This window comes from Arthrobacter sp. 01N442, from assembly GCF_056399345.1.
Map to the genome: position 1 here is coordinate 168,394 of NZ_JBFTRD010000006.1, position 114,515 is coordinate 282,908.

Annotated in this window: 99 protein-coding genes, 1 other RNA gene and 1 riboswitch (2 of these 101 only partly in view); of the genes, 61 read left to right on the forward strand and 39 right to left on the reverse strand. The window is 67.7% G+C overall.

The genetic code is table 11. The features are described 5' to 3' along the window. A protein-coding gene (locus AC1DNC_RS13765) for a TPM domain-containing protein (protein ID WP_476863090.1) crosses the window boundary here: on the reverse strand, positions 1-934 show its start. 1,112 nt of this gene lie to the left of the window's left edge; only the first 934 of its 2,046 coding nucleotides appear in the window; the start codon lies at positions 932-934; its stop codon lies off the left edge, out of view. 306 nt (positions 935-1,240) lie between these two features. On the opposite strand from AC1DNC_RS13765, the gene AC1DNC_RS13770 reads away from it, so the two are divergent. The 6 genes from AC1DNC_RS13770 (at position 1,241) to AC1DNC_RS13795 (ending at position 7,695) form a co-directional block, all read left to right on the forward strand. Continuing rightward, the gene (locus AC1DNC_RS13770; RefSeq protein WP_476863091.1) at positions 1,241-2,815 is read left to right on the forward strand and encodes a S1C family serine protease; all 1,575 of its coding nucleotides are present in this window, start codon (positions 1,241-1,243) and stop codon (positions 2,813-2,815) included. A 264-nt stretch (positions 2,816-3,079) separates the two neighbouring features. Beyond that, positions 3,080-3,880: an electron transfer flavoprotein subunit beta/FixA family protein gene (locus AC1DNC_RS13775; RefSeq protein ID WP_476863212.1), complete on the forward strand. Its 801-nt coding sequence runs from the start codon at positions 3,080-3,082 to the stop codon at positions 3,878-3,880. A gap of 13 nt (positions 3,881-3,893) precedes the next feature. Next, a complete protein-coding gene (locus AC1DNC_RS13780) occupies positions 3,894-4,847 on the forward strand; it encodes an electron transfer flavoprotein subunit alpha/FixB family protein (protein ID WP_476863092.1) in 954 nt (317 codons plus the stop codon). A 3-nt stretch (positions 4,848-4,850) separates the two neighbouring features. Continuing rightward, positions 4,851-5,630, forward strand: coding sequence for a PIG-L deacetylase family protein (locus AC1DNC_RS13785; RefSeq protein ID WP_476863093.1), 780 nt, complete (start codon positions 4,851-4,853; stop codon positions 5,628-5,630). Between the two features lie 74 nt (positions 5,631-5,704). Further along, positions 5,705-6,238: a gluconokinase gene (locus AC1DNC_RS13790; RefSeq protein ID WP_476863094.1), complete on the forward strand. Its 534-nt coding sequence runs from the start codon at positions 5,705-5,707 to the stop codon at positions 6,236-6,238. A 62-nt stretch (positions 6,239-6,300) separates the two neighbouring features. Further along, positions 6,301-7,695 carry a GntT/GntP/DsdX family permease gene (locus AC1DNC_RS13795; RefSeq protein WP_476863213.1) on the forward strand — a complete coding sequence of 465 codons (1,395 nt, stop codon included), beginning with the start codon at positions 6,301-6,303 and terminating at the stop codon, positions 7,693-7,695. Between the two features lie 86 nt (positions 7,696-7,781). Here AC1DNC_RS13795 and AC1DNC_RS13800 read toward each other — a convergent pair whose 3' ends face one another. The 4 genes from AC1DNC_RS13800 to AC1DNC_RS13815 all read right to left on the reverse strand — a co-directional run bounded on the left by AC1DNC_RS13800 (position 7,782) and on the right by AC1DNC_RS13815 (position 11,051). Continuing rightward, positions 7,782-8,672 (reverse strand): anti-sigma factor, encoded by an 891-nt coding sequence (locus tag AC1DNC_RS13800; RefSeq protein WP_476863095.1) that lies wholly within the window; start codon positions 8,670-8,672, stop codon positions 7,782-7,784. Between the two features lies 1 nt (position 8,673). Next, positions 8,674-9,279 (reverse strand): ECF RNA polymerase sigma factor SigK, encoded by a 606-nt coding sequence (gene sigK, locus AC1DNC_RS13805; RefSeq protein WP_476863096.1) that lies wholly within the window; start codon positions 9,277-9,279, stop codon positions 8,674-8,676. A 280-nt stretch (positions 9,280-9,559) separates the two neighbouring features. Continuing rightward, entirely contained in the window at positions 9,560-10,027 is a 468-nt protein-coding gene (locus AC1DNC_RS13810; protein WP_476863097.1) for a tRNA (cytidine(34)-2'-O)-methyltransferase, read from the reverse strand. Between the two features lie 52 nt (positions 10,028-10,079). Next, positions 10,080-11,051 (reverse strand): J domain-containing protein, encoded by a 972-nt coding sequence (locus AC1DNC_RS13815; protein ID WP_476863098.1) that lies wholly within the window; start codon positions 11,049-11,051, stop codon positions 10,080-10,082. Positions 11,052-11,176: 125 nt separating this feature from the next. Between AC1DNC_RS13815 and AC1DNC_RS13820 the strand changes: the two genes are divergently transcribed. Next, entirely contained in the window at positions 11,177-12,079 is a 903-nt protein-coding gene (locus AC1DNC_RS13820) for a diacylglycerol/lipid kinase family protein (protein WP_476863099.1), read from the forward strand. Positions 12,080-12,093: 14 nt separating this feature from the next. Next, positions 12,094-12,765 carry a hypothetical protein gene (locus tag AC1DNC_RS13825; protein WP_476863100.1) on the forward strand — a complete coding sequence of 224 codons (672 nt, stop codon included), beginning with the start codon at positions 12,094-12,096 and terminating at the stop codon, positions 12,763-12,765. Between the two features lie 36 nt (positions 12,766-12,801). Here the strand turns inward: AC1DNC_RS13825 and AC1DNC_RS13830 are convergent, their stop codons facing one another. After that, positions 12,802-13,215, reverse strand: a complete 414-nt coding sequence (locus tag AC1DNC_RS13830) for a hypothetical protein (RefSeq protein WP_476863101.1) — start codon at positions 13,213-13,215, stop codon at positions 12,802-12,804. Positions 13,216-13,305: 90 nt separating this feature from the next. Between AC1DNC_RS13830 and AC1DNC_RS13835 the strand changes: the two genes are divergently transcribed. Then, positions 13,306-14,022 (forward strand): helix-turn-helix transcriptional regulator, encoded by a 717-nt coding sequence (locus AC1DNC_RS13835; RefSeq protein ID WP_476863102.1) that lies wholly within the window; start codon positions 13,306-13,308, stop codon positions 14,020-14,022. Here AC1DNC_RS13835 and AC1DNC_RS13840 read toward each other — a convergent pair. Next, positions 14,009-14,884, reverse strand: a complete 876-nt coding sequence (locus AC1DNC_RS13840; RefSeq protein ID WP_476863103.1) for a DMT family transporter — start codon at positions 14,882-14,884, stop codon at positions 14,009-14,011. The genes AC1DNC_RS13835 and AC1DNC_RS13840 overlap by 14 nt on opposite strands. A 116-nt stretch (positions 14,885-15,000) precedes the next feature. Between AC1DNC_RS13840 and AC1DNC_RS13845 the strand changes: the two genes are divergently transcribed. Next, positions 15,001-16,227: a cysteine desulfurase family protein gene (locus tag AC1DNC_RS13845; RefSeq protein WP_476863104.1), complete on the forward strand. Its 1,227-nt coding sequence runs from the start codon at positions 15,001-15,003 to the stop codon at positions 16,225-16,227. Here the strand turns inward: AC1DNC_RS13845 and AC1DNC_RS13850 are convergent. Further along, positions 16,224-17,468 (reverse strand): NAD(P)/FAD-dependent oxidoreductase, encoded by a 1,245-nt coding sequence (locus tag AC1DNC_RS13850; RefSeq protein WP_476863105.1) that lies wholly within the window; start codon positions 17,466-17,468, stop codon positions 16,224-16,226. The two genes, AC1DNC_RS13845 and AC1DNC_RS13850, sit on opposite strands and share 4 nt — an antisense overlap. 185 nt (positions 17,469-17,653) lie before the next feature. Between AC1DNC_RS13850 and mnmA the strand changes: the two genes are divergently transcribed. From mnmA to AC1DNC_RS13885, 7 genes are all read left to right on the forward strand, one after another. After that, positions 17,654-18,778 carry a tRNA 2-thiouridine(34) synthase MnmA gene (gene mnmA, locus AC1DNC_RS13855; RefSeq protein WP_476863106.1) on the forward strand — a complete coding sequence of 375 codons (1,125 nt, stop codon included), beginning with the start codon at positions 17,654-17,656 and terminating at the stop codon, positions 18,776-18,778. A 316-nt stretch (positions 18,779-19,094) separates the two neighbouring features. Beyond that, complete coding sequence (locus tag AC1DNC_RS13860; protein ID WP_476863107.1) at positions 19,095-20,729, forward strand: ABC transporter substrate-binding protein; 1,635 nt, start codon at positions 19,095-19,097, stop codon at positions 20,727-20,729. Positions 20,730-20,861: 132 nt separating this feature from the next. Beyond that, the gene (locus tag AC1DNC_RS13865) at positions 20,862-21,953 is read left to right on the forward strand and encodes an ABC transporter permease (protein WP_476863108.1); all 1,092 of its coding nucleotides are present in this window, start codon (positions 20,862-20,864) and stop codon (positions 21,951-21,953) included. Between the two features lies 1 nt (position 21,954). After that, positions 21,955-22,989, forward strand: coding sequence for an ABC transporter permease (locus AC1DNC_RS13870; protein WP_476863109.1), 1,035 nt, complete (start codon positions 21,955-21,957; stop codon positions 22,987-22,989). Next, a complete protein-coding gene (locus AC1DNC_RS13875; protein WP_476863110.1) occupies positions 22,986-24,701 on the forward strand; it encodes an ABC transporter ATP-binding protein in 1,716 nt (571 codons plus the stop codon). The genes AC1DNC_RS13870 and AC1DNC_RS13875 overlap by 4 nt, the downstream gene beginning before the upstream one ends. 132 nt (positions 24,702-24,833) lie before the next feature. Beyond that, positions 24,834-25,268, forward strand: a complete 435-nt coding sequence (locus AC1DNC_RS13880; RefSeq protein WP_476863111.1) for a chorismate mutase — start codon at positions 24,834-24,836, stop codon at positions 25,266-25,268. A gap of 23 nt (positions 25,269-25,291) precedes the next feature. Then, positions 25,292-26,323, forward strand: coding sequence for a uroporphyrinogen decarboxylase/cobalamine-independent methonine synthase family protein (locus AC1DNC_RS13885; protein ID WP_476863112.1), 1,032 nt, complete (start codon positions 25,292-25,294; stop codon positions 26,321-26,323). Positions 26,324-26,326: 3 nt separating this feature from the next. Here AC1DNC_RS13885 and AC1DNC_RS13890 read toward each other — a convergent pair whose 3' ends face one another. The 6 genes from AC1DNC_RS13890 to AC1DNC_RS13915 form a co-directional block, all read right to left on the reverse strand. Continuing rightward, the gene (locus AC1DNC_RS13890) at positions 26,327-27,037 is read right to left on the reverse strand and encodes a DUF4166 domain-containing protein (protein WP_476863113.1); all 711 of its coding nucleotides are present in this window, start codon (positions 27,035-27,037) and stop codon (positions 26,327-26,329) included. 16 nt (positions 27,038-27,053) lie between these two features. Continuing rightward, entirely contained in the window at positions 27,054-28,346 is a 1,293-nt protein-coding gene (locus AC1DNC_RS13895; RefSeq protein ID WP_476863114.1) for a DUF58 domain-containing protein, read from the reverse strand. A gap of 3 nt (positions 28,347-28,349) precedes the next feature. After that, complete coding sequence (locus AC1DNC_RS13900) at positions 28,350-29,465, reverse strand: AAA family ATPase (protein ID WP_476863115.1); 1,116 nt, start codon at positions 29,463-29,465, stop codon at positions 28,350-28,352. Further along, complete coding sequence (locus AC1DNC_RS13905) at positions 29,462-30,619, reverse strand: DUF4350 domain-containing protein (RefSeq protein WP_476863116.1); 1,158 nt, start codon at positions 30,617-30,619, stop codon at positions 29,462-29,464. The genes AC1DNC_RS13900 and AC1DNC_RS13905 overlap by 4 nt, the downstream gene beginning before the upstream one ends. Next, on the reverse strand, positions 30,616-31,251 hold the full coding sequence (locus AC1DNC_RS13910) for a DUF4129 domain-containing protein (RefSeq protein ID WP_476863117.1): 636 nt from the start codon (positions 31,249-31,251) through the stop codon (positions 30,616-30,618). Before AC1DNC_RS13910 ends, AC1DNC_RS13905 begins: the two co-directional genes overlap by 4 nt. A 74-nt stretch (positions 31,252-31,325) precedes the next feature. Continuing rightward, positions 31,326-32,654: a DUF7847 domain-containing protein gene (locus tag AC1DNC_RS13915; RefSeq protein ID WP_476863118.1), complete on the reverse strand. Its 1,329-nt coding sequence runs from the start codon at positions 32,652-32,654 to the stop codon at positions 31,326-31,328. Positions 32,655-32,916: 262 nt separating this feature from the next. Here AC1DNC_RS13915 and mtrA point away from each other — a divergent pair, with 262 nt between their 5' ends. From mtrA to secA, 7 genes are all read left to right on the forward strand, one after another. Next, positions 32,917-33,591 carry an MtrAB system response regulator MtrA gene (gene mtrA, locus AC1DNC_RS13920; protein WP_476863119.1) on the forward strand — a complete coding sequence of 225 codons (675 nt, stop codon included), beginning with the start codon at positions 32,917-32,919 and terminating at the stop codon, positions 33,589-33,591. Positions 33,592-33,781: 190 nt separating this feature from the next. Beyond that, a complete protein-coding gene (mtrB, locus tag AC1DNC_RS13925; RefSeq protein WP_476863214.1) occupies positions 33,782-35,542 on the forward strand; it encodes an MtrAB system histidine kinase MtrB in 1,761 nt (586 codons plus the stop codon). Next, positions 35,539-37,257, forward strand: a complete 1,719-nt coding sequence (locus AC1DNC_RS13930; protein WP_476863120.1) for an LpqB family beta-propeller domain-containing protein — start codon at positions 35,539-35,541, stop codon at positions 37,255-37,257. Before mtrB ends, AC1DNC_RS13930 begins: the two co-directional genes overlap by 4 nt. A 167-nt stretch (positions 37,258-37,424) precedes the next feature. Further along, the gene (locus tag AC1DNC_RS13935; protein WP_476863121.1) at positions 37,425-38,315 is read left to right on the forward strand and encodes a ComF family protein; all 891 of its coding nucleotides are present in this window, start codon (positions 37,425-37,427) and stop codon (positions 38,313-38,315) included. 143 nt (positions 38,316-38,458) lie between these two features. Next, positions 38,459-39,178, forward strand: a complete 720-nt coding sequence (gene hpf / locus AC1DNC_RS13940; protein WP_476863122.1) for a ribosome hibernation-promoting factor, HPF/YfiA family — start codon at positions 38,459-38,461, stop codon at positions 39,176-39,178. 29 nt (positions 39,179-39,207) lie between these two features. Next, on the forward strand, positions 39,208-40,449 hold the full coding sequence (locus AC1DNC_RS13945) for a winged helix-turn-helix domain-containing protein (RefSeq protein ID WP_476863123.1): 1,242 nt from the start codon (positions 39,208-39,210) through the stop codon (positions 40,447-40,449). 84 nt (positions 40,450-40,533) lie between these two features. After that, a complete protein-coding gene (secA, locus tag AC1DNC_RS13950) occupies positions 40,534-43,269 on the forward strand; it encodes a preprotein translocase subunit SecA (RefSeq protein ID WP_476863124.1) in 2,736 nt (911 codons plus the stop codon). A 90-nt stretch (positions 43,270-43,359) separates the two neighbouring features. On the opposite strand, the gene AC1DNC_RS13955 is transcribed toward secA, so the two are convergent. Then, complete coding sequence (locus tag AC1DNC_RS13955; RefSeq protein WP_476863125.1) at positions 43,360-43,845, reverse strand: Rv3235 family protein; 486 nt, start codon at positions 43,843-43,845, stop codon at positions 43,360-43,362. A gap of 44 nt (positions 43,846-43,889) precedes the next feature. Next, complete coding sequence (locus AC1DNC_RS13960) at positions 43,890-44,726, reverse strand: LysM peptidoglycan-binding domain-containing protein (RefSeq protein WP_476863126.1); 837 nt, start codon at positions 44,724-44,726, stop codon at positions 43,890-43,892. Positions 44,727-44,923: 197 nt separating this feature from the next. Here AC1DNC_RS13960 and AC1DNC_RS13965 point away from each other — a divergent pair, with 197 nt between their 5' ends. Further along, complete coding sequence (locus AC1DNC_RS13965) at positions 44,924-45,496, forward strand: hypothetical protein (protein ID WP_476863127.1); 573 nt, start codon at positions 44,924-44,926, stop codon at positions 45,494-45,496. Between the two features lie 10 nt (positions 45,497-45,506). On the opposite strand, the gene AC1DNC_RS13970 is transcribed toward AC1DNC_RS13965, so the two are convergent. Further along, entirely contained in the window at positions 45,507-45,722 is a 216-nt protein-coding gene (locus AC1DNC_RS13970) for a helix-turn-helix domain-containing protein (RefSeq protein WP_441402321.1), read from the reverse strand. Between the two features lie 152 nt (positions 45,723-45,874). Here AC1DNC_RS13970 and AC1DNC_RS13975 point away from each other — a divergent pair, with 152 nt between their 5' ends. From AC1DNC_RS13975 to AC1DNC_RS13990, 4 genes are read left to right on the forward strand one after another with little or no spacing between them, the layout of a single operon-like run. Next, positions 45,875-46,516 carry a CpaB family protein gene (locus AC1DNC_RS13975; protein WP_476863128.1) on the forward strand — a complete coding sequence of 214 codons (642 nt, stop codon included), beginning with the start codon at positions 45,875-45,877 and terminating at the stop codon, positions 46,514-46,516. Beyond that, positions 46,516-47,892, forward strand: coding sequence for a CpaE/TadZ family protein (locus AC1DNC_RS13980; protein ID WP_476863129.1), 1,377 nt, complete (start codon positions 46,516-46,518; stop codon positions 47,890-47,892). Before AC1DNC_RS13975 ends, AC1DNC_RS13980 begins: the two co-directional genes overlap by 1 nt. A gap of 59 nt (positions 47,893-47,951) precedes the next feature. Beyond that, positions 47,952-52,814 carry an NAD-glutamate dehydrogenase gene (locus tag AC1DNC_RS13985; protein WP_476863130.1) on the forward strand — a complete coding sequence of 1,621 codons (4,863 nt, stop codon included), beginning with the start codon at positions 47,952-47,954 and terminating at the stop codon, positions 52,812-52,814. 34 nt (positions 52,815-52,848) lie between these two features. After that, positions 52,849-54,318, forward strand: coding sequence for a sensor histidine kinase (locus AC1DNC_RS13990; protein WP_476863131.1), 1,470 nt, complete (start codon positions 52,849-52,851; stop codon positions 54,316-54,318). A gap of 102 nt (positions 54,319-54,420) precedes the next feature. Here AC1DNC_RS13990 and AC1DNC_RS13995 read toward each other — a convergent pair whose 3' ends face one another. Then, the gene (locus AC1DNC_RS13995; RefSeq protein ID WP_003804966.1) at positions 54,421-54,669 is read right to left on the reverse strand and encodes a WhiB family transcriptional regulator; all 249 of its coding nucleotides are present in this window, start codon (positions 54,667-54,669) and stop codon (positions 54,421-54,423) included. A gap of 239 nt (positions 54,670-54,908) precedes the next feature. On the opposite strand from AC1DNC_RS13995, the gene AC1DNC_RS14000 reads away from it, so the two are divergent. Beyond that, positions 54,909-55,391: a hypothetical protein gene (locus AC1DNC_RS14000; RefSeq protein WP_476863132.1), complete on the forward strand. Its 483-nt coding sequence runs from the start codon at positions 54,909-54,911 to the stop codon at positions 55,389-55,391. 99 nt (positions 55,392-55,490) lie between these two features. Here the strand turns inward: AC1DNC_RS14000 and AC1DNC_RS14005 are convergent, their stop codons facing one another. Beyond that, the gene (locus AC1DNC_RS14005) at positions 55,491-59,504 is read right to left on the reverse strand and encodes an FtsK/SpoIIIE domain-containing protein (RefSeq protein WP_476863133.1); all 4,014 of its coding nucleotides are present in this window, start codon (positions 59,502-59,504) and stop codon (positions 55,491-55,493) included. Between the two features lie 318 nt (positions 59,505-59,822). On the opposite strand from AC1DNC_RS14005, the gene glf reads away from it, so the two are divergent. From glf to AC1DNC_RS14035, 6 genes are all read left to right on the forward strand, one after another. Then, positions 59,823-61,010, forward strand: a complete 1,188-nt coding sequence (gene glf, locus AC1DNC_RS14010) for a UDP-galactopyranose mutase (RefSeq protein ID WP_476863215.1) — start codon at positions 59,823-59,825, stop codon at positions 61,008-61,010. Continuing rightward, a complete protein-coding gene (locus tag AC1DNC_RS14015; protein WP_476863134.1) occupies positions 61,007-63,022 on the forward strand; it encodes a glycosyltransferase in 2,016 nt (671 codons plus the stop codon). Before glf ends, AC1DNC_RS14015 begins: the two co-directional genes overlap by 4 nt. Continuing rightward, on the forward strand, positions 63,019-63,909 hold the full coding sequence (locus AC1DNC_RS14020) for an ABC transporter permease (RefSeq protein ID WP_476863135.1): 891 nt from the start codon (positions 63,019-63,021) through the stop codon (positions 63,907-63,909). Before AC1DNC_RS14015 ends, AC1DNC_RS14020 begins: the two co-directional genes overlap by 4 nt. Then, the gene (locus AC1DNC_RS14025) at positions 63,909-64,667 is read left to right on the forward strand and encodes an ABC transporter ATP-binding protein (protein WP_476863136.1); all 759 of its coding nucleotides are present in this window, start codon (positions 63,909-63,911) and stop codon (positions 64,665-64,667) included. The genes AC1DNC_RS14020 and AC1DNC_RS14025 overlap by 1 nt, the downstream gene beginning before the upstream one ends. Positions 64,668-64,710: 43 nt before the next feature. After that, positions 64,711-66,708, forward strand: a complete 1,998-nt coding sequence (locus AC1DNC_RS14030; RefSeq protein WP_476863137.1) for a DUF6541 family protein — start codon at positions 64,711-64,713, stop codon at positions 66,706-66,708. A 94-nt stretch (positions 66,709-66,802) separates the two neighbouring features. Beyond that, complete coding sequence (locus AC1DNC_RS14035) at positions 66,803-67,864, forward strand: ABC transporter substrate-binding protein (RefSeq protein ID WP_476863138.1); 1,062 nt, start codon at positions 66,803-66,805, stop codon at positions 67,862-67,864. An 81-nt stretch (positions 67,865-67,945) separates the two neighbouring features. Here AC1DNC_RS14035 and AC1DNC_RS14040 read toward each other — a convergent pair whose 3' ends face one another. Continuing rightward, on the reverse strand, positions 67,946-70,030 hold the full coding sequence (locus AC1DNC_RS14040) for a DUF6541 family protein (protein WP_476863139.1): 2,085 nt from the start codon (positions 70,028-70,030) through the stop codon (positions 67,946-67,948). A gap of 144 nt (positions 70,031-70,174) precedes the next feature. Here AC1DNC_RS14040 and AC1DNC_RS14045 point away from each other — a divergent pair, with 144 nt between their 5' ends. The 7 genes from AC1DNC_RS14045 (at position 70,175) to AC1DNC_RS14075 (ending at position 76,774) form a co-directional block, all read left to right on the forward strand. Beyond that, positions 70,175-70,948: a glycosyltransferase family 2 protein gene (locus AC1DNC_RS14045; RefSeq protein ID WP_476863140.1), complete on the forward strand. Its 774-nt coding sequence runs from the start codon at positions 70,175-70,177 to the stop codon at positions 70,946-70,948. A 3-nt stretch (positions 70,949-70,951) separates the two neighbouring features. Next, positions 70,952-71,365 (forward strand): DUF2304 domain-containing protein, encoded by a 414-nt coding sequence (locus tag AC1DNC_RS14050; RefSeq protein WP_476863141.1) that lies wholly within the window; start codon positions 70,952-70,954, stop codon positions 71,363-71,365. Then, entirely contained in the window at positions 71,365-72,261 is an 897-nt protein-coding gene (locus tag AC1DNC_RS14055) for a glycosyltransferase family 2 protein (protein WP_476863142.1), read from the forward strand. Before AC1DNC_RS14050 ends, AC1DNC_RS14055 begins: the two co-directional genes overlap by 1 nt. Positions 72,262-72,432: 171 nt before the next feature. Next, entirely contained in the window at positions 72,433-73,419 is a 987-nt protein-coding gene (pseB, locus tag AC1DNC_RS14060) for a UDP-N-acetylglucosamine 4,6-dehydratase (inverting) (RefSeq protein WP_476863143.1), read from the forward strand. 4 nt (positions 73,420-73,423) lie between these two features. Next, on the forward strand, positions 73,424-74,551 hold the full coding sequence (pseC, locus tag AC1DNC_RS14065) for a UDP-4-amino-4,6-dideoxy-N-acetyl-beta-L-altrosamine transaminase (protein WP_476863144.1): 1,128 nt from the start codon (positions 73,424-73,426) through the stop codon (positions 74,549-74,551). Further along, positions 74,548-75,294: a cytidylyltransferase domain-containing protein gene (locus AC1DNC_RS14070; protein ID WP_476863145.1), complete on the forward strand. Its 747-nt coding sequence runs from the start codon at positions 74,548-74,550 to the stop codon at positions 75,292-75,294. The genes pseC and AC1DNC_RS14070 overlap by 4 nt, the downstream gene beginning before the upstream one ends. Before the next feature lie 64 nt (positions 75,295-75,358). After that, positions 75,359-76,774, forward strand: coding sequence for a GNAT family N-acetyltransferase (locus AC1DNC_RS14075; protein WP_476863146.1), 1,416 nt, complete (start codon positions 75,359-75,361; stop codon positions 76,772-76,774). A gap of 139 nt (positions 76,775-76,913) precedes the next feature. Here the strand turns inward: AC1DNC_RS14075 and pseI are convergent, their stop codons facing one another. The 4 genes from pseI to AC1DNC_RS14095 all read right to left on the reverse strand — a co-directional run bounded on the left by pseI (position 76,914) and on the right by AC1DNC_RS14095 (position 82,851). Further along, positions 76,914-77,966: a pseudaminic acid synthase gene (gene pseI, locus AC1DNC_RS14080; protein WP_476863147.1), complete on the reverse strand. Its 1,053-nt coding sequence runs from the start codon at positions 77,964-77,966 to the stop codon at positions 76,914-76,916. Between the two features lie 52 nt (positions 77,967-78,018). Then, a complete protein-coding gene (locus tag AC1DNC_RS14085; RefSeq protein WP_476863148.1) occupies positions 78,019-79,416 on the reverse strand; it encodes a lipopolysaccharide biosynthesis protein in 1,398 nt (465 codons plus the stop codon). Then, positions 79,406-80,437, reverse strand: a complete 1,032-nt coding sequence (locus AC1DNC_RS14090) for a hypothetical protein (RefSeq protein WP_476863149.1) — start codon at positions 80,435-80,437, stop codon at positions 79,406-79,408. The genes AC1DNC_RS14085 and AC1DNC_RS14090 overlap by 11 nt, the downstream gene beginning before the upstream one ends. A 119-nt stretch (positions 80,438-80,556) precedes the next feature. Next, positions 80,557-82,851 carry an FG-GAP-like repeat-containing protein gene (locus AC1DNC_RS14095; protein WP_476863150.1) on the reverse strand — a complete coding sequence of 765 codons (2,295 nt, stop codon included), beginning with the start codon at positions 82,849-82,851 and terminating at the stop codon, positions 80,557-80,559. Between the two features lie 626 nt (positions 82,852-83,477). On the opposite strand from AC1DNC_RS14095, the gene AC1DNC_RS14100 reads away from it, so the two are divergent. The 13 genes from AC1DNC_RS14100 to ssrA all read left to right on the forward strand — a co-directional run bounded on the left by AC1DNC_RS14100 (position 83,478) and on the right by ssrA (position 93,767). After that, complete coding sequence (locus AC1DNC_RS14100; protein ID WP_476863151.1) at positions 83,478-84,701, forward strand: CpaF family protein; 1,224 nt, start codon at positions 83,478-83,480, stop codon at positions 84,699-84,701. Beyond that, positions 84,701-85,555: a type II secretion system F family protein gene (locus AC1DNC_RS14105; RefSeq protein WP_476863152.1), complete on the forward strand. Its 855-nt coding sequence runs from the start codon at positions 84,701-84,703 to the stop codon at positions 85,553-85,555. Before AC1DNC_RS14100 ends, AC1DNC_RS14105 begins: the two co-directional genes overlap by 1 nt. Next, positions 85,552-86,493, forward strand: coding sequence for a type II secretion system F family protein (locus AC1DNC_RS14110; protein ID WP_476863153.1), 942 nt, complete (start codon positions 85,552-85,554; stop codon positions 86,491-86,493). The genes AC1DNC_RS14105 and AC1DNC_RS14110 overlap by 4 nt, the downstream gene beginning before the upstream one ends. A 161-nt stretch (positions 86,494-86,654) precedes the next feature. Further along, entirely contained in the window at positions 86,655-86,849 is a 195-nt protein-coding gene (locus AC1DNC_RS14115) for a hypothetical protein (RefSeq protein ID WP_476863216.1), read from the forward strand. A 3-nt stretch (positions 86,850-86,852) separates the two neighbouring features. Beyond that, the gene (locus AC1DNC_RS14120) at positions 86,853-87,272 is read left to right on the forward strand and encodes a TadE/TadG family type IV pilus assembly protein (RefSeq protein ID WP_476863154.1); all 420 of its coding nucleotides are present in this window, start codon (positions 86,853-86,855) and stop codon (positions 87,270-87,272) included. Continuing rightward, a complete protein-coding gene (locus AC1DNC_RS14125) occupies positions 87,253-87,693 on the forward strand; it encodes a hypothetical protein (RefSeq protein WP_476863155.1) in 441 nt (146 codons plus the stop codon). Before AC1DNC_RS14120 ends, AC1DNC_RS14125 begins: the two co-directional genes overlap by 20 nt. Positions 87,694-87,782: 89 nt before the next feature. After that, a complete protein-coding gene (locus tag AC1DNC_RS14130) occupies positions 87,783-88,193 on the forward strand; it encodes a pilus assembly protein TadG-related protein (RefSeq protein WP_476863217.1) in 411 nt (136 codons plus the stop codon). A 128-nt stretch (positions 88,194-88,321) separates the two neighbouring features. Beyond that, entirely contained in the window at positions 88,322-89,437 is a 1,116-nt protein-coding gene (prfB, locus tag AC1DNC_RS14135) for a peptide chain release factor 2 (protein ID WP_476863156.1), read from the forward strand. Between the two features lie 196 nt (positions 89,438-89,633). Continuing rightward, positions 89,634-90,428, forward strand: a complete 795-nt coding sequence (ftsE, locus tag AC1DNC_RS14140) for a cell division ATP-binding protein FtsE (protein WP_476863157.1) — start codon at positions 89,634-89,636, stop codon at positions 90,426-90,428. Beyond that, positions 90,425-91,339, forward strand: a complete 915-nt coding sequence (gene ftsX / locus AC1DNC_RS14145) for a permease-like cell division protein FtsX (RefSeq protein WP_476863158.1) — start codon at positions 90,425-90,427, stop codon at positions 91,337-91,339. Before ftsE ends, ftsX begins: the two co-directional genes overlap by 4 nt. Before the next feature lie 25 nt (positions 91,340-91,364). Then, positions 91,365-92,771, forward strand: a complete 1,407-nt coding sequence (locus tag AC1DNC_RS14150; protein WP_476863159.1) for a peptidoglycan DD-metalloendopeptidase family protein — start codon at positions 91,365-91,367, stop codon at positions 92,769-92,771. A 39-nt stretch (positions 92,772-92,810) separates the two neighbouring features. Further along, positions 92,811-93,281, forward strand: a complete 471-nt coding sequence (gene smpB, locus AC1DNC_RS14155; RefSeq protein WP_175321881.1) for an SsrA-binding protein SmpB — start codon at positions 92,811-92,813, stop codon at positions 93,279-93,281. A 117-nt stretch (positions 93,282-93,398) separates the two neighbouring features. Beyond that, positions 93,399-93,767: a transfer-messenger RNA gene (gene ssrA / locus AC1DNC_RS14160) on the forward strand. Positions 93,768-93,873: 106 nt separating this feature from the next. On the opposite strand, the gene AC1DNC_RS14165 is transcribed toward ssrA, so the two are convergent. Then, positions 93,874-94,008: a hypothetical protein gene (locus AC1DNC_RS14165; RefSeq protein WP_261375082.1), complete on the reverse strand. Its 135-nt coding sequence runs from the start codon at positions 94,006-94,008 to the stop codon at positions 93,874-93,876. Positions 94,009-94,058: 50 nt separating this feature from the next. Further along, positions 94,059-94,430, reverse strand: coding sequence for a hypothetical protein (locus AC1DNC_RS14170; protein WP_476863160.1), 372 nt, complete (start codon positions 94,428-94,430; stop codon positions 94,059-94,061). 110 nt (positions 94,431-94,540) lie between these two features. Here AC1DNC_RS14170 and AC1DNC_RS14175 point away from each other — a divergent pair, with 110 nt between their 5' ends. Beyond that, the gene (locus AC1DNC_RS14175) at positions 94,541-95,959 is read left to right on the forward strand and encodes an MFS transporter (protein WP_476863161.1); all 1,419 of its coding nucleotides are present in this window, start codon (positions 94,541-94,543) and stop codon (positions 95,957-95,959) included. On the opposite strand, the gene AC1DNC_RS14180 is transcribed toward AC1DNC_RS14175, so the two are convergent. From AC1DNC_RS14180 to AC1DNC_RS14215, 8 genes are all read right to left on the reverse strand, one after another. Beyond that, entirely contained in the window at positions 95,956-96,666 is a 711-nt protein-coding gene (locus tag AC1DNC_RS14180; RefSeq protein ID WP_476863162.1) for a metal-dependent transcriptional regulator, read from the reverse strand. The two genes, AC1DNC_RS14175 and AC1DNC_RS14180, sit on opposite strands and share 4 nt — an antisense overlap. Before the next feature lie 10 nt (positions 96,667-96,676). Beyond that, positions 96,677-97,969 (reverse strand): Nramp family divalent metal transporter, encoded by a 1,293-nt coding sequence (locus tag AC1DNC_RS14185; RefSeq protein WP_476863218.1) that lies wholly within the window; start codon positions 97,967-97,969, stop codon positions 96,677-96,679. Between the two features lie 98 nt (positions 97,970-98,067). Next, positions 98,068-98,826: a class I SAM-dependent methyltransferase gene (locus AC1DNC_RS14190; RefSeq protein ID WP_476863163.1), complete on the reverse strand. Its 759-nt coding sequence runs from the start codon at positions 98,824-98,826 to the stop codon at positions 98,068-98,070. Between the two features lie 71 nt (positions 98,827-98,897). Continuing rightward, positions 98,898-100,319: an aminotransferase class V-fold PLP-dependent enzyme gene (locus AC1DNC_RS14195; protein WP_476863164.1), complete on the reverse strand. Its 1,422-nt coding sequence runs from the start codon at positions 100,317-100,319 to the stop codon at positions 98,898-98,900. Positions 100,320-100,353: 34 nt separating this feature from the next. Beyond that, positions 100,354-100,467: riboswitch (SAM riboswitch) on the reverse strand. 89 nt (positions 100,468-100,556) lie between these two features. Beyond that, positions 100,557-101,369: a histidinol-phosphatase gene (gene hisN, locus AC1DNC_RS14200; protein WP_476863165.1), complete on the reverse strand. Its 813-nt coding sequence runs from the start codon at positions 101,367-101,369 to the stop codon at positions 100,557-100,559. Between the two features lie 69 nt (positions 101,370-101,438). Next, on the reverse strand, positions 101,439-102,554 hold the full coding sequence (rsgA, locus tag AC1DNC_RS14205; protein WP_476863166.1) for a ribosome small subunit-dependent GTPase A: 1,116 nt from the start codon (positions 102,552-102,554) through the stop codon (positions 101,439-101,441). Further along, positions 102,538-103,941: a 3-phosphoshikimate 1-carboxyvinyltransferase gene (aroA, locus tag AC1DNC_RS14210; protein ID WP_476863167.1), complete on the reverse strand. Its 1,404-nt coding sequence runs from the start codon at positions 103,939-103,941 to the stop codon at positions 102,538-102,540. Before aroA ends, rsgA begins: the two co-directional genes overlap by 17 nt. A 7-nt stretch (positions 103,942-103,948) precedes the next feature. Then, complete coding sequence (locus AC1DNC_RS14215; RefSeq protein WP_476863168.1) at positions 103,949-104,497, reverse strand: DoxX family protein; 549 nt, start codon at positions 104,495-104,497, stop codon at positions 103,949-103,951. Positions 104,498-104,801: 304 nt separating this feature from the next. On the opposite strand from AC1DNC_RS14215, the gene AC1DNC_RS14220 reads away from it, so the two are divergent. Beyond that, positions 104,802-105,605, forward strand: a complete 804-nt coding sequence (locus tag AC1DNC_RS14220) for a sigma-70 family RNA polymerase sigma factor (RefSeq protein ID WP_476863169.1) — start codon at positions 104,802-104,804, stop codon at positions 105,603-105,605. Then, positions 105,602-105,874, forward strand: coding sequence for a mycothiol system anti-sigma-R factor (gene rsrA / locus AC1DNC_RS14225; RefSeq protein ID WP_476863170.1), 273 nt, complete (start codon positions 105,602-105,604; stop codon positions 105,872-105,874). Before AC1DNC_RS14220 ends, rsrA begins: the two co-directional genes overlap by 4 nt. A 101-nt stretch (positions 105,875-105,975) precedes the next feature. Here the strand turns inward: rsrA and AC1DNC_RS14230 are convergent, their stop codons facing one another. From AC1DNC_RS14230 to AC1DNC_RS14250, 5 genes are all read right to left on the reverse strand, one after another. Then, positions 105,976-106,050, reverse strand: a complete 75-nt coding sequence (locus AC1DNC_RS14230; protein WP_369299106.1) for a 50S ribosomal protein bL37 — start codon at positions 106,048-106,050, stop codon at positions 105,976-105,978. A gap of 94 nt (positions 106,051-106,144) precedes the next feature. Further along, the gene (locus AC1DNC_RS14235; protein WP_476863171.1) at positions 106,145-106,756 is read right to left on the reverse strand and encodes a PadR family transcriptional regulator; all 612 of its coding nucleotides are present in this window, start codon (positions 106,754-106,756) and stop codon (positions 106,145-106,147) included. Next, positions 106,756-107,583 carry a DUF4097 family beta strand repeat-containing protein gene (locus AC1DNC_RS14240; RefSeq protein ID WP_476863172.1) on the reverse strand — a complete coding sequence of 276 codons (828 nt, stop codon included), beginning with the start codon at positions 107,581-107,583 and terminating at the stop codon, positions 106,756-106,758. Before AC1DNC_RS14240 ends, AC1DNC_RS14235 begins: the two co-directional genes overlap by 1 nt. Positions 107,584-107,740: 157 nt before the next feature. Further along, entirely contained in the window at positions 107,741-108,340 is a 600-nt protein-coding gene (locus tag AC1DNC_RS14245) for a GDSL-type esterase/lipase family protein (protein WP_476863173.1), read from the reverse strand. Positions 108,341-108,434: 94 nt separating this feature from the next. Next, positions 108,435-112,241 carry a multifunctional oxoglutarate decarboxylase/oxoglutarate dehydrogenase thiamine pyrophosphate-binding subunit/dihydrolipoyllysine-residue succinyltransferase subunit gene (locus AC1DNC_RS14250; RefSeq protein WP_476863174.1) on the reverse strand — a complete coding sequence of 1,269 codons (3,807 nt, stop codon included), beginning with the start codon at positions 112,239-112,241 and terminating at the stop codon, positions 108,435-108,437. 269 nt (positions 112,242-112,510) lie between these two features. On the opposite strand from AC1DNC_RS14250, the gene AC1DNC_RS14255 reads away from it, so the two are divergent. Together AC1DNC_RS14255 and AC1DNC_RS14260 are read left to right on the forward strand one after the other, a co-directional pair. Beyond that, positions 112,511-113,977 (forward strand): GuaB1 family IMP dehydrogenase-related protein, encoded by a 1,467-nt coding sequence (locus AC1DNC_RS14255; RefSeq protein ID WP_476863175.1) that lies wholly within the window; start codon positions 112,511-112,513, stop codon positions 113,975-113,977. Positions 113,978-114,258: 281 nt separating this feature from the next. After that, on the forward strand, positions 114,259-114,515 hold the start of the coding sequence (locus AC1DNC_RS14260) for a hemolysin family protein (protein ID WP_476863176.1). The gene runs 1,105 nt beyond the window's last position; 257 of the gene's 1,362 nt are visible here — the first part of the coding sequence; the start codon lies at positions 114,259-114,261; its stop codon lies beyond the right edge, outside the window.

The following is a 114,515-nucleotide window of genomic DNA, read 5'->3' on the forward strand; positions in this document are numbered from 1 at the left end:
GGGAGGACAGGGCAGCCTCGGAACGGCGGATGATTTCGCCGAGCCAGGTCCGCTGCTGCTCTTCGGTGTCCGGAATGTGGTCATCGAGCTGCTGCTGCAGCTTGAATGACTCGCTCATGTGGGCTTTCGCGTCCTGCAGCGCCTTCGTGAAGTTCCCGACGGCGGCATCACCGTACTGCGCCTGGGCGAAGCCAAGTTCCTGCTCGCTGGACTTGATGGCGTCGTCCGCTTCGATCAGCAGCGAACCGCTCTTGCGGCGCAGCTCCTCGACACTCAGCCCCGCCAGGGGGTCGAGCTCGGCCTGCGGACCGTAAGCGGCGCCGCCGGCCGCGGCGGTCTTCTTCCGCCGGTTACGCAAGTAGAGGTAGGTTCCCACCCCGCCGGCCGCCACGACGCCGACGCCCACCAGGACGCCGTTCCCGGCACCCGCGGCAGAGGGGACCGAGCCGCTGCCGCCGCCGGCGGCGTCGCCGACGGCCGCCGCAGTGTCGATCGCGGCCTGGGCGAAGTCGCGCTTTCCGCCGGCCAGGTTCGCGACAATCGCGTTCTGGCTGATGGTGCTGGTCTTGGAGTAGATGGCGCTGGCCGAGTTGGGCGAGAAGTAGTACTTGCCGTCGTCGGACATGGCGAGGATGACGTCGGCCCGGCCCATGCCCTTCTTCGTTGCTACAGCCTGGGACCACGATTTCGGATCGGCAGGGTTCTCGAAGGTCTTCACGGTGACCACGTAAAGGTTGTACTTGTGGTCCTTCAGGAGCTTCTGGATGGCGTCCTGGACCTCACCCTTGCGGTTGCCCAGCACATTGCCGCTGTCGACGATGTTTTGTCCGGAAGGAATGGTCACCGGATCTTCGGCGAGGGCAGGAGCGGCGGGGAGCGCCAGCAGTCCGGCCACGCCAAGAACGGCGAGGAATCGTTTCATCATTGACCGCATGTGCAACCCTTCAGCACTTCTGTGACCGGATCGAGCCGAGCCGGCCGTCTCAGAACGCAGCAACGCCCCCACGCAGGTGTAAAGCCGCAGGTCGCTGTGGCAATTCCATTTGATTCTATGGTGCACCCCACAGGCCGTCCACCGCGGGGAATATGCCACCAGCGAAACGCGCTGAAGCTGCCGGGACGGCAGGACTTAGCGCCACCCCGGCACACGTCGGCGTCCAGCGACCTCCCAGCAAATGTTCGCTCTTGTTCCAGTCAGGGCGGCCATAATTGACTGCAGACGAGGATGAAAGGAAGTCCCATGACTGAGAACCCAATGCAGGGCGCGTCACCGGATCCATCGATGAAGGACCGGGAGCCCCTTGAGCGGGGGGAGGCCGCCGCCGGGACTCCGCACGAAGCGGCGGCGGAGGACTCAGCCCAGGAAAACCCGACCATGCGGCTCGACCAATCAGCGGGTGGCTCCCCGCGTCCCGTGTATCCGGAGCGTCCGCCGGCTTATGGCCAGCACGCTGGTCCCGAGACCCAGCAGTTCGGCGCGCCGTCGGCCTCAGGGCACTCCGCCCCGAACGCCCAGGGCGGCCCCTACGGCGGTTACGGCAACCAGCAGCCCACCGGCCCGATTCCCCACAACTCCGCATACAACCACCCCAGCAACGCGCCGAAGCGTAAGGCCGCTTTTGGCGTCCCCACTTTGGTTGCCAGCATCCTGGCCGCAGGCCTGGTGGGCGGCGGAGTCGTAGCCGGCAGCAGCGCCCTGCTTGGGAACCGGCCGCTCGCGTCCACCGGCAGCACCAGCCAGTCCGGCACCGTGATCGTGAACAACAAGGACGACGTCAACGCGATCACTGCCGCGGCCATGAAGGCCTCGCCCAGCGTCGTGACCATCAAGGCCACGAGTGGAAGCGACGGCGGCACCGGCTCCGGCATCATCCTCGACGGCGAAGGCCACGTCCTTACCAACACCCACGTCGTCACCCTGGACGGAAAGACTGCCAACGCCGCCGTCGAGGTCCGCACCAGCGAGGGCAAGGTCTTCAGTGCCAAGATCGTCGGCACCGACCCCCTCTCCGACCTCGCCGTGATCAAGATCGACAAGCCGAGCGGACTGGTTCCGGCCACCCTCGGCGACTCGGACAAGCTCAACGTCGGTGACACCGCCGTCGCGATCGGCTCCCCGCTGGGCCTGACCGGAACCGTCACCGACGGCATCGTGTCCACGCTCAACCGCACCATCAGCGTGGCCTCCTCGGCCGCTCCCAAGGGCGGCGCCGACAATTCCCAGGGCGGAGACCAAGGCTTCCAGTTCGCTCCTCCGGGTGGCGGCCAGGCGCCGAGCACCTCCGACCAGGGCAGCATTTCAATCAACGTCATCCAGACCGACGCGGCTATCAACCCGGGCAACTCCGGCGGCGCCCTGGTCAACAGCAAGGGTGAAATCATCGGCGTCAACGTCGCCATCGCCTCCGCCGGCGGAGACGCCAGCGGCAGCACGAGCAGCGGCAACATCGGCGTCGGCTTCAGCATCCCGATCAACCACGCCAAGCGCGTCGCCCAGGAGATCATCAGCAGCGGCAAGGCCACCCACGGCCAGCTCGGTGTGAGCGTCAAGTCCAAGGCGGCGGGTACCTCCTCCTCGGGCTTCTCGGTCGGCGCAGATGTGGCCACGGTCGAGCCGGGCTCGGCCGCTGACAAGGCCGGCATCAAGGTGGGCGACGTCATCACCAAGTTCCAGAACCGGGCCATCAGCGATCCGAACCAGCTGACGGCCGCGGTTCGCGAGCAGGCCGCCGGGGCTGCGGTCAAGGTCACCGTCCTCCGGGGCGGCCAGGAGCAGCAGCTCGACGTGACCCTGGGGGCTGCAGCCGACCAGTAGCAGCAGAACGAGCAGCACCATGCCGGCCGGCGCCCTGGGGTGCCGGCCGGCACTCGTTAATCCGAACCGAGAACCGGCCGTTCCGACCGAGTCGGCGCTGTGCCGGGGGAGCCCTGACACAGGCGTTAACCGGGGCCGCGTCAGGGCTGCGCTATATGGTTAGCTAGGAGCAACCCCGCACCCCCGGGCGCTCCCTGGCCACGACCCCACCCGGCTGGCTGCCCACCCGCATGGAAGGCTGCTGTAGACACAGTGGAAGAGACTTTGAAGATCATCGTGCTGGTCAAGCACGTACCGGACGCGCAGTTCGACCGCCACCTCACCGGCGGGGACAACACGACGGACCGGTCCGAGAGCATCCTGTCCGAACTGGACGAGTACGCCCTGGAAGCGGCGCTGCAGCTGATCGAGGCCCGCGGCGGCGAAGCGGCAGGCAACAAGGTCATCGCCCTGAGCATGGGCCCGGCCGGCGCCGTCAATGCCGTCAAGAAGTCGCTGCAGATCGGCGCCACCGAAGGCGTCCACCTCAGTGACGATGCGCTGGCAGGCTCGGATGCTGCCGCCACCTCGCTGGCGCTCGCCGCCGCGATCCGGCACCTCGGCGCCGATGCCCCCGCGGATCTCATCGTGACCGGCATGGCTTCCACCGACGGCGAGACCTCGCTGGTCCCGGCGCAGATCGCCGAGCGCCTCGGACTGCCGCAGGTGACCTTCGCATCCTCGCTCGAGCTCGACGGCGGCAAGCTCACGGCCCGCCGCGACGGCGACTCGCACGCGGACACCGTCGAGGCCACCCTGCCGGCCCTCGTCTCGGTCACCGACCAGATCAACGATCCCCGCTACCCGAACTTCAAGGGCATCATGGCGGCGAAGAAGAAGACCATCACCACCCTGACGCTGGCTGACATCGGCGTCGAACCCGGGCAGGTCGGGCACGCCGGGTCCTGGACCGCCGTCGAGACCGCCGAGGCCCGGCCGCCGCGGACAGCCGGCACCATCATCACCGACGAAGGCGACGCCGGCATCAAGCTGGTCGAATTCCTGGCCGCCCAGAAGCTGCTCTAAGGGAGATCCAGACATGGCAAAAGTACTCGTATTCATCGATACCCCGGGCTCGGCGCTGAAGAAGTCCAGCCTCGAGCTGCTCACCATCGCGCGCTCGCTGGGGCAGGCCGCAGTGGCGTTCAACGGCGAACTGCACGACGACGTCGCCGCCGCCCTGGCGGCCTACGGCGCGGAGGAGCTCTACGTCCCCGCGGCCGATAACCTTAACGACTACCTCGTCGGCCCCAAGGCCGCATTCCTGGCCGCCGCCGTCGACAGCTCCGGAGCCACCGTGGTCCTGGCCGAGAACTCGGCCGAGGGCAAGGACATCGCGGCCCGGCTCGGGATCAAGCTCGGCGCCGGGGTGATTACCGACGTCGTCGCGGTGGATGCGGACGGCACCGCGCACAAGTCGGTGCTCGCCGGCTCGTACACGACCACGGCGAAGGCCACCACCCCGGTGGCCGTGCTGACGGTCAAGGCCAACAGCGTCGAGCCGGAGCAGGCCGCCGCAGCGACCGCCCCGCAGCCCGTCACGGTCGAACTGCCGGCGGACGCCCTGACCGGCGCGGCCCGGGTGACCGCCCGGAACGAGAAGCCCGCCAGCGGACGCCCCGAGCTTTCCGAGGCGCGGATCGTCGTGGCCGGCGGCCGGGGCGTGGACGGGAACTTCCGGCCCGTCGAGGACCTCGCCGACGCACTCGGGGCGGCCATCGGCGCGTCCCGTGCCGCCACCGACGCAGGCTGGATCGGCCACGACGCACAGATCGGCCAGACCGGCAAGACCGTCTCCCCGCAGCTCTACATTTCGGCCGGCATTTCCGGCGCCGTCCAGCAGAAGGCCGGCATGCAGACCGCCAAGGTGATCGTGGCGGTGAACAAAGACGCCGAGTCGCCGGTCTTCGAGATCGCCGATTTCGGCATCATCGGCGACCTCTTCCAGGTCCTGCCGCAGGCCACCGAAGAAATCAAGAAGCGAAAAGGCTGACCATTGAGCACCAGCGCCCCCGCGGCACAGAGCCCGTTCGATCCGGACCACACCCGGATTGAGCGGGTGCTTTGTTTCACCGCCCATCCGGACGACATCGACTTCGGCGCCGCCGGCACCATTGCCGCGTGGACCGCCGCCGGGGTCCAGGTCAGCTACTGCATCATGACGGACGGAGACGCGGGGGGCTTCGACCCGGACACGCGCGACGAGATCGTCCGGTTGCGCACGGAGGAACAGCAGCGCGCCGCCGCGCTAGTGGGCGTGAGCGATATCCACTACCTGCACCAGCGCGACGGCTACCTTGAACCCTCGCACGAGGTCATACGCGAGGTGGTGCGGTTGATCCGCCAGCTCCGCCCCGACGTCGTGCTCGCCATGCACCCGGAACGCAACTGGAACCGGATCCAAAAGAGCCACCCGGACCACCTGGCGGTGGGGGAGGCGGTGACCCGGGCGGTGTACCCGGCGCTGGAGAACCCCTTCGCATACCCGGAGCTGGCCGCGGCCGGGCTGGAAGCCTACAAGCTGCCCTGGCTGTGGCTCTTCGCCGGGCCGGAGGAGCGGGAAAACCACTTCGTCGACGTCACCGGGAACGTCGAGGAGAAGCTGGCCGCCATCCACATCCACACCAGCCAGCACCCCGACGTCGCGGCGATGGATCGCACCGTCCGCGCCCTCATGCTCGCCACCGGAGAACGCGGCGGCCTCGCTCCGGGTCGGAGTGCGGAAGCGTTCCACGTCGTCGCCGTCAACGGGCCAGGGACCATCGCCGGCTTCTAATGTTGCCCGAGGGTGACCGCTGCCATATGCTAGCCATTGTTTAAATCATATTTATTGATGGAAGGCAGACTTTAATGGCGAAGACTGCGCAGCACCCCGTCCTGGTCATCATGGGCGTCTCAGGCTCGGGCAAATCCACCGTCGCCGGCCTGCTGGCCGGGCGGCTGGGATGGGATCTCGCGGAGGGCGACGACCTGCATCCGGAGTCGAACGTGGCCAAGATGCATGCCGGCCAGCCGTTGACGGACGAAGACCGCTGGCCTTGGCTGGACAGCATCGCCGGCTGGATCCGGAAGCACACCGACGCCGGCACGCCCGGCGTCGTGACCTGCTCGGCGCTGAAGAAGCGTTACCGCGACGTCCTGCGCGGGGAGGGTGTGGTGTTTGTCTTCCTTGAAGGCAGCAAGGATCGGATCGCGGACCGCCTCGCCTCCCGGCATGGCCACTTCATGCCGCCGGCGTTGCTGGAATCCCAGTTCGACGCGCTGGAAGCCCCCACCGAGGACGAAAACTCCATCACTCTTTCCGTCGGGGCAACGCCTGCCGACGAAGCCCAGGAAATCATCGACCGGCTCCATCTCACCGCCGCCGACGCCGCCACGCGCTAACCGCGCGCCGGTCACCACCCCTTAATTCCAGCTAGGAAAACGTTTTGAAATCTCTCGCAGCAATGCAGCTTCCCGCTGCCGTCGAGGCCTGGACCGGCCACGACACCCAGCTCCTCGTGGTCGCGGGCCTCGGCATCGCACTGATCGTGGTGCTGATCGCCAAGTTCAAGCTCCACCCCTTCCTCGCCCTCGTGCTCGGTTCGGCGTTCGTCGGACTGGCCTCGGGCGTGGAACTGCCCAAAATCATCAGCAACTTCGAGGACGGCGTGGGCGGCGTCCTAAAGGAGGTGGGCCTGCTGATTGCCCTCGGCGCCATGCTGGGCAAGCTCCTGGCGGACTCCGGGGGAGCCAACCGGGTGGTGGACACGCTGCTCGCCAAGGCGGGCGGGAACCGGGTGGTCTGGTCCATCACTCTCGTCGCGGTGATCATCGGCCTGCCGATGTTCTTCGAAATCGGCCTGGTGCTGCTGCTGCCCGTCATTGTCCTGGTCACGCAGCGCTCCAAGATGCCGCTGATGCGCATCGCCATCCCGGCCCTGGCCGGACTGTCGGTGCTGCACGGACTCGTGCCGCCGCACCCGGGACCGCTGATCGCGATCAGCGCGGTAAAGGCCGAGCTCGGCACGACGCTCGCCCTCGGACTCCTGGTCGCCATCCCCACCGTCATCATCTGCGGCCCGCTGTTTTCCCGGCTCGCCGCCAAGTGGGTACCGGTAGGCGCCCCCGCCGTCGCGGGCGGCATCGACACCCAGCACGGCGCCGACCTCGAAGGGGTCAAACGCCAGCCCAGCTTCCCGGTGACGCTGATGACCATCATCTTCCCGGTGGTCCTGATGCTGCTCAAGGCCGTCGTGGACATCGTCTGGCCCGACCCCGCCACGGCGCCGTGGATCCGGGTCTTCTTCGACTTCGTCGGCCAGCCGCTCGTCGCGATGACCCTGGCCGTGCTCCTGGCCATCGGCACCTTCGGCTACGCCGTCGGCTTTACCGGAAACAAGATCACCACCAAGATCGGTGCGAGCCTCGGCCCGATTGCCGCGATCCTGCTGATCGTAGGCGCCGGCGGCGGCTTCAAGCAGACCCTGATCGGCGCCGGCGTCGGCGACGCGGTCAAGAAGTGGGCCGAGGGCGCCAACATGTCCGTTCTGGTCCTGGGCTTCATCGTGGCCGTGGCGCTGCGCCTGGCCACCGGCTCGGCCACCGTGGCCACAGTCACGGCCGCCGGCATCGTCGGCCCGCTGGCCAGCACGCTGTCCCCGACCCACGCCGCGCTGCTGGCCCTCGCAATCGGCGCCGGCTCGCTCTTCCTCTCGCACGTCAACGACGCCGGCTTCTGGCTGGTGAAGGAACTCTTCGGCCTCAGCGTCGGCCAGACGTTCAAGACCTGGTCAGTGATGGAGACGCTGATCTCGGTGGTGGGCTTCGCCTTCGTGATGCTGCTCTCGCTGGTCATCTAGCAGCGCGGTCACCACACCGCTGACACGACAAAAGCCGCGCAGGATCCGGACTACCGGATCCTGCGCGGCTTTGTTGTTCCCGGGTGCTAGGCGCCCAGCGGAGCGGCAGCCACGGTCGGCATGGTGGGTGTCTTCGAGCCGCCAGCAGGCTCCACCGTGATGCCCAGCGCAGCCGCGGAGCCGATGCCCGTGACGACGGCCGGCTTGGACAGCGCCTCCGCGTCCATCAGGCCCTTCGAGACCGGGGCCGAGCCGTCCTTGGGGATCAGCCACATCTGGTAGACCTTGCCCGTCGGCGGGGCCGGGACGCCGTTCATCTTCACCACGACGGCATCCTTCGAGGACGAGAGCGTCAGGGAGGCCGTGCCGCCGCCGATCACGTCGATCGTGGCCTTGCGTACGTCGCCGGCCTGGAGCACCTGGTTCAGCGGATCGTTCTGGTTGGCGACGTAAGCGCCCACCCCGACGCCTCCCACGGCGATCGCGGCAGCCGCGGCGACGCCGATCAGCCAGTTGCGCATTCCCTGCGGCCGCCGCCGCTCCTCACGGCGTTGACGGGCGGCGCTGAGCTCGTCGGCGACCGGCTGTTCCGGGTGCTCGCGGACGGGCCGGGCCACCACCGGGGGAGCGGCAGCCGGTGATGCGCCGGCCGCAGGCCCGGCTGCCCGCCCGGCAGCCTGGGCCGGCAGGGCGGCGACGATGCGGTCGAAGAGTCCGGCGGGCGGTTCCTCCTCGGCGCTGAAGCTCATGGTCAGGGTCTCGCGGGCCTGCCGGACGCGTTCCTCGAACTCGGCGCGTTCCGCGGGCTGCGCCTGCGCGAGGTAGCGGTCGACGGCGGCGCGTTCGGCGTCGTCAAGGGCATGCAGCGCGTAGACCTCGGCGAGGTCAACGGCACGGCCGGAGCTGAGGTCGCTGGCAATGTCGGCGGAAAAGCTGCCGGGCGTGCGGCCGCTGTTCTGTGGATTCATGTCGTTCATCTCAACTCACCCCCAAACAGGTTTTCAGTCGGATCAGTCCGTCCCGGATGCGGGACTTGATGGTGGGAACCGCCGCATTGAGCCTCTCAGCGACTTCCCGGTAGGTGAGGCCGCCGTAGTAGGCAAGCCGCACGGATTCCTGCTGCGTGTCCGTCAGCGTGTCCAGGCAGCGGACCACGGCTTCGGCCTCGAGCTTGCTGCCCACCTCATCGGAGACGGAGTCGTGGTCGATCTCCTGGCTGCTGGCGCCGTACCTTGCTTCACGGTCGGTCGAGGACTGCGAGGACCGGACCTTGTCCACAGCCCTGCGGTGCGAAATGGTCATCAGCCACGCCAGCGGGCTGCCGGCGTCGGCGTTGAACTTCGCGGCGTTCTGCCAGACCTGGAGGAAGACTTCCTGCGTGGTGTCCTCGCTCAGCTCCGCGTCGATCAGTACCCGCCGCGCCATGCCGAAGACGCGGCGCGAGGTGAGCTGATAAAACTCGGCGAAGGCTGCCTGGTCCCCGTTGGCGATCTGTCCCAGCAATACGCCCAGCCGACGGTTGATGTCAGCTGAGGTGCTAGGGGGAGCGGCGGCCTCGGGGTTCGGGGCATTCGGTGTTTCCATCACCTTCAAGCATAAGGTGCCAGCCGCCGGACCGGGGGCAGAACGGACTTCGACAGTGCCGTGGTTGCCCGCAGCCCGTGGGGCCGGGCGTCTATCCGCCTGCATGATTGTCACCGCCCGCTCCTCGCTCCCTTCGACGCTCGCCGTTAATGGTCTCTCAGAAAGGATTCGGCGCGGCGGGGAAAACGGATGGGAAGGATTTCAGGGAATTTTGCCATCGCGGTTCGCGCCGGGGCTCGCAACAGGATCGACTCCAGGGCCGACGCCGGGGCCCGCGGCGCTAGAGCTTGGCGCCCGCGAATCCCTGCTGGCGCCACGCCTCGTAGACGGCGATCGACGCCGCGTTGGCGAGGTTCAGCGAGCGCAGCGCCGGCAGCATCGGCAGCCGGACGCGGGAGGTGACGTGCGGATCGTGTTTGACTTCCTCGGACAGGCCCACGGATTCCCGGCCGAACATCAGCACGTCCCCGGGCTGGTAGTTGATCTCCGTGTAGGAGGTCTCACCGTCGGAAGTGAAGGCGTAGACCCGCTCGGGCTGCAGCGCGTCCCAGGCGGCGTCGATGTTCGGGTGGACGGTGACGACGGCGAGGTCGTGGTAGTCCAGGCCGGCGCGGCGCAGCTTGGCGTCGGAGAAGTCAAAGCCCAGCGGCTCCACCAGATGGAGTTCGGCCCCCGTGATGGCGGCCAGCCGGATGGCGTTGCCGGTATTGCCGGGGATTTCGGGGCTGTGGAAGAGGATGCGGAACACGTTCCCATCCTAACGAGCCGCCGGGTTCCTGACGCATTCCCGGGCGCGTCCCCTAGTGCATGCCGCGCAGCATCCGGGCCAGCACCGGCACGTTGACAATGTTCGGGGCCGGCCCGGAACTGAGGAACTGCTTGAGGCCCCGGGCCAGGCCGGCGGCATTGACCACCTGTACGATCTCGTGGCTGTCGGTGCGGTCACGGGAGCGTCCGTGCCGGTCGATCACCGGTTCGTGCAGGTTGCCGTCGGTGCTGTGGACGACAGTCCACCCGGTGACATTCAGCTCCGGGAAAATGTCCTGCATCCTGCGCACCACGTGGGCCAATTGCGGCGGGGCGATGGACCGTCCGCCGTGGTTCAGCGTGCTGCCGTTCCAGGCGTAGGCTCCCGGCGGCAGCAGCATGGAGCCGATGATGGCCATCCGGTAGCCGGAGACCAGCACGTGGTCGATGTGGCTGTTGTCCGCGGGGGACTGCAGGCCGTTGATCAGCCGGGCTGCCGGGATGGCGGGCAGGATCTGCCGGGTGATCAGCTGCACCGTCCGCATTTCGCGCTGGATGCGTGCCTCGGCGCCGAAGATTCCCCGCCGCCGCGGCATGCCGTGGACCTGCTGCCGGGCCACCGACGCCGGAATCAGCGGCACCTCGCCCGCCGCCGCCACCTCCTCGAAGGACGGGACGTAGACCGGCGCATCCGCGGCGGTGTTGCGCGGCGTGTTGGGCCGGCGGACGTGTGCAGAAGACCGGCTGCCGGCGGCCGGGGCGTCGAAGTGCGCCCCTTCCTCGGCCGGGGCGGTGCGGCTGGAGAACGCGGTCCCGCTGCCGTAGGAGCGGTCGTACTCGGCCCGGCGCTTGGCATCGATCAGGGTCTCGTAGGCCAGGGTCACGCGGCGGAACGTGGCGGCGTCGCCCCCGTGGTCCGGGTGGGCCGTGCGGGCAGCCTTGCGGTAGGCCACCTTGATGTCCTTATCCGTCGCCGTGACGGGGATCCTGAGGACCTGGTAATGCGAGCTGTTGCCCTGCGTCAAGCAAGATTCCTTTGCGTCGGTGGAGCCGGCCCGGCCTGTACTTCCGGCGTGGACAGTTTAACCGGCTGGCGGAATAACGAGCGTGCAGCCGTGGATGGTTCCCGGCGGCTGGCATAATTCAGCGCATGAAGATTGCCCTCGCCGTCAACCCGCGCGCCTCCTTTGGCCGCGGCCGGCATGCCGGCCGGGAAGCGGCGGAGTGTCTTCGCGCGGGTGGCGCGCAGGTCCAGTTGCTGTGCGAGGAGAGCTACCAGGCGCTGTCCCGGGCCGTGGACAAGGCGGTGGCCGACGGAGTGGATGCCCTGGTGGTGGTGGGCGGGGACGGCATGGTGCACCTGGGCGTCAACGCACTGGCCGGCTCAGGAGCCCCCTTCGGCGAAACTCCGCTGGGCATCATTGCCAGCGGAACCGGAAACGACATGGCACGCGCGCTTGGTCTTCCGCTGCACGACATTCCGGCGGCCGCCGCACGCGTGCTGGCGGCCCTGCCTTCGGGCGGCCGACAAATCGACGCCGGCCGGGTCAGCTCGGGAGACCGGACGCACTGGTTCGCCGGGGTGGTGTCCGCGGGCTTTGACGCCGCGGTCAACGAGCGTGCCAACCGGTGGCGCTGGCCCCGCGGCAAGGCCCGCTACAACCTGGCCATGCTGCGCGAACTCGCCACCTTCCGTGCCATCGAGTACACCGTGACGGCCGACGGCGAACGCTGGCAGCAAGGGGCGATGCTGATTTCGGTGGCCAACGGGCAGTCGATCGGCGGCGGCATGAAGGTTGTCCCGGACGCCGCGCTCGACGATGGGTACCTGGATCTGTTCACCGTCGGTCCGCTGTCCCGGGCAGCCTTCCTGGCAGTGTTTCCAAAGGTCTTTTCCGGCCGGCACGTGGCCCACCCGTCCGTGCAGATCCGCCGGGTCCGGCGGGTGGAACTCGCGGCCGACGGCGTCGTCGCGTACGCGGACGGCGAGCGGATCGGGCCGCTGCCGCTGACCATCGACGTGGTGCCCGGCGCGCTCCGGGTGCTGGCATAGTAAGGGGGACGGGCATGGCTAGGACGGCGCCGCGCAGTGCGGCCGCACTGCTGCTGTTGCTACCGGTGCTGGCCGGCTGCAGTGTCGGCGTCCCGGATCCCGCGGCACCCCGGCCGGCGGGCAGCGCAGCCGCCACCCTCGCCACTCCGACCGTGACTCCGGGCTACGACGCCGAGGCGGTCGCTGCGCGGAACCTACCCTTCACCGCGGGGGACCGCCTCGTTGCCGGTGTGCCGGTGCGACTCTCCGACGGGCTGGGCGATGCGCCCCGCTGGAAGCCCGGCCGGCAGGACGTGGCCGGCGCCAGTGAGTATCGGAAAGCCGACGGCTGCCTGGTCGCCGCCAAGGTCCGGGTGAACCAATGGCCCCTGGTCGTGGCCGGCGATGACAAGGCGTCCACGGAGGCCCTCTTCCATTACCTGGACCCCAGCATCCTGCCGTCCTACCTCAAGACCACATCGCTGCGCTGGGGCGGCGAACCGGGCAAACCGGGCCCAAAGGTCGAGGTGCTGGCGCTTGAGGGCGGCAAAAGGAGCGGGAAGCGGGTCACCGCCAGCTATGCCCGGCTCTTCGCCAAGGTCGGCTCATCCGTCTACGTCTCCGTCTCCTGCCCGGACGCCGCGGCGCTCGCGGCCGCACGTGCCGACGTCGCCGCCCGGCTGGCCGTGCTGCCGCCGTCGACCTGACCCGCTGAGGGGCAGGACGGCGGCCGCAGCGGCGGGCTAGCGGATCCTCGCGGGCGAGAGCCTGTTGAGCGCCAACGCCGCGACCAGCAGGCCGAAATCGCGCAGCGCCACGTCGAAGTAGCTGCCCAGGACCAGCAGGTTGATGATGATGCCGAGCAGCCACACGGCCACCAGCAGGGAACCGAAGCGCGGCCGGACCGCGACGGCAAGGCCTGCGACTATTTCAACGACGCCGACGACGTACATGAAACTTGTCGCCGGCAACGGGACGACCGAGGTGGCCACCGGGGCCAGGTACATCGTCCAGTCGGTCAGCACGTTGGTGAACTTGTCCACGCCGAAAATGATCGGCGCCACCGTGAAGACCGTGCGCAGCAATAGGAAGGCCTGCCGTTGGGAAGCGGCCGCCGCCGTTGGGGCCGGGGCCGCCAGTGTTGTTGGAGATTTCATTGCTCGCTCCTTCTAAAATTGGATGCTCTGATTTTAGAATGGGAAGCAGGGTTAAGCAATGGATCTTGTTTTTAGAGTTAGGCTGATTCCATGAACCGCTTTCCGTGGAGCCGCAGGATTGCCGCCGTCGCGTCGCTGGGCGATGAAAACCGCAGGCGTCTCTTCGACTACGTCGCCGCAGCGGATCAGGCGGTGGGCCGCGATGACGCGGCCGGAGCCCTCGGGCTGGCGCGGAGCACGGCATCGTTCCACTTGGACCGGCTGGTCCACGACGGCCTGCTGGCGGTGGAGTTCCGCAAACTTGGCGGTAAGGAGGGGCCAGGCTCGGGCCGGCCGGCCAAGCTGTACCGCGCGGCCGTCCGGGAGGTCTCGGCATCGGTCCCGGAACGCAATTACGACCTGGCCGCTGAGCTGCTGGTGACGGCGATTGAACACTCCGTGGCCGACGGCGGTTCGGCCCGGGACGCGCTGCTCAAGGCCGCGCGGGCGCGCGGCCTGGCCGCGGTTAAAGGTGCGGGCGAAGGTGCCGGCGCCGCGGACTTCGCCGAGCTGCTGGCCGCCGAGGGTTACCGGCCAGCGGACGACGGCGCCGGCGACGGCGGCCTGGTCTTGCTCAACTGCCCGTTCCACCAGGTTGCCCAGGGCCATGCGGAGGTGGTCTGCGCCATGAACGGCGCGTTCCTGGGCGGAGTCGCAGCAGCCTGCGGCGTGGACCCCGGGCGGGTGGAAGCACTCGATATCGAGGAACTCCGGGCAAAGGGAGCGGCCGCGCCTGCCCAGTGCTGCGCCAGGATCAGGCCGCTCTGAGCCTCGCCCGGCCCTTGAGGCCGGTCAGCAGCACGCCGGCAACAACAATGATGCCGCCGGCCACTTGCACGAGTGTCAGGGGCGTGCCCAGCGCAAGGGTGATGACAGCGGTGAAGACCACCATCAGGTTCAGGTAGTTCCCCGCGGTGCCCGGCGGCGTGGTCCTCAGGGCCAGGTTCCAGAACAGGTAGGCGCCCAGCGAGGGGAAGACGACAATGTAGGCCAGCGACCAGCCTTCCGCCGGGGTCTCCGGCAGCCGGACGTGCAGGGCCGCGGCGAAGGGGGTCAGCGTCACGGCGGCCATGGCCACCTGCACCGCGGTGGCGGCGATGGCCGGAATGTCCAGCCGGCGGGCGATGATCGTGTAGCTGGCCCAGACCACGATGGCGCCGAGCATCATGAGTTCGCCGGTATTGATTGAGAGGCTGGACAGCCGCTGCAGCTCGCCGCGGGTCAACACCAGCAGCACGCCCACGAGCCCCAGCCCGATGCCGAGCCAGCCCAGCCGTGTGGTCCGCTCGCCCAGCAGGAAAACTGCCATCACCACGATCAAGGCCGGGTTCGCCGCGGTAATCAGGGAGGCGTTGAGGGCAGAGGTGTAGCCCAATGCACCGTACAACAGCAGGGTGTAGCCGCTCATGCCGAGTGCGCTCAGCAGCAGCAGCACGGGCCAGCGGCGCAGGACCGCCCGCCAGTCCGGCTTTTCCACGAAGTGGGCCAGGGCGAGCAACGGCAGGGCGGCCAGCGCCCAGCGCCAGAAAGTCAGGTCCAGCGGGCTCATTGACGCGACCGCCGCCTTGCCAACGACATAATTTCCGGACCAGAACACCGTGGCCAGGACGAGGTACAAGGGCGCTTTCACCGCTCGAATGTACACCAGGGCCCGGCCCTCGGCTGCAGTCCCGCGGCGCTGTCCTCGAGCTTCCCCGCGGTTCCGTCCCGCTGGGGCTGAATGTGCTCCCACGGTAGAATTGGCCTGTGTCCGTATACCTAGACCACGCTGCCACCACGCCGCTCGCCGCGGAAGCGCTGACCGCGCTGACGCGTGAGCTGGCCCGGACCGGCAACCCGTCCTCGCTGCACGGGGCCGGCCGCCGTGCCCGCCGGGCCGTCGAGGATGCCCGCGAGGCACTGGCCGCCGCAGCCGGAGCGCACCCTTCGGAGGTCATCTTCACCTCCGGCGGGACGGAAGCGGACAACCTGGCCGTCAAGGGACTCTACTGGGCCCGCAACGCCGAAGACCCCAAGCGGACCCGCATCCTCTGCTCCGCCGTCGAACACCACGCGGTCCTGGACACCGTCGAATGGCTCGAACGGCACGAAGGAGCCGACGTCCGCTGGCTGCCGGTCGACGAACATGGCGTCCTCGACCTGGCCGCGCTGGAGGCGGAACTCGCCGACGATCCCGGCGCGATCGCGCTGGTCACCGTCATGTGGGCCAACAACGAGGTGGGGAGCCTGCAGCCCGTCGGGGAAATCGTGCGGCTAGCGCATTCCGCGGGGGTGCCCGTGCATTCCGACGCCGTTCAGGCGTTCGGCTCTGTTCCGGTGGATTTCCGCGAAACCGGCCTGGACGCGATGTCCATTTCCGGCCACAAGATCGGCGGCCCCGTGGGCGTCGGCGCCCTGCTGCTTGGCCGCGCCGTCAAACTGACCCCGGTCCAGCACGGCGGGGGACAGGAGCGCGACGTGCGCTCCGGCACCCTGGACACCGCATCCATCGCCGCCTTCGCCGCCGCGGCGGAGGCGGCCACCCGAAACCTGGCCGCCGAGTCCGAGCGGATCTCGGCGCTCCGCGACCGCCTGATCGACGGCGTCCGCGCGGCCGTGCCGGAGGCTGTGCTCCGCGGAGCCCCCGGGGCGCACCGGCTGCCGGGCAATGCGCACTTCACCTTCCCCGGCTGCGAGGGCGATTCGCTCCTGTTCCTGCTGGACCTTGCGGGGGTGGAATCCTCCACCGGCTCCGCCTGCACCGCCGGCGTACCCCGGCCCTCCCATGTGCTGCTCGCCATGGGCCTGGATGAGGACACGGCCCGGGGCGCCCAGCGCTTCACCCTCGGCCATTCATCCACCGACGCCGACGTCGACGCGCTGCTCGCGGCGCTGCCCTCGGCGTATGAGCGTGCCCGCCAGGCCGGGATGGCCGGCCACGAGTCCAGCATCCAGACCGCGGGTACGCTCGCCCGCCAGGCCGCAGCAGGCTAGTCCGCGGGCAGCAGTTGCTCCAGCGGGACATCCGGATCCGCCAGCGAGTCCGGGTTGACCGCGGACCGTGCGGTGATGAGTGCCTTGATGGCTTTTTGCGGTTTGTCGGACCTCGGCCAGTTGACGTTCATGCCGGCGACCACGCGGCCCTCACGCTGCCAGAAGGCGAGAAAGCTCCTCTCCTCCACGGAGCCGCGGAGCACGGGCGGCCCCTCGACCAGGCTGCCGAAGCCCGAGTACTCCATGCTGACGTCGTATTGGTCCGTGTAGAAGTAGGGAACCGCATCCAGCACCGCGTCCCGGCCCAACATCGCCCGGCCAGCGACCTTGCCGCCGTTGAGCGCATTGGACCAGTGCTCGCTGCGGTGGTGGCTGCCGGTGAACGGGTGCAGCGCGTTGGCCACGTCACCGGCGGCAAAGACGCCGGGCGCCGAGGTCCGCAGCGAGGCGTCCGTGAGGATCCCGTTGTTCAGCTCGATACCCGAGGCCGCGGCAAGCGAGGTTTCCGGCACTACGCCTACCGCGACCACCACAAGGTCGGCGGCCAGGACCTCGCCCGCATCGGTGCGGACCCCGGTGACCCGGCCAGCCTCGCCCATGATCTCGTGAGCCGACGCCGGGAGCCGGAACCGGACACCGTGGGACTCATGCAGCGACCGGAAGAACCTTCCCAGTTCGGGACCGATCGCGGCCTCCAGCGGAACCTGCTCCAGGCCCAGCAGCGTGACAGTGTTGCCGTACGAGCTCGCCGCGGCCGCGAGCTCCATCCCGATCCAGCCCGAGCCGACCATCACCACATTCCGGCCTCCGCCGGCGAGGGCATCCCGGAGCCGGCGGCTGTCCTCCAGCGTCCGGAACGTCATCACCCCGTCCAGGCCGCTGCCGGGAAGCGGAATCGAGCGCGGACGTGCGCCGGTGGCCAGCAGGAGCGCGGAATAGCCGAGCCGGCCGCCGTCGCCGAGCGCCACCGTGCGGGCCGCGGTGTCCAAGCCGGTGGCCGGGACGCCCAGCCGGAGGTCGACGTCGTTCTCCCCGTACCAGGCTGGCGGAACCACCGGGAGGGCTTCCTCGCCGTCCTTGCCCAGGAGATACTCCTTAGACAGCGGCGGCCGCAGGTAGGGGGCGTGCGGCTCCTCGGCGAGAAGGGTGACGGGGCCCTCGAAGCCCTCCGCCCGCAGCGTCTTGGCGGCGGTGGCCCCGGCCAGGCCGCCACCCACAATCACGATGTTTTCAACAGCCATGTTCGCGCGTCCCGCCTGTGCGTTTGCCGGTGCTTTTTCTAAAACCGTTAATGCCGACGTTAGAAGCGGGGGGTGCCGCCGTCAAGACCTTTTTGGGGCAGGATTCGGCGTGGCGATAGAATTGCGGGGCAGGCGTTGTGTTATTCAACTGCCCGCGACCCTCCTGATTCCTAGAGAAAGCCAGCATGCGAGTTCTTGCAGCCATGAGCGGCGGCGTCGATTCAGCCGTTGCCGCAGCCCGCGCCGTCGAGGCCGGACACGACGTCGTCGGGGTCCACCTCGCCCTCTCGCGCATGCCCGGAACGCTGCGCACCGGCAGCCGCGGCTGCTGCACCATCGAGGATTCGCGTGACGCCTGGCGGGCGTGCGACGTGCTCGGCATCCCGTACTACGTGTGGGACTTCTCCGAGCGCTTCAAGGAAGACGTCGTCCAGGACTTCATCGACGAATATGCCGCCGGCCGCACGCCAAACCCGTGCATGCGCTGCAACGAGCGGATCAAGTTCGCCGCGCTGCTGGAGAAGGCGATCGCGCTGGGGTTCGACGCCGTCTGCACCGGCCACTACGCCAAGGTGATCACCGACGCCGAGGGCAACCCCGAGCTGCACCGCGCCGCGGACTGGGCCAAGGACCAGAGCTACGTGCTCGGCGTCCTCACGCACGAACAGCTCCGGCACTCGATGTTTCCGCTCGCGGATACCCCTTCCAAGGCCGAAGTCCGGGCCGAGGCCGAACGCCGCGGACTTTCGGTGGCGAACAAGCCGGACAGCCACGACATCTGCTTCATCCCCGACGGCGACACTGCCGGCTGGCTGGCGGAGAAGATCGAGATGACCACCGGCGACATCGTGGACGAGTCCGGTGCCAAGGTCGGCGAGCACCCGGGAGCCAACGCCTTCACCGTCGGCCAGCGCCGCGGACTCAAGCTGGGCACCCCGGCAGCCGACGGCAAGCCGCGCTTTGTGCTGGAAATCCGACCCAAGGAAAACAAGGTGGTGGTCGGGCCCGAGGCGCTGCTGGCCATCGACGAAATCCGGGGCATCAAGGTCTCCTGGGCGGGACTGCCGATCGCCGAGATCGCCACCGGCGAGGAGTTCGACTGCTACGCCCAGGTCCGCGCCCATGGCGACCCCGTCCCGGCAACCGCCCGGATGGACCACGCCGGCGGGTCCGGTGACCTCGTGGTGACGCTGGCGGAGCCGTTGCGCGGGGTCGCCCCCGGCCAGACTGTGGTGCTCTACCAGGGCAGCCGGGTCCTCGGCCAGGCCACCATCGACGCCGCGCGCTCCCTGCAGCGCGCCGCCCTCTAGATCGTTCCACCGAAGCGCCGAGTTCAGAAGCGCCGCTCGCCATAGGCGGGCGGCGCTCCTGGCGTTAACGGGCACCCCGGCGGTGGACATGTCCGAAGGCCTTCGGCGCAGGCTCAGGGGTGCCGGAAATCCGGGCGGAATCCCGAAGAATGCGATAAGTTCCCCGTGTTCGTGTAAATTTTGTGTCTCAACTCACAAGATGCAGCGATTCGTCCGTGGTCTTCTGGTTGAATCTAGGAATCAGGACAGTGTGCTGCCCCTCGAGTCAAGCTACTTCGGGCTGCGCACTAGTACTCATCGAACAGAAAGTTCACAGATGGCAATGAACAAAAAGGCCCTGCAGAGCGCCATCGCGCTTGCCGGGGTTTCCGCCTTTGCATTGACGGCCTGCACCGGCCCTTCCGGCGGCGGAACGTCCTCCGGCAGCGCCGCAGGCGGAGGCACCATTACTTACGGCACCACGGACAAGGTGGTCACCCTTGACCCCGCCGGCTCCTACGATGCCGGCTCCTTCATGGTGATGAACCAGATCTACCCGTTCCTGATGAACTCCAAGCCCGGAACGGCTGACTCCACCCCGGACATCGCCGAGTCCGCATCCTTCACGAGCCCGACGGAATACACCGTCAAGCTCAAGTCGGGCCTCAAGTTCGCCAACGGCCACGCCCTGACGTCCTCGGACGTGAAGTTCTCGATCGACCGCGTCATCAAGATCAACGATGACAACGGTCCGGCCTCCCTGCTGGGCAACCTAGCTTCGGTGGAAGTCAAAGACGACTCCACCGTGGTCTTCAAGCTCAAGGAAGGCAATGACCAGGTCTTCCCGGGCGTGCTTGCCGCGAACGCCGGTCCGATCGTCGACGAAGAGGTCTTCTCCCCGGACAAGCTGATGAGCGACGAGGACATCGTCAAGGGCAAGCCCTTCGCTGGCCAGTACACGATCGAGAGCTACAAGAAGAACGAGCTCGTGAGCCTCAAGGCCAACCCGGACTACAAGGGTCTGCTTGGCAAGCCGGCAAACGACAGCGCCACGATCAAGTACTACGCGGACTCCAACAACCTCAAGCTCGATGTCCAGCAGGGCAACATCGACGTCGCCGGCCGCAGCCTGACCGCGACCGACGCCGCCGACCTCGAGAAGGACTCCAAGGTCAAGGTCCACAAGGGCCCCGGCGGCGAGCTCCGCTACATCGTCTTCAACTTCGACACCATGCCGTTCGGCGCCAAGGCTGCCGACGCCGACCCGAAGAAGGCACTCGCCGTCCGCGAAGCGATAGCAGACATCGTTGACCGCGACGCGATCGCCAGCCAGGTCTACAAGGGCACCTACCTGCCCGCGTACTCCGTCGTCCCGGACGGCTTCGTCGGCGCCATCAAGCCGCTCAAGGACATGTACGGCGACGGCAACGGCAAGCCGAGCCTCGACAAGGCCAAGAAGGCATTCAGCGACGCCGGCGTCACCGCCCCGGTCACCCTGAAGCTGCAGTACAACCCGGACCACTACGGCAAGTCCTCCGGCGACGAGTACGCCATGATCAAGGAGCAGCTGGAGAAGTCGGGCCTGTTCAAGGTTGACCTGCAGTCCACCGAGTGGGTCACCTACTCCAAGGACCGCACCAAGGATGTCTACCCGGTTTACCAGCTCGGCTGGTTCCCGGACTACTCCGACGCCGACAACTACCTGACCCCGTTCTTCATCCCGGGCAACTTCCTCAAGAACCACTACGAGAACCCGACTGTCACGGCGCTGATCAAGAAGCAGCTCACCACCGTTGACAAGACCGAGCGCGAAAAGGTGCTCGGCGACGCCCAGACGGCCGTCGCCAAGGACCTCTCCACGCTGCCGCTGTTGCAGGGCGCCCAGCTCATGGTCGCCGGCAAGGACGTCCAGGGTGTCGAAAAGACCCTCGACGCGTCCTTCAAGACCCGTCTTGGTGTGATTTCCAAGTAGGTCCATTCCCCATCCGGTCCTGACCAGCCAAGGAGGCGGGGCGCCCGCGCGGCGTCCCGCCTTTCTTGCTGATGGCGGGACAACCGATTCCCGAAGCCCACGAAGCCGACGGAAGCACAAATTTAGGTACCAATGACAACACTTATTGAGGCGCCGCCCAGCGACGCCGACGGCCTATTGCCGACAAAGAAAAAGGCGTCCGGTGGGGGACTGGGCCAGTACATCCTGATCAGGTTCCTGCTGATCTTCCCGACCATCTTCATCCTGGTCACGCTCGTGTTCTTCCTGATGCGGATCACCGGTGACCCGATCACTGCCGCCCTCGGCGGACGGCTCCCGCCGGAGCAGTTGGCGGAGCGCATCCACGCGGCCGGCTACGACCGGCCCATCTTCGTGCAGTACTTCGAGTACCTCGGACAGCTGATCACCGGCAACTTCGGCACCACGCTCTCGGACAACCGCCAGGTCTCCGAGATGCTGACCACCTACGGTTCGGCGACGCTGGAGCTGTCCATCAACGCGCTGATCGTGGCCCTGCTCGTGGGCATCCCGCTCGGCATGATCGCCGCGCACCGCCGCGACAAGGCAGCCGACGCCGTGCTGCGGATCTTCGCGATCCTCTGCTACGCCACACCCGTCTTCTTCGCCGGCATGCTGCTCAAGCTGACCTTCTCGGTCTGGCTGGGCTGGCTCCCGGTTGCCGGGCGGGCCAAGACCTCCACGGAACTGGCCCTCACCGCGCTGGAGACTCCCACCGGCATCTACTGGCTGGATGCCCTCCGCAGCGGCAACATGGCCGCACTCGGCGACGTCACCGCCCACGCGGTGCTGCCCGCCGTCGCTCTTGGGCTGCTGACCGCCGGCATCTTCCTGCGGCTGGTGCGCACCAACGTGATCGGCACCCTCGGCAAGGACTACGTGGAGGCCGGACGCTCACGCGGCGTCAGCGAATTCCGCCTGGTCACCAAGCACGCCTACAAGCCGGCCCTGATCCCCATCATCACCGTGATGGGCCTGCAGATTGCCGTCATGCTCGGCGGCGCCGTGCTGACCGAGACCACCTTTGAGTGGAAAGGCCTCGGCTTCCAGCTCGCGACCTACCTGACGGCCCGCGACTTCGTGGCCGTGCAGGGCATCGTGGTGCTGCTTGCCGTGATCGTGGCCGTGACCAACTTCATCGTGGACATTGTCGCCGCGCTGATCGACCCCCGCGTGAGGTACTGACATGAGCATCGAACCAACTATTGCGGCAGAAGCCCGCAGGGACCCCTGGTACCGGCGCCTGCCGGTCGTCTCGCACTTCAACAAGAGCGTCGGCCTGCAGCGCGGCATGCTCGTCACCGGGCTCATCCTCACCGGGCTGTTCCTGCTCACCGCGATTTTCGCCCCGCTGATCGCGCCGTTCGGCTTCTCCCAGATTTCCGACGCCGACGGTAACTTCCCGGCCCAGCAGGCCCCCGGCGGCAAGCACCTGCTTGGCACCACCGTGGGCGGCTACGACGTGTTCTCCCGCGTCGTCTGGGGCGCGCAGACCGCCGTCATGGTCATCATCGTGGCGGTCATCATGTCGATCTTCATCGGCGTCATCCTCGGCCTGGTCAGCGGCTATATCGGCGGCTGGCTGGACCGGATCCTCGTGGTCATCGCCGACGCCGTGTACGCCTTCCCGTCCCTGCTGGTCGCCATCGTCATGGCGATCGTGATCAGCGGCGGACGCTCCAGCCTGTGGGGCGGCATCCTGGCCGCGGCAATCTCGATCACCGTGGTCTTCATCCCGCAGTACTTCCGCGTCATCCGCGCCGAAACGATCCGGCTCAAGGCCGAACCGTTCGTCGAGTCGGCCAAGGTGGTGGGTGCGTCCAACATCAGGATCATGACCCGGCACATCTACAAGAACGCCACCCGCACCTTGCCGCTGATCTTCACGCTGAACGCCTCCGAAGCCATCCTCACCCTCGCGGGCCTGGGCTTCCTGGGCTTTGGCATCGAACCGACCTCGGCCGCGGAGTGGGGCTTCGACCTCAACAAGGCGCTGGCGGACACCACCTCCGGCATCTGGTGGACCGGTGTCTTCCCGGGCCTGGCAATCGTCCTCACCGTGGTGGGGCTGACCCTCGTCGGCGAAAGCATCAACGACCTCAACGACCCGCGCCTGCGCGGCCGTAAGAAGGCCGCTCCCGGCAAAGCCGGACCCACCCCCGCCGGACCCACCCCCGCCGGCAGCCAGGCGGCGGCATCAGCAGAAGTGAGCAGTTCATGACCACCAATATCGGATCCGTATCGGACCAGCCCGCCCGCGGCGCCGGGCCTGTGCTGGACATCGACCACCTCAGGGTCACCTTCGCCACCGACGCCGGGGACGTCTACGCGGTGAAGGATGTCAGCCTCGAGGTCAACCCGGGCGAGGTCGTCGCCATTGTTGGCGAATCGGGCTCCGGCAAGACCGTTACCGCCAAGACCATCCTGGGGCTGCTGCCGGAGACGGCCATAAGCTCCGGCGCCGTGCTGATCAACAGCAACAACGTGATCAGCGTCAGCGCCTCGAAACTGCGCGAAATCCGCGGCCGCGACGTGGCGATGGTGTTCCAGGAACCGTCGACGGCGCTCAACCCCGTCTTCACCGTGGGCTGGCAGATCGCCGAGGGCATCCGCGCCCATGCCGGACACGGGGGAGCCGGCAAGGTCAGCGCCAAAGAAGCCAAGGCGCGCGCCATCGACGCCCTGCGGAAGGTAGGCATCCCGGATCCGGAGACCCGGGTCAACTACTACCCGCACCAGTTCTCCGGCGGCCAGAAGCAGCGCGTCGTCATCGCCGCCGCGCTGGCGCTCAACCCGGGCCTCATCGTTGCCGATGAGCCGACCACCGCCCTGGACGTCACCGTGCAGGCGGAAATCCTGGAACTGCTGCGTGACCTGCGGGACCAGTACGGCACCTCGATCGTGCTGATCACGCACAACATGGGCGTTGTGGCCGACCTCGCCGACCGCGTCGTCGTGATGTACCAGGGCGACGTCGTCGAGGAGGCCAGCTCCCGGGTGCTGTTTGCCGAACCGAAGCAGGACTACACGAAGAAGCTCCTGGCCGCCGTCCCGCACCTGGGCCGGAACTCCGCCTCGGCGGGGATGACCGAACGGGCCCACCAGGGCGGCAAGGTGCTGGTCGAGGCCAAGAACCTCACCATCGAGTACCCCGGCCGGCTGGGCAGCCCCGCGTTCAAGGCCGTGGATGGTGTGAACTTCACCCTGTCCGAGGGTGAGGTCTTCGGCCTCGTCGGCGAATCGGGTTCCGGCAAGACGACGATCGGCCGTGCCATCGCGGGCCTGAACAAGACCACGGGCGGCAGCCTGAAGGTGCTGGACTACGAGATGCTCAATCTCAAGGAGCGCACCTTCAAGCCGCTGCGCAAGCAGATCGGCTTTGTCTTCCAGGACCCGGCGGCGTCGTTCAACCCGCAGCTCACCATCGGCGAGTGCATCGCCGAGCCGCTGGTCATCCACACGAAGCCGACGCCGGCGCAGGCACGCCAGCGGACCCGGGAACTGCTCGAATCGGTGCAGCTGCCGGCGGCCTACGCCGACCGGTACCCGCACGAGCTCTCCGGTGGCCAGCGCCAACGCGCCTCGCTGGCGCGGGCACTGATCCTGAACCCGAAGCTGCTGATCGCCGACGAGCCAACGTCGGCGCTGGACGTATCGGTGCAGGCCAAGGTGCTGGAGCTGTTCAAGGAGATCCAGGCAGAGTTCGGGTTCGCCTGCCTCTTCATCAGCCACGACCTCGCCGTGGTGGACATCCTCTCGCACTGGGTCGGGGTGCTGTACAAGGGCAAGATGGTGGAGCAGGGCCTCGGAAACCAGGTGATGGGGCACCCGCAGCACGACTACACCAAGAGGCTCATCGCCTCGCTGCCGGTCCCGGATCCGGACGAACAGGCACGGCGCCGCGAGGAATTCCGCGCGGTACTCGGAGCCTGAGAGCCGGCCTCGCCGGCCCTGCCGGGGAAGCACCGGCCGCACCACGGGACATGCCCGCCGTTCACTGCGAACGGCGGGCATGTCCCGCTTAACACCCGGCGGGACACCCGTGCCAGCCCCTACACTGGACGAATGACCGAGCAGAACCTGAACCTTCCCGACGCAGATTCCTATGACCCCACGGCCAGTTCGCTGGCCGGGCACGTGGATCCCGCGGTGATGGCGGAACTGCTCTCCATCCGCTCCAGCATCGACAACATCGATGCCACCCTGGTCTTCCTCCTGGCCGAGCGCTTCAAGGCAACGCAGAAGGTCGGTTTCCTCAAGGCCGCGCACAAGCTTCCCGCGGGGGACCCGGGCCGGGAGACGGCCCAGATCGCCCGCCTGCGCCGGCTCGCCGCCGAAGCGCACTTGGACCCGGCATTTGCCGAGAAGTTCCTGAACTTCATCATCGGCGAAGTGATCCGCCACCACGAGGCCATCGCCGAGGATCACGAGGCCGCCGCGCACGAGGCCGCACACCGCGCCTCGGCTGCCGCGGACCCCGCCGTTACTGCCGAGGCGTAGCCGTGGCCGTGCCTGATGTCCGCTTGTCTGATGTGCCCGGCCAGGTCACGGCCACCGCGCTTGGGCCGTGGCCGGGGGAGGACCCGGTTGAAGCCGCCCGCATCATCCGCGGCGAGCTCGGCAGCCCGCACCTTCCCTTCCTCGCCGAACTCCCGGACCGCGGCGTCGGCTCAGACGCCCTGGGCCGGACCGCGTCGCTGCTGGAGGGCCTCGCCGTCGACGTCCAGCCCCACGGCTGGCGCCTGGTCGACCGGCCGGGGAAGGACCTCCTGCGGGCCCGTTCGGCGCTGTCCACGGATATCAACGTCCTGGCCGACGTCGTCGGGGCCGAGGACACGCCGGCCTCGGAACTCAAAATCCAACTGCGCGGCCCACTCAGCCTCGCTGCCGGACTGCACCTGCACAGCGGGGAGCGGGCCCTCATCGACTACGGCGCGCGGCGGGACCTTGCGGCCTCGCTGGCCGCCGGGGTGGGCGCCTACCTGCGCCGGGTGGCTGCGGCGGCGCCGGGCGCCGGACTGGTGGTGCAGCTGGACGAGCCGGACATCGCCGCGGTCATGGCCGGCACCATCCCCACCGCCAGTGGCTACCGCACCCTCCGCGCCGTCGCGGGATCCGAAATCACCGAGGCCTGGCGTATTGTCATCGACGCCTTGAGGGATGCCGGGGCGGCCGAAGTCGTGGTCTGCGTGCCCGAAGTCGAGGCTCCCTTCGACCGGATCCTCGCCGCCGGCGCGGACGGGATCGCGGTGCCGCTGCGGGCCCTGAGCTCCCGCCAATGGGAACAAATCGCCGGTGCGGTGGAGTCCGGGAAACGCTTCTGGGCGGGGGCGTTGCCGGTCGATGATCCGGCCGCGGTGCTGCCGCGCGTCCCTGAGGCGGTGGAAATGCTCTGGCGCCCGTGGCGCCAGCTCGGCCTCCCGCCAGCCGCGCTGGGCGCCGTCCGGGTCACGCCGTCGGCCGGCCTCGCCGGTCACACGCCGTCATCCGCGACGGCGGTGCTGACCCGGCTGACCCAGCTGGCCGACGGGCTGAACCAGATCGCGCTCGGGTAGGACCTAGGCACGGCGTTCCCAACGGTCCGGCCGGGCATGATCCGGAAGGTAACCCGGCGCCATGGTGCCCGCTGGGTAGGGCTCAAGCCGGTAGTCGAAGTGGCCGGCATATACGAGGACCAGGCCGATCTGCGGCTGGATCACCTTGACCTGGATCCGGTGCCGGCCCTCCTCCGGCTCCCACCACTGCTCGGCGTAGGCCTTGGCGTCCAGGGCGTCCGGCAGCGGAATCCGCAGCGGCCCCAGGAGCAACCGTGAGGCCTCGGAAACGCCGCGCAGCCTGCCCTCGGGCGTGACGCTGAGGTTGAGGTCGGTGACCAGCCGGCGGTAGCGGCCGACGTAATCGACCAGCCGCGGAGCGCCTCCGGAGGAGTCCACGCTGGTGGTGTCGGAGAAAATCCTGGTGGTCTGCGGGAAGTGGATTTCCCGCCGGGCGGTGAGGCTGGAGCGGCCGAACGGATCCAGGTGGGCATGGTTCTCGATCCGGAACCTGATCCCCTCGCCGTACTCCGGGAAGAACGCCTGTTCACCGGTCGCCAGCCGCAGCAGCGGCCGCAGCCAGCGCTGCCGGCAGCCGACGACGTCGAAAACGCCGTCGCCCACGCCGTAGTGCCCCGAGCCGGGGGCGAGCGAAAAGTACTCCTGCAGTTCGGGCTGCAACCGGGAGAAATCCGGGCCGAGGCCTTGCCTGTAAATGGGTTCGTAGCCGGTCACGGCATCCTCCTTGGGGTCACAGCCGTCCCGCGGCCTTCAAACGAATGTACGCGTCCGCCAGCGCCGGCGGCAGTTCCAGCGGTTCGGCGTCGACCACTTCGACGCCGGCGTGGCGCAGCTGGGCGCTGACCGCCTCGCGTTCCAGCAGGGCCCGTTCGGCCGCCGCGGCACGGAAGACACCGCTGGCACTTGTTCGCTCGCGGAGCATTTCGCCGAGCATGGGATCGCGGACCGCGGCCACCACCACCACGTGCTGCCGGGCGAGCTGGGCGGCCATCGGCAGCAGCCCCTCTTCGGGAGCGCCGCCGTCCAGCGCGGTAAGCAGCACCACCAGGGAGCGGTGCGCGGAAACGGAACGGACCTGGGCAGGAATCTGTGACCAGTCGAGTTCGATGAGTTCGGCGTCCAGCGGAACCATGGCCTGGACCAGCCGCCCCAACAAGTTGCCCTTGGCCGCCGATCCTGCCCGCGCCCGGAGACGGCGGTCGAAGGCGAGGAAGTCGACGCGGTCGCCGCCCCGCTCGGCGAGGACAGCCAGCAGCAGTGCCGCCTCGATGCCGGTGTCGAGCCGCGGCTCGTCGGCGATCCGGGCCGCCGCCGTGCGCGAGGTGTCCAGCACGATGACGACGCGGCGGTCGCGCTCCGGCCGCCAGGTGCGGACCACGACGGCGGACCGGCGGGCCGTGGCACGCCAGTCGATGGATCGCACGTCGTCGCCGCGGACGTAATCGCGCAGCGAGTCGAATTCGGTGCCGGCACCACGGATCTGGACCGCGGCCCTGCCGTCGAGCTCCCGCAGTTGGCGCAGCTTGGACGGCAGGTGCCGGCGCGCATGGAACGGCGGGAGCACCCGGAGGGCGCCGGGACAGGGCAGCGTGCGCTGCCTCGCGGCAAGGCCCAGTGGGCCGAAGGCGCGGATCGTGACATGTGCGGCGCCCAGTTCACCGCGACGCGTGGGCTGCAGCGTGACGGTCATCCGGCGGCGCTCTCCGGCCGGCACGAGTAGGCGCTGGCTCGGGTTCTGCGCACCGGCAGAGGGCTGCCAGGCGTCCCGAACCAGGCCCCGCAGGGTGCGGCGGCCGGTGTTGGCCACCGTCAGCACGGATTCAGCCGACCCCGTGAGCGGGACGCTGCCGGGGTCGTTGCGCTGCACCGAGACCTGCCGAAGCGGTGCCGCGAGGCCCAGGTCAAGCAGCGCCGCGGCGGCGAGCAGCAGGAGCACCGCCGTGGCGGACGCCCAGCCGGGCAGGAGCACTGCGGGGATCAGGCCAAGAACCGCCAGCAGCACGAAGCGTCCGGAAATCGCCATGGCTCAGCGCGGGACGGGCACGGACGCGAGGATGCTGCCCAGCACGCCGTCGACCTGCACGCCGTCCATCTCCGCCTCGGGGCGCAGGGCCACCCGGTGCCGCAGGCAGGGCAGGGCGAGGGCCTTGACATCGTCCGGGGTGACGAAGCGGCGGCCGGAGAGCCACGCCCAGGCACGGGAGCCGTTCAGCAGGGCCGCGGCGCCGCGCGGCGAGACGCCCAGCTGGAACGACGGCGCCGAACGGGTGGCCCGGACGACGTCGACGATGTAGGCCAGGACTTCGGGACCGATCTCGACGGCGGCCACGGCCTGGCGTGCCTGCTCCAGCTCGGCGGGACCTGCGACGGGTCGGACGCCGGCGGCGGCCAGGTTACGGGGATCGAAGCCGGCCGCGTGCCGCCGGATCACCTCGATTTCGTCCTCCCGGCCGGGCAGCGGCATGGTCAGCTTGAGCAGGAACCGGTCCAGTTGCGCCTCCGGCAGCGGATACGTCCCCTCGTACTCCACCGGGTTCTGCGTGGCGGCCACAATGAAGGGCGCGGGAAGCTGGCGCGAGACGCCGTCGACCGAGACCTGCCGCTCCTCCATGGCTTCCAGGAGCGAGGCCTGCGTCTTGGGCGGGGTCCGGTTGATCTCGTCCGCGAGCAGGATATTGGTGAAGACGGGCCCCTCGCGGAAGCTGAACTCCGAGGTGTGGGAATCGTAGATGAGCGAGCCAGTGACATCGCCGGGCATCAGGTCCGGGGTGAACTGAATCCGCTTGGTGTCGAGGCTGAGGGCGGCGGAGAGGCTGCGCACCAGCAGGGTTTTGGCCACGCCGGGGACCCCTTCGATCAACACGTGTCCCCGGGACAGCAAGGCGATCAGCATCCCGGTGACGGTGGCGTCCTGCCCGACGACCGCCTTGGCGACCTCCTGGCGGACGTCCAGCAGCGCCTGGCGGACGGGATCCCGGTCCGGGGCGTCCCAGTAGCCGTCGGTACCCACCGGCCGCTGCTGCCCCTGCGGCGGTTCCTGATGCTGATGCGCTGCCTGCTGTGGGGCGGGGCGGGGCGCCGGCCAGGGGGCAGCCGTGCTCGTTGCTGCTGAGCCGGTGGAGTCGCTGGGCTGATCGTTCATCGGGCGTGTACCTCTTTCTCTAGTCTTTCCAGCTGTTGGGCCCAGCGCACGAGCTCGGCTTCGCCGCGGGGTACGGCGTCGAGGACGCCGGAGATACTTTCCGCTGTCCGGTCCAGGTGCCGGGCGGCGGCATCGATGATGGCCGCTGCCCCTGCGTCCGGTCCCAGTCGGAGGGTCCTGGCCAGCCGCACCAGCGCGCCGGAGCGGAGGACTTCGGCGGCGCGCTCCACGGCTCGGGCGTCGTGATACAGGCGGGCCCGCCCTTCCGCGGTCTCCACCGCCTTCACCACCACGGGTAGGGGTTCGAAGACCAGCGGGCCGAGCCTGCGTCCGCGCCAGAAGATTGCGAGCAGGGCGACGAAAGCCAGCCAGGGTCCGAGGACGTGGGTCCATGGCGCGGCCAGCTCATCGAGGGTCACCGGTTTCTTCGCAGCCGGCACATCGGCGATCCCGGGCAGGTACCAGACCAGCCGCTGCTCGGCACCAAGGGTGCGCAGCACCAGTGCGGCGTTCCCTTGCTCGGCCAGGGCCCCGTTGCTGAGGATTTCGGTGCTGCCGAGGACCACGGTCCGGCCGTCGTCGCTGACGGCGTAGAGGCCGCCCCCGCCGTCACCCGGGGCGTAGCAGACGACTTCTCCGCTGTAGAGGTAGCCGTGCGCGGCCGAGACCGTGCCGGCCGCGGTGGGGTCGGGAACGGGGCAAGCCGGTGCGAGTTCCTCGGTACCGTCCCGCACCACTCCGGCTTGCTCGACTCCGCCGCCCACGGCCTGAAGCGTGTTCAGCCGGGGCGTGACCACCACCATCCGGTCCGCGGCGCCGTCCAGGAACCGCAGCTGGTCGTGGCCCAAGTACCCGTTGGGGTCGTAGAGCAGCACCGTGCTGCGCTCGCCGGCCCGGCGGGCGTCCTCAAGCGCCTTGATGGTCGGATCGAAGGAATCGAGCTGCTGTACGGCGACGCCATGCCGGCCCAGGATTTCCGCCGCGGCGCGTGCTCCCTCCGGGGCAGGATTGCGGATGGACAGCGGGCTCCGGTCGCCGCGGGGCTGCAGCTGGAGCGCCGTGGTGAGGACGAGGGCGGCGACAAAGACGAAGCCCAGGATGGCCCAGGTGCGGTGCCGGCGGATCCAGCTGGGCACCGCCGTTGCGGTGTTCACAGCGGCCTGACGAAGGCGTTCGGGTTCGTGCCCCGGTAATCGGGAGTGGTGCCGGCCAGCGACGCGTCGAGCCGGACGATTTCGTCGTAGTCCTCGGCTCCTGCGTTCGCGCCGCCGTAACGGACGGCGTCAAAGGTGAGCGCCGCGTCTTCCAAGTCGCGGGCGTACGGTCCAAAGGCCCGGCCGAGCAGGCCGGCCACCTCGCCGGCGGTCCGGCCGGGTTGCGGGTCCAGCACGGAGCGCTCCTCCGCCGCGCGCACCAGGGCGCGGAACTGTTCGACGACGGCGGCGGACCAGTCGCCGCTGGCCGCCGCGGCGGCGGCCCGTTCGCGGTGCTCCTCGGGACTGAGTGCAGATTCGGCGTCGAACACGTCCTTCTCGGCGGGCCGCCGGGCGTTGAGCCGCGGACGCACCACCAGGATGGCCACGGCGATGATGACGGCGGCGATGATGAGCAGCAAAGGGACGGCGTAACCGCCGTCGGCGCCGGCGGTACCGTCCCCGGACAGCGAGCGCAGCCAACGCCCGAACTCGGCAAGCGCCTTGTCCAGCCAGCTGGGATCGGCGTCCCGGTAGGGTGCCTTGGCGAGCTCCTCCGCCGCCCAGCGCCGGGCTTCTTCCCGGTCAGGCAATACCGGAGGTTCCGGCTGCAACCGCGCGGACAGAACGGCCGCGGCACGCTCAGCGGCGAAGACGGAACCGACCGTCACCTTCGGACCGGGGGAGGGCCGTAGGGAGGCTGCTGCCAGGCGGAAGTGTCGCCGAGGAGGGCAGCGGGAGCCCGGCCCGGGACCCCGTCCGGATCACTTCCGGTCTCCAGTTGCCGCAACAAGGTCAGATCGAGGCCGTCTTTGCGCATCCGCAGGTCCAGGTAGAGCAGTGCAACCGTCGAGGTCTGGAAGGCATAGCCGACGGCGCCCACGAGCGCGATGACCACAGTGCCCGCGACCGTGACCAGGATCCTGACCGCCTGGGACCCACCCTCGCCTCCTTGGGCGAAAACTGTGGCCCCGAGAGCCTGGCCCACCAGGCTGACCGGAATGAGGAGGATCTGGGTCATCACCCCGACGAGGACGCCCACCACCAGGGTGACACCAAAGATGCGCCACCAGTTCCTGCCGGTGAGCTGCCATGAACGGCGCAGTCCGGCGAAAGTACCGATCTCCTCCACCACGATCGCGGCCGGCGCGACCATGAACCGGATGCCGACCCAGAGCAGCACTATGGCCAGGCCGAAGAACAGGAGTACCAGGACCAGCACGGCGGAGCGGCCCATGGTCGCCAGCAGGGCGAAAGCAGCCAGCACCGCTACGGCGACGACGGCGGCCGCGCCCAGGATCAGCAGGCCGGCGAGTCCCAGCAGGGCACCGGTCCGGGAGCGCGAGAGCACCCACATCCTGCGGAACCCGGTCCGCCGGTTCAGCAGCTCGCGGGCCACGGGAACCGCCATTGCACCCTGCATGACCGTCGAAATCAGAATCGCCACGAGCGATATGAGGGCACCTACGGTGGCCACGGTGCCGAAGGCAAGCGCCGCGGCCTGCGACGTGCGCAGTTCCGCCAGCCACGGCGCGGCCGAACCTCCGAAGAGGGCGCCGGTCTGGGCCAGGGCCGAGGTGACCGAGCCCAGTGCCTGGGCGATCACGCCCGCCCCGAGCATGGCGGCGGGGTTGCGCCTGACGGTCCGGAAGGCGCCGTCCAGGATCTCGCCGAACATGAGGGGACGCAACGGCACGATGCCCGGCTTAGGCGGGGCGACGTAGCGCGGCTGGCCGTAGGGGGAGGGGCTCTGGGGGCCGGAAAAACGGGCATCCTGGTGCTGCGCACCCCACTGCGGCTGCTGCCCCCAGGCGGGTTGTTGGGCCGGCGACTGCTGCCCCCACTGGGGCTGCTGCCCCCAGATCGGCTGTTGGGCCGGCGGGTTGGTGCCCCACTGGGGTTGCTGCCCCCAAGCGGGTTGTTGGGCCGGCGGGTTGGTGCCCCACTGCGACGGGCCGGTCCATTGCGACGGGCCGCCAGGTTCCTGCTCAGACAAGCTTTTCCTCCCCAAGAAATTGCCCACCGGATGCACGCGAACGGGACCCGTAAGCCCTGCTGCCCGCGCCCCCGGCGTGTGTCCGGGCCAGGCTTGCCCCCAGCCTATAGTTTCGTCGGCTGGCCGCAAGCATTCGGGCCGAGTCACGGCACGAAATTAGCGGCCGGGCCGCCCCGGGCGCTGCAGCAGCCACAGGCGCCCCCGCCATGCCGGTGACTGCCCGAATACGACAAAGCCATTTCAATAGGGGAATATATAAGCTATGAAGGCACGGATTTTGGTAGTGGACGATGACGAGGCGCTGGCCGAGATGATCGGTATTGTGCTGCGCAACGACGGCTTCGACCCCGTCTTCTGCGCGGACGGGGGCCAGGCCCTGGAGGTCTTCCGCGCCTCCAAGCCGGATCTCGTGCTGCTGGACCTGATGCTCCCCGGCATGGACGGCATTGAAGTGTGCCGCCAGATCCGCGGCGAGTCCGACGTCCCGATCGTCATGCTGACGGCAAAGTCCGACACCTCCGACGTGGTCCGCGGCCTCGAATCCGGCGCCGACGACTACGTCCCCAAACCCTTCAAGCCCGCCGAACTCGTGGCCCGGGTGCGCGCCCGGCTGCGTCCCGGCGACCAGAAAGCCCCGGAGACGCTGCGCATCGCGGACGTCACGATCGACGTCGCCGGCCACGTGGTCAGCCGCAACAGCGAACGGATCTCCTTGACCCCGCTGGAATTCGACCTGCTGGTCGCGCTGGCGCGCAAGCCGTGGCAGGTCTTTACCCGGGAACTGCTGCTGGAGCAGGTCTGGGGCTACCGCCACGCGGCGGACACCCGCCTGGTCAACGTCCACGTCCAGCGGCTGCGCTCGAAGATCGAACGTGATCCGGAAGCCCCTGAAGTTGTATTGACGGTCCGTGGTGTCGGCTACAAAGCAGGTTCCTGAGCCGTCGGACGGCCAGCCCGGGCCTGCCCCGGAGACAGCTGCCCCGGAGACCGATCCCCGCCTCGACCTCCCTGAGGCTGCCGCCGCGCCGGCCGAGGACGCAGCGGAGCCAGCCCCGGAGCCCGCCGCTCCTGGCGGCTCCGCGCCTGAAACCGGCAGCGCGCCGTCGTCGCTCCACGGACAGCCGGCGCTGTTCCGGGCCCGCATCTGGGCCCGCCGCGCCCGGATCGTCACCGCCCGCGTCGCCCGGCTGGTCCGGACCGGCGTGTCCCGGCTCCTGCCCGCGTCCAGGTACCTGCTGCGCGCCCTGCACCGCCGCTGGCGGAGGTCCCTGCAGTTCCGCACCGTGCTGACCACGCTGATGCTGGCGATCGGTTCCTTCGCCGTCGTCGGCGCGTATCTCTCGAACCAGATCGCCAACAACCTCTTCCAGGAGCGGCTGACGCAGGCAGAGTCGGAGACCCGCTACAACGTTAAGCAGGTCCAGGACACGTTCGACGGCGCGCAGGTCACCGACCAGTCGAGCGTCATCACCCTCGTCTACGACACCCTGAACGCCGTCGAAGGCCGCGGTTCGGTAATCCAGCGGCGCTACGTCTTCGAAGCCATGCCGGAACAGACCAAGCCCCGCAACCGGTGGGTCGAGTCGCGGGCCTCAGACCAGCTCACGATCAGTGTCATTCCGCCCGACCTGCGCAAGGCGGTGCAGGACTCCGGCAAGGACCAGTTCTGGGCCTCCACGGAATTCCCGGTGGGAACCGAGGACCGTCCCGGCATCGCGGTCGGCAACAAGGTGACGTTCAACGGCACCGTGTATGAGCTGTACCTGATCTACGACCTCAATACGGCGCAGAAGACCCTCGACGAGATCCAGAACGTCCTGCTGGCCGGCGCCGCCGCCCTCGCGCTCATGATCGGCGCCGTGGCCTGGTACGTCACGCGCAACGTCGTCAGCCCCGTCAGCCACGCCGCCGTCGTCTCCGAAAAGCTGGCCGCCGGACAGCTGCAGGAGCGCATGGTGGTCAAGGGCGAAGACGAAGTGGCCCGGCTCGGCGCGTCCTTCAACCACATGGCCGCGAGCCTGCAGGAGCAGATCACGCAGCTGGCCACCCTGTCCCAGATGCAGCAGCGTTTCGTCTCCGATGTCTCGCACGAGCTCCGCACCCCCCTGACCACGGTCCGGATGGCCGCGGAGGTTCTCTACGACGCCCGGGACGATTTCGACCCGATCAACAAGCGGTCCGCGGAGTTGCTCTACAACCAGGTGGAGCGTTTCCAGTCCCTCCTGGCCGACCTCTTGGAAATCTCCCGGTTCGACGCCGGCGTCGCCATGCTCGACGCCGAACCGACCGACATCGTCCAGCTCATCTCGCATGTGATCGAGGGGGTGGCCCCCGTGGCCGCCGAGTACGGTTCCGAAGTGACGCTGAACGCCCCCGCGGGAAGCATTGTCGTCGACATGGACGACCGGCGGATCGACCGGATCCTGCGCAACCTGGTCCTGAACGCGCTTGAGCACGGCGAAGGCCGGCCGGTGAATATCTCGGTGGCGGCAAACGACACCGCCGTGGCCGTGGCCGTCCGGGACCACGGAATCGGCATGACGGCCGCCGAAGCGGCACGCGTGTTCGACCGCTTCTGGCGGGCCGATCCGGCCCGTGCCCGCACCACCGGCGGCAGCGGCCTGGGATTGTCCATCGCGACCGAGGACACCAAGCTGCACAACGGCTGGCTGCAGGCCTGGGGCGAAAAGGGGAGGGGCTCCAACTTCCGCCTGACGCTGCCGCTGCGCCAGGGCGAATCGATCACGAGGTCACCGCTCCAGCTGGAACCGGCCGACGTCGGTCCTGCCGGCGTTGTACGTGAGCGGACCATGCTGCTGCTGGAGCCGGCGGTCACGGAGCCCCGTCCGGCGCCGTCCGACTCCGAGGCAACGAAGGAGCAGCCATGAGCGGCGCCGGAAAACTGAAGGCCCTCACCGGGGCGCTGCTGGCGCTGCTCCTGGTCCTGCTGACCTCGTGCGCCCAGATCCCGCGCTCCGGCCCGGTGGGCAAAAGCACCGACGAGAGCGCGGGAAAGCCCAACAACGCGCCGGTCTTCTTCCCCGTGGCCCCACGGGCAGGGGCGGGCCCGGAGGCAGTGATCGAGGACTTCTACCTCGCGGGCAGCGGCTACGAGGACGACTACGCCGTGGCCCGGCAGTACCTCACCCAGGCCTCGTCGGTGAAGTGGAAGCCGGACCAGCGCGTGCTGGTCTTCCGTTCGGCCCGCGTGGTGCGCACCGCCGTCGAGAACGTCTACAACTACGAACTTGACCTGGCCTACTCGGTTGACGCCGACGGCATCGCCACGCCGCTGCCGGAAGGTTCCAAGGAGAGCATCCCCGCGACGCTGACCAAGGTCGACGGCGAATGGAGGATCTCGGAAATCCCGGATGGAACCGCCATCCCGGAGGAGACCTTCAAAGTCATCTACGGCGCTTACCCCATCTACTTCTACGACCCCACCTTCACCTACGCGGTGCCGGACATGCGCTGGTTCATCAAGAAGAAAACCGTCAAAGCCATGACCAGCGCCCTGCTCGGCGGCCCGGCCCCCTACCTCAAAGGCGCCGTCGTCAGCGCATTCCCCTCGGGCATGAAGCTGGCCCGCGAGTCGGTGCCCGTGGTCTCCGGCGCCGCGCAGGTGGACCTGACGGCCAAGGAACTCGTGGACGCGTCCAACGAAGACCGGCTGCGCATGCAGACCCAGCTGGCGCTGACCTTCCGCAGCCAGCCGGACGTGATCAACGTGGAGCTGCGCGCAAACCAGGACCTGGTCCGGGTCGAAGACGACGGGTCCGTGCTGCCGCCGGTGCGGGACAAGGACGTGCCCGCGCACCAGATCGCCGTCAGCAACAACGACCTGGTCCGCTACGAGAACAACAAGCTGAGCCCGCTGCCGGACATCCAGTCCGTCAGGGCGCTGGCGCCACGTGCGCCCGCCGAATCGCCGGTATCCCAGGCGGCGGCGTTCCTCAACGCCGGCGGCACCACGCTGTACTCGATCCTGCCGGGCCAGCCCGCCCGCGCCCTCACCACGCGGGCTGCCCTCGCGCGGCCGTCCTTCGACCGCTACGACTGGGTCTGGACCGCCGGGCCGGGCAGCAAGGGGGCCACCGAAGTCATCGCCCACCATCCCTCGGGGACCGCGGCGGGAGCGAACGTGCCTGCGGCGACCATGACCCCGCCCTGGCTCGCGGGACGCACGGTCAAGGAATTCCGGGTCTCGCGCGAAGGCACCCGTGCGCTGGTCATCTCGGAGCTGAACGGTAAAACCAGCGTCCAGATCACCGGCATCATCCGCACCGGAGACGGCACGCCCCGGGACCTCACCGCGCCGATCACCCTGCTGCCGGCGCGCGCCCCGGACCGGGGCGTCTGGGTCAGCGACACGACCGTGGCCGTGATGAAGGGGTCGGTGAACGACAACGTCACACCCGAGCTGCTGTCCCTGACCTCCGGAGCGCCGCAGCAGCTGGCGCCCTGGCCGGGGCTCACCGCGCTGAGCGCAGGCAACGGACCGGCCGAGATCTATGGCCAGTCCACGGAGGGTATCTTCCAGCGCCTCGGCAACGGCTGGTCGCCGCAACTCAAGGGAGCCATCGACCCGTCGTTCCCGGGCTGAGCCCAGCCGAAAGGTTGTCCACATAGCGGCCGGGATGACTTCCACCCCGGGACGGCATCGGCCAGCCTGGAAGGGTGAACAAACGCCCGCGCCCAGGCCCGCACCCAGGCCTGCATCCACCTGCGCATCTGCGCACCGACCGCGCCATAGACCCGGACCTTGCCCCGGTGCTTACCGGAGCAAGGCACCGTGGCCGGTACCGGCGCTGGACGGAGCGGACCGCGGAAGGTGCCGCCGCAGCTGCCGCGGAGCTGCTGGCGCTGGCAGTGCCGGTGGAATGCGTCTGCTGCGGCGCCGAGGACCGGACACTGTGCGCCGGCTGTGCCCAGCGGCTCCGCCGGCTAACGAGTCGGCCGTTCCGGGCCGAAGCGCGGGCTCCTGCCCTTGTGGACATGGACGGCTCCGTCCTGCTGCCGGTTGTGGCGGCCGGCGCCTACCGGGGCGAGCTGGCGCAGTCTGTGCTGTCCTTCAAACGGCACGGCCAGCGTCAGCTGGCGGAGGAACTGGCCACGGCACTCGTCCAAGCCATCAGCGCTGCGTCCGGCCGGTCGGAGCCACTGCTCCTGGTGCCCGTCCCCACTAGCGGTGCGGCTTTCCGTCGCCGCGGGTTCAGCCCCGTTCACCTCCTGCTCACGCGGGCCCGGCGGAATCCTCGCCTGGCCGGAGCCGACGTCGCTGACGTCCTCCGCCAAACACGGCCCGGCCGCAACGGTCGATGGGGCCTGCCGGGGCTGGCTGGCGGCGCGTCCGGCGGCCAGAAAGGTTTGGGCCGGGCGGCACGGGCCGGCCGGGTACGCGGCTCCATGCGGATCAAGGGCGGAGCGCCTCCGAGGGAGCTGGACAGCCGGCCCTGCCTCATCGTGGACGACGTGCTCACCACCGGCGCCACGCTGGCCGAAGCGGCCCGCGCGCTGCGGGCCGCGGGAGGCCAGGTCCGCGGTGCGGTGGTGCTCGCGGCGACACGCCCGCCCACGCGGAATGACTTTGCCGCGTCAATCCCCGGGCTGGCGCGGAACCCTGGCGATGAGGAAAAAAATAAACCAAAAAAAGATGAATAACAGGGGTCCATGAACTAACGTCGAACGTGGGTACCAAGAATAGATGTACCTGTCGATAGCGGCTCGGAAAGGGGCTCGACTGTCCGTCAGATCAGCCCCGGGAAGTGCCGCCGTCGTGTCACCGAAGTCATTTGGAGGGCACCATGGAGTTCATGATCAGCGGTCGTAATTTGACGGTCTCGGACCGGTTCCGCGAATACGCCGACGAAAAGATCTCGAAGATCGCATCACTGGGGGACAAGGTCCAGAGGGTGGACGCCAAGGTTACCAAGGAGACCAAGGCCCGGCAGACCGCAGAACTGCTCACTGTCGAGCTGACCGTCCTGGGCCGAGGCCCCGTGATCCGTGCCGAAGCCAGCGCCGCTGACAAATTTGCCGCGTTTGATCTGGCCTACAACAAGCTTCTTGAACGGTTGCGCCGCGCCAAGGACCGCAAGAAGGTCCACCACGGCCGGCACACCCCGAAGTCCGTCACCGAGGCGACGGCCACCCTCGAACCGGCCAGCACCAGCGAGCCGATCTATGAGGAAGCGAGCCACCCGCCGCAGCCCGCGTCCGCGGAGAAGTCGCCCTACGAGGTGGAAAACGACATCCCGGCCGGGGACTCGCCGGTGCTGATCCGCCGCAAGGTCTTCCCCGCGGCCTCCTTGACGCTCGACGACGCCGTCGACAACATGGAACTCGTGGGCCACGACTTCTACCTGTTCGTGGACAAGGAAACGAAGGCACCGTCTGTCGTCTACCGCCGTGAAGGCTGGACCTACGGCGTGATCAGCCTGGACCAGACCTGCGAACCGGGCGCGGCTCCACTGGAAGAAAAGATCATCGCCTATCGTTCAGAGGATGAGCCTGCCAGCGCCTGAGCTGGTGACCATCCGATGAAGGGACTGATGTGCACGCAGCGCTGAGCCTCAAGCAGGCACGGCGGATCGCACTGGCAGCCCAGGGATTGGACAAGGTCCGGCCCGCCGCACCCGTTAGCGCACGGGCGGTGGGCCGGACTTTTGCCCGCCTGCACCTGGTCCAGATCGATTCCGTCAACGTGCTTTCGCGCAGCCACTACCTGCCGTTCTTCTCCCGGCTCGGGAACTACGACCGGGCGATCCTGCACCGCATGGCGGGGACCCACCCGCGCCGGATGATGGAGTACTGGGCGCACGAGGCCAGCTTCATCCGGCCCGAGCATTTCCGCGACCTCGTGCTGTGGCAGAACCGCAAATGGGTGGGCGCCCATGCCATGGATCCGGAACTGCGCAGCTCGGTGGCGCAGCAGGTGCTGGCAGCGCTCGCCGCGGGCCGGCCGCTGACCGCCGCCGAACTCACGGCCAGGATCGGCCACGTCGAGGACAAACCCAAGGACAACTGGGGATGGAACTGGAACGCGGTCAAACGGGTCCTCGAGCACCTCTTCGAGGAAGGCCTGGTCTCGGCCGCGTCCCGGACCGAGTCCTTTGAACGCCGCTACACGCTGACCTCGAGGATTCTGGCCGCCGAGGTTTCCGCCGCGCAGGAACCAGCCGACGGAGCCCCGGAGCCGGATGCGGCGGAGGCCATGATCCGGCTGATCGACGCGGCGGCGCAGGCGCACGGAATCGGCACCGTACGGTGCTTTGCCGACTACTTCCGGAGCCCGCTACGCGCCGCCGCCACCGCGGTGGAGCACCTCGTGGACGCGGGGCGGCTGGAGCCGGTGACGGTGGCCGGTTGGAACAGACCGCTGTACCGCCACGCCGACGCCGGGTTGCCCCGCGCCGCCAACGGCCGCGCGCTGCTGAGCCCCTTCGATTCGCTCGTGTTCGAACGGCGCCGGCTGGAGGAACTGTTCGGCTTCCACTACCGGCTGGAGATCTACACCCCCGAAGCCAAGCGCCGCTACGGCTACTACGTGCTGCCCTTCCTGTTGCGCGACGAAATCGTGGCCCGCGTCGACCTGAAAGCAGACCGGGCGACCGGCAGCCTGCTCGCCCGGGCAAGCCACGCCGAGCCCGGCGCGCCGGCCGACACCGCCGTCGAACTCGCCGAGGAACTGCAGCTCATGGCAGAGTGGTTGGAGCTGGACCGGATCGTTGTCGCCCCCGTGGGGGACCTGGCGCCCGCCCTTGGGCAGGCCGTGGCCGGCCTGCATCCGCTCTGAGGGAACAGGCGCGTTCCGCCCTGCGTCTCTCCCGTAGACTAAACACGCCGGAATTCGGCAGCTTGAGACTGGGAGCAATTTCACGTGGCATCACTTATCGAAAAACTTCTCCGCACGGGTGACAAAAAGACCCTGCGGCAACTGCGGAACTATGCCGATTCCATCAATGCCCTGGAAAGCTCCTTCCAGACCTTCACCGACGCAGAACTGCGCGAAGAGACGGACCGTCTCCGGGCCCGCCACGCCGACGGCGAGAAGCTCGACGACCTGCTGCCCGAGGCCTTCGCGGCCGTCCGCGAGGCCTCGTCGCGCACCCTGGGGATGCGGCACTTCGACGTCCAGTTGATGGGCGGCGCCGCCCTGCACCTGGGCAACATCGCCGAAATGAAGACCGGTGAAGGCAAGACCCTGGTGGCCACCGCTCCGGCCTACCTGAATGCGCTCACCGGCAAGGGCGTGCACGTCATCACCGTCAATGACTACCTCGCGGAGTACCAGTCGGACCTGATGGGCCGCGTGTACCGCTTCCTCGGCCTGAGCAGCGGCTGCATCCTCGCCAACCAGGACCCCGCCGTCCGCCGCGAGCAGTACGCCTCGGACATCACCTACGGCACCAACAACGAATTCGGCTTCGACTACCTGCGCGACAACATGGCGTGGGACAAGTCCGAACTGGTCCAGCGCGGCCACAACTTCGCCATCGTCGACGAAGTGGACTCCATCCTCATCGACGAGGCCCGCACACCGCTCATCATTTCCGGACCGGCCCAGGGCGACACCAACCGCTGGTACAGCGAGTTCGCCAAGGTGGTGCTGCGCCTGCAGCCCGAGACCGACTACGAGGTCGACGAGAAGAAGCGCACCGTCGGCGTCCTCGAAGCCGGTATCGAGAAGGTCGAGGACTACCTCGGCATCCACAACCTCTACGAGTCCGCGAACACCCCGCTGATCGGCTTCCTGAACAACGCCATCAAGGCGAAGGAACTCTTCAAGCGGGACAAGGACTACGTCATCCTCGACGGCGAAGTGCTGATCGTCGACGAGCACACCGGCCGCATCCTCGCCGGCCGGCGCTACAACGAGGGCATGCACCAGGCGATCGAAGCCAAAGAAGGCGTCGAGATCAAGGCCGAAAACCAGACCCTCGCCACGGTCACGCTGCAGAACTACTTCCGCATGTACGACAAGCTCGCGGGCATGACCGGTACGGCCGAAACCGAAGCCGCCGAGTTCATGAGCACCTACAAGCTCGGCGTCGTCGCGATCCCCACCAACCGGGACATGCAGCGCATCGACCAGCCGGACCTGGTCTACAAGAACGAGACCGTGAAATTCGACGCCGTGGTCAAGGACATCGCCGAACGGCACGAAAAGGGCCAGCCCGTCCTGGTCGGCACCACCAGCGTCGAGAAGAGCGAGTACCTCTCCCGGCTGCTGGCCAAGGAAGGCATCCGCCACGAGGTGCTGAACGCCAAGAACCATGCCCGTGAGGCCTCGATCGTCGCGCAGGCCGGCCGCAAGGCTGCCGTGACGGTCGCGACCAACATGGCCGGCCGCGGTACCGACATCATGCTCGGCGGCAACGCCGAGTTCACCGCCGTCGCCGAGCTGGCCAAGCGCGGGCTGGACCCGGAGGAAAACTCCGAGGAATACGAGGCCGCGTGGCCTGCCGCCCTTGAAGCCGCCAAGCAGTCCGTCAAAGACGAGCACGAGGAAGTCCTGGGCCTCGGCGGGCTCTACGTGCTCGGCACCGAGCGGCACGAATCCCGCCGCATCGACAACCAGCTGCGCGGCCGCTCCGGCCGCCAGGGCGACCCCGGCGAATCCCGGTTCTACCTCTCGCTCACCGATGACCTGATGCGACTGTTCAATTCCGGTGCGGCCGAGCGGCTGATGAACAGCTCGGTGCCGGACGACGTCGCGCTCGAGTCGAAGCTTGTCTCCCGCGCCATCGCCTCGGCCCAGGGCCAGGTGGAAGGACGCAACGCCGAACAGCGCAAGAACGTCCTGAAGTACGACGACGTCCTGAACCGCCAGCGCGAGGCGATTTACGGTGATCGCCGGCGGATCCTCGAGGGTGATGACCTGCACGAAAAGGTCCAGTACTTCCTCGAAGACACGATCACCGCGTTCATCGACGAGGCCACGGCCGAAGGTACCGGCGATGACTGGGACTTCAACCTGCTCTGGTCCAACCTGAAGACCCTGTACCCGGTGAGCTTCTCGCCCCGCGACGTGATCGACGAGGCCGGCGGGAAGTCGCGGATTACCGCCGAGTTCCTGAAGGAAGAGATCCTCTCCGACGCGCGCCTGGTCTACCAGGCCCGCGAAGAGATGATCGGTTCGGAAAGCATGCGTGAGCTTGAGCGCCGCGTGGTCCTCTCCGTGATCGGCCGCAAGTGGCAGGAACACCTCTACGAGATGGACTACCTCAAGGAAGGCATCGGCCTGCGGGCGATGGCCCAGCGCGATCCCCTAGTCGAGTACCAGCGCGAGGGCTTCATCATGTTCCAGGCCATGATGGAGGCCATCCGCGAGGAGAGCGTCGGCTTCCTGTTCAACCTGGAGGTTGAGGTGACCCCCGCGGAAGACGTCGTGGTGGCCGACGCCGCGGGCCAGCACACGGAGCACCACGAGCCGCAGATCCATGCCGCTGGCCTGGAAGCGCCGGAGAAGCCCGCCCAGCTGCAATACACGGCGCCGGGCGAGGACGGCGCGGCCCAGACCCGGGTCGAGGCCAAGTCCTCCGGCCGGTCCGGCAACCCGGCGAAGGCCGCGCAGGAGTCGCCACGCCGCGCCAGCAAGAAGAAGCGCCGCTAGGCAGGAAGCACCAGAGCAGGGCCGGAACGACAGTTCCGGCCCTGCTCTTTTTATCCTTTCCTCCTTTCCCGAAATCCTGGCGCGAATCCCTCAGCCGATCTCCAACACGGTGACCCGCCAGACCAGCCTGCTGCGTTCCAGCCGCAGGGCGACGGCGCGGACGCGTAGCTCGTCCGACACCACGGCACTGGCCTCATAGACGTCCTCGGACACCTGGCAGGCGCGGACCGAGCGGACTGCCGGATTCCGGTGCAGGCGCCCGGCCGTGGGCGAAGTGCCCGAGGCGACGCGGCGGGTCAGTGCGGCCCGGTGCTGCAGCGCGGCCAGGCAGCGCTCGTCGAGCCGGCGTGCGAGCTGCTGCGCGGGCCGGGTTCCGGCAAGGACCTCGACGGCAGCCTGCACCGTCGACCGGCAGATCGCGCACACCTCGCGGTCCTGGTCCACCAGCCGCAGCGCCGGAGCGGAAGCGCCTGGCGACGGAGGACGCGGAGTGCGGAAAGCGACGGTCCGCGGACCCGGCGGCGCCAGCGGGAGGTGGACAGCGGCGCCTGCGCGGATACCGGTCATGGGACTCATGGTTCTTCCTTTGCTGTCGTTGATGCGTTCCGGGGTTACTTGATTCAGGCTGTGGGCGGCATCCGAAGGACTTGCCCGGGAAACAGCAGGCCGGGGTCGGCGCCGATGACGTCCCGGTTGGCCTGGTAAAGCCGCGGCCATGCCAGGGCGATGTCGACGTCGGATGCCAGCGGCCCGAGCTCGGCTGCGCACAGGCTCCACAGCGAGTCCCCGGACCGGACGGTGACCTCTGCCCTTGCCGACGGCTCCTGGCCGCGCCGAGGGGCTGGCGCCAGGGATCGGGCATCCACCGGCGCCGGCGCCGGCGTCCAGTGCGGATCGAGGCCGAGGCTTCGGGGCCCGGCCGTGGGGCGGGGACGGCCCGGCTCGCTGGCAGAAGGACGGGCCGGCGTGGGAGCCGCCGGTCCCGGCCCGGCAGTGGCCACTCCGGCCCCGCCGGGGATCCACTGCGCAGAGACAGCGGCAGCAGGCGTCGGCGCCGGGTCTGCCGGATCCGGGCTGGCGTGGGCCAGCGGCGCAGCAGCGAGCTGGAGTCCCAAGGCGGCCAGGGCCAGCCGGCGCATGAAGGCCGGGCTGAACTTCCCTGCCGCTTCGGCGGAACGGCGGCTGCCGCTTCGCTCGAGCACTCCGGCCCCGAAAGCGATCACGAAGGACAGTGCCCACCAGACGACCACGATTAGTCCGGCGGTGTTGGCGGCGGCCCCGATCTGGTCCTCGAAGGACGCTGACTGGCGTCTCGCGGCCGATAAATGCAGGCGCTGGGCGAGCTGGGCACCTGAGCCTGCAAGGAAAACTCCCAGCACGAGTATTGCCGTGGCCATCGCCGCGTCCGCGCCCAGTCCGCGCCAGTGCCCGGCACCGGAGAATTTCCTGGTTCCCACAACTGCCTCCTCCGCGGGCAACCCCGCTCGTCTTCCGGACAGCCGGCCCGCAGAGCCTCCCGCCATCCTCTTTGATGTTGTTTGATGCAGTTTGATTTGTTTAAAGCGAGTTTGATCCTCGAAGCAGCCATTTGTCTAGGGCCCTCCGCCGAGAATGTGGATTGACCGCCGTCCGGGGCCGCGCCTACGCTGGCGCCATGCGTTCGGACGAGCTGTTTTCAGACCTGGAGGCGCAGCTTGCCGCCGGGGAGCGCCTGGATCTGGACGCGGAGATAGGAGAGCGGGCACGGGTGGATGCGGCCGCCGTCGAACTGGCGGACCGGCTCCGGGGCTCGCTTGGCCGGCGGATCAGCGTCCACCTGATCTCCGGGACCGTGTGCGAGGGCACCCTAAGCCACGCGGGCAGCCAGTGGCTGGTGCTAGACGAAGAACGGCACCAGGTCCTGATTCCCTACGCTTCGGCTGTGCGCTATGCCGGACTCTCGCGGCTGGCTGTAGGCGCGGGCACGGCTGTCCGGCAGCGACTCGGACTGGCCAGTGCTCTGCGGGGGCTGGCGCGCGACCGTGCCAACCTGGCCGTGATGGTGTCCCGCGGGGCAGCGGGGGAATCCGTCCTGCATGGCGTCATCGACCGGGTGGGGCGGGACTTCCTTGACCTCGCGGTCACCCCTCCGGGGGAGGAACGGCGGCCCGCGAATGTCAACGGCGTGGCCACCATTCCCTTCGGCGCCCTCTCCGGGCTCCGATCAGTACGCAGCGCCGACGGCTAGTCGCAGCGACTCAGCGGCCCTTGGCCTTGGCTTCGTCGATCATCCGGCTGGCCTCCGCGTAGCGCTCCTGGATGTACTGCTCAAGCATGGTTTCCTCGACCCGCCACTGGCCGCGGCCGCCCACCTGGATGGCCTTGAGCTGGCCGCTGCGTACCAGGGCATAGGCGGCAGGCGAGTTGATCTGGAGCTGCTCGGCTACGTCGGCGAGGGTCAGGAATCGGGGCATGCCACCATTTTGCCACCGGTGGTGGTGTTTGGGGACGTTATCCACAATTTGCTGCTGTTTGTCTTGGCATCTTCCCGCGGGGCCGCCGATTCGTGAGAATAGGGGTGTCCGCGCCCGTGGCACGGGCTGCGACTACGGGGGGAGCAGGACGCATGAGCGTGAGCACGGTGACCGGTGGCGCACGGTTGAAGAAGCCCTCGTGGAAGGATCCGCGGCTCCTCATCGGAATCCTGCTGGTGCTGGCATCCGTTGTCGGTGTTGTCTCGATCGTCGCGGCGGCGGACCGGACGACGGAGGCCTACGCCGCCAGCGAGCCGATCGCCGTCGGAGAGAAGCTCTCCCCGGACAAGCTGCACCGGGTCAAAGTCCGGCTGGGCGACATCGAACAGCAGTACTTCACCCCGGAGTCGGGCATGGACGGCGGCCTGGTCGCCGTCCAGCGCATCGGCAAGGACCAGCTCCTGCCGCGAGCAAGCTTCGGCACGCGGGACTCCCTGGACCGAAAACCGGTCGCCATCACCATTGACGAGGCGCTGCCGTCGCAGGCGGTCGCGGGCTCACGGGTTGATGTCTGGGTGGCGCTGCCGGACACCCGCAACGGTTTCAGCGAGCCCACGCTGTTGCTGCCCGGCGCCGAGATTGCCCAGCTTACCCCTGGGAGCACCGCGCTGGGGTCACAGCGGTCCACAGTGGTGATGGTCCTCGTGCCGGACGGGCAGATGCCCAAACTGCTGGGAGCGCAGGCTAACAAAGCCAAGATCTCCGTCGTCTGGAATCCGGGAGGCACGCCCTGATGGGCATCCCGGTAGTCACCGTGGGCCGGACGCGGGACGACCTGGTTGGCGGCCTCGAGCGGCTTCACGGCCCGGTGTCCGTGGTGAGGCGCTGCAGCGAACTCGCCGAACTGCTCGCCGCGTGCCAAACCGGCCTGGCCCGCGCCGCCGTCGTCGCCGAAGGCAGCGGTGGGCTTACCGCTTCGCTGGTCGACCGCCTCTCAGCTGTGGGCGTCGCCGTGGTGGCATTGACCGACAGTCCGGAGGAATCGGCCCGGCTTCGGGGGATCGGTGTGACCGCGGAGGCTTCCGACGTCGAAGCAGCCGCGCTCGCGGCCCTGATCGCCGGCGCCGTGGCGGAGCTGGGCGGAGTCCGGGCCGGCACAAGTGGCTTCGCGGACCCGTCCGCGGCGCTCGGCGCGCCCACGGGCGCCTCGGCAGCGACGGAAACGGATGGCCGCCGCGCCGGCTCCGGCCCCGCAGCCCCCGGCGGCCCCGCCGGCCGCGGCCGTGCCGTGGAACCGGACACTGCCACGGGGACTGGCACGATCATCGCCGTCTGGGGTCCGGCCGGGGCGCCCGGCCGTACGCTGGTGGCCGCCAATATCGCCGGCGAGCTTGCGGCGGAGGGCAAGTCCGTATTGCTGGTGGATGCCGACAGCTACGGCGCCAGCATCGCGGCGGTGCTGGGGCTGCTGGATGAGGCGGCCGGGCTCGCGCAGGCCTGCCGGCTGGCGGACCAGGGCTTGCTCGACGGCGCAGCCTTGCTCCGGATCGCGGCCCCGGTATCGATCCGCGCCGGTACCTTCCGCGTCCTGACCGGCATCACGCGCGCCGACCGCTGGACCGAACTTCGGGCGGCGGCCCTCTCGCTGGTTTACGAGCGGGCCCGCGAGATCGCCGAGGTGACCGTGGTCGACGCCGGTTTCTGCCTGGAGGCGGACGAGGAGCTGAGCTTTGACTCGATGGCGCCGCGGCGTAACGCCGCCACGCTGCGCACCCTGGAGCTGGCCGACGTTGTGTACGCCGTCGGTGCCGCCGATCCGGTGGGGGTCCCGCGGCTGGTGCGCGGACTCGCCGAGCTGGACGCTGCCGTCCCGGGAGCGTGCCCGCGGGTGGTCCTAAACAAGGTGCGGACCTCCGCCGTCGGACGCTCCCCGGAACGTCAGCTGCGGGAGGCCTGGGCGCGATACGGTCCGGCGGCGCCTCTGGAAGCCTTCCTCCCGTCCGATCCCGCCGCCTGCGATGCAGCCTTGCTGGCCGGTTCGCTGCTGCTCGAGAGTGTGCCGAACTCTGTCCTCTGCGCGGCCATCAGAAATCTTGTTTGTGCACCTGTCCAGCAAAATCGCAGATCCTCTGTCCTTTCTCCCACAGCAAAGCTCCGGCTAAGAGGCTAGGCTCGCCATGAGGGCTGCAACGGTGCGGCCGTGAACTTTTTTGATGGAGGCGTTTGTCGATGTCGTCTGGGTCCAGCGTGGAGGATCAGCCCGTTTCGATTGGTGCCAACGAAGGCTACTTCGGGGACTACTACGAACATCTCGCCGAGGAGGACGCCCGCGCCTACGGCGACGACGTCCTGACCGAGCGGTCCCAAATGCACCTGCAGGTGGCCGCCACCCGACAGCCCGGCGTGGCCAACATTTCGATCTCCGACGAGGCCGAAGCCAGCGTTGTCTACATCGTCACCGATGACATGCCCTTCCTGGTCGACTCAGTCAACACCGAACTGGTCCGGCAGAAGTCCCCGATCCACCTCGTGATCCACCCGCTCTTCGTCGTCACCCGCAACCGCGAGACCGGCAGGCTGGTCAAGGTTTCCCGGGTCCCCTCGCACCTGGGGATCTCCAGCGGCGACACCGCAGCGATGCCCAACCTGTCCCACCTGATCGCCGAGGGGGACAACGCCTCGCACATGGAGTCGTGGATCGCCGTCGAAATCGAACGGGTCGACGACGCCAAGCGGCAGCAACTGATCGAGGGCCTCACCCGGGTGCTCGGCGACGTCCGAGCCGCGGTCGAAGACTGGCCGAAGATGCGCAACAAGGCGCACGAGATTTCCGATGACCTCGACAAGGTCGCCGACGCCGGCCAGATCGCAGAACTCCGCCAGGCGCAGGAACTGCTCCGCTGGCTGGACGATGGAAACTTCACCTTCCTCGGCTACCGCGAATACGACCTGAAGACCGAATCCGGCGAGGACGTGCTGGAACTCCGGGAGGACAGCGGCCTGGGGCTGCTGCGCAACGGCGCGGACACCCGCCACCAGATCCAGCACCTGACCGAAACCGGCCGGAAGAAGGCGCGCGAGAAGAGGGCGCTGGTGATCACCAAGGCCAATTCCCGCTCCACCGTGCACCGCTCGGCCTACCTGGACTACATCGGCGTCAAGAGCTTTGACGCCGCCGGCAACGTCAACGGTGAGCGGCGCTTCATCGGCCTGTTCGCCACAACCGCCTACGCCGGCTCCGTCCGGGACATCCCGGTGGTCCGCGAAAAAGTCGACGCCGTGCTGCGGGACGCGGGTTTCCCGCCGGACTCCCACTCCGGCAAGGACCTGCTCGGCATCCTCGAGACCTACCCGCGCGATGAGCTCTTCCAGATCGAAGTCCCGGACCTGGCCGCCATCACCACCGGCATCCAGCGGCTGCAGGAGCGGCGCCGGACCCGGCTGTTCCTCCGCCCGGACATCTACGGCCGGTTCATGTCCGCCCTCGTCTACCTACCCCGCGACCGGTACACCACCAACGTGCGGCTGCGTATCGAGAAGGAACTGCGGGAAACCTTCGACGCCGTGTCGATCGACTATGAGGCCCGGATGACCGAATCCGCCCTCGCCCGGCTGTTCTTCCGGATCCGGCTGCCCAAGGACGCCGACGTCAGCCACGTCAACAGCGACGAGCTGGAGAAGCGCCTGGTCCGTGCCGCCCGTTCCTGGAGCGAAGGCATCGCCGAGGTGCTGCGCGCCAGGGCCGGAGCCGACGGCGAAAACGGCGCCAAGGAACTCGCCGGCGTCTGGGCCGAGGCGTTCCCGGCCAGCTACCGCGTCGACTACGAAGTCGAAGACGCCCTTGAAGACATTGCCCGCTTCGAGAAGTACGGCGCCGCCGAGCGCACCGGCGAGCCGGGCGGGGAGCGGCCGGGCGTGCACGTCTACCTGCCCCAGGGCGCCGGCGCGACCCTGGAGGAGGATGCCCGGGTTAAGCTGTACATGCTCGAGCCCAAGAGCCTGAGCCAGATCCTGCCGTACTTCCACAACCTCGGCCTCGAGGTCCTGGACGAGCGCCCCTTCGAGATCGAAACGGCCGACCACCGCGACTTCTTCCTGTACGACCTCGGCCTGAAGTACCCGGCCGGGGTGGACCCGGAGCGCACCGGCGGCCTGCTCGGCGAGTCCTTCGGCGCGGCCGTGTCCGGGGTCGTGGAATCGGACAGCTTTGACCGCCTGGTGCTGCGCGAGGGCATGCACTGGCGCCAGGTGATCGTGCTGCGCGCCTACGCCAAGTACATGCGGCAGATGGGCAACACCAACTCCTTCGAATTCATGGCGGACACGCTGCTGGCCAACCCGGACGTGGCCCGCGGCCTGAACGCGCTCTTCGCTGCCCGTTTCGACCCCGCGCTGCCGGAGGGCGACCGCGAACAGCGCCAGGAACAGGTCGTCGCCAGCCTGGACAAGGCCATCGAGCAGGTGGCCACGCTCGACGCCGACCGGGTGCTGCGCACCTTCAAGAACCTCATCCAGGCCACGCTCCGGACCAACTTCTACCAAAACAAGACGCACGTCAGCTTCAAGCTGGACCCCTCCGGCATCAACGGACTGCCGTTCCCGCGGCCGATGTTCGAGATCTGGGTCTACTCGCCCCGGGTCGAGGGCGTGCATCTGCGCTTCGGCAAGGTGGCCCGCGGCGGACTCCGCTGGTCGGACCGTCGGGAAGATTTCCGCACCGAAATCCTGGGCCTGGTGAAGGCACAGACCGTCAAGAACGCCGTGATCGTGCCGACCGGCGCCAAGGGCGGCTTCTACGCCAAGCAGCTTCCGGACCCCACGGTGGACCGCAACGCGTGGATGGCTGAGGGTATCGAGAGCTACAAGACCTTCATCAGCGGTCTGCTGGATCTCACCGACAACCTGGTCACCACCCCGGAGGGCGAGCGGCTGGTGCCCCCGGCCGACGTCGTGCGGCACGACGGCGACGACTCCTACCTCGTCGTCGCGGCCGACAAGGGAACCGCCTCCTTCTCCGACATTGCCAACGGCCTGTCCGCCGAGTACGGCTTCTGGCTCGGCGACGCGTTCGCCTCCGGCGGCTCCGTCGGCTACGACCACAAGGCGATGGGCATCACGGCCCGCGGAGCCTGGGAATCGGTCAAGCGCCACTTCAGCGAGCTGGACCTGGACACGCAGGCCGAACCGTTCACCGTCGTCGGCGTCGGCGACATGTCCGGCGACGTTTTCGGCAACGGCATGCTGCTCTCGCGGCACATCCGGCTGCTCGCCGCATTCGACCACCGGCACATCTTCCTGGACCCGAACCCGGACGAGGCCGCCTCGTTCGCCGAGCGGCAGCGTCTCTTCGAGCTTCCCCGCTCCTCCTGGGACGACTACGACAAGTCGCTGATCAGCGAAGGCGGCGGCGTGTTCGCCCGACAGGCCAAGTCCATTCCCGTGTCCCCGCAGGTTCGGGCTGCGCTGGGCCTGCCGGAAGGCACCACCCGGCTCAGCCCGCCGGAACTGCTCCGTGCGATCCTGCTGGCACCGGCCGACCTGCTCTACAACGGCGGCATCGGCACCTATGTCAAGGCGAGCACCGAGACCAACGCCGAGGTTGGCGACAAGGCCAACGACGCCATCCGCGTCGACGGCCGCGAGTTGCGGGTCAAGGTCGTCGGCGAAGGCGGCAACCTGGGCATGACCCAGCGCGGCCGGATCGAGGCCGCACTGCAGGGCGTCATCCTCAACACGGACGCCATCGACAACTCCGCCGGCGTGGACTGCTCCGACCACGAGGTCAACATCAAGATCTTCGTGGACCGCATGGTCGCCGCCGGCAAGCTGGACCCGGCCGAGCGCGCGGACTTCCTCTCCTCGATGACCGACGAGGTCGGCCGTCTGGTGCTCGAGGACAACATCGACCAGAACATCCTGCTGCTCAACGACCGGATGCGGGTTGCCGAATGGAGCCCCAGCTACGAGCGGCTGATGGACTGGCTGGAGAAATCCGCCGATCTCAAGCGTGAACTGGAGGCACTGCCCACCACCGAGACGCTGCGCGAGCGCCTCGAGCAGGGCCAGGGGCTGACCTCGCCGGAACTGTCCGTGCTGGCCGCCTACGCCAAGATCGAACTCGCGACCGCGCTGCGCGACAGCGACCTCGCGGAGGACCCCTGGTTCCGCGAGACGCTCCGGGCCTACTTCCCGAAGCAGCTGCGGGAACGGTTCGACGCCGAACTCGACACCCACCCGCTGCGCCGCGAAATCATCGCGACCGTCGTCGCCAACGACATGATCAACATGGGCGGCATCACCTTCGCGTTCCGCGCCATGGAGGAAACCTCCGCCACCGAGGCCGCCGTGGCCAAGGCGTTCGTCGCCCTCCGTGAGGTCTACGAGCTGAACATCATGGTCGCGGAACTGAACGAGCTGCCGGCGTCGTTCCCGACCGAGCACTGGAGCACCGTCCACCTGGACATCCGCAGGCTCCTCGACCGCGCCGTCCGCTGGGTCCTGAGCCAGGGCAACGCCGCGCGACCGATCGCCGAGATCGTGGCCGAGTTCAAGCCGCTGATGGATCCGATGCGTGCCCGGCTGCTGGACTACCTGCGCGGCGACGACCGCGAGCGGGTATCCCAGTGGCTCGAAAAGGCCCGCAGCTGGGACCTCCCCGAGGACCTGGCGCACCGCTGGGCCGAATTGTTCGAAAGCTTCGTGCTGCTGGACATCGCCAAGATCGTGCACGTCAGCCCGGAGCCGGTGGAGAACATCGCGCACGTCTACTACACCGTCTTCAACCGCTTCCACGCCGATTCGCTGCTCGAGCGCATCACCAAGCTGCCGAGGAAGGACCGCTGGCAGGCCCTGGCCCGTGCGGCCCTCCGCGACGACCTGTACTCGACCGTCTCGGACATGACGACGGCGGTCCTGGAAGCGACGCCGTCGGACATGCCGGCGGAAGAGCGGCTCGTGGCCTGGGAGGGCCAAAACGTGGAGCAACTGGGACGGGCGAAGAGCATGTTCGACGAAGTGAACGCCCTCGAGGCCGATGACATGGCCTCGCTCTCGGTAGCATTGAGGCTCTTGAGGTCAATCGTCCGACGCTAAGGGCTGCCGGCCCCGCGTCGCAAATGGAGGTGCTGTGGCAATCTTTACGGACCCTATCAGGGAGCATGCTGACTTCGGGCCGGGGGATGCCGAGTGGCTGCACCTGCTCGTGGGGGACTGGCAGATGGTCGCTGACCTTGCCTTTGCCGACCTCGCCCTGTGGTTTCCGCACCCCGAGCTTGGCTACGTGGCGCTGGCCCACGTCCGCCCCTCCACCACGCATACGGTGTTCCATGCCGACTTCGTGGGGGAGGGGATCCGCTCGGACCTGCTGAGGCTCGTGGACAAGGCCTGGGAAAGCCGCACCATCGAACGCTCCAACGAGACCAACTGGAGCAGCGACATGGCGATGCGGGTCGAGGCCGTGCCGATGGTCCGCAACGGCCGGACGCTCGCGATCGTGACCTCGCACATGGACCTGTCCAGCTCCCGAATGCCCTCGCGGCTCGAACTGACCTACCGGCAGTGCGCCTACGACCTGCTGCGGATGGGCACCCTGGGGCTCTGGCCGGATTTTGCCTCGCCCACCGGCTCCCGCCGCGGCGCACCGCGCGTCGGCGACGGCCTGATCCGGCTCGACGCCGAAGGGATCGTGCAGTACGCGAGCCCTAACGGCGTCTCCGCCTTCCGCCGGCTCGGCGACGGCGAGTCGCTGGAGGGCCGCTCCCTCGCGGAAGTCACGGCGGGCCTGCTGCGGGACCGGCGGATGGTGGACGAGACCCTGCCCCTGGTGGTCACCGGGCGCATGCCGTGGCGCAGCGAGATCGAGTCCCGCGGCGTCAGCCTGTCGCTCAGGGCGATTCCTTTGCGGGACGAACAGCAGCGCTTCGGCGCCCTCGTGCTGTGCCGCGACGTCTCCGAGCTCCGCCGGCGGGAGATGGAACTCGTCACCAAGGACGCCACCATCCGCGAGATCCACCACCGGGTCAAGAACAACCTGCAGACCGTCGCGGCGCTGCTGCGCATGCAGTCGCGCCGGATGGTCAGCGACGAGGCCAAGCAGGGACTCGAACAGGCCATGCGCCGGGTGGCGACCATCGCGCTGGTGCACGAAACACTGTCGCAGGGTCTGACCCAGAGCGTTGATTTCGACGAGCTGATCGGGCGCCAGTTCCGACTCTCAGCCGAGGTGGCCTCGCCCTCGCAGCAAGTGAAGACCCAGCGCTCCGGTCTGTTCGGGGAGCTGCCGAGCGACTTCGCGACGCCGCTTGCCCTCGTCATCAACGAGCTCGTGACCAACGCCGTCGAGCATGGGCTCGAGGGAAGGGCCGGGACGGTGTGGCTGCTCGCCGACCGGTCCGAGAGCGAGGACGGAGACGAGCTGCTCACCGTGACGGTGGCGGACGACGGCGTCGGGCTCCCGGCCGGGTCTTACACCGAAGGACTGGGCCTGCAGATTGTGCGCACCCTCGTGACGAGCGAGCTCGGCGGCAGTATCCAGTGGAAGCCGCGGGAGGGCGGGGGAACCGCGGTGCAGGTGGTTCTCAGCCTCGCCGCCCGCTGAGCTTCACGCACACTCCCGGATTAAACGGTCAATGGCCTCGGACCAGTCGGTCCGAGGCCATTGCTATCCGTTGTTGCTATTGGTTCGCCCAGAGGCGGAAGTTTAGGACGCGCGGCGGGCGCGGGCTGCGCGGCGCTTCAGGGCCCGGCGTTCGTCTTCGCTCATGCCGCCCCACACGCCCGCATCCTGGCCGGATTCGAGGGCCCACTGGAGGCAGGTGTCCACAACGGGGCAGCGCCGGCAGACGCTTTTTGCTTCCTCGATCTGCAGGAGGGCGGGGCCGGTGTTTCCGACGGGGAAGAACAGCTCCGGGTCCTTGTCAAGGCACGCTGCGCGGTTACGCCAATCCATGCTGATCAGTAACTCCATTCCTGGGAATTCGTTAAATGCCCTTTGTGAAATTATTCACTAGAGGCTTCATAAGAAAGGGGCCCTGTGGGCCCCCTCGGTCATCTGGATTAAGCGTGTCATGTTAACGCCGTGTAAACAAGGGGTATTTGCGGAACAAATGCCGCCAAAACGTGAGCGATGCATCACATTGGCTGGCGGAACCCCCAATTCTGTTCGACTATGTCCGGTAGGGTGCCAGTGTGTCAAGACCCCCAGTGAACCCCGCCAATCCCGTCGAGCCGCAGCCCGAGGGTCCGGAAACCAATGGCCCGACTCCCGCTGCCGCCCCCCGACCTACCGGGATCAGCGTCATTTCGATCATCACGGCCCTGGAGGCCGCGGCGCTGCTGGTGGCCGCAGGCTGGTACGGATTCCAGCTGCTGACCGGCGCACCGGTCCTGTCCTTCTGGGGCGCAATCTTTACGCTCGGCCTGCTGCTGGCTTTTTCAGCCTGGCTTTTCGCCGTGAGCCTCTTCCTCTTCCGCGGGTACCGCTGGCCAAGGGCCGGCGCGCTGGTGGCCCAGCTATTCATGCTCACCATCGGCTTCCCGACCCTCACCGGCGGCTACCCCCTTGCCGGACTGGCCATGCTGCTGCCGGCGGCCCTTGCCATCATCCTGCTGTTCGACAAGCGCGTCATTGCCTTCGCGTCCCGTCCGGGCGGTTCAAGCCGGGCCCTCTAGGCCGGGCCCTCTAGGTCGGCCCGCCCGGCCAGCCCGGCCAGCCCGGCCTGCCGCGGCAGACCCTTCCGCCGCGGCCGGCCCGCGCGTGTTTCGGGACGGTCAAGGCTCCGGGGCCGCCAATTGCACCGCTGCGGGACAACCATCCAGTGGAACGAGTGCGCGGCCGGGCGGCGGGCTGGACTCGGCCTCGACCCGGACACCGAACAGTTCACCGTCCATCGGGCTCCGGGGGCCGATCAGGATCCAGCTGCCCTGGCCCCGGGCGTGGAGTGCCAGCGGGACGCGTTGCTGGACCGCGGGGTTGAAGCCTGCCGTCAGCACCACCGCCCAGCCCAGGCTATTGAGCTCCAGCAGCCTCAGGTTGGCGTCCGTGCCCAGGAGATCCGCGTCGTCCACCACCGCGACCGACCCCGGCTGGAGACATCCGCCCCGTGCCCGATCCAGGATGGCGGACCAATACCTGTCCGGATCCTCGTCCGCAGCTGGGCGCAGCCAGGATGCGGAAGGGTTGAGCCCCGGTAGCGCCCGAACGAGGGACGTCTTGCCCGCGCCCGGCCCGCCCAGGACAGCCAAGACTGCAGCCGGTGGCAGCGGGATGCCGACCGGGCCGAGTTCATCCCCGCCTACCCCGATCCAAAGGCGCGCGCCCTTCGCCGGGGGCGCAGGGTGAATGGTCTCCGGGCCGATCCGGGCACGGACTTCGGCCACGGTCACCCGCACTGGAAGCGGTTCAACCCGGAACGGCCGTAATGCGGGACGCTCGCGCGGAAGCCCGATGGGCCGCGGCCCCGATCCTGAAGCCGGCGGCTCATAGAGCTGGGCCGCATGCGGGGCCGTTTCGGCGAACGGACCGGCAACGGCCACCCTGCCGGGGATGGCCGGAAGGTCCGGTAGCCGTGGCCAGCCATACCGGCCTTCCTCCGTTGTTCCGGCGGGGAAGAAGATGCGGTTGGGAAGCGCCGCAAAAAACCGTGCGGCCACCAGTTCGCGTGCGCCGGAGACGACCGCGGTTACACCCGCGGCGGGACCGTCCCTGATGATGTCGTGAACGAGGTCCTCGGCCCACGCGAGGGGACCGGCCCGGAAGGCTGACATCCACGACCCCCAGTTCTCTATCACGAGGACCAATGCCGGGGCGTCCGATGCTCTTGCGGGAGCCAGCCGGCTGCGGACTTCCTCAGCCAGGCGTTCCAGGACCCGGACAGCCCGGCGCAGCTCATGGGCGCCGGCCCACCCGCCGACCCTGGGTGAGGCAGCTGCGCCGTGCAGCGAGCCATCCGCGTCGAGGATATACAGATGCGATTCGGCCGCGTCATCAAGTATCCGGTCCACAACATGCTCCAGGGCCTCTGCCGGTCCGGTCGGCATCCCGCTCGCGCCGCCTCCGATAAGGGCGAGGTGGCCGTGTCCGGGCGCGAACCAGCGGAGCTCACGCAGTCGCTGCTCCTCCGGCACATCAACCATCCCCAGCAGCACACCGGGCCGGGGTGCCGCTGTGCCGGTGTTCTGTCGCGGGAAGGGGAGCGACCGCGCCAGCGGTTCAGCCACCGGGCGGCGGGGGAGCGTGCAGCCGGGCTCTTCCCAGAGCCCTGCCGTCAGGCGGACCAAGGGCGCAGCGGTCCGCGCCGGAGCAATCTCGGCGGACCGCTGCAATCCGGCTCCGAGGGCGGCCCGCCCCTGCTCCAGCAGAGCCGCGGCCTCGGTGATGGTCACGACGTTGTTGCCTGCAGGCGGGCACGGGGGAGCCATGGTGGCGGTCTGGAATTCCTCTGGTTCGCCGCTGCCGCGTACCAGGTAGGCCCGCCCCGGACTTCCAAGCGGTATGGCGGCCGCGTGCCGTGAGTTCATGATGTCGGCGGACTCAAGGTCCGACTGGACCCTCAGCACGATGCTGCTGGTGACGTTGGCCCGGATGTCCGCGCTGAGCGCGCCTTGCGGCCGTTGTGTGGCCATCACCAGGTGGATTCCCAGGGAGCGCCCAATAACCGCAATCCGCATGAGCTCCCTTAGCGCCGCCGGGGCTTCCTCCACGAGCATCCGGAATTCGTCTATCACCAGCACCAGATGCGGAAGCACGGGCAACCCGGGGGTGGGCAGCGGGTAAGCGGCCAGGTCGGGCACTCCGGCTGAGGCAAGCAGTTCTTCGCGGTGACGCACTTCCGCGCGCAGCGAGGCGAGGCTCCGCTCCACCTCGTGGCTGGCCAAATCGGTCAGCATCCCGACGCAGTGCGGCAGGCCGGTGAACGGTCCCAGCCCGGAACCGCCCTTGAAATCGACGAAGAGCATAGTGACGAGGTCCGGCGGGTAGCTGGCTGCCAGCGCGGCCACGAGGGTGCGCAGGAACTCCGACTTGCCGGACCCGGTTGTCCCGGCCACGAGCAAGTGCGGGCCGTCCGCCTGCAGGTCCAGGTGCAGTGGCCCGGACGCCGCCCGGCCGACAGGAACGGACAGCCCGCGCGGAGACCGACCGCCGCCCAGAGCCCACCGCTCCTTCACCTCAGCGGCCGAAAGAGGCAGGAGATCGGAAAGGCTGCAATCGTGCGGGATGGGTGCCGCAGCGTTGTCCGGGTCGCTCTGCTGCCAGCCCGCGCGGCGGCAGAAGCGGTCGAAGACATCCTCCGGGACAAGGTCAGGGTCGAAGGAGGTTTCTGCCCGGCCGGAGGTGTGGACGGCTCGGCGCTCGCCGAGCACCACCGACTGGCCGTCAGCGGCCGGCTCGCCGGCGGAACAGTCAAGGACCTGCCAGCCGTTCCGGACCGCAGCGGAGCTGATCGCCGGGGTGCTTCCGGTTCCGGCGACGATGATCAGCACGCCCCGGTCACAGCCGGGTCCGGGACCGGCATCAAGCTGCGCGGCGGTCACCGGATCGCTGGCGGACAGGGCAACCCGGCCCAGGAAGCGGGCCGCGAGCGGCAAGGACGCGCTTGGGCCATGCAGTAGCACCCGGGTTCGGCGTGCACGGGGGTAGCTCGCAAGCTGCATGACCAGGAAACGGATCAGCCCCGCGAGGGAATCCGCCGGGCCACGGAGTCCGGTCGGCTCCGAAGGGTCCAAACACACCGGGACCGGGCCCACGGACGGGATACGGAACCCCGCCTCGTCCGGGTCCAAAAGGATTCTCGCGTCTGCCGGGGCCAGCCCAAGCCGCAGCCACACTGGCCCGGTTTCGGCGTCCGCACCGCCGCCTAATTCCGGTGCCCGGGCATCGATGACCAGATCGGCCGCAGACGGCGCGGCCCGCCGTCGTCGGTCGCGGTCTTCGTCAACTGCGGCGGCAACTGCCACTTTCAGTTCCCGACGCCGTCGTCGACTGGCCGCCGCCGGTACCAGCAGGGACACGGCCGGGAGAACGGAGAAAGCCAGGAACACCCAGGTTCCGGTGCCAATGGCAAGGGCAGCCCCCACGGCCAAGGGCAGGACCGCGGTGAGCAGGAGCGCGGCGCCATTTGCCGGGGACCCCGGACTGGGGATCCGCAGTGGCTCCGTCGTGTCGCCGCCGGCCTCGGCCCGGAATGGTCCGGAGCCCTCGCCCCGCCCTCCTGTGCGCCCGCCGCGGAAAACCAAACCCAGTGTCGACTGGCCGCAGCCGATGATGGCATCGCTTGAGATCCGTGCGCTGTCGGCCCGCTTGCCGTCAACGGTGGTTCCATTGGCGCTGCCCAGATCGGTCAGGGTGACGCCAACATCCGTGACCTCCAGCCGGGCATGTTCCCGGGACAGTTCAGGGTCGGGAAGCAGCAGTTCAGTCCCGGCGCGGCCCACGCGGTAATGTCCGCGGCGCAGCGGAAGCACCTTGCCGGCTCCCGGGCCGCTTAGGACGGCGAGAAGCAAGGCAGGGCCGGAGAATGAAGCGGCCACGGAGCCGCCGTCGGAGGCCCGACGGCAGTCCCCGCCGTCCACCAAGACTGCGCCGTTGACCAGCGGGGAGTGGCCGGCCGTCAGGCTGTTGATGGGAAATCCGTTGACGGTCAGCCCAAGCGTGCCGAACTTCCTGGCCATAGCCGCCTCCAGTTCAGACCCCGCGCAGCCTGCCGGCAGTTCGACGGAGAGTTCAACCGGTGCCCCCGCCAGCGCGGCGGCCGGCCCTCGGACCAGGGTGCACTGAAGCAACATCGCTTGGCTCCTTTCTGTGGACGGGCGGAAGAGGGACACCGGTTGCCCGCACTAAGCCCGCGTTAAGCCCGCGCTAAGCCCACGCTAGGAAGCGGCCCGTCCCCCGCAGCCCATCGAATCCGGCCATGTGGAAAAGAAGCCGATGTGGAAAAGATCCACCGCCGCAGCCGCACCGGGGCGCAGGAATTCACCTCCCGGCACTGCTGGCGGCACAGCGTGGCGGGCGCCGCGATTCGTGGGACCGGTGAAAGCCTCGGTAGTCTAGAGCAGCAGACAATGCACAACGTTGCGCTGCCCACATTCGAACCAGGAGATTTCGTGACCGCTGACCTCGTCATCGTAGGGTCGGGCTTTTTCGGCCTGACAATCGCAGAACAGGCCGCCACTGAGCTGGGCTTGAAGGTCGTCGTTATCGACCGCCGCCACCACATCGGCGGCAATGCCTACAGCGAGAAGGAGGAGCAGACCGGCATCGAAGTCCACCGGTACGGCGCCCACCTTTTCCACACCTCGAACGACCGCGTGTGGGAATACGTCAACCGTTTCACGACCTTCACCAACTACGTGCACAAGGTCTACGGCGTCCACAAGGGCGAGGTGTACTCCCTGCCCATCAACCTGGCCACGATCAACCAGTTCTTCCGTGCGAACCTGACCCCGGGCCAGGCCCAGGACCTGATCAAGGAACAGGCCGGGGAACTCGCCGGCACTGACCCGCAGAACCTGAACGACAAGGGCATCCAGCTAATCGGCCGGCCGCTGTACGAGGCGTTCATCAAGCACTACACCGGCAAGCAGTGGCAGACGGATCCGAAGGACCTGCCCGCCGGCATCATTTCCCGGCTCCCGGTGCGCTACAACTACGACAACCGCTACTTCAACGACAAGTACGAGGGCCTGCCGACCAACGGCTACACCGCGTGGATCGAGAAGATGGCCGAGCACCCGAACATCGAGGTCCGGCTCAACACGGACTTCTTCGACGAGTCGCACGAGTACAGCAAGGACAAGGTCGTCGGCAACATCCCGGTCGTCTACACCGGCCCGGTGGACCGCTACTTCGATTACGCCGAGGGCGACCTCTCCTGGCGCACCATCGACTTCGAGGAGGAAGTCCTCGACGTCGGAGACTTCCAGGGAACGTCGGTGGTCAACTACAACGACGACGACGTCCCCTACACGCGCATCATCGAGCCGCGCCACTTCCACCCGGAGCGCGACTACCAGACGGAAAAGACCGTCATCATGCGGGAGTTCTCCCGCGCCGCCGAGAAGGGCGACGAGCCCTACTACCCGATCAACACCGCGGCGGACCGCGAACGCCTGCTCAAGTACCGCGATCTCGCGGCCGCGGAACGGGACGTGCTCTTCGGAGGCCGCCTCGGCACCTATAAGTACCTGGACATGCACATGGCCATCGGTTCGGCCCTGACCATGTTCGAGAACAAGATCCGCCCGCACTTCGAGGCCGGCGCCAAGATCGAAAGCGGAGGAGTGGACGCATGAGCGTAGCCGTGGAGAAATCGACACCGGCCAAGGAACTGCGCCCGTTCCGGACCGTCCACCGCGTCGTGCTGCCGGTTGACGGCGACACGGACGTTCTGCCGCTGTATGTCGATTTCAACCCGGTCCAGCGCGTCGTGCAGCTGTCCAAGCGCGCATTGCGGCGCGGCCGGATCTCGGCGCCGCCGACCGTTCCGGCCACGTCGCACCAGCACTCGGGCTTCATCACCGGGCGCAACAGCATGACGCTGCCGGCGTTCCGGAGGGTGTCGCTCGGTACCTACTTCAACGCCTTCCCCGCCAGCTACTGGCGGAACCACACCGCGGTGGACTCGGTACGGCTGACGGTCGACGTCGACGCCGAAGCGACGGTCATCGTGTACCGTTCCAGCCCCCGGGGCACGGCGAACCGGGTGGAGAGCACGCACGCATCCCAGGGCGGCGAAGTCACCTTTGACCTGCCGCTGAAGTCCTTTGTGGACGGCGGTTGGTACTGGTTCGACCTGGTGGCCCACGGAACACCGGTAGCACTAAAGAGCGCCGGATGGTCCGTTCAGGAGCCCGAAGGCTTCGTGCCCGGAACGCTGTCTATCGCGGTCACCACCTTCAACCGGCCCGACTACGCCCTGCGCCACATCGGCACGCTTGCCGGGGACGCCGGCGTCGTCGACATCCTCGACCGTTTCATCCTCGTGGACCAGGGCACGGACAAGGTCCGCGCCCAGCCGCAGTTCGAGGAACAGGCGGCGGTGCTCGGCGACCGGCTCAAGGTCATCGAACAGGGCAACATCGGCGGATCCGGCGGCTTCTCGCGCGGTATGGACGAGACCCTGAAAGACGGACGCAGCAAGTACGTCATGCTGCTGGACGACGATGTCAGCATCGAGACCGAGGGCATCCTGCGCGCCGTCAACTTCGCGGACTTCACACGGACTCCCACCATTGTGGGCGGCCACATGTTCAACCTCTACGAGCGCTCGGTACTGCACACCTACGGCGAGCAGGTGGACGACGGCCGCTACTTCTGGCGCCCGGCCGTGAACACCAAAGAAGCGCACGACTTTGGCGCCAGCAACCTGCGCACCACGCCGTGGATGCACCGCCGGATCGACGTCGACTACAACGGCTGGTGGATGTGCATGATCCCCACCTCAATCGTCCGCGAGGTCGGCTACGCCCTCCCCGTGTTCATCAAATGGGACGACGCCGAATACGGAATCCGCGCCAAGGAACATGGCATCACCACGGTGACCCTGCCCGGCGCCGCTGTGTGGCACATGCCTTGGAGCGAAAAAGACGACACCATCGACTGGCAGGCCTACTACCACCAGCGCAACCGGTGGGTGGCGGCGCTGAGCCACTCGCCGCGGAAAAAGGGCGGCCGGATGCCGTTCGAAAGCATCGCGGTGGATGTCCGGCACCTGATCTCCATGCAGTACTCGGCCGTTGAAGTCCGGCTCAAGGCGCTGGAGGACGTGCTCAGCGGGCCGGAACACCTCCACGCCACGATTGCGGAGAGGCTGGACTGGGTCCGGAAGACCCGCGCTGGCTTCACCGACGCGCAGATCACCTCGGACCTGCACTCCTTCCCGCGGGTCCTCGGCTCCGGCGAAGTGGACGCCGACCACGAACCGAACTACGTGGCCGAGTCGCTCGTGCGCGCCGCAACCGGACTGCTGCGCCAGCTTCGCCCCGTCCGCGACGACGCAATGGCCAATCCGCAGGTGGCCGTTCCGGCCGTCGAGGCCCGCTGGTGGAGGCTGGCAAGCCTTGACTCGGCCCTCGTTTCGTCCTCGGACGGCAGCGGCGCCTCTTGGTACAAGCGTGATCGGAAGCAGTTCGGAAGCATGCTCCTGCGCACCGTCCGGCTCCACATGAAGCTGATGGCCGAATGGGACAACAACGCCCGCAGGTACAAGGACGCACTCCCCGCATTCACCGGCCAGCAGGCCTGGCAGGAAACGTTCGCAGCTGTGTCGGTCGAAGATTACGAGAGGGGAGAAGCGAAGATATGACCGCCATTCCCTCCGGTGGAAACGCAGTGGTTTCGCCGCTGTCCACACCCGGCGAAGGGGCCGGTCTGCGGGACGTCTTCCGCCAGTGGTTCCTGCTGAAGCTCCTGGTCCGCAAGGAAATCAAGGTCCGCTACCGCGGCTCGGTCCTGGGCCTGCTGTGGTCCTATGTGAAGCCCCTGATGCAGTTCCTTGTCTACTACGTGGCGCTCGGCATCTTCCTGAACCTTCAGGGCAGCACCCCGAACTACGCGATCTATCTGTTCTCCGGAATCATCCTGGTTAACTTCTTCGTCGAAGTCCTTGGCAACTCGACGCGCTCGATCGTGGACAACCGGGACCTGATCCGGAAGATCTACCTGCCGCGGGAATTGTTTCCGGTCTCGACGCTCCTGGTGTCGGCCATCCACTTCCTTCCCCAGACGGTGGTCCTCATCGGTGCCTGCCTCCTGGCGGGCTGGGCGCCGAGCATCCTGCAACTGGCCGCCATTGCCCTGGCCTTCGTCATCGTAGCTATCCTGGCCACCGGGCTGGGACTCCTCTTCGGCGCCGCCAACGTCTACTTCCGGGACTCGGAAAACATTGTCGACATGATCCTCATGATCGTGACGTGGGCATCGCCGGTACTGTACGTCTGGACCATGGTTGAAAAGGCCCTCGGACCGTACTTCTTCCTGTACCAGCTGAACCCGATGACCGTCGGGGTGGAGATCTTCCACTGGGGCTTCTGGTATCCGACGCTTAACTCGGACCAGCTCGCAGCCGCCCCGGTCATGCACGGCCTCGCCTCCATCTGGGCGCCGGTGGCGCTCGGCGTCTCGCTGCTGGTCCTGTTTGTCGGCCAGTTGGTCTTCCGCAAACTGTCCGTCCGTTTCGCCCAGGAGCTGTGATGGCCGTGCAGGAGAAAATGCTGGCAATTACGTGCAAGGACGTACGGAAGAAGTTCGTCCTGCGGCACACCCGATCCCTCAAGGAGGCCTTGGTCTGGTTCGTCCGGGGGCGCAAGGGGGACATGTACAAGGTGTTCGACGCGCTGCGGGACGTCTCCCTGGATGTCCACCAAGGCGAGACAGTGGCACTGCTTGGCCTCAACGGCTCCGGCAAGTCGACCCTCCTCAAGCTCATCTCCGGCGTCCTGCAGCCCGACGCCGGAACCGTGCGTACCCGGGGCAGGGTCGCCGGCCTGATCGAGGTCGGGGCGGGCTTCCACCACGATCTCAGCGGCCGGGACAATGTCTACTTGAACGGCGCCATCCTCGGCATGTCGGAGAAGCAGATCAACGAGATGTTCGACTCGATCGTGGACTTCGCCGAAATCGGGGAGTTCATCGACACCGAGGTGAAGTTCTATTCCTCGGGAATGTACCTGCGCCTGGCCTTTTCGATTGCCGTGCACACGGACCCGGAGATCTTCCTGATCGATGAGATCCTGGCTGTCGGCGACGAACCCTTCCAGCGCAAGTGCATCGCGAAGATCAAGGAGCTGGCGGATGCCGGCAAGACGCTCTTTGTGGTGAGCCACGACCTCGACCTCGTCTCCACCGTCTGCGAGCGGGGGGTCCTCCTGGAGCACGGAAACGTGGTTCTCGACGGGCCGGTCGATGAAGTCGTGACGGAACTGCGGCGCAGGTCGGCTGCCGCGTCCTAGTCCCGCTTTCCGCCGCCCACCGCTTTGAGGAGTTGCCACACAGATGTCCTGGTTTACGAGCCTGCCCTCGGTTCTGACGGCCGTCCTGGTGCTGGTCGTGCCCGGACTGGTCCTGGGCCGGGCCCTCGGGCTGAAGGCATTTGCCGTGGCCGCCTTGTCCCCGGTCCTGTCGATGGCGCTCGTGTCGGTAGCGGGCCTGCTCGCCCCGTTCCTGAAAATCCCGTGGTCGCTGTGGCCGGTTGCCGGCCTTACCGCCGTCGCCGTCCTCGGCGCGCTGGGTGTCCGGCGCGCGCTGCCGACGAAGTGGCGGGAGCCCCACGGCGGGCGGGCGATCGACCAGCGCTTCTGGTGGGCACTCGGCGGCGCGGCCGTCGGCGGTGCCGTCATTTGCGCGCGGATGGTCGAGATCATCGGCTCGCCCGAGCACATCTCGCAGACCTTTGACAACATCTTCCACCTGAATGCCATCCGGTACATCGAGGACACGGGACAGGCGTCGTCGCTGACGCTGGGGGCCATGACCGGCGGAGGGTTCTATCCGGCCGGCTGGCATGCCTTCATCTCGCTGGTCACGCAGACCTCGGCCGCGCCGATTCCCGTTGCCGTCAACGCCGGCAACATCGCCATCGCCTCGATCGCCTGGCCCCTGGGGTGCGTCTACCTCTGCCAGCAGGCCCTGGGCCAACGCAGGGATGCCGCAGTGATCGCGGGAATCCTGTCCGCCGGATTCGGGGCTTTTCCGCTGCTGATGATTCACTTCGGGGTTCTCTATCCCAACCTTCTTTCCCTCGCCCTGCTCCCTGCTTTGCTGGCGCTGGGCGTGCAGGCCCTGAAGCTTTCGGCGGTTCCGGAGCTTCTCGGCCCGCTGCCCCTGATCGTGCTGGTGCTGGCATCGGCCGGTGTGGCCCAGGCGCACCCCAGCACCTTTCTGGCCTTCCTGGCCTTCCTGTCGCCCGCCGTGCTGTACGTGTACGTGGTTTCGGTCCTGAAATGGCGCCGGGACTGGGCCGCGAACAAGCTCAGGTGCGTGGCCTGGAGCGCCGCCCTCCTGGTCGGCGGCGCGGCGGCCCTCGGGCTCTGGATCCTTGCCCGGCCGTCCTTTGCGGCAGCGTTCTGGCCGCCGGTGCAGTCCATTCCGCGGGCGCTTCTGCAGGTCGCGGGCAATGCGCCCCTGGGTACCTCACCCGCCGTCGCCATCTCGGTACTTGCCGTGATCGGCGTCGTCCTAACCGCCCGCAGGCAACGGCAGTGGTGGATGATCGGTGTCCTGCTGATCGCGGCATTGCTCTTCGTCGCCGTGTCCAGCTTCCCCGCCGGCCGGCTGCGCTACCTCCTCTCCGGCACCTGGTACAGCGACAGCTACCGGCTGGCCGCCCTGCTGCCGGTGGCGGTGATCGTGCCGGCGGCCGTGGGAGCAACTGCGGGCTGGACCTGGCTCCGGTCCCGGCTCGCCGGTGCGGGCAACGGCGCGCCAAGCAGCAACGCGGCCCCGGCCGCGCCGTTGCAGGCCCCGCTGCTGTCCAGGAAGCCGGTGAAGGCCACCGTCTCCGCGGTGGGCGCCGTGGCGCTCCTGGTCCTCACCCAGTTGGGCAGCGTTCCGGACATGGTCTCCCTGGCCCGCGGCAGCTATGCGCTGACGCCGCAGTCCCCGCTGCTCACATCCGATGAAGCCGCCGTCCTGGCCGAGCTGGACAAGTACGTTCCGGCGGACGCGGTGATCGCCTCGAACCCTGGAAACGGCAGTGCCCTCGCCTACGCGCTTGCGGACCGGCGCACCATGCAGCTGCACATTCTGATCAGCAAGGAAAACCCCGACGACAAAATCATCCTGGCGCGGTTGCGGAACGCCCGGACGGACCCGGAAGTCTGTCCCGCTGTGTCGCGGCTTGGCATCGGCTATGTCCTGGATTTCGGCACCCAGGAAGTCAACAACGAGCATCACCCAGCGCCCGGCCTGGCCGACCTTGAGAAGGCGGGCGTGGCCAGGGTGGTCGATCAGCACGGCGAGGCCAAACTCCTGAAATTGACCGCATGCAGGTAGCGGGGCTGATCACTTTGCAAGCGATACACTCGGACCTGTCCAGCGGGCCCGCATCATTGTTCACCACCGAAATACTGAGGATTCAAATATGGGCATGACGCCGCTGAACGGACCAACCCCCGGCAAGGCGATCGGCCGGCGCGGATTCCTTGCCGCGATTGTCGCCTTGCCGCTGGCGCTGCCCGCATGCAGCGCGAAGAAGGGAACCGAGACCGTCGCGGTTTCAGCCGGCGCGTTCCCCGTGAGCCTTTCGCACAGCTACGGGACGACGACGGTGGCCGCGCCGCCCAAGCGCGTTGTTGCCTTGAGCAGCGCCGACGCCGACGCCTGCGCCGCGCTTGGCCTGGCGCCGGTGGGGATTTCCGGCTCCGCCTCGTCGCCGTGGTTCACTGCCGCGATGCGCGACATCGATGGCGCCCCACCGTTCCTCCTGAGCGACAGGATCGCGCTGCCGCTCGATGACATCCGCAACCTTGACCCGGAAGTCATTTTGGCCGTCGGCGCCGGGATCAGCCGTGCGGACTACGACAAGCTGTCCCAGATCGCGCCCGTGGTGCTGCCGATGGAATCGGGTTCCGGCCCGGCTTGGCGTCAGGCGTCGGCCCTCGTAGGCAAGGCGCTCGGGCGCAGTGACGCTGCGGCCGAGCTGCAGGCCAAGACCGAGGGCGCCATCCGGGATTCGGTGCGCGATTACGCCGGCCTCAAAGGAACGACTGTTCTCTTCGTGACCGTTTCTTCCGCTGACGGTGCCGATATCCAGGTGTCGCCGGAGGATTCCGTGGCGATGGGCATGCTCAAGGACTTCGGACTGGTTCCGGCCCCTTCGCTGGCTGCGGTCAAGCAACAGGGACGTGCGTCGGGCGGCCAGAAATCGCCGACCTCCTACGTGTGGCCGCATGAACGCGCCGACGAACTCGCCGCGGATATCCTGGTGGCGTCGGTCAGCCAGGACGACATGGCCACCCTGCGTGTGGGCGGCAAGATCCCGGCCTTGTCGAAGGCCCGGCAGCCCTCGCTGTTTTACGCCGCCGGGGTCGAGGACCAGGCACTCCGGTCAGGCTCGGCCCTGGGCGCCGCCTGGGCCAGCCGGAACATCGTTCCGGAGTTGGCCAAGGAAGCGTACTTCGAGCGGCAGCGCCAGGCAGCCAAAAAGTAGCTTGTAAGCAAAGAACCGGGCCGCGACGTTAGTCGCGGCCCGGTTCTTTTTTGATCCTTCTGGAAGAGCGGAACTTTCCTGCTACCCGCAGGCGGTTACCCGGAAAAGCCGGGCTCCGCCCACGGCCTTGACCAGCTTCATGCCAGGCGCGGTGTCGTCTGCCAGATCGCGGACGCCGACCAGGGGTTCTGCCCGCGGGGTGATCTCGGTGTTTCCGAAGTCGAGTGCCCAGTAAGCCTTGAGCGCCTTGACGGCGGGGCACACCGCAGAGTTGTAGGCCGCTTCATCCCAGTGGTCAAGCAACAGCTGCTCCTCTGGGGTTCGGATTCCGAAAATGTGCGGGGCCAGGGCACGGCGGCCGGAGAAGGCATAGACCAGCGAGGCGCCGGTCCTGGGGTTGCCCACCACGACGTCTCCCTCGGGAACAATGGCCGCCACCTCCTTGAGCAGCGAGACTTCGTCCGTTGACAGCAGCGTGGACGTGGGAGTCGTGGTGAACGTGGTGCTGATGCGGTCCTGCACCCGGGACAGCGTCCCGCCCTGCGCTCCGATGCCCAAAACCAGGATGACGGCGCAGCCCATGGCGATCCCGGATGAGGCCGGCAAGCGGCCGATCAATGCTGCGGCCGCACGGGGACGGCCGGCCACCCGCTCCTTGGAAGAGGCGATCAGGGCGCCGGTCATGGCCCGGACGCGCCAGACCACCCATTCCGCGCCCAGCACGACGACGGGAAGCGTCACCACCGGGAGCAGCGCGGCGAGCCTGAAGCTGTCGGTGTACCAGACGCCGGTGAGGAAATCGCGGAACCTGCCGTTGCTCCAGCTGGACACCACGAGGTAGAGGACGCCGCCGACGACGTACATGCCGCCGACCCACCAGTACCGGCGAATCTGGCGTGCCACGACGTAGAGCCCGATGATGGTCAGGATCAGCATGATCCAGGCGGTCGTGGTTCCCATCGGAGCGCTGCCGAGGATTTCGCCGATGGCCCGTGCGTTGGTCTGGAACGGGGTCCAGCCGGCGGCGCTGAGGTTGGGGCGGGCGACCATCCAGACGCCGGCCGTGCCCAGCAGGTACGCGACCGTGAAGGCCAGCCACAATTGCGGCTGCCGCTTCGACACGGAACCTTCCCGGGCAGCGAGCCAGGAGCGGATCAGGCGGCCGACAACTACGGGGGCGGAGAAGCCAAGAAGCGCCACCAGCGTGCTGGGGTGCGAGAGGGCGAGGCCCGGAACGGTGGCGGCCAGGGCCAGCACCGGTGCCAGCGGCGAGCCCGGGGGAGTCCGCGACATGCCGAGCGACTCAATGGCAAGGCCAAGAACGGCGGGAAGCAGGGCGATGGCGGCGTGGTTCGGGTAGAGGACGCCGAAGCCAACCATGAGGTACGGGAAACCGCTGAACCCGGCCGAGAGGATTCCCGCCGCCAGCAGCGGCATCGGCCGGTAGCCAACGATCCGGCTGATCAGGAACACGCAGCCCAGCGGCCAGACGATGGCGCCGGTAACGATAGTCCCGACGTTGACTACTGCCATGACCGACGGTGCACCGAGCATCAGGACCAGGGCCATGGAGTCGTGCATGGCCGCCGGGTACAGTCCCTTGGATGCGGCCGTCAGGTTGCCGAGGGTCAGCGTCGAGCCGTTCTGCGTATCGGCGATGTAGCGGACCGCGTTCAGGTGGTAGATATTGTCGAACGTCTCCGAGAAGCTGTCCGGGGATCCGAAGCCCGTGACATAGCGGAAGCTGATGATCGCGGCCGGGATGAGGACGGCGGCGGGGATCGCCAGGCGCGCCAGCCAGATTCCGGTGTCCGCGGGGGAGAGTGGGAAGTTCGCGCCCAGGAAGCCGGTGAAGCGGCTGCCCTCTTCCGCGGTGCCGGCGGCTTCGGTACCAGCCGCGGAACGACGACGGCGTCGGACGAGCCTGAATACTGCCACCGTTGCCGCAGCGAGCACGCTGACGGCAAAGTAGCTCACCGGGTTAAACGGGAGCTTCAGATACGGCAGGATGATGGCCATCGTCCCTGATACGGACGCCGATACCGGCGCGGCCAGGGCCACCAGGTTCAACCGGCGAAGACCGGCCGCTGCCAGGATTATCAAACCGGGAAGGAAGTAAACCAGCGCAGTTGCTGCCAGCGTAGGAAGCGTTTCCCACCAAGTCATTGATCAAGTCTCCTAAGTTCACAGCCAACCCTACAAGTATGCGCACCCGGCCACGAATCCGGCGGCGGGCTCCCTGGCGGGCCGGGGGTGGAAACCGGCGGGCCGGAAAAGGGCGGCAGTTGCACGTTGCTATACTTTCAAACCATGGGTAACTCACAGCGTTCCGGCGTTTTAATCGTCATGCCGGCTTGGAACGAGGCCGAGGCCATCGGCAATACCATCCGGAAAGTCCTGGCTGTAGTCCCCCAACACGATGTTCTCGTCGTCGACGACGGCTCGAAGGACGACACTCCGAGGATCGCCCGGGAAGCCGGCGCATCGGTCCTGCGGCTGCCTTTTAACCTGGGTGTCGGAGGGGCGATGCGGGCGGGATTCAAGTACGCGCTCCGCAACGGCTACAAGTCCGTGATCCAGGTGGATGCGGACGGCCAGCACGATCCCCACGACATCGACCGTGTCCTGGCCGGTCTGGAGCACGCCGACATTTCGATCGGGGCCCGCTTCGCAGGCAAGGGGAACTATGGTGCCAAGGGCCCCCGGCGCTGGGCCATGTTCTTCCTTGCCAAGGTCATCTCCGCGGTGGCCGGGACGCAGCTGACCGATGTCACCTCAGGATTTCGCGCCGCGAACGAAACCGCACTGCGGCAGTACATTTCGCATTTCCCGGCCGAATACCTTGGGGACACCATCGATTCACTGGTGGTGGCAGTCAAGTCCGGCTGCCGTGTGACCCAGGTGCCGGTCGAAATGAAGGAGCGCCAGGCCGGTACGCCCAGCCAGGGGCCCATCAAAGCATCCATTTATCTTGCGCGCTCGGGCCTCGTCCTGTGTTTCGCGCTGGCCCGCCGCCGGACTCCGCGCCCGGCCGAACTACATGCGCCGCTGTCCGGCGACATTGCCGGAGAGGGAAGTGCCTAAGGCATGAACGTTGCAGGTTCCTTGATTTTGTCCATCGTGATGGTGGCAGTAGTCCTCATAATGCTTCGCAACGGCCGGTTGCGGGAGAAGTACGCCATCCTGTGGCTGGTCATCGGCACGCTGACCATCATCCTGGGCATCTTCCCCCGACTCCTGAACTGGGCGGCAGCGCTGGTCGGCGTCGTCGTTCCGTCCAATCTGCTGTTCGCCCTGGCGATCCTGCTGCTTGTGGGCGTCAGCCTGCACGTGTCCCGCGAACTCACCATCCTTGAGGATGAGACCCGCATCCTCGCCGAGGAAGTTGCCATCCTGCGATCCTCCGTGGAACGACTCCAACGGGAATCCAAACCAATCCAGCCGACGGCAGGCGAGGCCGCAACGGCTTCCGCCGTGCCGCCAACCGAGAGAAGAAAATAGTGACAATTGACGTAATGTTCCCGTACTACGGGGACGTAGCCATGATGAAGGCTGCTGTTTCCTCCGTACTCGCACAGGACGACAAGGACTTCCGCTTCACGATCGTCGACGACGGCTACCCTGACGACACCCTCCCGGAGTACTTTGCCGGACTCGTGGCCGCCGACGACCGTGTCCGGTACTACCGCAACGAGGCCAACCTCGGCGCCAACGGCAACTACAAGAAGTGCGTGGGCCTGGTTGAGCACGACATCGTGGTCATCATGGGCGCCGACGACCTGATGCTGCCGAACTACATCAGCACGGTGCGCAAGGCCTTCCAGGACCCGGAAGTCAGCATTGTCCAGCCGGGCGTCGAGGTCATCGACGAGAACGGCGCCGTGTACCAGCCGCTGGGCGACTCCGTAAAGCAGTTCCTCCGGCACAAGCTGGTCGGCAAGACGTCGGAAGCGATCGTCTCCGGCGAAGCCATCGCGGAAAGCCTCATGGTAGGTGACTGGCTGTACTTCCCGTCCGTGGCCTGGCGCGCCGAGGCCATCAAGAAGCACGACTTCCGGCCGCAGTACGACGTCGTCCAGGACCTCGCGCTGGCCATCGACATCACCCTCAGCGGCGGCAAGATGGCCGTCGTCGACACGGTGTGCTTCCAGTACCGCCGCCACCGCGAGTCCGACTCCTCGGTCCGGGCGCTGGACGGCCGCCGTTTCGCCGAGGAGCGCGCCTTCTTCGACGAGTGCGTCCGCGATTTCACCGCCAAGGGCTGGACCTCGGCCGCCCGCGCCGCGCGCTGGCACCTGACGTCACGCCTGAACGCCGTGACCCTGACCCCGAAGGTGGTCTCGAAGAGAATGTGGCCCGGCCTGCGCAAGCTGGTCACGCACGCCGTCAGGCCCTGACCTCACCGCTCCGGCAGTGGCGCGGGCATCTGCCCGCAACGCGGAGCATTTGTTCCGGCGGTCGGCGGTGCAGCACGTGCTGGTAGGCTTGCTGGGGTGCTCCCTCGGCACACATTGTGTCGAATAAGCAAATAGACTTTTTATCTACATGAAAATCAAGGCGGTTTGAGAATGTCCCTACTGAGCGGCTCATCGGTACTGATCACGGGCGGTACAGGCTCTCTTGGCAAGGCCCTTATCAAGGAAATCCTGGATAACCACGATGTCCGCCGACTGGTAATCATCAGTCGGGACGAGCTGAAGCAGCACGAAGCACGGGCCATGTTCAACAATGACCCCCGCCTTCGTTGGTTTATCGGCGACATTCGCGACCGGCACCGCCTGGACCGGGCCTTCCACAAGGTTGACTACGTCATCCACGCAGCGGCACTGAAGCAGGTCGACACGGCGGAGTACAACCCGTTCGAATACGTCCAGACGAACGTGCAGGGCTCGCAGAACGTGATCGACGCCGCTATCGACGCCGGTGTCAAGAAAGTCGTGGCCCTGTCCACCGACAAGGCATCCAGCCCGGTAAACCTCTACGGCGCCACGAAGCTCTGCGCGGACCGGCTCTTCATCTCCGGCAACCACTACGCGGCCGCCTACGACACCCGTTTCTGCGTGGTCCGCTACGGCAACGTCATGGGATCGCGTGGATCGATTGTTCCCATCTGGAAGAAGATGCACGCCGAAGGAAAGTCGCTGCCGGTAACCGACGACCGCATGACCCGCTTCTGGATCACCCTGGAACAGGCCGTCAAATTCGTGCTCGATTCCTTCGAAATCATGCAGGGCGGCGAGCTTTACGTTCCGAAGATTCCGTCGGTGCGCATTACCGATTTGGCCAAGGCCGTTGACGACAATGCAGTGACCCACGAAATCGGAATTCGCCCCGGCGAAAAGCTGCACGAAGAAATGATTGCTGCCGACGACTCCCGCCGGACCGTCTCCGTCGGCGACCGCTACGTGGTCATGCCGCACCTCGGTGGCTGGGGCTACGAGGCACCCTCCGACGGGGTCGCGGTCAAGGACGGGTGGAGCTACCAGTCTGACGGCAACGAGGTCTTCCTTTCCGTGGAAGAGCTCCGTGCCATGTTTGAAGCGGAAGGGCTCTAGCAATATGCTCCCGTACGGTCGCCAGTCCATCGACGAATCCGACATCAAAGCGGTATCCGAGGCTCTTCGCAGTGAGTGGCTGACGACCGGGCCGAAGGTCGACGAGTTCGAAGCCGCCATCTCGGATATTGCCGGCGGATCCCACGCTGTGGCAGTAACCTCGGGCACTGCCGCACTTCACGTCGCGTACGTGGCGGCCGGCATCAAGCCCGGCGATGAGATCGTCACGACGCCGTTGACGTTTGTCGCGACGGCTGCGACGGCGGCCATCGCCGGGGCCAAGGTGGTCTTCGCCGACATCGATCCCGCCACTGGCAACCTGGCGCTCGACGCCGCGGCGGCGGCAGTCACACCGCGGACACGTGCGATTACTGCCGTTGACTACGCCGGTCTGCCTGTCGATGCCTCGGCGTTCAACCGGCTCGCGCACGACGCCGGAGCAGTCTTCATCGAGGACGCGGCGCATTCGGTTGGCTCCTCGCTGCACGGCGAGCCGGTCGGCAAGCTTGCTGACCTGACGACCTTCTCCTTCTTCCCCACGAAGAACATGACGACGGCGGAAGGCGGCGCGGTTGTCACTCCGCGCGAGGATCTCGCGTTGCGCGCCCGGCGGTTCAAGGGCCAGGGCCTCGTGCGGGAGAAGTCGGAGCTCCGGTACCCCGACGAGGGCGCCTGGCACCAGGAAGTGCACGAATTCGGACTCAACTACCGGCTCCCGGACGTCCTGTGCGCCCTGGGGATCAGCCAGATGGCAAAGCTGGACGGCTTCCGGAAACGGCGGCAAGAGATCCACGATACGTACAACGCCGCATTCGCGGGCAACGACAACCTGATGCTGCCGCAGACCACGGAAGGCGCTGCCCCGGCGTGGCACCTCTACCCGCTCCGGGTCGAGGCCAGCCGCCGGCGGAGCATTTTCGACGAACTCCGGAGCCGCGGCATCGGAGTCCAGGTGAATTACATTCCCGCCTACTGGCACCCGGTGTTTGAGGACCTTGGGTACCGCCGCGGCATGTGCCCCGAAGCGGAGCTGTACTACCAGCAGGAGATCTCCCTCCCGCTATACCCGGGCCTGACGGACAGCGAAGTAAACACCGTCGTTGATCAGGTTCTGGACGTAGTCGGATCGTGAAGGACGGACACTCACTTCGTGTCGTTGCGGTAATCCAGGCGAGGGTTGGTTCCTCCCGGCTGCCCGGAAAGGTCCTCCGGGACCTGGGCGGCAGGCCGGTGCTTGACTGGGTCGTGCGCGCAGCGCGTGCTGCGGCCGGCGTCGACCAGGTCGTAATTGCCACGTCGACCGCGCCAGGTGACGACGCGATCGTTGAATTCGGCGATCGCCACGGGATTGAGGTGGTCCGCGGGAGTGAGGACGACGTCCTCAGCCGCTTCATCGGGGCTGCGGAATCGACCAACGCCGATGCCGTTGTCAGGCTGACCTCGGACTGCCCGCTCCTGGATCCAACGGTTATTGCCCAGGTCGTCTCGGTCTGGCGCCACGACCCGGACCTTGACTACGTCTCAACCACCAAGGTTCGCTCGTTGCCCCGGGGCCTCGACGTGGAACTGGCGACCTCCGCCGCGCTGGCTCGGGCGAACGAGCGGACCGAGAGCTACCACCGAGCCCACGTGACGAGCGCCCTGTACGAGGAGGGCGCCGGATTCGACTGCGCGGCGTTGACCTTTTCGCCCGGGAGCTCGAATTTCCGCGTGACCCTCGACACCGCGGAGGACGCGGAACTGCTGGACGAGGTAGTCAGGTTGCTGCCGGACCAGCCGCCAGGCTGGCGCGACGTGGTGGCGGTCCTCCGGAGCCGTCCCGATATTGTGGCGCTTAACGCGCATATCGAACAGAAACCTCTGAACGAAGGCTAAAGTGCGCGTACTGCTGCGGTGTGACTCATCCAAGGCCCAGGGGCTGGGACACGTGGTGCGGACCATGGCGGTTGCAGAGGCCGCGTTGGCTGCGGGGTGGGACGTCGTATTCAGCGGCGATGTGGAAAGCGCGATGGGCCGGGAGCTTGTTGAGGCCCGCTGTCCGGTGCGGCATGCCCGGCCGGACAGCGCGGAGGAGCTGGTGGAACTGGCGCGCAAGGCTGAGGCCGACGTCGTCCACATCGATACTTACGCCGAGCAAGGCGAGGCCAGGGCCCTGCTCAACGAGGCCGGAATTCTCCTCTCTTCGATGGAGGACGGGTCCTTCGGACGGCGGCCGGCCGACCTGGCCGTCGACCCGTCGCCGGCGGCCGAGACCCGATACAGGCCCGCCGACGGTTCCTACCGCCTACTGCGGGGCGCCGCTGCCATCCCGATCCGGGGCGCCATCCGGGCACTCCGCACGGCGTCGCCGAGGCCGGAGGACTCCGAGCCGGGAAAGCCCAACATGATGATAGTCATGGGCGGTACCGACGCGAGGGACATGACAGCCCGCTGCCTGGGCTGGTGGGCGCAGACGGGAATTCCCTCACGCTGCTACGTCGTGTCAGCAGGGCGGCCGGAACTGCCCGTGGAGTTGGGGGAGGGGCAGGAATTGGAGATCGTGCCTCCCGCCCTCGACCTCCCCAAGCTGTTTCCTTCCATGGACCTGGTACTCAGCGGTGCCGGCACCACGATATGGGAACTCGCGGCCCTGGGCGTGCCGACGGCACTGGTGCAGCTGGTCGAGAACCAGGGCGACAACTACCGCTTCGCAACATCCGAGGGCATGGCCGCGGGACTGGGAGATGCCAGTTCGGGCGAGCTGGACGAGGCCCTGGCCACCGCGGGGCTCCGACAACTCCTCACAGACACTGAAAGCCGCGAACGCCTTTTCGCACGGTCGCGCGAACTCGTTGATGGCGCCGGGGCCGACAGGATTGTGGCCGCTTGGGCCGAGATCATTGAGGCTCCGCCGGGACTCAACGCCCGGCCCGCGCGGATCGAGGACGCCTCCCAGCTCTTCGACTGGCGCAACGAGCCATCGGTTCGAAAGGTATCCCGTACGAGGAACGAACTGTCGTGGGACTCGCACGTCGCCTGGGTTGCGGCTGCCGTCGCCAACCCGGAAGTTTGCCTGCTCATTGCCGAAATGGACGGCGCCCCCGCGGGCACGGTCAGGTTCCACGCCCTGGACCCCCTCAACTGGGAAGTCTCCATCACCGTGGGTGCCAGCATGCGCGGGCGGCGCCTGGCCGGCCCCATGCTCCACGAAGCCGAACGGTTCTTCTGCTCGAAGTACCCCGGGAAGACGCTGCACGCGGCCATGCTCGCGTCCAATCAGCCCTCACTGCGGCTCTTCCAGGCCGCCGGGTACACCGGAGGCCTGACCAGAATCGACAACGAAGACTGGTACGAGCTCACCAAGGCCGGCGACTGATCCACCCTCAGGAGGGTCCGCTGTCCACGCAGCACTGCAGCGGATTTATAGTCAGATACACCTGTGGCCCGGTCTTAGGGTGAACGTCATTGCGTTCACCCCGGGACCGGGCCACAGGCTTTTGATAAGACCTTACGGCCTAGACGACATCCCAGGTGAGCGGCGTTCCGGCTTCGCAGTCTTCCCGGAAGGGGCGTCCCATCACGGTTTCGAGCAGGGCGGGCTCAAGGCCGCCGGCGGGACGGATGGAGCGGACATTTGCGGGCGTGGCAATGTCGCCACGCTTCACGGGCTCCACAACGTAGAGCGAACGCTTCAGCCGGCGGCTTTCGGATTCTCCGGCCGTCTGGCGGATAACGGGGGAGCCCAGCGCTTCGTGCGCCGTCTGCGTCTCCCGCACCAGCGCCGTGAGTTCGTCGGGCTCCAGCGAGAAGTCCGAATCGACGCCGCCGTCGGCCCGGCTCATCGTGACGTGCTTCTCGATGACCGTTGCACCCAGTGCGACGGCAGCGACGGCCGCTCCGATTCCCATCGTGTGGTCCGAGAGGCCCACCTGGACGCCGAAGGCATCACGAATCACCGGAATGGTCCGCAGGTTGGATTCGGACGCGGCTGCCGGGTACGAGGAGGTGCAGGCCAGCACGATGATTTGTTCGTTGCCTTCTGCCCTGATCGTCTGGACAGCGGTGTCGATTTCGGCCAGCGTGGCGGCACCGTTGGAGAGGATGACGGGCTTGCCGGTCCGGGCCACGAGCCTGAGCAGCGGCAGGTCGCCGATCTCCAGGGACGCGATCTTGTAGAGCGGCGCGTCGAGCGATTCCAGCAGGTCGACGGCGGTGGCGTCGAACGGGCTCGAGAAGGGGATAAGTCCGTGCGAACGTGCGCGTTCGAAGATGGGGGCGTGCCACTCCCAGGGCGTGTGCGCCTGCTTGTAGAGCTGGTACAGGTTGCTGCCGCCCCACAGGGCGTGGTCTGCGCTGATGGAGAACTCCGGGCGGCCGGAATCAATCGTGATCGTGTCCGCCGTGTACGTCTGCAGTTTGACTGCCTGCGCCCCGGAGGCGGCCACCATGTCCACGATGTCCAGGGCCCGCTGCAGATCCCCGTTGTGGTTCCCGGACATCTCGGCAATGATGAAAGGCCTTTCGGCTTCGCCAATGCGTTGGGTGGCGACTTCAAAGGATGTACCCATTACAGACCTATCTGATTGTGCGATTTGTTGTCTTGTCGTGCCCGTCGGCCCACTACATCGATGCTAGCCCGCGTTTGCGCACCGCCCAAAAGACGATGCCCCCGGCCACTGCCACGACCGCGATCGATACGATGCCCACGTCGAGGGTGGTCGGCAGGGCCAAGTTGATGGCGGCTGCGGCGGTGGAGGCCAGCAAGGCCAGAACGAAGTTGCGCACCGGGACCGTGCCAGGCAACAGCCGGGACACGACGAGGTAATACGCTACGCCCAGCAGCGTGAAGACCAGGGCCTTGACTGCGCCCAGCTCCCAGAGCGTTCCTGACTGCGCGGGCAGCCAGGCTATCGCTACGCCGATCAGCAGGACGCTGGGCGTGACCCAGGTGTAGGCACCGGTCTTGTTCACCGCGAACGCCATGGACATTGTCAATAGGTAGAGCGCATAGCCGCAGGCCACGACCGGAAGCACGCGCGCGAGCTGGACGACGTCGTGGTCGATGCCCTTCAGGAGGAACATCCCGAGGGCCGCCGCGGATGATCCTGCCACCGACAGGGCTGCGGCGATGGCTGCCGAGTTGTTTCCCACGCTTCGTATTACGGCCTTGAGCCCGCTGTCGTGCGATGCCTCGAAGATCCGCGTCGTCCACACGTTGTTGAGCGCTGCCAGCACGGAAAACGGTCCGAGGGCGAACGCCGCCGCGGACACATAGCGGCCTGCGGTGGCGGTGTCCTGGAAATGTTGCACGAGGAAGGTGTCGCCTTGCATCAGCAACATGATTGCCAGGCTGTGGGGCAGGACCGGGAGGCCCAGGCGGAACGCCGCCTTGACCTCATCCCAGGCCTTGGACGGCCAGAGGGGCGGGGCCAGGGTCATTGCGGCGATCCCGGTGGCCAGCATGCCGACAGCAAATGCGCCCAGGTACGTTTCCGAGTTCGCGGCGATGAGCGATATGGCCGCCAACCCGAGCAGGTGGCAGCCGAGCGAGGCGGCGCCGCTCAGGATAACGAAGGCGAGCGCCTTCCGTTGGCTGCGCAGCACGGACTGGGAGCTGACGACGGCGCTGAGCAGTCCGGTGGCGACGATGGCCAGCGCAAACGTGGCGGCGGCTCCTCGGTCGGGCGTGATCAGGAAGTAGATGCCGGCCGCGGCAAGCGACAGAACCAGGCTGAGGATGATGTTGGCGCCGTGGATGGCCCGGGCGTGCGTGGGGCCGGTCTTAGGCGTGAAGTAGGCCTTGGTGATGGCCAGCGGCAGGCCCGCGGATAAGACCACCTGGCCCACCTGCAGCAACACGGCCGCGAGACCGACCCTGCCCCATTGGGTTGAGTCGAGGATGCGGATCGAGAAGGGCTGGACCAGCAGCGCGCCGGCACCCTGCAGCGCCGCTCCGAGCAGGTAGTAAATCGACTGCCGGCGTTGTGAAACGGGGCTGACGGTCAGTTCAGCCGACATAGTCGATGGCCGGTGCGACCAGGCCGTTGGACACTACCTTCGGGAGCCGGTCGGGAAGATGTTCCAGCGGGTCTTTCAGGAAATGCAGCGGACTCAGCTTGACCTCGTTGACCACCGCGCCCACCTCCCGCTTTTTCAGTCCCAGGATTGCCTGCGCCTTGGCAACGGGGGCGCCGATCCAGTAGTTCGCGAAGGGAAGGAAGCCCCGGGAGTCCCACCCCAGCAGCGAACGCAGTTCCTCCGGCGACCTCATGTAGTCGCGCCCGAGCTCGGCGTTTGCCACGTCTTGGAGGACCGACGTCGGGATCCCTTCGTCGTAGAACTCAGGCCAAAGCTCCTTGAGGTACGCCTCGGACGAGGTCTCCTGGATGCCGGCGATTTGGAAGTGGGGCCCGTAGATGCTGACGGGAGTTTCGACGGCCGCTGCGTAGACGAGGGCCGTGGCGAGCCGGTTCGACACGACCTTCTCGCTGTTGAGCAGCAGCCACATGATGCGGGCCAGGAACTGCGGATCCCGTCGTTCGCCGGCCGTGGTGATGTGGTGGCCTGCCTCGGTCCATGCCCGCAGGATCTCGGGCCGCTGAAGATCATCGATATGCAGGCAGACGACTGCCGGGCCTTCGCGGTCGAAAATTTCCTTGGCGTAGGCCGCCTGGTCCCCTTCCACGGAGAGCAGCCGGGTGCCGTGGAACGGGAAGACCACGGTTCCCAGCGTGCGGCGGGGAGCCGAGCCGCTTCGCTGGACCATGTCCGCAAGGTACAGCGCGGGCGAGCCGATTGGCGTGCTCGCAAAGCCGGTTTCCCTGATGGATTCCTCCTCGGACCAGCCCCGTGACGAGTGGGTCCAGGTGAAGAGGTTGCCCTTGGGGGCGGAGCCGGCGAGATCCGCAAAGTGGGTGCGGATGGGTGTGACCGGCGTCCAGCCGTGCTGGAGCAGTCCCGCGAAGTGGCGGGGGCGGTCCAAGCCTGCGTGGGCGGCGAGTACAGCGGAATGGCCGTAGAAGTGGTTCTGGATGTCCATTCCGGACGGGGCTCCTTCAGGATAGGACGACGGGCAGCCGAAAACCGCTGCCGCGCGCGCTGGGGGACGCCTTATAGACTACGGCATCGGCACACACGGCGGGTTCCGGCCCGGCCCGGCTAGCTCGTGCCGCCGCCGATCAGGATGCTGCGGAAGGCGCCGTTCGCCCCAACCGCGTACATCCACAGGGAACCGGCCCCGTCCCTCGCGAGCAGGTTGACGGTCCTGCTGCCGGAGAAGTCTCCGACGACCGAGATGGATGTCGTTCGGTCCCAGCCATTCCCAATCAGGGTCCGGCCGAGGAAGCCCCCGGAGCCGTCGCCCTTGTAGAGCCAGAGCGCCCCCGCAGGGGTCCTGGCGAGGAGGTCGGGCTTGCCGTCACCGCTGAGGTCGCCGGCTCCCGTCACGGCGTTGAACACGGACCAACCGGACCCGATCACGCGCCGGGTTCCGAACCCGCCGGCGCCGTTGCCGGGATACAGCCAGAGCTTGCCGTCCTTGGACCGCGCGATCAGGTCGCGGCGTCCGTCCCCGGACCAGTCGCCGGGAGCGACGATTTTGTCGAAGACATCCCAGCCGCGGCCAATGGACTTCCGTGGCTTGAAGCCGCCCGCGCCGTCGCCTGGGTAGAGGTAAAGGATGCTGTCCTTGCCGCGGGCTATCAGGTCCCGTTTGCCGTCGCCGTCGAAGTCGCCGGCGCTGACAATGTCCGCGAAGATATTCCAGCCACTGCCGATTTGCCTGCGCGGAAGCCAGCCGGCGTGTCCGTTGCCCGGATAGAGGTAAAGGTTGCCGTCGTTGGCCCGAGCGAGCACGTCGGGGAGGCCGTCGCCGTCGAAGTCGCCGGCTTCCCACACGGCTGAAAACGACCCCCAGCCGGCGCCCACCTGCAGTCGGCTGAGGAATCCGCCGGCACCGTTTGCCAAGTAGGTGCTGAGCCGGCCCGATGCGTCGCGGGTCAGGATGTCATCCTTGCGGTCCCCGTTCAGGTCCTGCCCGCCGACGACGCCGGTGAAGCCGGCCCAGCCTTTGCCCACCAGTGACCGCGTCTGGAAGCCGCCGTTGCCGCGCCCGGGGTAGAGGAACAGGTCGCCGTCCCGTGTCCGGGCGAAGGTGTCGGCGAATCCGTCAGAGTTGAAGTCGCCTGCCTCAGACAAGGACATGAAGATATTCCAGCCCTGCCCTATGGCAGTTCGCGGCAGGAAACCGCCGGTCCCGTTGCCCGGGTACAGCCACAGCGTGCCGTCGGTGCCGACGGCCATCAGGTCATTGGCCTTGTCCCCGTTGAAGTCGCCCGCACTCGTGATGAGGGAGAATCCGTTCCAACCGCTGCCGATCTGCCGGCGGGGGAGGACGGCGCCGTTCCCGGTTCCGGAATAGAGCCACAGGTTTCCGTCGACGGAGCGGGCCAGCACATCGCCCGCTCCGTCGCCGTCGAAATCGCCCGAGGCCACGACGGCGTCGTAGATCGTCCATCCGTTGCCAATGGTTGTGGCCGCGCCGAAGCTTCCGTCCCCGTTGCCCGGCTGCAGCTTCAGCGAGCCATCCTGGGCCCGTGTCAGGAGATCTGCGTGGCCGTCTGCCGTCATGTCGCCGGCCGACATGGATAGGACCGAGTTATTGAAGTCCCCCTTCGCGAAGCGCTGCAGTTGCGCGAGCGTGCCGTTCCAGACGTTCGAGTCCCCGCTGTTGGCATAGGGGCCGGTGCTGCTGAACTGCCAGATGCTGTAGGTGCTCCAGCTCGCCGGAATGGGTCCTGCATTGTTCGAGGGCGAGGAAGGGTAGGAAGCCAGCCAGAGCGGGTTGTCGCCAAAGCCGAGGGGGTTTCCGACGCAGTCCTTCCACCAGTAGTTGCCGGTGTAGATGACGGGAAGCCGTCCCGTCAGCGCCTTCATGGTGTTGCTGAAGTCGCGGGCCCAGGCAGTCAGCGCGGAGGGGGACATGTCGTAGCAGCTGTTGCCCTGGTAGTAGCCGTTGATGGTTCGTCCTGCGTAGGGGTTGCCCTCGAAGTCGAGGACCGGCGGCATGGTGTAACCGTCGCTGGACCAGCCTCCGCCGTTCCTGACGAAGATCCTTGCCTGGTCGGCACCGGACGACGCCGCCGGGTTCGCAAAGTGGTAGGCACCCCGAATGAACCCGGCGGACCGGGAACCGCCGTACTGCGAGCTAAAGATGGGATTGGTGTAGTAGTTGCCCTCGGACGCCTTGACGTAGGCAAACCGGGCGCCGAGGTTCCACTGTTGCTTCCAGTCGATAGACGGCTGGTGCTCGCTGACATCCAGGCCGTCCACACCGAACGTCGGCGTCCAGGTGCCTTCCGTGGTCAAAGCCTGGGTGCTCGCCTTGCCGCCGTCGGCGGCGTTCCGTCCGGCCCCGCCCATCTCCGCGCCGCCGGAGCGGGTTGCCGCCGCCATGGCGGCGCGGTAGGCCTCAGATGACCGGTCGACAGTTACCGGAGTGGAGCTCGGGGTCGGCGACGGCGTTGCAGAAAGCGACGGCGACGGCGACGGCGCTGAAAGCGACGGAGTCGGAGAAGGCGAAGGCGCCGGAGCGGCCGGCGTGGGGGAAGCGGTTGGGGCCGGCGTTCCCGCGGTTGGGGCCGGCGTTGCCGTTGCCTCCGGTGTGGGTTCCACAGCGGTCGCAGGCGTCGCCATTCCCGTGCCGGCAACGAGGGAGGCGGCCAAAAACACGGCTCCGACGCGGCTGCCCAGAAGGCTCAGGGGTGGAAGTTGGGTCCGTTTCATTTGCCGCTCCGGAACAACACGCTCATGGCAGTGTCATAGTGATCCCGTGCCCGGGTGCCATGCAGGAGGCAGCTGTCCGGGATGTGAGAATGTCTGACTTGTCGCGCCCACCCTAACACCGCCACCTAGGGCAGGCCAGAGTGCCTCGTGTGACTAGTGGGGTATTTGTTATGAATCTGGTGGGATGTTTTCCACATACGGCCGGCCGCGCCCTTGTCCGTCTGCCGGGCCTCCTCTAGCTTTAACCCCAGTTGTACTGCCCCAGGGGGATGGGCAGCGGCCATGTTGGGGGCACCGTGGAAGCCGTGCGCATCGTCGAGGACGAGGTCCGGGAGCTGATCCGTCGTCGCGGCCTGGATCCCTTGCGGCAAAGCGGGGAAGTCCGCCGCCTCGTGGAGGAAGCGATCAGCGACTATGACGAGCGTGCACTGCTCGCCCCGCTTCCGCCGATCGGCCCGCTGGAGCAGGCCCGGCGATTCGTCTTCGACGCCGTGGCGGGATTCGGCGCTCTGCAGCCACTGCTGGACGACCCGGCCATCGAAGAGATTTGGCTCAACGCCCCTGACGAGATTTTCGTCGCGCGAAACGGTGAATCCGAGCTGACCTCCATTGCGCTGACGGACCAGCAGGTGCGCAACCTCGTGGAGCGGATGCTGAAGAGCTCCGGGCGGAGGCTGGATATTTCCTCGCCGTTCGTGGACGCTGCCCTGCCGGACGGCTCCCGGTTGCACGTCGTGATTCCCGACGTGACGCGGCGGCACTGGGCCGTCAACATCCGCAAGTTCGTGGTGAGGGCCAGCCGGCTCGAGCACCTCGTGGAGCTGGGCACCCTCACGCCACAGTCGGCCCGCTTCCTTGGCGCGGCGGTGGCAAGCGGGCTCAACATCCTGGTTTCCGGCGCCACCCAAGCAGGCAAGACCACCATGTTGAATTGCTTGGCCGCCAGCATCGGCACGCGCGAGCGGGTGGTCACGGTGGAGGAGATCTTCGAACTCCAGTTTCCGCTGCGCGACGTCGTCGGACTCCAGTGCCGGCAGCCCAACCTGGAGGGTGAGGGCGAGATTCCGATGCGAAGGCTGGTCAAGGAGGCCCTGCGGATGAGGCCGGACCGGCTCGTGGTCGGCGAGGTCCGCGAGGCCGAAAGCCTGGACATGCTCATAGCGTTGAATTCCGGCATGCCGGGAATGTGCACGATCCACGCAAATTCGGCCCATGACGCGGTGACCAAGATCTGCACGCTGCCGTTGCTGGCGGGGGACAACATCTCCAGTGCCTTCGTCGTCCCCACCGTAGCGTCCTGTATCGACCTGGTCGTCCACTGCAGCCGGCAGCCGGGCGGCCGGCGGCAGGTCACGGAAATTCTCTCGCTGGGGCGCCGGGTAGAAAACGGCATCATCGAGTCGTCCATGGTGTTCGACCTGCTCGACGGAAAACTCCAACCGAAGGCCAACTCCATGCCTGCTGCGGAGAAGTTCGCCCGCTCCGGGTTCGACGTCGCGGCGCTGCTGGAGCCGCGCTGATGGCGGCGCTGCTTGGGGTACTCGGGGGCGCCGGACTCCTGCTGGTCTGGTGGTCAGCCTGGGAACAGCCGCCCGCAGCGAGACCCCGGCGACGTGTCAGCCGGCTGGAGGACCTCCTGCGGTCCGCCGGCATCGAAAAGGTCAGCCGGCTCGGCCTGCTCGCGACATGTCTGGGAGTCGGTGCCTTCGTGACACTCGTGTTCTACGCGGGGACCAGGTCAGGGCCGATGTCCGGCTGCTTCGGACTGTTCGGCGGCTGGCTTCCGCTGGGCATCGTCAAGTGGCGCGCCCGTAGGCGCACGGCCGTGCTCCGCGAGCTCTGGCCCGACGTCGTCGACCACCTGCGCTCGGCGATCCGCGCAGGCTTGTCGTTGCCGGAGGCTCTTATCCAGCTGGGGGAGAAAGGGCCGTCCGAGCTGCGGCAGTTGTTCCGCGACTTCGGCGCTGACTACCGGTCCGGCGGTCAGTTTGAACCGGCCCTGGACCGGTTGAAAGCAAGACTCGCCGATCCTGTCGCTGACCGGATCGTTGAGGCGCTGCGGCTCACGCGGGAGGTAGGCGGATCGGACCTCGGCCGCCTGCTCGGCACCCTCGCGGATTTCCTCCGGGAAAACGCCCGGACCCGAAGCGAGTTGGAGGCCCGGCAGTCCTGGACGGTGAATGCAGCCCGGCTCGCCGTGGCGGCGCCGTGGATTGTCCTGGTGTTGATGGCGAGCCGGCCCGAGGCGGTCGCCGCGTACAACTCACCCGTTGGGGCTGCGGTTCTGATCGGTGGTCTGCTGCTTTCGCTGTTCTCCTATACCGTCATGTTGCGGATCGCCGCCCTGCCGCAGGACGAACGGGTACTTCGGTGAACGGCACGATCGCAAACGCGGCGGTCTGCGGCGCAGTCCTGGGCGGCGGCCTCTGGCTCCTCCTGGTGCGGCTGCCGTTCATGCGGCCCATCAGCTTCTCGGAGCGCATCGGCCCGCAGCTGAGAGCCCACAGCCTGGAATCCCGGCTGCTGCGCACGGCCCCCGGCAACGTCACTCCCTTTGGGCCGCTTGAGCGGATCCTGCGCCCGGTGATCCGGGACGGGGTCCGGGCGCTGGGCCGGCTCAACCCGGGCTCGTCGGCACTCAACCGCAGGCTAGCCCGGGCCGGCAGCACCAAGTCGGCTGTCGACTTCCGCGCCGAGCAGCTGCTGTGGGCCGCCGGTGGATTTCTGACTGCCGCGGGCATCGTGCTGCTGGGAGGCGCCACGGGCCGGTTCAATCCGCTGTTTGCCGTGCTGATCGTCCTGGGCTCCGGCCTGGGCGGGTTCCTCCTCCGCGACTATGTGCTGGGGGCGCAGGTGAAGAGACGCGAAGCCCGGATGATGGCGGAGTTTCCCAGCGTGGCCGAGCTCATGGCTCTGGCAGTCAGCGCAGGTGAGAGCGCCACGGGCGCCCTGGACCGGGTGGGACGCAGGACACAGGGCGAACTCTCGAAGGAGTTCTCGCGGGTCCTTGCCGATACCCGTGCCGGCAAGCCGCTGGCGGATGCCCTGCATGACTTTTCAGCACGGACCGAGCTAGCTCCGCTGGTCCGCTTCGTGGACGGGCTGATCGTCGCGGTGGAACGCGGGACACCACTCGCGGAAGTGCTGCGGGCCCAGGCCCAGGATGTGCGCGACACCGCCAAACGCGAGCTGATGGAGTCCGCCGGCCGGAAGGAAATCGGCATGTTGGTGCCCCTCGTCTTCGGCGTCCTGCCGCTGACCGTGGTGTTTGCCGTCTTTCCGGGGCTGGCGGCCATCAGCCTGGGACTTTGAACAGGACATCGAATATCGCTCTAACACGATCACGATCACGCACACGAAAAGGGGAAACGGTGAAGAGTATTGGAATCCGCACCTTATTACTGGTTCAGCTGGCGGCCACGCAGCTGTGGCGGTCCGCCGGAGCGGACAGGCGCCCGGGGAGGCCGCGCGCCGTGCAGAGCGGCCGGCAGCCGGGCCGGACGGGCGGCCGGTCGCACTGCAGTCCTGATCCCGGGGAGCGTGGGGACGTCCCTGGCTGGGTAATGATCACGCTCATGTCGGCGGTGCTGGTTGCCGCGCTGCTGGCGCTCGCGGGCCCGGCGCTGGAAGGGCTCTTCAACCAGGCCATGCAAAAAGTCGGGCAGTAGCCGGTGGACCCGGCCGGCAGTGATGGTCCCGCCAGCCAGGAAGCCGGCCGCCCTGGCCCGGAACGCGGCTCCGCCGTCGTCGACTTTGTCCTGGTCGGCGGACTGCTGACACTGTTCTTCCTGGGAATCATCCAACTTGCCCTCGTCCTGCATGTTCGGAACACCCTGATCGACGCCGCAGCTTCGGGCGCCCGGTACGGAACCCTGGCGGACCGCGGCGCGGCAGACGCCAAGGAGCGCACCGCGCAGCTGATCGGGGTGGCCCTAACCCCGGAGTTTGCCCGGGACGTCAGCACCGCCGAGACCAGTTACGCCGGCATCCGCACGCTGGAGGTGACGGTTCGCGCGCCGCTGCCGGTCATCGGCCTGATCGGGCCACGGGAACTTCTGGAAGTGAAGGGACATGCCGCCATCCAGCACTAAGGACGACGACGCCGAACGGGGGAGTGCCGTCGTCGAGTTCACTTTCCTGTCGCTCCTGCTGATGGTGCCCGTGGTTTACTTCATCATCACCGTCGGCCAGCTTCAGGGCGGCTCCTTCGCGGTGGTCGGCGCCGCGGACCAGGCAGCCAAGGTCTACGTTACCCAGCCCGACGCCGCGAGTGGCCGGGCCGCCGCGGAACAGGCCGTGCAGCTAGCGCTCGCCGACTACGGCCAGCCGACGGAAAACGCGAGCATGGAAACCAGCTGCGTGCCCGCGGACTGCACGGCCGCCGGATCGGCCGTCACGGTCACGGTGCGGCTCACGGTGCCGCTGCCGTTCGTGCCGTTCAGCGACGCCCTGCGGCTCGACGCCGGCCACCTGAGCGCCTCCGCCACACAGATCGTCGGGCGGTTCCGATGACCGCCCGGCACGACTGCCGTCGGACCGAGCGTCGGACCGACCCGCAGCCGGGAGCCGCGTCCGGCAAGGACAGCGAGAGCGGCCAGCTGATGGTGCTGATCATTGGCTACGTGCTGCTCGCACTGCTCGTCACCACCGTCGTCGCGGCGGCGTCCACCGTTTACATCGAGCACAAGAAACTGCTGTCCCTGGCTGACGGGGCATCCGTGGCCGCTGCGGACAGCTTCACCCTGGGCCAGCTGGAAGGCAGCTCCGGCAGCCCCGCCGCCGTGCTCAACGCCGGCCGGGTGCGCAGCACCGCAGCCGACTATCTGAACCGCAACGGCGCCTTCGCCCGGTTCAGCGGCCTGGCCGTCGGCCCGGCGACGGGCAGCCCCGACGGGTCCACCGCCGTCGTGGTCCTCAGCGCCGCCGTCCACCCGCCCATCGTCAACTTCCTGGTCCCCGACGGCATCCGGATCGAGGCGACGTCGACGGCGCGCTCCCGCCTCACCCGCTGACAGGCCGCGTCACCCCGTTGCTCTCTCACTTATGGCGGCCAAAGTGGCGCCAGAGCAGCCCTAAGTGAGAGAGCAACCGGGGCCCCGGGCGGGGGCGCCCACGACGGATAGCGTAGGCTTGAAAAACCATGGCAAACATTGATTTTCCCGCAGAAATCCGCGCGCTGCGCGCCACCTACGCCTCGATCGAGAATGTTTCGAACGTCGATGCGCTGAAGGAAGACATCGCCGAACTGAGCGAGCGCGCCGGCGAGCCGAACCTTTGGGATGATCCCGCGGCCGCGCAGGTCATCACGTCCAAGCTCTCGCACAAGCAGTCGGAACTGGAGCGGCTGAACAAGCTGGCCGCCCGGATCGACGACCTGGAAGTCCTCGTGGAGCTGGGCCAGGACGAGGACGACGCCGACTCGATGGCTGACGCCGCCACGGAGCTTGAATCGATCAGCAAAGCCCTCAAGGACCTCGAAGTGGTCACGCTGCTTTCCGGTGAGTTCGACGAGCGCGAGGCCGTGGTTACCATCCGGGCCGGCGCCGGCGGCGTGGATGCGGCGGACTTTGCCGAGATGCTGCTGCGCATGTACCTGCGCTGGGCCGAACGCCACGGCTATCCGACCACCATCATGGACACCTCCTACGCCGAAGAAGCCGGGCTGAAATCCGCCACCTTCGAGGTCAAGGCGCCCTATGCCTACGGCACGCTGAGCGTGGAGGCAGGCACCCATCGGCTGGTCCGGATCAGCCCCTTCGACAACCAGGGCCGCCGCCAGACGTCTTTCGCCGCCGTCGAGGTCATCCCGCTGATCGAGCAGACAGACTCCATCGACATCCCGGACAATGAGATCCGCGTCGACGTCTTCCGCTCCTCCGGCCCGGGCGGGCAGTCGGTCAACACCACGGACTCCGCCGTCCGCCTGACCCACATCCCCACCGGCACCGTGGTGTCCATGCAGAACGAAAAGTCGCAGCTGCAGAACCGCGCGGCCGCCCTGCGCGTGCTGCAGTCCCGCCTGCTGCTGCTCAAGAAAGAGCAGGAAGACGCCGAGAAGAAGGCGTTCGCCGGCGACGTGAAGGCATCCTGGGGTGACCAGATGCGCTCCTACGTGCTCAACCCGTACCAGATGGTCAAGGACCTTCGGACCGAACACGAGGTGGGAAACACCTCCGCGGTGTTCGACGGCGAGATCGACGACTTCATCGACGCCGGCATCCGCTGGCGGACCGACAACCGCAACGCCGAGAACTAGACGGACTGCCGGCGGCCCGTTCCACGACCGGGCCGCCGCCAGCCAAATCCCGCGACACACCCCGGCCCTCCGGCCCTTGCGCTGTTACCCGTGCGTATAGTCGAGGGGCCGGTGCCCTACTTCCCCCAAAAGAAAGCCCGCGCCCCGGCAGCAGAACTGGTCTGAAAATGCCCGGCTCCTGCAGGGTATTAGGGCCATGATCCGTTTCGAAAATGTCACCAAGGTCTACGACCAGAACGCGCGACCGGCGCTGGATTCGATCAACCTTGAGATCGACCGTGGCGAGTTCGCCTTCCTCGTGGGAGCATCCGGCTCCGGAAAATCGACCTTCCTGCGTCTTGTGCTGAAAGAAGACCGCGCCTCCTCGGGCGCCGTCTACGTCGCTGGCCAGAACGTGGCGAAGATTTCCAGCTGGCGGGTGCCGCGGCTTCGCCGGGGGATCGGCGTCGTCTTCCAGGACTTCCGCCTGCTGCCGCAGAAAACCGTGTTCGCCAACGTAGCCTTCGCCATGCAGGTCATTGGCCGGAGCCGCAGCGTCATCCGCGAAACCGTGCCCGAAGTCCTCAAGACCGTGGGCCTGGAAGGCAAGGAAAACCGCTTGCCGCACGAACTCTCCGGCGGCGAGCAGCAGCGCGTGGCGATCGCCCGCGCCGTCGTCAACCGTCCCGGCATCCTGCTGGCGGACGAGCCGACCGGAAACCTCGACCCGACCACCTCTATGGGCATCATGGGCGTCCTCGACAAGATCAACCAGAACGGCACCACCGTCGTCATGGCCACCCACGACGACGACATTGTCAACGAAATGCGCAAGCGCGTGGTGGAACTGCGCAACGGCGTCATTATCCGTGACGAGGCCAAAGCCCTTTACACCTCGATGATTCCGGTCGTGGGACAGTCCCGCCGGCTGCGGGACGCGAGCGGCCGAGAACCGTCCGACTTCGCCGCCGCCAACGGTGAGGCCCAGCGCGCAGGGGAGGGCACGCTGTGAGGCTCGCTTTTATCCTGGCCGAGATCGGCAGCGGCCTGCGCCGGAACCTGTCCATGGTGGTCTCCGTCATCCTGGTGACCTTCGTGTCCCTGACCTTTGTCGGTGCGGCCGGCATGCTGCAGCTGCAGATTAACCAGATGAAGGGCTACTGGTACGACAAAGTCCAGGTCGCCGTCTTCCTCTGCAGCGACGGTTCGACGTCGCCAGGCTGCGCCACCGGCCCGGCGACCCCGGAACAGCAGCAGAACCTGCGCAAGCTGCTGCAGTCGCCGGCCGTGGCCCAGTATGTCAACGATTTCCAGTTTGAATCGAAGGACGAGGCCTACAAGCACTTCAAGGAGCAGTTCTCCAACTCGCCGATTGTCGACTCCGTGACCCCGGACCAGCTTCCCGCGTCCTTCCGGATCAACCTGAAGCACCCGGAAAAGTACGAGGTCATCAGCGAGAACTTCTCCTCGCAGCCCGGCGTCGAGTCGGTCATCGATCAGCGCCAGCTCCTGGAACGGCTGTTTTCCGCGATGAACGCCGCCTCGCTGGTGGCGGTCAGCGTCGCCGGCGTGATGATTGTCTGCGCCATCTTGCTGATCGCCACCACCATCCGGCTCTCCGCCTTCAGCCGCCGCCGGGAGACCGGAATCATGCGTCTCGTCGGAGCGTCTAAGACGGTTATTCAGCTGCCCTTCATCCTGGAGGGCGTCATTGCGGCAGTGATCGGCGCGGCTCTCGCCTCCGGCACGCTGTGGGCCGTGGCGCACTTCTTCCTCGGCGAGTTCCTGTCCAAGCAGTATCCGGACACCGCCTTCATTTCCCCGGCCCAGACGCTGATCCTGGCTCCGGCCTTGGTCGGCCTGGGCGTCCTGCTGGCCGGGACATCATCACTCCTGACCCTCCGCCGCTACTTGAGGGTCTAACTTTGCGCAACGAAGAGGAATGCTCATGAATCCGATGGCCCGACGCACGGACCCGGCCCGCCAAGGAGTCCGCCGCGGCCGACTGATCAGCGCCGCGGTGGTGCTGGTCCTTGCCGCCAACCTGGGTGCTTCGACGCCGGTGGCATTCGCCGACACCCTTGAGGACCAGCAGGCGGCCCTCCGGGCTGAGGCCGAACGTGTCCAGCATTCGCTGGAGTTCGTGGACGCACGCATCGCCAAGGCCGCAGGCGACCTGGTCATCTACCAGGGCCAGCTGCCCGGCGCGCAGCAGGCGCTGCTTGACGCCCAGGGCCGCGTGGCCGGAGCCGTCAAGGAAGTCGAAGCCCTCGCCGCCCGTGTGGACCTGGCCCAGCAGAATAAGGCCAAGATCACCCAGCAGCTGGCGAATGACCAGAAGAAGATCACCAGTACCCGGAAGTTGATCGGGCAGATCGCCACCCAGGCCTACAAGTCCGGCGGCGTGCCGTCCAACCTCTCGCTCTTCTTTGGCTCCAACAATGGCAGCTTGACCGACACCATCGACCTGGCGGACCAGGCGCTGCGAAGCCAGAACTCCGCGATGGACAAGCTGACCCAGCAGAACGCCACGAACGTCAACTCCCAGGCGCGCCTGCAGGCGGTGGAGGCGGAAATCGCCGACCTCAAGTCCAAGGCCGACGCGGCCCTGGTCCGCGAGCAGGCAGCCCGCGACGAGGCGGCAGCCAAGAAGGCGACGGTGGACAAGCTGATCGCCGACACCAGCCGGCTCAACCGCCAGCTGCAGGCCGCCAAACCCGCCATCCAGGGCCAGCTCGCGAAGGTGAAAGCCCGGCAGGACGCCGTCGCGGCCGAAATTGTCGAACGCGACCGGAAGCTGCGCGAGGCCTGGGAAGCCGAACAGCGCCGGCTCGCCGCAGCCCGGGCGGCCGCGGCCGCCGCCGCGGCCCGGGCCCGAAACCAGGCTCCGCCACCGCCCGCGCCTTACGTACCGGCGCCTCCCGGACCCGTCTCGGCGTTCGGCCTGCGCAGCCCGTTCAACGGCATTCCGATCACCTCCGGCTTCGGCTGGCGCGCAACGCCGCCGGGCACCATCGACTTCTACGGCCAGGGCGGATACATGCACACCGGCATCGACTTCGGCGCCCCCTGCGGCACCCCGGTCTATGCTCCGGCGGCCGGAACCGTCTTCTCCGCAGGGTGGGGGAACGACGGCGGCGGCAACCACGTGAAGATCTCCCACGGTGTCGTGCAGGGCAACTCGCTGACCACGATCTTCTACCACAACACCTCCGTGGTGGTCTCGGCAGGCCAGCAGGTAAGCCAGGGGCAGCTGATCGCCTACTCCGGGACCACCGGCAACTCAACCGGCTGCCACTCGCACTTCGAGACGTGGGTCAATGGCCAGGCAGTCGACCCGATGGGCCTGCTCTAAACTGGAACTAACCCGATCCATCGACTAAGGAGTTTCACCGTGCCTAAAGAAAGTGGCCGGAAGGTAGTGGCCACCAACCGCAAGGCCCGGCACGACTACCACATCATGGACACCTATGAGGCGGGCATCGCGCTCATGGGCACCGAAGTCAAGTCCCTCCGCGAGGGCCACGCCTCAATGGTTGACGGCTTTTGCACCTTCTACAACGACGAGTTGTGGATGGAGGGAATCCATATCCCCGAGTACCACCAGGGGAGCTGGACCAACCACGCCGCCCGCCGGCGTCGCAAGCTGCTCCTGCACCGCGAGGAGCTGACCAAGATCTCGCACAAGATTCGCGAATCCGGCTTCACGATCGTGCCGCTGCAGCTGTACTTCGTGGATGGGCGGGCGAAGGTCGAGATCGGCGTCGCGCGCGGCAAGAAGGAATACGACAAGCGCCAGACGCTGCGTGAGCAGCAGGACAAGCGCGAGGCCCTGCGCGTCATGCGCGAGCGGAACCGACGCTAGCCGGCGCTTCCGGAACCTGCGGGAATGAATCCCCGCATGGGTGCGTTATGCTTGGTAATCCGGGAAGGATCCGCTGGGATCCGGTCCGGATAGTTGGAAAAGTTGATAAAAAAATACGGGGATGATCGGTTTCGACGATGTTAGTCGCGACAGGTGAAGCGGGCCGAGGATGCAGAATTATCTCGTAAACGCTGTCTGCAAACCAATAAGTGCCGAATCAAAACGCACTGACTTCGCTCTCGCTGCCTAAGCAGTAAGACAGTCCGTCAGCCCGAGGTTGCTATTGCCCCGGATCCTGGCGTCATTTAGATAGCCACTGCTGTTTACCTCCGTCATCGGGGTGAACGGGACTCTTTGATGACTGGGCCCGGATCAGCCACCTGTTTGCAGGATGGCTGGGGCCGAGAAAATCCGACGCAAACTGCGCCCGGAGAAGCCCTGACAACACGACATCGGACGGGGGTTCAATTCCCCCCATCTCCACATAGGGAGCCCCGGCAACGGAGCTCCCCCCGTAGCAAAAGGCCGGAAGCATCAGCTTCCGGCCTTTTTGTTGTGCTGTTAGTTCGTTGCGTCCGACGGCGGGCGCCAGTCAGCGCTTCTTGATGTGGGCCACCGGATCGGTGTGCTCGTCCACGATGTGCTTGGCCTTCTTCTCGGCCCGTTTTTCCTTGATGGTTTTGACCGGCTTCTTGGTCAGGTGCCGGTGCGGCGACTTGTCAGGCATTTCGCGCTCCCTAAAAGGTGGGGGCCCGGGATGAGCCCGTGCTTTTAAGGCTACGCCTCGGGTACCGCGACGTCCACGATGCCGATGAAGCGGCTCCCGACGCCCTCGTACTCGCTGCGGACCAGCCCGGAGTGCAGGGCGGGCAGTTCGTACGGGGCGTGGTGCGCGCAACAGACGTAGCTGAACTCCGGCCACCACTTCTTGGGCCGGGCGGTTTCGGAGAAGCCGCACACGGCACAGGTCAGCTGAACCCAAACCGGTCGTTTGCCCGTCCGGTTGGCCCGGGACTGCAGCAGCCACGCAGGCGGGTTGTCCAGCAGTTCGTCCAGTTCGGCGTCGGACAAGCGGGACGGAATGCCGTGGCGGTGCGCCATTTCCAGCGGAATATCAAGGGTCTGGGCAGCTTCACGTCTCGTAACCATCCTTCAACTTTACGGGATTCCGGCACATCGACAGCTGCCGGGCGGCCGGTGCTAGGCTCATCCCAAACCCGGCGCCCGCCCCCAAACAGGCAGTGAGGAAGGCAGCAGCCATGTCCGGCACTCCCGCCGCAGCCATGTCCAGCCTTGAGAAGCGCGTGCTGTACGTGGCGATCATCGCGTCCTTCATTGCTTTCCTGGATGGGTCCGTGGTCAACCTTGCCCTCCCGGCGATAAACCGGGAGCTCGGCGGCGGCCTCGTGGTCCAGCAATGGGTGGTGGACGCCTACCTGCTGACCCTGGGGGCACTCATCCTCGTGGCGGGATCCCTCTCGGACCAGTTTGGCCGGGTGCGGGTCCTGGAATGGGGTCTCGCGGGCTTCACCGCCACCTCCATCCTCTGCGGCCTGGCCTGGAACGGGGAGTCGCTGATTGTGGCCCGCGGGCTGCAGGGCGTCGCCGGAGCCCTGCTGGTGCCCAGTTCGCTTGCCCTGATCGTGACCGTGTTCAGCGGCCCGGCCCAGTCCGCAGCGATTGGCAAGTGGTCCGCCTGGACGTCCGGGGCCATCGTGGCGGCCCCCGTGCTTGGCGGTATCTCCGTGGACGTGTTCACCTGGCGGGTCATTTTCTTCCTCAACATAGTTCCGGCGGTTGCCGTGTGGCCGGCCCTGCGCAAGCTCCGGGAGACGGACCTGGGGCGCGCGCCCGGTAGCACCATTGACGTCGCCGGAACCGTACTGGCGATCATCGGACTGGGCGGCATCGTCTATGCCTTCATCGAACGCGGGACCCTTGGCTGGGGCGCCCCGCAGGTCTGGCTGCCGTTGGTGCTCGGCGTCGCCGGTCTCACCGCCTTCCTGCTCCACGAACGGCGGACCCCGGCGCCGATGATGCCGCTGCGCCTCTTCGCCATCCGGAATTTCGGCTGGGGCAACATCGCCACCACCGTTATCTACGGCGCGCTGAACCTCGGCTTCTTCGTGCTGGGGCTCTTCCTGCAACAGGTCGCCGGCCTGGGCGCCACGGCCGCCGGCTTCGCCCTGCTGCCGTCCACCCTGATCCTGCTCCTGCTTTCAGCCAAAATCGGGGCACTCTCGGGCCGGTTCGGCCCGCGCTGGTTCATGACCGCCGGGCCGTTGCTCTGCGCGGCGGGTTTCCTCATGCTGATGGGCATCGGACTGCCGCTGGATTATTTCGCGCAGGTCTTCCCCGGGTTGGTGGTCTTCGGCGTCGGTTTGGCCGTGACCGTGGCGCCGCTGACTTCGGCCATCCTGGGAGCCGTGGATCCGGAGGAAGCCGGCATCGGATCGGCCGTGAACAACGCGGTCGCCCGTATCGCGGGCCTGGTGGCCATCGCCTTTGCCGGCCTCATCACCGGGCCGGTGATTACGACGTCGGGCCTGCACGGCACAGCGGCGGTCACCGCGGGACTCTTCATCGCGGGCGCCTTGGCGTCCGCCGTCGGGATCCGGAATCCGCCGCCGGGGCAGGGTCAGGGGCAGAGCCAGGACGCGGGCGGCCGGGCGGACTAGGGGGCGACGCTGCAGCCGGAGTGGGCGGCGTCGCTGTGTACCCAGAGCGCGGAGGCCACCTCGTCGGCGAGGTCGACTTCGCGCAGCGCCGTTCCCGCGCCGATACGGACCACGAGCGGGCCGCCGAACGGCTTCCGGCCGAGCACCTCGACGTCGGCGTCCAGGTCGATCTGCTCCGCAGCGAGGTAGCGAAGCAGCTCCGGGTTCTCGTCGCTGATCCGGGTGATCCGGCCGGTGTGGCCGTCGTCGAGCTCGCTCATCCGGTACGCCGGCGGCATCAGGACCGAACCGTCTGCGGCCGGAATGGGGTCCCCGTGCGGGTCGCGGACCGGGTTGCCCAGCTTGGCGGACATCCGCTCAATGAACGTGTCGGAGACGGCGTGTTCCAGCAGTTCGGCCTCGTCATGGACCTCGTCCCAGCGGTAGCCAAGCTCCTGGACAAGGAAGGTCTCGATCAGCCGGTGCCGCCGGACCATGGAGAGGGCCAGCCGCACGCCGTCCGCGGTCAAGGTGACGGCGCTGTACGGCTTGTGGTCCACCAGGCCCTGGTCCTTGAGCTTGCGGACCATCTCGGAGACCGAGGAGTTCGCGACGCCGAGGCGCTGGGCCAGCTGCGTGGAGGTGATGGGCTTGTCCTGCCACTCCGTGAAGGAGTAGATGACCTTGACGTAGTCCTCGATCGAGGAGGAGGGCGGACTGGTCTTCACAGCCCCAAGCCTACCGTCCGGCGGCACCGGTGAAGGTGAGCCACAGCAGGACCAGGTTCAGCGCCACCACCAGGACCACGCTGACCACGGCGGCGACGCGCAGGGTCAGGCCGTCCGCGAACTGGCCCATCAGGGTCTTGCTGCTGGTCAGTACCACCAGGGGGACCAGCACGAAGGGAATGCCGAAGCTGAGCACCACCTGGCTGAGCACCAGTCCCCAGGTGGGGTCGAAGCCGACGGCGAGCAGCACGACGGCGGGAACCAGGGTGAGTACCCGGCGCGTCATCAGCGGAATCCGGATCTTGAGCAGGCCCTGCATGATGGTGCCGCCGGCGTAGCAGCCCACCGAGGTGGAGGCCAGGCCGGAGGCGAGCAGTCCGACGGCGAAGACCACACCCACCACCGGACCGAGGTTGGCCGTGATGGCGGCGTGCGCGCCTTCGATCGTGTCCGTTCCCCCTTCGCCGCCCAGCGTGGACGCGGCCAGCAGCAGCATTCCGATGTTGACGATGCCGGCGACGGCCAGCGCCGCGACGACGTCCCAGCGCGTGGCCTTGACCAGCCGTGCAATGGCGTGCGGTGGGACGTGGAGATGGGGATTGGGCCGGTGCCGGTCACGGGAGAGCGCCGAGTGGACGTAGATGGCGTGCGGCATCACGGTGGCGCCGAGCATGCTCGCGGCCAGCAGCACGGTGTCCGGGCCCTGGAATCCTGGAACCAGGCCGGCTACGACGCCGCCCGGGTCAGGCGGACTGATGAACAGCCCGGCCAGGAACCCGACGGTGATGATGCCCAGCAGGAACATGATGACGAACTCGAACGGACGCTGCTGGTTCCGGCTCTGCACCGCGAGCAGGGCCATCGAAATGCCGCCGACAATGACGGCGCCGAGGGGGAGGGGCAGGCCAAAGAGCAGGTACAGGGCCACCGCGCCGCCCACCACTTCGGCCAGGTCCGTCGCCGCGGCCACGATTTCGGCCTGCACCCAGAAAGCGCGGCGCCAGGCGGGCCTGAGCCGCTCGCCGAGGATCTCCGGGAGGCTCTTGCCCGTGACGATGCCGAGTTTCGCGGACTGGTACTGGACCAGCACGGCCATCCCGTTGGCGGCAACAAGCACCCAGACGAGCAGGTAACCGTATTGGGCGCCGGCCGTGAGGTTCGCGGCGACGTTGCCGGGGTCCACGTAGGCAATAGCGGCCACGAACGCGGGGCCGAGCAGGCCGAGGAGGGCCCGGCGGCTACCCCGGATCCTGCGGGCAGGCGGGTGCCCTGCGGGCTGGGGTTCGTGTCCGGTTGTTTCCAGCACTGCGGGCTCCCAAGAAGTTCCTGAGTGCCTACACGCAAAAGTTAGGCACACCGAAATCATAGGCGTCGCGGCGGCGACGGTGCAACGCGGAAACCTCAGGCTTTGGTGGCGCGCCAGCTTTGCGTCAGGTAGGGCAGCGCCACCATCTCATCCTGGCCGTGCGCGAGGTGTTCGTGCAGGTACCAGTCGAGGTTGCCGAGCACCTTGGCACGGGTGGACTCGCCGGCCCGCAGGTAGTAGCTGCGGGACTTGGCCAGTTCCATGATGTCCCTGGTGGTCACCGGGTCCTCCCAGCGGGTGAGATGGCTCTGCAGCCCGGTGAATTCGGGACCCAGCGGCGGCCTGAAGTGGGGCTTGTGGACGTCCCCGGCGTGCATGATCCGGGAGAGCCGGTGCACCCAGGGCACGGAGGTGTCCAATTGGTTCCAGACCAGGCCAAGCACGCCGTGCGGGCGCAGGATCCGGGCCACTTCGGTGCTGGCCAGCAGCGGATCGCACCAATGCCAGGCCTGCGCCACCGTGACCAGGTCGAAGGCCTCCGCCGGCAGGCCTGTGTGTTCGGCGGTGCCCTCGACGGCGGTGACGCCCGGCAGGGCCCGGCGCAGCTGCTCGAGCATGTCCAGGGACGGATCCACGGCCACGGTCCGGAGCCCGCGCTCGACCAGCAGGGCCGTGAACTTGCCGGTGCCTGCGCCCAAGTCGGCGGCGTCGCTTGCCCCGGCGGGGATCAGCCAGTCGGCGGAGTCCGCCGGATAGCCGGGCCGTACCCGGTCGTAGTGCTCGCCGCCGTCCTGGAAGCTCTGTCCGAGCTCCTGCCGCCGGTGGTGGTGGAGTTTGGGGCCGCCGCGTGCCACGTGCGATCTCCTTCGGCAGCTTTTGGTAAGTACCATCCGAATTTACCGCACGGGGCTGGACCCCGGAGCCCCTAGTCGGCGGTGCAGGGGGCGGCACCGGCAGTGCCAGGCGTGTTGGGCGCCCAGTGCGGGTAGCTGCGGGTGTCGTTGGCCGGCACCCACCGTCCGGCGTCCACGACATAGTCCCAGCCGAGGCCGTTGTGCCGCAGCTCCCGTATTCCGGCGAGCAGCCGCTCGGCATCCTCAAGCCGCGACCCGAGGCCGAAGCTGGCGCGGAGCGAGCCGGCGGGCAGGCCCAGCCGCTTCAGCAGCGGGTGCGCGCAAAACCGCCCGTCGCGCAGGCCGACGCCGTGCTCGGCGGAGAGGTAGGCCGCGACCAGTCCGGCGTCGTAACCGGCAACCGAGAAATTGACGACGCCGATCGTCCCGGGGCCGGTCGCCAGGGCGGTGTCCTCGAAGATGTGGTGGACGCTCACGCCGTCGATCAGCTGCAGCCCCTCGACCAGGTAGGAGCGGATGGCGTCCTCGTGGGCGTGCCACTGCTGCTCGTCGAGCGCCTCGATGACCTGGCTGGCGCGGGCCAGCGCGGCCGCACCCAGGACATTGGGGGAGCCGCCCTCGTGGCGGGCTGGGCCCGTGGTCCAGCTGACGGAGTCGAGCCGCGCGTCCCGTACGGCGCCGCCGCCGGCCAGATGCGGGGTGCCGGCGTCCAGCCAGTCCGGCCGTCCCACCAGCACGCCGGCGCCGAACGGGGCGTAGAGCTTGTGGCCGGAGAAAGCGAGGTAGTCGACGTCGTCCGCGGCGATGTCGATCCGGCGGTGCGGGGCGAGCTGGGCCGCGTCGACGGCGATCCGGGCACCGAATTCGTGTGCCAGGGCGGCCAGTTCGCGGATCGGCAGGATTTCGCCGGTGACGTTGGAGGCGCCGGTCACGGCGAGCAGGCTGACGCCGCCAAGGGCGAGTTCCGCCCGCAGCCGCTCCACGGTGCCGCGCAGGGTGGGGGCCGCCACGACGCTGCGGTGCGGGACGTTCTGCCAGGGCAACAGGTTGGCGTGATGCTCGATGTCGAGGTAGAGCACCTCGCCGGTGTGCCGGCCGCCGTCGGCCGGCAAACAGCCGGCCAGCAGGTTCAGCGAGTCGGTGGTGTTCCGGGTGAAGATCACGGAGTCGTCCGGCCGGCCGCCGACGAAGTCGCGGACGATGTTCCGGGCGTTTTCGTACACTGAGGTGCTCAGCTGGGAGGCGTACCCGGCGCCGCGGTGCACGCTGGCGTAGTACGGCAGGATCTCGTTCAGGTAGGCGGACACCACGGACAGTGCCGGGGCCGAGGCTCCGTAGTCCAGGTTGGCGTAGCGGACCTGGCCGCCCTGGATCAGTGGGGCCTGGATTTCAGCGCCGGACACCGCGGACAGCGGCTGGCGGGCGGCGTCGATACGTGCGTCGCCAACGGCGGCGGGGGAGGGGCTGTGGCTGGGGATGGTGGCAGTCGTCATGGGACCTCGCTCGAAAAGGACCCCGCTCACAGGGGATCCGCGCTTGCCGGGTCCGCTCCGGACCGGCCAGGTCGTCACCCGGGGCACCCCGCCGCGAATGGAGGGTTGCCGGCCAGCAAACCGGGGTTTAGCGCTGGCACTCGTGACCTGCTTCGAGCCTAGGACATGGCCGGCCGCGCCGAAAAGGCAGGCCGGAATGTGAAGCGCAGTGTTACGGACTGCCGTGGGCGCGCCAGGCTACAGCAGGTCGTCGAGGCCGGGGTTGAGGCGCTTCAGGACTTCCGAATGCAGGATCGAGTTGGTGGCCAGGGCGTTGCCGCCGAAGGGGCCGTCCTCGCCCTCGAGCGAGGTGAAACGGCCCCCGGCCTCCGTCACAATCGGGACGAGCGCGGCCATGTCGTAGAGGTTGAGCTCCGGCTCGCAGGCGATGTCGACGGCGCCCTCGGCCACGAGGCAGTAGGACCAGAAGTCGCCGTAGGCACGGGTGCGCCAGACCTCCTCGGTAAGGCCGAGGAACTCGTCGAGGTTTCCGCGCTGCTTCCAGCCGCCGAGGCTGGAATAGGAGAGGGACGCATCCTCAAGCCGCGAGACGTTGGAGACCTTCAGCCGGGTGGCGGCGGCCAGTGAGCGGCCCATGTACGCGCCGGCGCCTTTAGCGGCCCACCAGCGCTTGCCCAGGGCAGGGGCGCTGACGACGCCGACCACAGGTTCGCCTTCGTCCACGAGGGCGATCAGGGTGGCCCAGACGGGGACGCCGCGGACGAAGTTCTTGGTGCCGTCGATCGGGTCGATGATCCACCGCCGCGAGCCGTGGCCGGAGCTGCCGAACTCTTCGCCGAGGACGGCGTCGCGCGGGCGGGAGCGGGAAAGCTGGCCGCGGATGGCCTCCTCGGCGGACTTGTCCGCGTCGGTGACGGGGGTGAGGTCCGGCTTCGTCTCGATCCGAAGGTCGAGCGCCTTGAAGCGGCTCATGGTCTGGGAATCTACGGAATCTGCCAGTACATGGGCAAGGCGCAGGTCATCGTTGTAGCTCGAAGCTGGTTGGCTCATGCTTCCAAACTACCGTCAAAACGCCCCGAGGACCGGGAGGCCACGTCGCAGCCTGCCTAGTGGGCGCTGCTAGGAGACGCTGCCGAGTTCCTTGGTTTCCTGCGCTTCCATCCGCGGATCCGTGCCGAGCAACCGGCGCAGGGAGGCAAGGCGCGCCGGTCCCGACGGGCCCGCGTGGCCGCCCTGCACCCACGCGTCCACTCCGCAGTTCACGGCGGTAGCGTCGTGCTTGCAGCCCCGTTCGCAGTCGTCGGTGCCCGGTGCCAGGTCCGGGAAGGAGCGCAGGATCCGGTCCGGGTCCACATGGGCCAGGCCGAAGGACCGGATGCCCGGGGTGTCGATAATCCAGCTGCCGGCCGGGGCATCGCTGACCTTCAACGCCAGCGCCGAGGAGGAGGTGTGGCGGCCCCGGCCGGTGACGGCGTTGACGCCGCCCGTGGCCCGTTCGGCCCCGGTGAGGGCGTTCACCATGGTGGATTTGCCGACGCCGGAGTGGCCCAGCATGACGGTAACTTTCCCGTCGAGGTGCTCTCGCAGCTGCGAGACCGCGGCCTTGTCCAACCGGGCGGACAGTCCGTCGTCGGAGCGGGCGTCGATGCCTGAGGCGGCCGAATCCGCCGTCTTGGAGATGATGACCGGGAAGTCGAGGTGCTGGTAGTTGGCCAGCAGCTCGGCGGGATCCTTGACGTCGGCCTTGGTGACCAGCAGCAGGGGCTCGATGCCGGCGTCGTAGGCGGCCACGAGGGCGCGGTCGATGAAACCGGTGCGCGGTTCCGGGTTTGCCGCGGCTACGACGACGACGAGCTGGTCGGCGTTGGCGACGACGGCGCGCTCGATCGGGTCCGTGTCGTCCGCGCTGCGGCGCAACAGCGTCCGGCGGTCCTGGATCTTGACCAGCCTGGCCAAGGTGTCGGGTTCGCCGCTGACGTCCCCGACGAGGGAGACGAAGTCCCCGGCAACCACGGGATTGCGTCGCAGCTCCCGGGCCCGGGCCGCGATGATCTTACGTTCGTCGGCTGTGCCCTCACCGACGACGGCGGTGTAACGGCCGCGGTCCACGGTGACGATCCGGCCGGTGACGGCGTCGTCGTAGCTGGGCCTGTCCTTGGTGCGGGGGCGGGAGCCCTTCTTGTTGGGGCGGATCCTGACGTCGGATTCGTCCCAGGAATCAGTGCTGCGTGCCACCGGCGGCGTCCTTGTCTGCGGGGCCTGTCCGGCCGAGCATGGCCGTCCACAATTGCGGGAAACCGGGCATGGTTTTGGCCGTGGTGTCGATGTCCTCGACCTGGACCCCGGGGACGGCAAGTCCCAGGATGGCACCGGCGGTGGCCATCCGGTGGTCCGCGTAGCTGCGCACGACGCCGCCGTGCAGCGTCGCCGGCCGAATGATGAGTCCGTCCTCGGTTTCTTCCGCGTCGCCGCCGAGGCGGTTGATTTCCGCAACGAGGGCGGCGAGCCGGTCCGTTTCATGGCCCCGGAGGTGGGCGATTCCGCTGAGCCGGGAGGGGCCGTCGGCCAGGGCACAGAGGGCTGCCACGGTGGGAGCGAGCTCGCTGGTGTCGTCGAAGTCGCCGCCCTTGATCTCCGGACCGCCGGTCACGGTCAGCGTGCCGCCCTCCAGCGTCACGGTGGCGCCCATGCTGGCGAGGATGCCGCGCCAGAGATCCCCCACCTGCGTGGTCCCGGCCGGCCAGTTGGGGATCCGTACGGTGCCACGGGTGGCAAGCGCCGCCGCGAGGAACGGCCCGGCGTTGGAGAGGTCCTGTTCGATCCGCTGGTCGAAGGCGCGGATGGGGCCGGGGGAGACCACCCAGTGGTTTGGCACCGAGTCATCGACCGCCACGCCGACGCCGCGCAGCGCGGCCACCGTCATGGTGATGTGGTCAAGGCTCGGCACCGGCCTGTTTGATCCGTCGCTGCTGCGGTGCTCCAAGTGGAGTCCCTCGGTGAAGCGGGCGCCGGCCAGCAGCAGGGCGGAGACAAATTGGGATGAGGCGCTGGCGTCAATGACGAGGTGGCCGCCGCGGACTTCGCCCGTGCCCTCGACGGAGAACGGCAACGACGATGCCGGTCCGCCGTCCGGCGCGCCGACTGCCACGCCGAGGCCGGTCAGGGCTTCGATAATGGTGCCCATCGGCCGTTTGCGGGCGTGCGGATCGCCGTCGAACACCGTCCGGCCGCGGTGCAGCGCGGCAACCGGCGGGACGAAGCGCATGACCGTGCCGGCGAGGCCGCAGTCGATCGCGGTGTCCGCGGCGGCAGCCTCGAGCGTGATGGGGGTGATGGCCAGGTCAGGGCCGTAGGCGCCGTCGCCGGGCACTTCGGTAATGGTGGCCCCCAACTGCCGCAGGGCCTCGATCATCAAGGCCGAGTCCCGCGAGTGCAGCGGGGCACGCAGCCTGGACGGGCCGTCCGCGAGGGCGGCCAGAACCAGATACCGGTTCGTCAGGGACTTGGACCCTGGAACCGTCACGGTCGCGTCGACGGGACGTTCCGCGAACGGCGCAGGCCAGTGCGAACCGCCGCCAGCCGGAAGGGAAGGGGCCGCTGCGGTGGGGGTGGTGCCAGTCATTGCCGTCTTAGGCTCCGACAGCGTGGTCGACGGCCTTGCGTACCGCCTTGTCAGCCTTCTTCAGCTTCTTGCCGGTGGTCTTCCGGGCGTCGGCCGCGAGGTGCGCGGTGGTCTTCCGGGCGTCGGCCGCGAGGTGCTCCGCGCGCCAGGCCAGGCTCGGCTTACCCGCGGTGTCCACGGCAGCCAGCAACACTCCACCGGTCAGCGAGACGTTCTTCAGCAGCTGCTTGCGCCGGGCGTCCCGGCCTTCTTTGGAGGAGATGTCCGCACTGCGCCATTCCACGAAACCATTGAGCGCCGAGATGACAGCGAGCACGGTGGCGGCGAGGCGGGCTGACTTACCCAGGGCCAGACACACGCCGGCACCCACCTGGGTGCCGCCGATCACGCGGGCCAAAACCTTCTCATCGGCCTGAAAGGGGAGGGACTCGGCAGCGCGGCGCAGCAGGGGAGACAGCTGGGTTGCCGTGTCATCCGCGTTCTTTAGCTTGTCCATGCCTGCGAGCACGAAACTGGAGGCGAGCATGGGACGGGCGAGAAAGCGGACAAAGGACATGAATTTCCTCCTGGATGGACGAACCGCGGACGCTATGCGGGAGAACCGGTTCTAGTCTTGCACTTTTGCGGAATATTTGCCCGTTGTGCGCGGTTGTGCAAGACAGAATCCAGCCGAAATGGGGGCGGGAAAACCAGCGCAGTAACGAGGTGCACGGCCGGTTGTTCGGCCTGTGCAGGAAGGCGGAGGTTTGATTCTGGTTAAAGAATCCGGGCTATTGGAAGAAACCGCTGCGGACCCATGGGCCGCGGCCCGGACGGGAGCCTTAAACGGCCGCCCGAAGGTGACAGTAGACTTGAAGGCAATGAGCACCATGGATCCGGCCGTTGCGGCCATGCACGAGGTTGCCGGAAACGACGACGCCAAGCCCTCCGAGGCAACCGCCGCCAGCAGCGCGGCGGTCACCACCCCGGTGGACGAGGCCGTTGCGGAACGGACAGCCGCAGAGACCGTAGCAGCGGACGGCACCGGCCAGCCGCTGGACACCGCGGCTGAGACTACGGACGAGCGCCGAGTGCGCTTCGAGCGCGACGCGATGCAGTACGTTGACCAGCTTTACTCCGCGGCAATGCGGATGGCCCGGAATCCGGCCGACGCCGAGGATCTGGTCCAAGAGGCCTACACGAAGGCGTTTTCCGCCTTTCACCAGTACAAGCCCGGGACGAATCTCAAGGCCTGGCTGTACCGGATCCTCACGAACACGTACATCAACCTGTACCGCAAGCGTCAGCGCGAACCGCTGCAGTCCAACTCGGACACCATCGAGGACTGGCAGTTGGCCCGCGCGGAGTCGCACACCTCGACCGGGCTGCGCTCTGCGGAGGCCGAAGCGCTGGACCATCTGCCGGATTCGGACGTGAAGCGGGCGCTGCAGTCGATTCCGGAGGAGTTCCGGCTTGCCGTCTACTTCGCCGACGTCGAGGGCTTCGCGTACAAGGAAATTTCAGACATCATGAACACCCCCATCGGGACCGTCATGTCCCGGTTGCACCGCGGCCGGAGAATGCTGCGGGACATGCTGGCCGACTATGCGGCCGAGCGGGGATTCAGGGCCGCCGGCGATCCCGCCGCAGCGGCCGAAAGCAACAATCAGGAGAACAGGAAATGAGCGACTGCCAGGGACTGGGCGACTGCGACGACACCCGGATGCAGCGCATCTACGAGTACCTCGACGGGGCCCTGACGCACGATGACATCGCCGAGATCAAGAAGCACCTCGACGAGTGCCCGGAGTGCCACGAGCAGTATGACCTCGAATGCATCATTCGCGTGATGGTGAAGCGCTCCTGCACCGAGGCCGCGCCGGAGAACCTCAAGAACTCCATCCTGGACCGGATCCACTCGATCGGCCCGGTTGAGGCCGACGCGGACGCCTGAGCGCCGCCAGCGGAAGCTTGGGCGCCGCAGACAGCGAAAGACCCCGGGAACCGTCAGGTTCCCGGGGTCTTTCACTTAGAGCTTTCAATCCAAGCCGTGGCTTAGGTGTTGGGGCGCTTACCGTGGTTCGCGCCGCCACGCTTACGGTCACGACGTTTACGTGCACGCTTGCTCATAGCTGGCCTCCTTAATCTTGGTACTCAAAAGAGCTGCCCTCAAGTCTCCCACATTGGCGGACCCGCCGCGAACCGGGAGCCCGCCGTCGGGGCCTCAATCGTCCAATGAGTTCCGGATGGAGATCCGTGCCTGGTCCAGGACTGTCTTGACGGTTTCCAGGGTGACCGGGCTGACTGGCCTCGCCCCGGCGTGCCGGCGCAGCTCGACCCGGATGTCGTCCCGGAAAGACTGCACCAGCATTTCGGCCTCCCGCAGCCGGCGGTCGCCTTCCTTGGAGTAACGCGCCCCTGCCGGGGACGCGGCGCTGCGGGCCGTTGAGCGCGCCGCCTCGGCCGTGGCGGCAAGGTCCGCCCGGAGCCCCTGCATGTTTACGCGGATATCCTGCCGCAGCTTGTCGGCCAGCCGGCGGACTGAGGCGGAAATGTCCTCCTCCACACCTGCCACGTCCTCGCGCCGCCTGTTGAGTTCCACCAGTCCGGCCGGGGTGATGCTGTAATTGGTCCGCCGGCCCTCCGTGCGGGTGGCCACGAGCCCCTCTTCCTCAAGCTTGGCCAGCCGCGGATAGATTGTGCCGGCGCTGGGGGAGTAGGTGCCGCCGAAGCGGTCGCTGAGCGCCTTGATCAGCTCGTAGCCGTGCTTCGGGCCGGACTCCAGCAGGGCCAGCAGGTACAGCCGCAGCGCGCCGTGGGCAAAGACCGGAGGCATCAGAGGCCCGTTTCGGCGTCCGGGTTGGGCTGGCCGTGGAAGATCGAGGTCTTCCCCGACACCGAGTTGGTCCGGACCAGCATCAGCTTGGCGTCCGGGCCGGCGATGGTCTGCAGCGTCCCGCCGGGCTGCATGTAGCGCTGGTCGTCAATCACGACCGCGCCGCTGGCCGACTTCGCGATGATGTCCACGCCGACGTCATGCGGCAGCCGGATCGTGACATCGCCGGAGACCGAGTTGGCGCCGAAGTCCTGGGTGAAGCCGTGCAGGTCGAAGCTCAGGTCCCCGCTGACGGTATTGGCGCGGATGTTGCTGAACTCGCCCGAGGCCGTGACCTCGCCAGAGACGCTCTTGGCCGTCAGCACGCCGTGGTGGTTGCGGGCGATGACTTCGCCGCTGACGGTGCTCACGGCGAGTTCGCCCGTGGTGCCGTCGGCCAGGACGGAGCCGGAAACGGTGTTGAGCCTCGTGTGGCCACTGACGCCGGAAACCATGCCGTCGCCGCTGACGGTGCCGGCCTCGACGTCGACGCCGGCCGGCACGGCGATGCTGATCACCACCGTATTGCTGGAGCTGTTGTTGACCGTGCCCATCAGGTTCTTGAACCAGCCTTGCGGGCCGTGCAGTTGGTGCCGCACTTCGAGCCGGCCGTCCGTGAGGCTGACCGCCAGCGGATCGCCATCGATTTCGGAAACCTCGATGCGGGCCACGTCCTCGTCGTGGGTGACGATGTCGAAGCGGCCCCGGACAATGCCGAGCTTGAGCGAGCGGACGCCGTCGACGTCGATGGTTTGGGGACCGGTAACGGTCCACGTGTTCTGTTCCATGGTTCCTCCGGAGGCGGACGGATGCGATCGGGCCAGCGTCGCCGCTTGCGATATATCGCGACTATGGAAACACGGTATATCGCGACTAGGGGCCAGTCAAGATATATCGCGAGAGGATTTCAGGCGCCTGCCCCAGATCGGCCGGGAGAGCCCGGGCCTACTCCGGTGCGTCCAGTCCCAGCCACTGGAACCAGCCGCGGTGCAGCACGAGCCAGGCCATCAGGCCGTAGCCGGCCTGGCCCGGGGTTCCGCCGTTGGCCGCGAGGTCCTGCCGCCACTGTTCGTGGTTCAAGAGCGGCGAGAAGGTGTCCACGTAAAGGTGTTTGCGACGCGTCGTGACGTCGGCGAAGGCAGTGTTGAGCTCGCCCAGCCGGCGGTTCTGGGCGGGGTCCAGCGTCGGCGGCGGCCCGACGACGAAGACCTCGATCTTGTTCTGCGAGGCGGAGTCCAGGATGTTGGCGAGGTTGAGCCGGCTGCGGGCGGTGGACAGCCCGAACTCGATGTCACGGCCGGACAGGCCGATCACCAGGCGGTTTTCATGCTGCGGGCCGAAACGCCGGCCGGCTTCCTCGAGCCAGCGCTCGGCCAGCCCCTCGGTCCCTTCCTGCGGGCAGGGCAGTGAGTAGCTTTCGAGGCTAAGTCCGTCGTGCGGAGTGCGGGCGAGCACCCGTCCCAGCCAGCCCAGCGCCCGGGGGTCGCCCAGGCCGGCCAGCAGCTCATCTCCAACGGCTGCGATCCGCAGCTTCCGATCTTCCACGACTACCTCTTCATTCCCAATGCCGGTTCAAAGCCTTAAACGAAGCTGCCCGGCCGGAGTCGTGGTGTTCCACTTCCGGCCGGGCAGCCTGCTCTTACTTACGTGCGAATGCCTGCTTGAGCAGGGCGTCCTGCTCGGCTGCGTGGCGCTTCATCGACCCTGCCGCGGTGGAAGCCGAGGCGGGCCGGGAAACCAGGCGCACGCGGCGGTCCAGCGCATCCGGCAGGTTCAAGCCAATGAACGGCCACGGTCCCTGGTTGGCGGGCTCGTCCTGCGCCCAGACAACTTCGGCGTTCGGGTACTTGGCCAGCTCGGCAGCGATTTCCGCGGCGGGCAGCGGGTAGAGCTGCTCGGCCCGGATGATCGCCGTCGTCGTGTCCCCGGTCTTCTGCCGGGTGGACAGCAGGTCGTAGTACAGGCGGCCGGAGACCAGCAGGACGCGTTCGACGGCGTCGGACTGCAGCTGCTCGTGCTCCGGGATGACCGGCCGGAAGGTACCCGTGGTGAAGTCCTCCACCGAGGACGCCGCGGCCTTCAGGCGCAGGAGCTGCTTCGGGGTGAAGATGATCAGCGGCTTCCGGGGCCGGCTGTACGCCTGGCGGCGCAGCAGGTGGAAGTGCGAGGCAGGCGTCGTGGGGTTGGCCACGATCATGTTCTCCTCCGCGCACAGCTGCAGGAAGCGCTCGATCCGTGCCGAGGAGTGGTCCGGGCCCTGGCCCTCGTAGCCGTGCGGCAGCATGAGCACCAGCGAGGACCGCTGGCCCCACTTCTGCTCGGCCGAGGAGATGAACTCGTCGATGATGGTCTGCGCGCCGTTGACGAAGTCGCCGAACTGCGCCTCCCACAGCACCAGGGCATCCGGGCGCTCGACCGAGTAGCCGTATTCGAAGCCCATGGCCGCGTATTCGGACAGGAGCGAGTCGTAGATCCACAGCTTGGCCTGGTCATCGGAGAGGTGGGCCAGGGGCATCCACTCGTCGCCGTTGGCGCGGTCGTGGAAGACGGCGTGGCGCTGCACGAAGGTGCCGCGGCGCGAGTCCTGGCCGGCGAGCCGGACCGGGACGCCTTCCATGCTGAGCGAGCCGAAGGCAGCCAGTTCGCCGAAGCCCCAGTCGATGCCGCCTTCGCGGGACATCTGCTCACGCTTCTCAAGCAGCTGCTTGAGCTTGGCGTGGACCGTGAAGCCCTCGGGGAATTCGACGTGCGCCTTGCCGATCCGGGCCAGCGTCTCGGTGGAGATCGCGGTGGACTCCGGGGCGCTGATGCCAGTGTCGGACTGCTGGGCGGAAGGCCGTTCCAGGTCAGACACAGCGGCGGAATCCGCGGTGATGATCGGGATCGGGGAGGTCTGCGCTGCGTGGGTCTCGGCAAAGACCCGCTCGAGGCGTTCCTGGTAGTCGCGGAGCAGCTGCTCGGCTTCTTCCTCGGTGATGTCACCGCGGCCGATCAGCGACTCGGTGTAGAGCTTGCGGACCGAACGCTTGGCCTCGATCAGGTTGTACATCAGCGGCTGCGTCATCGAGGGGTCGTCGCCCTCGTTGTGGCCGCGGCGGCGGTAGCAGACCATGTCGATGACAACGTCCTTGTGGAACCGCTGGCGGAACTCGTAGGCGAGCTGGCCAATGCGGACCACGGCCTCCGGGTCGTCGCCGTTCACGTGGAACACCGGAGCCTGGATCATCTTGGCGACGTCCGTGGAGTAGGTGGAGGAACGCGAGGACGACGGCGCCGTGGTGAACCCGACCTGGTTGTTGACCACCACGTGGATGGTGCCGCCGGTGCGGTAGCCGCGCAGCTGCGAGAGGTTGAGCGTTTCCGCGACAACGCCCTGGCCGGCGAACGCGGCATCGCCGTGCACCATGATCGGCAGCACGGGGAAGGACTCGCCCTGGTCCAGGCGGTCCTGCTTGGCGCGGACAATGCCCTCAAGGACGGAGTCCACGGCTTCGAGGTGCGAAGGGTTGGCGGCGAGGTAGACCTTGGTCTCCTTGCCGTTGTCCGAGGTGAAGGTGCCCTCGGTGCCGAGGTGGTACTTCACGTCGCCGGAGCCCTGGACGGAGCGCGGGTCCTGGGTGCCTTCGAATTCGCGGAAGACCTGCGCGTAGGTCTTGCCCGCGATGTTGGTGAGCACGTTCAGGCGGCCGCGGTGGGCCATGCCAATGGCTACTTCGTCGAGCTCGTCATCGGCTGCATCGGAGATGATGGCGTCCAGCAGCGGGATCAGCGACTCGCCGCCCTCGAGCGAGAAACGCTTCTGGCCGACGAACTTCGTCTGCAGGAAGGTTTCGAAGGCCTCGGCGGCGTTGAGCTTGGAGACGATCCGGAGCTGTTCGTCACGGCTCGGCTTCGAGTAGGGGTGCTCCAGCTGGTCCTGGAACCACTTGCGCTCTTCCGGGTCCTGGATGTGCATGTACTCGATGCCGGTGGTGCGGCAGTACGCATCGCGGAGCACACCGAGGATGTCGCGGAACTTCAGCATCGGCTTGCCGCCGAAGCCGCCGGTGGGCCACTCGCGGTCCAGGTCCCACAGGGTCAGGCCGTAGGTCAGGACGTCGAGGTCTGGGTGCTTTCGCTGGACGTACTCGAGCGGATCGGTGTCAGCCATCAGGTGTCCGCGGACGCGGTAGGAGTGGATGAGCTGCTGGATCCGGGCGACCTTGTTGATCTCGTCCGCCGGGTCCACCTGAAGGTCCGGGCTCCAGCGCACCGGCTCGTACGGAATGCGGAGCGACTCGAAGATCTCGTCGTAGAAGTTCTGCGCGCCCAGCAGGAGCTGGTGCACGAGCTTGAGGAACTCGCCGCTGCCGGCACCCTGGATGACGCGGTGGTCATAGGTGGAGGTCAGCGTGAGGACCTTGCTGATGGCGTTGTGCGCGATGATCTTCTCGCTGGCGCCCTGGAACTCGGCCGGGTAGTCCAGCGCGCCGACGCCGATGATGGCCGCCTGGCCCTTGGAAAGGCGGGGGACCGAGTGCACGGTGCCGATGCCGCCGGGGTTGGTCAGCGAGACGGTGGTGCCGGAGTGGTCGTCCGCGGTCAGTTTGCCGTTGCGGGCGCGCTTGATCAGGTCCTCGTAGGTGTGCCAGAACTCGGAGAAGTTGAGCGTCTCCGCCTTCTTGATGTTCGGGACCATGAGCAGCCGGGTGCCGTCCGGCTTGGGCATGTCGATGGCGATGCCGAAGTTCACGTGCGCGGGCTGCACGGCGACGGGCTTGCCGTCGACGACGTCGTAGTAGACGTTCATGGAGGGGAACTGGGCCAGCGCCCGGATGACGGCGTAGCCGATCAGGTGCGTGAAGGAGACCTTGCCGCCGCGGGCGCGGGCGAGGTTGGAGTTGATGACCACGCGGTTGTCGATCAGGAGCTTGGCGGGGATGGCGCGGACGCTCGTCGCGGTGGGCACCTCGAGGCTGGTCACCATGTTGGCGGCGATGGCCTTGGCCGGGCCGCGCAGCACGGAGACGACGTCTTCTTCCGGCGCGGTGGGGGCCTTGACGTTCTTGGGCAGCTGGGCCGGGATGGGGGTGCCGGCGCCGGGCTCGGTGGTCTTCGAGCCGTCGCGGGCCACGGTTGCCGGCGCCTTCTGGGCTGCGGCGGGAGCGGGGGCAGGGGCCGCAGCCGGGGCTGCGGGTGCTGCGGCCGGAGCAGCGGGGGCTGCCGGCGCCGGGGCTGCGGCGGGCTGCGCTACAACCGGAAGTTCACGGGTGGAGGGGTGCGCGACGGCCGTTGCCGAGGCGCCGTTGGTCGAGGAACCGTCGGTGGCGTCGAAGGATTCGAAAAGCGGCCACCACTTGGCGTCTACCGTGTTCTTGTCCTGCTGGTACCGCTCGTACAGTTCGTCAACGAGCCACTCGTTTCCGCCAAATTCCTCGGGTAGACGGTGGCTAGGCTGCTCTGGCACTTGAAATACGCCTCTTCCATGAGTTTGATTCCCGCTGGTTTCCACGGTGCCGCAGCACGTCAATCGAACCAGTTCTCCGCGTCCAGTGAACCCAGACCTTTGCCAGTCTAGTGACGATTCCGGCCAAACCGCCAATAAGGGTGACTCAAATCATCCACGAGCCGCAACGGCGTCCGATCGGGCACGGGGGAGCCGCTGCCGGGCCTGAACCGCGCCGTCCGCCGAGTGCCTCTAGAATCACAAACGAGACCCTCTATGAAGGAGCAGCCGTGCGTTTTTTGAGTGAGCCGAGCACAGACCTGACCTATTCGGACATCTTCCTGGTGCCCTCGCGCTCCGATGTCACCTCGCGGCTGGACGTGGACCTGTCGGCCGACGACGGTACCGGTTCCACGATCCCGCTGGTCGTCGCCAACATGACCGCGGTGACCGGGAAACGGATGGCCGAGACGATGGCGCGCCGCGGCGGCCTGGCGGTGCTGCCGCAGGATGTGCCGCTGGACGTGCTCCGGAGCGTGACGGCCTGGGTCAAGGCCCGGCACACGGTCTTTGAGACGCCGGTCAGCCTGCGCGCGTCGAACACCGTGATTGATGCCCTGCACCTGATGGGCAAGCGTCCGCACGGCGCGGTGGTGGTCGTCGACGACGCCGGGGCCGTCGCCGGCGTCGTCCGGGCCGCCGACTTCGAAGGCCAGGACCGGTTCGCGTCTCTGGCCTCCGTGATGCGCCACCAGCCGCTTGTGCTGGACGCCGCGGAGTTCGACGCCGGCGCGGGCTCCGACGCCGCGTCGGTGGCGCTGCGCCGGGCCTTTGACGCGATGGACGCCGCCGGTACCGACTTTGTCCCGGTGCAGCAGGACGGCGTCCTGGCCGGCGTGCTCACCCGCAAGGGAGCGCTCCGCTCGACGCTCTACCGGCCTTCCCTCGACGACGACGGCGCGCTCAAGGTGGCCGCCGCCGTCGGCATCAACGGCGACGTCGCCGGCCGGGCCGCGGAGCTGCTGGCCGCCGGCGTCAATGTGCTGGTGCTGGACACCGCCCACGGCCACCAGCAGAAGATGTTCGACGCCCTGGCCGCGGTCCGCAGCCTGAACCCCGGAGTGCCGGTAGTGGCCGGCAACGTCGTCACCGCCGACGCAACCCGCGAGCTGATCCAGGCCGGCGCGGACATCGTCAAGGTCGGCGTCGGTCCCGGCGCCATGTGCACTACCCGGATGATGACGGCGGTGGGCCGTCCCCAATTCTCCGCCGTGCTGGAGTGCTCGGCCGCGGCACGCGCTGCGGGCGGCCGCGTGTGGGCCGACGGCGGCGTCCGCTACCCCCGGGACGTGGCGCTGGCCCTGGCCGCCGGTGCGAGCCAGGTCATGATCGGCTCCTGGTTCGCCGGGACGCACGAGAGCCCCGGCGACCTGCAGCTGGACGCCAGCGGCCGCCAGTTCAAGGAGAGCTTCGGGATGGCCTCGGCGCGGGCGGTACAGAACCGCAACCAGCGCGAGGATGCCTACGAGAAAGACCGGAAAGCCCTGTTCGAGGAGGGCATCTCCACTTCCCGGATGTATCTGGACTCGACCCGCCCCGGCGTTGAGGACCTGCTGGACATGATCACTGCGGGCCTGCGGAGTTCGATGAGCTACGCCGGCGCGGCCGATCTGGCTGCCTTCCGGGAGCGGGCCGTCGCCGGGATCCAGTCGGCGGCCGGTTACGAGGAAGGCCGTCCGGTGCCGCAGAGCTGGTGATCGCCAAGCTGTAGACTGAAACTCTTATGGACAGTAAATCTAGGTGCCGGCCTGGGGGCTGTCAGCGCGGAACGGAATCCGTTCCCGCCCAGTCCACCCGCAGAGCCGGCAAACCCCGTTCACGCGCCCATCACTCATCCGCTGCACGGAACGCATCGTTCCACGGACAGAGTGCCCTACAGGAAACAGGGTCGGCCTCGGCTGACCATCCTCCGCCGGGACGTTTCCCCCGGCAGCCGCTCCGGCACGGCATCCTTCGCCATTTCAAGGCGGGCCGCTAAATGGAGTGGTTATTGCTCGGAGCAGGACTGCTCCTTATTTTCGGCACGGGCTTCTTCGTCGCCGTCGAATTTTCCCTGGTCGCCCTCGACCAGGCCACCGTGCAGCGTGCCGTGGACAACGGTGACACCGCCGCCGTCCCGCTGCTGAAGTGCCTCAAATCCCTTTCCACCCAGCTCTCCAGCTGTCAGCTCGGCATCACGCTGACCACCCTGCTCACCGGCTACGTCATGGAACCCTCGGTGGGGAAGCTGCTCGA

Excerpts from the sequence above, each read along its gene's own strand:
- AC1DNC_RS13770 (WP_476863091.1), top strand. The coding sequence starts at position 1,241 with ATGACTGAGAACCCAATGCAGGGCGCGTCACCGGATCCATCGATGAAG.
- AC1DNC_RS13780 (WP_476863092.1), top strand. The coding sequence starts at position 3,894 with ATGGCAAAAGTACTCGTATTCATCGATACCCCGGGCTCGGCGCTGAAG.
- AC1DNC_RS13790 (WP_476863094.1), top strand. The coding sequence starts at position 5,705 with ATGGCGAAGACTGCGCAGCACCCCGTCCTGGTCATCATGGGCGTCTCA.
- AC1DNC_RS13795 (WP_476863213.1), top strand. The coding sequence starts at position 6,301 with ATGCAGCTTCCCGCTGCCGTCGAGGCCTGGACCGGCCACGACACCCAG.
- AC1DNC_RS13800 (WP_476863095.1), bottom strand. The coding sequence starts at position 8,672 with ATGAACGACATGAATCCACAGAACAGCGGCCGCACGCCCGGCAGCTTT.
- sigK (WP_476863096.1), bottom strand. The coding sequence starts at position 9,279 with ATGGAAACACCGAATGCCCCGAACCCCGAGGCCGCCGCTCCCCCTAGC.
- AC1DNC_RS13820 (WP_476863099.1), top strand. The coding sequence starts at position 11,177 with ATGAAGATTGCCCTCGCCGTCAACCCGCGCGCCTCCTTTGGCCGCGGC.
- AC1DNC_RS13825 (WP_476863100.1), top strand. The coding sequence starts at position 12,094 with ATGGCTAGGACGGCGCCGCGCAGTGCGGCCGCACTGCTGCTGTTGCTA.
- AC1DNC_RS13830 (WP_476863101.1), bottom strand. The coding sequence starts at position 13,215 with ATGAAATCTCCAACAACACTGGCGGCCCCGGCCCCAACGGCGGCGGCC.
- AC1DNC_RS13835 (WP_476863102.1), top strand. The coding sequence starts at position 13,306 with ATGAACCGCTTTCCGTGGAGCCGCAGGATTGCCGCCGTCGCGTCGCTG.
- AC1DNC_RS13850 (WP_476863105.1), bottom strand. The coding sequence starts at position 17,468 with ATGGCTGTTGAAAACATCGTGATTGTGGGTGGCGGCCTGGCCGGGGCC.
- mnmA (WP_476863106.1), top strand. The coding sequence starts at position 17,654 with ATGCGAGTTCTTGCAGCCATGAGCGGCGGCGTCGATTCAGCCGTTGCC.
- AC1DNC_RS13860 (WP_476863107.1), top strand. The coding sequence starts at position 19,095 with ATGGCAATGAACAAAAAGGCCCTGCAGAGCGCCATCGCGCTTGCCGGG.
- AC1DNC_RS13865 (WP_476863108.1), top strand. The coding sequence starts at position 20,862 with ATGACAACACTTATTGAGGCGCCGCCCAGCGACGCCGACGGCCTATTG.
- AC1DNC_RS13870 (WP_476863109.1), top strand. The coding sequence starts at position 21,955 with ATGAGCATCGAACCAACTATTGCGGCAGAAGCCCGCAGGGACCCCTGG.
- AC1DNC_RS13875 (WP_476863110.1), top strand. The coding sequence starts at position 22,986 with ATGACCACCAATATCGGATCCGTATCGGACCAGCCCGCCCGCGGCGCC.
- AC1DNC_RS13880 (WP_476863111.1), top strand. The coding sequence starts at position 24,834 with ATGACCGAGCAGAACCTGAACCTTCCCGACGCAGATTCCTATGACCCC.
- AC1DNC_RS13895 (WP_476863114.1), bottom strand. The coding sequence starts at position 28,346 with ATGGCGATTTCCGGACGCTTCGTGCTGCTGGCGGTTCTTGGCCTGATC.
- AC1DNC_RS13900 (WP_476863115.1), bottom strand. The coding sequence starts at position 29,465 with ATGAACGATCAGCCCAGCGACTCCACCGGCTCAGCAGCAACGAGCACG.
- mtrA (WP_476863119.1), top strand. The coding sequence starts at position 32,917 with ATGAAGGCACGGATTTTGGTAGTGGACGATGACGAGGCGCTGGCCGAG.
- AC1DNC_RS13930 (WP_476863120.1), top strand. The coding sequence starts at position 35,539 with ATGAGCGGCGCCGGAAAACTGAAGGCCCTCACCGGGGCGCTGCTGGCG.
- hpf (WP_476863122.1), top strand. The coding sequence starts at position 38,459 with ATGGAGTTCATGATCAGCGGTCGTAATTTGACGGTCTCGGACCGGTTC.
- AC1DNC_RS13955 (WP_476863125.1), bottom strand. The coding sequence starts at position 43,845 with ATGAGTCCCATGACCGGTATCCGCGCAGGCGCCGCTGTCCACCTCCCG.
- AC1DNC_RS13965 (WP_476863127.1), top strand. The coding sequence starts at position 44,924 with ATGCGTTCGGACGAGCTGTTTTCAGACCTGGAGGCGCAGCTTGCCGCC.
- AC1DNC_RS13970 (WP_441402321.1), bottom strand. The coding sequence starts at position 45,722 with ATGCCCCGATTCCTGACCCTCGCCGACGTAGCCGAGCAGCTCCAGATC.
- AC1DNC_RS13975 (WP_476863128.1), top strand. The coding sequence starts at position 45,875 with ATGAGCGTGAGCACGGTGACCGGTGGCGCACGGTTGAAGAAGCCCTCG.
- AC1DNC_RS13980 (WP_476863129.1), top strand. The coding sequence starts at position 46,516 with ATGGGCATCCCGGTAGTCACCGTGGGCCGGACGCGGGACGACCTGGTT.
- AC1DNC_RS13985 (WP_476863130.1), top strand. The coding sequence starts at position 47,952 with ATGTCGTCTGGGTCCAGCGTGGAGGATCAGCCCGTTTCGATTGGTGCC.
- AC1DNC_RS13995 (WP_003804966.1), bottom strand. The coding sequence starts at position 54,669 with ATGGATTGGCGTAACCGCGCAGCGTGCCTTGACAAGGACCCGGAGCTG.
- AC1DNC_RS14005 (WP_476863133.1), bottom strand. The coding sequence starts at position 59,504 with ATGTTGCTTCAGTGCACCCTGGTCCGAGGGCCGGCCGCCGCGCTGGCG.
- AC1DNC_RS14015 (WP_476863134.1), top strand. The coding sequence starts at position 61,007 with ATGAGCGTAGCCGTGGAGAAATCGACACCGGCCAAGGAACTGCGCCCG.
- AC1DNC_RS14020 (WP_476863135.1), top strand. The coding sequence starts at position 63,019 with ATGACCGCCATTCCCTCCGGTGGAAACGCAGTGGTTTCGCCGCTGTCC.
- AC1DNC_RS14025 (WP_476863136.1), top strand. The coding sequence starts at position 63,909 with ATGGCCGTGCAGGAGAAAATGCTGGCAATTACGTGCAAGGACGTACGG.
- AC1DNC_RS14030 (WP_476863137.1), top strand. The coding sequence starts at position 64,711 with ATGTCCTGGTTTACGAGCCTGCCCTCGGTTCTGACGGCCGTCCTGGTG.
- AC1DNC_RS14035 (WP_476863138.1), top strand. The coding sequence starts at position 66,803 with ATGACGCCGCTGAACGGACCAACCCCCGGCAAGGCGATCGGCCGGCGC.
- AC1DNC_RS14040 (WP_476863139.1), bottom strand. The coding sequence starts at position 70,030 with ATGACTTGGTGGGAAACGCTTCCTACGCTGGCAGCAACTGCGCTGGTT.
- AC1DNC_RS14045 (WP_476863140.1), top strand. The coding sequence starts at position 70,175 with ATGGGTAACTCACAGCGTTCCGGCGTTTTAATCGTCATGCCGGCTTGG.
- AC1DNC_RS14050 (WP_476863141.1), top strand. The coding sequence starts at position 70,952 with ATGAACGTTGCAGGTTCCTTGATTTTGTCCATCGTGATGGTGGCAGTA.
- pseB (WP_476863143.1), top strand. The coding sequence starts at position 72,433 with ATGTCCCTACTGAGCGGCTCATCGGTACTGATCACGGGCGGTACAGGC.
- pseC (WP_476863144.1), top strand. The coding sequence starts at position 73,424 with ATGCTCCCGTACGGTCGCCAGTCCATCGACGAATCCGACATCAAAGCG.
- AC1DNC_RS14075 (WP_476863146.1), top strand. The coding sequence starts at position 75,359 with ATGGCGGTTGCAGAGGCCGCGTTGGCTGCGGGGTGGGACGTCGTATTC.
- pseI (WP_476863147.1), bottom strand. The coding sequence starts at position 77,966 with ATGGGTACATCCTTTGAAGTCGCCACCCAACGCATTGGCGAAGCCGAA.
- AC1DNC_RS14085 (WP_476863148.1), bottom strand. The coding sequence starts at position 79,416 with ATGTCGGCTGAACTGACCGTCAGCCCCGTTTCACAACGCCGGCAGTCG.
- AC1DNC_RS14090 (WP_476863149.1), bottom strand. The coding sequence starts at position 80,437 with ATGGACATCCAGAACCACTTCTACGGCCATTCCGCTGTACTCGCCGCC.
- AC1DNC_RS14095 (WP_476863150.1), bottom strand. The coding sequence starts at position 82,851 with ATGGCGGCGGCAACCCGCTCCGGCGGCGCGGAGATGGGCGGGGCCGGA.
- AC1DNC_RS14105 (WP_476863152.1), top strand. The coding sequence starts at position 84,701 with ATGGCGGCGCTGCTTGGGGTACTCGGGGGCGCCGGACTCCTGCTGGTC.
- AC1DNC_RS14125 (WP_476863155.1), top strand. The coding sequence starts at position 87,253 with ATGCCGCCATCCAGCACTAAGGACGACGACGCCGAACGGGGGAGTGCC.
- AC1DNC_RS14130 (WP_476863217.1), top strand. The coding sequence starts at position 87,783 with ATGGTGCTGATCATTGGCTACGTGCTGCTCGCACTGCTCGTCACCACC.
- prfB (WP_476863156.1), top strand. The coding sequence starts at position 88,322 with ATGGCAAACATTGATTTTCCCGCAGAAATCCGCGCGCTGCGCGCCACC.
- ftsE (WP_476863157.1), top strand. The coding sequence starts at position 89,634 with ATGATCCGTTTCGAAAATGTCACCAAGGTCTACGACCAGAACGCGCGA.
- AC1DNC_RS14150 (WP_476863159.1), top strand. The coding sequence starts at position 91,365 with ATGAATCCGATGGCCCGACGCACGGACCCGGCCCGCCAAGGAGTCCGC.
- AC1DNC_RS14165 (WP_261375082.1), bottom strand. The coding sequence starts at position 94,008 with ATGCCTGACAAGTCGCCGCACCGGCACCTGACCAAGAAGCCGGTCAAA.
- AC1DNC_RS14170 (WP_476863160.1), bottom strand. The coding sequence starts at position 94,430 with ATGGTTACGAGACGTGAAGCTGCCCAGACCCTTGATATTCCGCTGGAA.
- AC1DNC_RS14175 (WP_476863161.1), top strand. The coding sequence starts at position 94,541 with ATGTCCGGCACTCCCGCCGCAGCCATGTCCAGCCTTGAGAAGCGCGTG.
- AC1DNC_RS14195 (WP_476863164.1), bottom strand. The coding sequence starts at position 100,319 with ATGACGACTGCCACCATCCCCAGCCACAGCCCCTCCCCCGCCGCCGTT.
- hisN (WP_476863165.1), bottom strand. The coding sequence starts at position 101,369 with ATGAGCCAACCAGCTTCGAGCTACAACGATGACCTGCGCCTTGCCCAT.
- aroA (WP_476863167.1), bottom strand. The coding sequence starts at position 103,941 with ATGACTGGCACCACCCCCACCGCAGCGGCCCCTTCCCTTCCGGCTGGC.
- AC1DNC_RS14215 (WP_476863168.1), bottom strand. The coding sequence starts at position 104,497 with ATGTCCTTTGTCCGCTTTCTCGCCCGTCCCATGCTCGCCTCCAGTTTC.
- AC1DNC_RS14220 (WP_476863169.1), top strand. The coding sequence starts at position 104,802 with ATGAGCACCATGGATCCGGCCGTTGCGGCCATGCACGAGGTTGCCGGA.
- rsrA (WP_476863170.1), top strand. The coding sequence starts at position 105,602 with ATGAGCGACTGCCAGGGACTGGGCGACTGCGACGACACCCGGATGCAG.
- AC1DNC_RS14235 (WP_476863171.1), bottom strand. The coding sequence starts at position 106,756 with ATGCCTCCGGTCTTTGCCCACGGCGCGCTGCGGCTGTACCTGCTGGCC.
- AC1DNC_RS14240 (WP_476863172.1), bottom strand. The coding sequence starts at position 107,583 with ATGGAACAGAACACGTGGACCGTTACCGGTCCCCAAACCATCGACGTC.